Origin of the sequence: Pseudoalteromonas sp. SG43-5 (assembly GCF_014164345.1) — a bacterium.
In the GTDB taxonomy this organism is placed as follows: domain Bacteria; phylum Pseudomonadota; class Gammaproteobacteria; order Enterobacterales; family Alteromonadaceae; genus Pseudoalteromonas; species Pseudoalteromonas distincta.
On sequence record NZ_JACJFA010000017.1, the window covers coordinates 1 to 99,330 of the forward strand.

Annotated in this window: 86 protein-coding genes, 1 tRNA gene and 2 pseudogenes; 36 read left to right on the forward strand and 53 right to left on the reverse strand. The window is 39.3% G+C overall.

Going from position 1 to position 99,330, the window contains the following annotated elements; all coding sequences use genetic code 11:
* The first annotated feature begins 235 nt into the window (after nt 1-235).
* Entirely contained in the window at nt 236-1,198 is a 963-nt protein-coding gene (locus H5161_RS15615; protein WP_182769632.1) for an integron integrase, read from the forward strand.
* A 243-nt stretch (nt 1,199-1,441) separates the two neighbouring features.
* On the opposite strand, the gene H5161_RS15620 is transcribed toward H5161_RS15615, so the two are convergent.
* The 7 genes from H5161_RS15620 to H5161_RS15650 form a co-directional block, all read right to left on the reverse strand.
* Nucleotides 1,442-2,212 carry an SDR family oxidoreductase gene (locus tag H5161_RS15620; RefSeq protein ID WP_182769633.1) on the reverse strand — a complete coding sequence of 257 codons (771 nt, stop codon included), beginning with the start codon at nt 2,210-2,212 and terminating at the stop codon, nt 1,442-1,444.
* Between the two features lie 9 nt (nt 2,213-2,221).
* Complete coding sequence (gene mmsB, locus H5161_RS15625; protein ID WP_182769634.1) at nt 2,222-3,121, reverse strand: 3-hydroxyisobutyrate dehydrogenase; 900 nt, start codon at nt 3,119-3,121, stop codon at nt 2,222-2,224.
* A gap of 10 nt (nt 3,122-3,131) precedes the next feature.
* Nucleotides 3,132-4,283: an enoyl-CoA hydratase/isomerase family protein gene (locus H5161_RS15630; protein WP_182769635.1), complete on the reverse strand. Its 1,152-nt coding sequence runs from the start codon at nt 4,281-4,283 to the stop codon at nt 3,132-3,134.
* Nucleotides 4,283-5,074, reverse strand: coding sequence for an enoyl-CoA hydratase (locus H5161_RS15635; RefSeq protein WP_182769636.1), 792 nt, complete (start codon nt 5,072-5,074; stop codon nt 4,283-4,285). The genes H5161_RS15630 and H5161_RS15635 overlap by 1 nt, the downstream gene beginning before the upstream one ends.
* A gap of 10 nt (nt 5,075-5,084) precedes the next feature.
* On the reverse strand, nt 5,085-6,242 hold the full coding sequence (locus tag H5161_RS15640) for an acyl-CoA dehydrogenase family protein (protein ID WP_002961869.1): 1,158 nt from the start codon (nt 6,240-6,242) through the stop codon (nt 5,085-5,087).
* A 162-nt stretch (nt 6,243-6,404) separates the two neighbouring features.
* Entirely contained in the window at nt 6,405-7,895 is a 1,491-nt protein-coding gene (locus tag H5161_RS15645; RefSeq protein ID WP_182769637.1) for a CoA-acylating methylmalonate-semialdehyde dehydrogenase, read from the reverse strand.
* A 125-nt stretch (nt 7,896-8,020) separates the two neighbouring features.
* Nucleotides 8,021-9,202: an acetyl-CoA C-acyltransferase gene (locus H5161_RS15650; RefSeq protein WP_182769638.1), complete on the reverse strand. Its 1,182-nt coding sequence runs from the start codon at nt 9,200-9,202 to the stop codon at nt 8,021-8,023.
* Nucleotides 9,203-9,532: 330 nt separating this feature from the next.
* Here H5161_RS15650 and H5161_RS15655 point away from each other — a divergent pair, with 330 nt between their 5' ends.
* The 9 genes from H5161_RS15655 to H5161_RS15695 all read left to right on the forward strand — a co-directional run bounded on the left by H5161_RS15655 (nt 9,533) and on the right by H5161_RS15695 (nt 19,340).
* A complete protein-coding gene (locus tag H5161_RS15655) occupies nt 9,533-9,967 on the forward strand; it encodes a MerR family DNA-binding transcriptional regulator (protein ID WP_008135264.1) in 435 nt (144 codons plus the stop codon).
* 56 nt (nt 9,968-10,023) lie between these two features.
* Entirely contained in the window at nt 10,024-11,199 is a 1,176-nt protein-coding gene (locus tag H5161_RS15660) for an isovaleryl-CoA dehydrogenase (protein WP_182769639.1), read from the forward strand.
* Between the two features lie 10 nt (nt 11,200-11,209).
* Nucleotides 11,210-12,817 (forward strand): carboxyl transferase domain-containing protein, encoded by a 1,608-nt coding sequence (locus tag H5161_RS15665; RefSeq protein WP_182769640.1) that lies wholly within the window; start codon nt 11,210-11,212, stop codon nt 12,815-12,817.
* A 12-nt stretch (nt 12,818-12,829) separates the two neighbouring features.
* Nucleotides 12,830-13,600: an enoyl-CoA hydratase/isomerase family protein gene (locus tag H5161_RS15670; RefSeq protein WP_182769641.1), complete on the forward strand. Its 771-nt coding sequence runs from the start codon at nt 12,830-12,832 to the stop codon at nt 13,598-13,600.
* Between the two features lie 8 nt (nt 13,601-13,608).
* Nucleotides 13,609-15,597 (forward strand): acetyl/propionyl/methylcrotonyl-CoA carboxylase subunit alpha, encoded by a 1,989-nt coding sequence (locus tag H5161_RS15675; protein WP_182769642.1) that lies wholly within the window; start codon nt 13,609-13,611, stop codon nt 15,595-15,597.
* Entirely contained in the window at nt 15,597-16,493 is an 897-nt protein-coding gene (locus H5161_RS15680) for a hydroxymethylglutaryl-CoA lyase (RefSeq protein ID WP_182711287.1), read from the forward strand. Before H5161_RS15675 ends, H5161_RS15680 begins: the two co-directional genes overlap by 1 nt.
* A gap of 261 nt (nt 16,494-16,754) precedes the next feature.
* On the forward strand, nt 16,755-17,453 hold the full coding sequence (locus H5161_RS15685; RefSeq protein WP_182695014.1) for a CoA transferase subunit A: 699 nt from the start codon (nt 16,755-16,757) through the stop codon (nt 17,451-17,453).
* A 14-nt stretch (nt 17,454-17,467) separates the two neighbouring features.
* A complete protein-coding gene (locus H5161_RS15690) occupies nt 17,468-18,124 on the forward strand; it encodes a CoA transferase subunit B (protein WP_002961879.1) in 657 nt (218 codons plus the stop codon).
* Between the two features lie 334 nt (nt 18,125-18,458).
* A complete protein-coding gene (locus H5161_RS15695) occupies nt 18,459-19,340 on the forward strand; it encodes a LysR family transcriptional regulator (RefSeq protein WP_182694627.1) in 882 nt (293 codons plus the stop codon).
* An 874-nt stretch (nt 19,341-20,214) separates the two neighbouring features.
* Here the strand turns inward: H5161_RS15695 and H5161_RS15700 are convergent.
* Complete coding sequence (locus H5161_RS15700) at nt 20,215-20,991, reverse strand: amino acid ABC transporter substrate-binding protein (protein WP_182695013.1); 777 nt, start codon at nt 20,989-20,991, stop codon at nt 20,215-20,217.
* A gap of 132 nt (nt 20,992-21,123) precedes the next feature.
* Complete coding sequence (msrA, locus tag H5161_RS15705) at nt 21,124-22,413, reverse strand: peptide-methionine (S)-S-oxide reductase MsrA (protein WP_182769643.1); 1,290 nt, start codon at nt 22,411-22,413, stop codon at nt 21,124-21,126.
* Nucleotides 22,414-22,661: 248 nt separating this feature from the next.
* Between msrA and pxpB the strand changes: the two genes are divergently transcribed.
* The 6 genes and pseudogenes from pxpB to H5161_RS15735 all read left to right on the forward strand — a co-directional run bounded on the left by pxpB (nt 22,662) and on the right by H5161_RS15735 (nt 27,922).
* Nucleotides 22,662-23,327 (forward strand): 5-oxoprolinase subunit PxpB, encoded by a 666-nt coding sequence (pxpB, locus tag H5161_RS15710; RefSeq protein WP_182769644.1) that lies wholly within the window; start codon nt 22,662-22,664, stop codon nt 23,325-23,327.
* Entirely contained in the window at nt 23,320-24,246 is a 927-nt protein-coding gene (locus tag H5161_RS15715; RefSeq protein ID WP_182769645.1) for a biotin-dependent carboxyltransferase family protein, read from the forward strand. The genes pxpB and H5161_RS15715 overlap by 8 nt, the downstream gene beginning before the upstream one ends.
* 50 nt (nt 24,247-24,296) lie before the next feature.
* A pseudogene (locus H5161_RS20255) lies at nt 24,297-24,575 on the forward strand (5-oxoproline transporter, DUF979 family subunit); the annotation flags it as partial.
* A complete protein-coding gene (pcp, locus tag H5161_RS15725) occupies nt 24,568-25,236 on the forward strand; it encodes a pyroglutamyl-peptidase I (RefSeq protein WP_182769646.1) in 669 nt (222 codons plus the stop codon). The pseudogene H5161_RS20255 and the gene pcp, both read left to right, overlap by 8 nt.
* A 153-nt stretch (nt 25,237-25,389) precedes the next feature.
* Nucleotides 25,390-27,063: an asparagine synthase B gene (gene asnB / locus H5161_RS15730; RefSeq protein WP_039489762.1), complete on the forward strand. Its 1,674-nt coding sequence runs from the start codon at nt 25,390-25,392 to the stop codon at nt 27,061-27,063.
* Nucleotides 27,047-27,922 carry a PhzF family phenazine biosynthesis protein gene (locus H5161_RS15735; RefSeq protein ID WP_182769647.1) on the forward strand — a complete coding sequence of 292 codons (876 nt, stop codon included), beginning with the start codon at nt 27,047-27,049 and terminating at the stop codon, nt 27,920-27,922. Before asnB ends, H5161_RS15735 begins: the two co-directional genes overlap by 17 nt.
* Nucleotides 27,923-27,940: 18 nt before the next feature.
* Here the strand turns inward: H5161_RS15735 and egtD are convergent, their stop codons facing one another.
* Together egtD and egtB are read right to left on the reverse strand one after the other, a co-directional pair.
* Nucleotides 27,941-28,915 carry an L-histidine N(alpha)-methyltransferase gene (egtD, locus tag H5161_RS15740; protein ID WP_182715361.1) on the reverse strand — a complete coding sequence of 325 codons (975 nt, stop codon included), beginning with the start codon at nt 28,913-28,915 and terminating at the stop codon, nt 27,941-27,943.
* Nucleotides 28,912-30,183 (reverse strand): ergothioneine biosynthesis protein EgtB, encoded by a 1,272-nt coding sequence (gene egtB / locus H5161_RS15745; RefSeq protein WP_182769648.1) that lies wholly within the window; start codon nt 30,181-30,183, stop codon nt 28,912-28,914. Before egtB ends, egtD begins: the two co-directional genes overlap by 4 nt.
* 894 nt (nt 30,184-31,077) lie before the next feature.
* On the opposite strand from egtB, the gene H5161_RS15750 reads away from it, so the two are divergent.
* A complete protein-coding gene (locus H5161_RS15750) occupies nt 31,078-32,658 on the forward strand; it encodes a BCCT family transporter (protein ID WP_002961195.1) in 1,581 nt (526 codons plus the stop codon).
* 81 nt (nt 32,659-32,739) lie between these two features.
* On the opposite strand, the gene H5161_RS15755 is transcribed toward H5161_RS15750, so the two are convergent.
* The 3 genes from H5161_RS15755 to H5161_RS15765 form a co-directional block, all read right to left on the reverse strand.
* A complete protein-coding gene (locus H5161_RS15755) occupies nt 32,740-33,450 on the reverse strand; it encodes a 3'-5' exonuclease (protein ID WP_182769649.1) in 711 nt (236 codons plus the stop codon).
* Nucleotides 33,451-33,453: 3 nt separating this feature from the next.
* The gene (locus H5161_RS15760) at nt 33,454-35,349 is read right to left on the reverse strand and encodes a DUF294 nucleotidyltransferase-like domain-containing protein (RefSeq protein ID WP_182695003.1); all 1,896 of its coding nucleotides are present in this window, start codon (nt 35,347-35,349) and stop codon (nt 33,454-33,456) included.
* Between the two features lie 148 nt (nt 35,350-35,497).
* Nucleotides 35,498-36,505: a rhodanese-related sulfurtransferase gene (locus tag H5161_RS15765; RefSeq protein WP_182769650.1), complete on the reverse strand. Its 1,008-nt coding sequence runs from the start codon at nt 36,503-36,505 to the stop codon at nt 35,498-35,500.
* Between the two features lie 209 nt (nt 36,506-36,714).
* Between H5161_RS15765 and H5161_RS15770 the strand changes: the two genes are divergently transcribed.
* Together H5161_RS15770 and H5161_RS15775 are read left to right on the forward strand one after the other, a co-directional pair.
* Nucleotides 36,715-38,043, forward strand: a complete 1,329-nt coding sequence (locus tag H5161_RS15770; protein WP_182769651.1) for a DEAD/DEAH box helicase — start codon at nt 36,715-36,717, stop codon at nt 38,041-38,043.
* Between the two features lie 2 nt (nt 38,044-38,045).
* Complete coding sequence (locus H5161_RS15775) at nt 38,046-38,879, forward strand: S1 RNA-binding domain-containing protein (RefSeq protein ID WP_002961188.1); 834 nt, start codon at nt 38,046-38,048, stop codon at nt 38,877-38,879.
* Between the two features lie 39 nt (nt 38,880-38,918).
* On the opposite strand, the gene H5161_RS15780 is transcribed toward H5161_RS15775, so the two are convergent.
* The 10 genes from H5161_RS15780 to gyrA all read right to left on the reverse strand — a co-directional run bounded on the left by H5161_RS15780 (nt 38,919) and on the right by gyrA (nt 49,730).
* Nucleotides 38,919-39,293, reverse strand: coding sequence for a hypothetical protein (locus tag H5161_RS15780; protein WP_024595713.1), 375 nt, complete (start codon nt 39,291-39,293; stop codon nt 38,919-38,921).
* A 93-nt stretch (nt 39,294-39,386) separates the two neighbouring features.
* Nucleotides 39,387-40,091: an orotidine-5'-phosphate decarboxylase gene (gene pyrF / locus H5161_RS15785; protein WP_149602755.1), complete on the reverse strand. Its 705-nt coding sequence runs from the start codon at nt 40,089-40,091 to the stop codon at nt 39,387-39,389.
* A gap of 44 nt (nt 40,092-40,135) precedes the next feature.
* The gene (gene lapB / locus H5161_RS15790; RefSeq protein ID WP_002961182.1) at nt 40,136-41,272 is read right to left on the reverse strand and encodes a lipopolysaccharide assembly protein LapB; all 1,137 of its coding nucleotides are present in this window, start codon (nt 41,270-41,272) and stop codon (nt 40,136-40,138) included.
* A 2-nt stretch (nt 41,273-41,274) separates the two neighbouring features.
* Nucleotides 41,275-41,556: a lipopolysaccharide assembly protein LapA domain-containing protein gene (locus tag H5161_RS15795; protein ID WP_039489780.1), complete on the reverse strand. Its 282-nt coding sequence runs from the start codon at nt 41,554-41,556 to the stop codon at nt 41,275-41,277.
* A 21-nt stretch (nt 41,557-41,577) separates the two neighbouring features.
* Nucleotides 41,578-41,865, reverse strand: coding sequence for an integration host factor subunit beta (gene ihfB, locus H5161_RS15800; protein ID WP_002961178.1), 288 nt, complete (start codon nt 41,863-41,865; stop codon nt 41,578-41,580).
* A 67-nt stretch (nt 41,866-41,932) separates the two neighbouring features.
* Complete coding sequence (gene rpsA / locus H5161_RS15805) at nt 41,933-43,600, reverse strand: 30S ribosomal protein S1 (protein WP_002961176.1); 1,668 nt, start codon at nt 43,598-43,600, stop codon at nt 41,933-41,935.
* Between the two features lie 95 nt (nt 43,601-43,695).
* Nucleotides 43,696-44,406: a (d)CMP kinase gene (gene cmk / locus H5161_RS15810; RefSeq protein ID WP_002961166.1), complete on the reverse strand. Its 711-nt coding sequence runs from the start codon at nt 44,404-44,406 to the stop codon at nt 43,696-43,698.
* A 106-nt stretch (nt 44,407-44,512) separates the two neighbouring features.
* Entirely contained in the window at nt 44,513-45,790 is a 1,278-nt protein-coding gene (gene aroA / locus H5161_RS15815; protein ID WP_182769652.1) for a 3-phosphoshikimate 1-carboxyvinyltransferase, read from the reverse strand.
* Nucleotides 45,790-46,872 carry a 3-phosphoserine/phosphohydroxythreonine transaminase gene (serC, locus tag H5161_RS15820; RefSeq protein ID WP_182769653.1) on the reverse strand — a complete coding sequence of 361 codons (1,083 nt, stop codon included), beginning with the start codon at nt 46,870-46,872 and terminating at the stop codon, nt 45,790-45,792. Before serC ends, aroA begins: the two co-directional genes overlap by 1 nt.
* 158 nt (nt 46,873-47,030) lie before the next feature.
* Nucleotides 47,031-49,730: a DNA topoisomerase (ATP-hydrolyzing) subunit A gene (gene gyrA, locus H5161_RS15825; RefSeq protein ID WP_002961163.1), complete on the reverse strand. Its 2,700-nt coding sequence runs from the start codon at nt 49,728-49,730 to the stop codon at nt 47,031-47,033.
* A gap of 176 nt (nt 49,731-49,906) precedes the next feature.
* Between gyrA and ubiG the strand changes: the two genes are divergently transcribed.
* From ubiG to yfaE, 5 genes are all read left to right on the forward strand, one after another.
* Entirely contained in the window at nt 49,907-50,617 is a 711-nt protein-coding gene (gene ubiG, locus H5161_RS15830; RefSeq protein ID WP_024597262.1) for a bifunctional 2-polyprenyl-6-hydroxyphenol methylase/3-demethylubiquinol 3-O-methyltransferase UbiG, read from the forward strand.
* Nucleotides 50,617-51,297, forward strand: coding sequence for an HAD family hydrolase (locus H5161_RS15835; RefSeq protein WP_182715356.1), 681 nt, complete (start codon nt 50,617-50,619; stop codon nt 51,295-51,297). The genes ubiG and H5161_RS15835 overlap by 1 nt, the downstream gene beginning before the upstream one ends.
* A 408-nt stretch (nt 51,298-51,705) precedes the next feature.
* Nucleotides 51,706-53,988, forward strand: coding sequence for a class 1a ribonucleoside-diphosphate reductase subunit alpha (gene nrdA / locus H5161_RS15840; RefSeq protein ID WP_002961160.1), 2,283 nt, complete (start codon nt 51,706-51,708; stop codon nt 53,986-53,988).
* Nucleotides 53,989-54,053: 65 nt separating this feature from the next.
* Nucleotides 54,054-55,184 carry a class Ia ribonucleoside-diphosphate reductase subunit beta gene (nrdB, locus tag H5161_RS15845; protein WP_002961159.1) on the forward strand — a complete coding sequence of 377 codons (1,131 nt, stop codon included), beginning with the start codon at nt 54,054-54,056 and terminating at the stop codon, nt 55,182-55,184.
* Nucleotides 55,184-55,456: a class I ribonucleotide reductase maintenance protein YfaE gene (yfaE, locus tag H5161_RS15850; RefSeq protein WP_182769654.1), complete on the forward strand. Its 273-nt coding sequence runs from the start codon at nt 55,184-55,186 to the stop codon at nt 55,454-55,456. Before nrdB ends, yfaE begins: the two co-directional genes overlap by 1 nt.
* A gap of 35 nt (nt 55,457-55,491) precedes the next feature.
* On the opposite strand, the gene H5161_RS15855 is transcribed toward yfaE, so the two are convergent.
* Together H5161_RS15855 and H5161_RS20185 are read right to left on the reverse strand one after the other, a co-directional pair.
* Nucleotides 55,492-56,079, reverse strand: a complete 588-nt coding sequence (locus H5161_RS15855; protein ID WP_182769655.1) for a DUF1287 domain-containing protein — start codon at nt 56,077-56,079, stop codon at nt 55,492-55,494.
* Nucleotides 56,080-56,106: 27 nt separating this feature from the next.
* Entirely contained in the window at nt 56,107-56,580 is a 474-nt protein-coding gene (locus H5161_RS20185; RefSeq protein ID WP_182720845.1) for a hypothetical protein, read from the reverse strand.
* Between the two features lie 285 nt (nt 56,581-56,865).
* Between H5161_RS20185 and H5161_RS20300 the strand changes: the two are divergent.
* Nucleotides 56,866-57,855, forward strand: a pseudogene (locus tag H5161_RS20300) (alpha/beta fold hydrolase).
* 137 nt (nt 57,856-57,992) lie between these two features.
* Here the strand turns inward: H5161_RS20300 and H5161_RS15870 are convergent.
* Entirely contained in the window at nt 57,993-58,421 is a 429-nt protein-coding gene (locus H5161_RS15870; protein WP_002961147.1) for a hypothetical protein, read from the reverse strand.
* Nucleotides 58,422-58,625: 204 nt separating this feature from the next.
* Entirely contained in the window at nt 58,626-58,805 is a 180-nt protein-coding gene (locus H5161_RS15875; RefSeq protein ID WP_002961145.1) for a hypothetical protein, read from the reverse strand.
* 280 nt (nt 58,806-59,085) lie between these two features.
* Between H5161_RS15875 and H5161_RS15880 the strand changes: the two genes are divergently transcribed.
* Together H5161_RS15880 and H5161_RS15885 are read left to right on the forward strand one after the other, a co-directional pair.
* A complete protein-coding gene (locus H5161_RS15880) occupies nt 59,086-59,475 on the forward strand; it encodes a YkgJ family cysteine cluster protein (RefSeq protein ID WP_182672598.1) in 390 nt (129 codons plus the stop codon).
* Nucleotides 59,476-59,690: 215 nt separating this feature from the next.
* Nucleotides 59,691-62,060, forward strand: coding sequence for a TonB-dependent receptor (locus H5161_RS15885; protein WP_182715352.1), 2,370 nt, complete (start codon nt 59,691-59,693; stop codon nt 62,058-62,060).
* 361 nt (nt 62,061-62,421) lie between these two features.
* Here the strand turns inward: H5161_RS15885 and H5161_RS15890 are convergent, their stop codons facing one another.
* From H5161_RS15890 to H5161_RS15920, 7 genes are all read right to left on the reverse strand, one after another.
* Nucleotides 62,422-63,042: an FKBP-type peptidyl-prolyl cis-trans isomerase gene (locus H5161_RS15890; RefSeq protein WP_002962890.1), complete on the reverse strand. Its 621-nt coding sequence runs from the start codon at nt 63,040-63,042 to the stop codon at nt 62,422-62,424.
* A 69-nt stretch (nt 63,043-63,111) separates the two neighbouring features.
* Nucleotides 63,112-63,498, reverse strand: coding sequence for a hypothetical protein (locus tag H5161_RS15895; protein WP_182769656.1), 387 nt, complete (start codon nt 63,496-63,498; stop codon nt 63,112-63,114).
* Between the two features lie 53 nt (nt 63,499-63,551).
* Nucleotides 63,552-63,642: transfer RNA gene (locus H5161_RS15900), tRNA-Ser, on the reverse strand.
* A 144-nt stretch (nt 63,643-63,786) separates the two neighbouring features.
* The gene (locus H5161_RS15905; protein WP_182769657.1) at nt 63,787-64,164 is read right to left on the reverse strand and encodes a hypothetical protein; all 378 of its coding nucleotides are present in this window, start codon (nt 64,162-64,164) and stop codon (nt 63,787-63,789) included.
* A gap of 203 nt (nt 64,165-64,367) precedes the next feature.
* Nucleotides 64,368-64,916 carry an NAD(P)H nitroreductase gene (locus tag H5161_RS15910; protein WP_138489000.1) on the reverse strand — a complete coding sequence of 183 codons (549 nt, stop codon included), beginning with the start codon at nt 64,914-64,916 and terminating at the stop codon, nt 64,368-64,370.
* Between the two features lie 129 nt (nt 64,917-65,045).
* Nucleotides 65,046-65,729 carry a DoxX family protein gene (locus H5161_RS15915; RefSeq protein ID WP_182693918.1) on the reverse strand — a complete coding sequence of 228 codons (684 nt, stop codon included), beginning with the start codon at nt 65,727-65,729 and terminating at the stop codon, nt 65,046-65,048.
* A gap of 93 nt (nt 65,730-65,822) precedes the next feature.
* On the reverse strand, nt 65,823-67,784 hold the full coding sequence (locus H5161_RS15920) for an FAD-dependent oxidoreductase (RefSeq protein ID WP_182769658.1): 1,962 nt from the start codon (nt 67,782-67,784) through the stop codon (nt 65,823-65,825).
* A gap of 219 nt (nt 67,785-68,003) precedes the next feature.
* Here H5161_RS15920 and sppA point away from each other — a divergent pair, with 219 nt between their 5' ends.
* Nucleotides 68,004-69,869: a signal peptide peptidase SppA gene (gene sppA / locus H5161_RS15925; protein ID WP_182694995.1), complete on the forward strand. Its 1,866-nt coding sequence runs from the start codon at nt 68,004-68,006 to the stop codon at nt 69,867-69,869.
* A gap of 82 nt (nt 69,870-69,951) precedes the next feature.
* The gene (ansA, locus tag H5161_RS15930; RefSeq protein ID WP_002962901.1) at nt 69,952-70,962 is read left to right on the forward strand and encodes an asparaginase; all 1,011 of its coding nucleotides are present in this window, start codon (nt 69,952-69,954) and stop codon (nt 70,960-70,962) included.
* A gap of 68 nt (nt 70,963-71,030) precedes the next feature.
* Here ansA and gndA read toward each other — a convergent pair whose 3' ends face one another.
* The gene (gene gndA, locus H5161_RS15935; protein WP_024596644.1) at nt 71,031-72,404 is read right to left on the reverse strand and encodes an NADP-dependent phosphogluconate dehydrogenase; all 1,374 of its coding nucleotides are present in this window, start codon (nt 72,402-72,404) and stop codon (nt 71,031-71,033) included.
* A 377-nt stretch (nt 72,405-72,781) separates the two neighbouring features.
* Here gndA and pyk point away from each other — a divergent pair, with 377 nt between their 5' ends.
* The gene (gene pyk / locus H5161_RS15940) at nt 72,782-74,218 is read left to right on the forward strand and encodes a pyruvate kinase (protein ID WP_182769659.1); all 1,437 of its coding nucleotides are present in this window, start codon (nt 72,782-72,784) and stop codon (nt 74,216-74,218) included.
* A 276-nt stretch (nt 74,219-74,494) separates the two neighbouring features.
* Here pyk and H5161_RS15945 read toward each other — a convergent pair whose 3' ends face one another.
* From H5161_RS15945 to thrS, 10 genes are all read right to left on the reverse strand, one after another.
* Nucleotides 74,495-75,319 carry a LytTR family DNA-binding domain-containing protein gene (locus H5161_RS15945; RefSeq protein WP_024596642.1) on the reverse strand — a complete coding sequence of 275 codons (825 nt, stop codon included), beginning with the start codon at nt 75,317-75,319 and terminating at the stop codon, nt 74,495-74,497.
* Complete coding sequence (locus H5161_RS15950; protein WP_024596641.1) at nt 75,312-76,388, reverse strand: sensor histidine kinase; 1,077 nt, start codon at nt 76,386-76,388, stop codon at nt 75,312-75,314. Before H5161_RS15950 ends, H5161_RS15945 begins: the two co-directional genes overlap by 8 nt.
* A gap of 249 nt (nt 76,389-76,637) precedes the next feature.
* A complete protein-coding gene (locus H5161_RS15955; protein ID WP_182769660.1) occupies nt 76,638-78,194 on the reverse strand; it encodes a SulP family inorganic anion transporter in 1,557 nt (518 codons plus the stop codon).
* Nucleotides 78,195-78,323: 129 nt separating this feature from the next.
* Nucleotides 78,324-78,782, reverse strand: a complete 459-nt coding sequence (locus tag H5161_RS15960; protein ID WP_002960703.1) for an Lrp/AsnC family transcriptional regulator — start codon at nt 78,780-78,782, stop codon at nt 78,324-78,326.
* A 106-nt stretch (nt 78,783-78,888) separates the two neighbouring features.
* Nucleotides 78,889-79,530, reverse strand: coding sequence for an MBL fold metallo-hydrolase (locus H5161_RS15965; RefSeq protein ID WP_182694046.1), 642 nt, complete (start codon nt 79,528-79,530; stop codon nt 78,889-78,891).
* Between the two features lies 1 nt (nt 79,531).
* Nucleotides 79,532-81,349, reverse strand: a complete 1,818-nt coding sequence (locus H5161_RS15970) for a M14 family metallopeptidase (protein ID WP_182769661.1) — start codon at nt 81,347-81,349, stop codon at nt 79,532-79,534.
* A 441-nt stretch (nt 81,350-81,790) separates the two neighbouring features.
* Nucleotides 81,791-82,150: a 50S ribosomal protein L20 gene (gene rplT, locus H5161_RS15975; RefSeq protein WP_002960711.1), complete on the reverse strand. Its 360-nt coding sequence runs from the start codon at nt 82,148-82,150 to the stop codon at nt 81,791-81,793.
* Nucleotides 82,151-82,165: 15 nt separating this feature from the next.
* On the reverse strand, nt 82,166-82,366 hold the full coding sequence (gene rpmI, locus H5161_RS15980; protein ID WP_002960713.1) for a 50S ribosomal protein L35: 201 nt from the start codon (nt 82,364-82,366) through the stop codon (nt 82,166-82,168).
* A gap of 211 nt (nt 82,367-82,577) precedes the next feature.
* Nucleotides 82,578-83,138, reverse strand: a complete 561-nt coding sequence (gene infC, locus H5161_RS15985; protein ID WP_002960714.1) for a translation initiation factor IF-3 — start codon at nt 83,136-83,138, stop codon at nt 82,578-82,580.
* A gap of 59 nt (nt 83,139-83,197) precedes the next feature.
* A complete protein-coding gene (gene thrS / locus H5161_RS15990) occupies nt 83,198-85,108 on the reverse strand; it encodes a threonine--tRNA ligase (protein WP_024595638.1) in 1,911 nt (636 codons plus the stop codon).
* 354 nt (nt 85,109-85,462) lie between these two features.
* On the opposite strand from thrS, the gene H5161_RS15995 reads away from it, so the two are divergent.
* The gene (locus H5161_RS15995; protein WP_024595637.1) at nt 85,463-85,909 is read left to right on the forward strand and encodes a DUF3010 family protein; all 447 of its coding nucleotides are present in this window, start codon (nt 85,463-85,465) and stop codon (nt 85,907-85,909) included.
* Nucleotides 85,910-86,094: 185 nt separating this feature from the next.
* Nucleotides 86,095-87,828, forward strand: coding sequence for an AMP-binding protein (locus H5161_RS16000; protein WP_182769662.1), 1,734 nt, complete (start codon nt 86,095-86,097; stop codon nt 87,826-87,828).
* A gap of 142 nt (nt 87,829-87,970) precedes the next feature.
* Here the strand turns inward: H5161_RS16000 and hflX are convergent, their stop codons facing one another.
* The 6 genes from hflX to H5161_RS16030 form a co-directional block, all read right to left on the reverse strand.
* Nucleotides 87,971-89,320, reverse strand: coding sequence for a GTPase HflX (gene hflX, locus H5161_RS16005; RefSeq protein WP_024595635.1), 1,350 nt, complete (start codon nt 89,318-89,320; stop codon nt 87,971-87,973).
* 327 nt (nt 89,321-89,647) lie between these two features.
* Entirely contained in the window at nt 89,648-90,118 is a 471-nt protein-coding gene (locus H5161_RS16010; protein ID WP_182694991.1) for a DUF1456 family protein, read from the reverse strand.
* Between the two features lie 117 nt (nt 90,119-90,235).
* Nucleotides 90,236-91,480, reverse strand: a complete 1,245-nt coding sequence (locus H5161_RS16015; protein ID WP_182769663.1) for a lipoprotein-releasing ABC transporter permease subunit — start codon at nt 91,478-91,480, stop codon at nt 90,236-90,238.
* Nucleotides 91,470-92,168: a lipoprotein-releasing ABC transporter ATP-binding protein LolD gene (gene lolD, locus H5161_RS16020; protein WP_182769664.1), complete on the reverse strand. Its 699-nt coding sequence runs from the start codon at nt 92,166-92,168 to the stop codon at nt 91,470-91,472. Before lolD ends, H5161_RS16015 begins: the two co-directional genes overlap by 11 nt.
* Nucleotides 92,161-93,378 carry a lipoprotein-releasing ABC transporter permease subunit gene (locus H5161_RS16025; RefSeq protein ID WP_182769665.1) on the reverse strand — a complete coding sequence of 406 codons (1,218 nt, stop codon included), beginning with the start codon at nt 93,376-93,378 and terminating at the stop codon, nt 92,161-92,163. Before H5161_RS16025 ends, lolD begins: the two co-directional genes overlap by 8 nt.
* Nucleotides 93,379-93,525: 147 nt before the next feature.
* The gene (locus H5161_RS16030) at nt 93,526-94,398 is read right to left on the reverse strand and encodes a LysR family transcriptional regulator (RefSeq protein ID WP_182694990.1); all 873 of its coding nucleotides are present in this window, start codon (nt 94,396-94,398) and stop codon (nt 93,526-93,528) included.
* Nucleotides 94,399-94,532: 134 nt separating this feature from the next.
* Here H5161_RS16030 and H5161_RS16035 point away from each other — a divergent pair, with 134 nt between their 5' ends.
* Both H5161_RS16035 and fghA read left to right on the forward strand, forming a co-directional pair.
* Nucleotides 94,533-95,654 carry an S-(hydroxymethyl)glutathione dehydrogenase/class III alcohol dehydrogenase gene (locus H5161_RS16035; RefSeq protein WP_002960732.1) on the forward strand — a complete coding sequence of 374 codons (1,122 nt, stop codon included), beginning with the start codon at nt 94,533-94,535 and terminating at the stop codon, nt 95,652-95,654.
* 72 nt (nt 95,655-95,726) lie between these two features.
* Entirely contained in the window at nt 95,727-96,569 is an 843-nt protein-coding gene (fghA, locus tag H5161_RS16040) for an S-formylglutathione hydrolase (protein ID WP_182751935.1), read from the forward strand.
* Here the strand turns inward: fghA and H5161_RS16045 are convergent.
* On the reverse strand, nt 96,523-96,897 hold the full coding sequence (locus H5161_RS16045) for a hypothetical protein (protein WP_182769666.1): 375 nt from the start codon (nt 96,895-96,897) through the stop codon (nt 96,523-96,525). The genes fghA and H5161_RS16045 overlap by 47 nt on opposite strands.
* Before the next feature lie 513 nt (nt 96,898-97,410).
* Between H5161_RS16045 and H5161_RS16050 the strand changes: the two genes are divergently transcribed.
* Together H5161_RS16050 and H5161_RS16055 are read left to right on the forward strand one after the other, a co-directional pair.
* Nucleotides 97,411-97,827, forward strand: coding sequence for an MgtC/SapB family protein (locus H5161_RS16050; RefSeq protein ID WP_182769667.1), 417 nt, complete (start codon nt 97,411-97,413; stop codon nt 97,825-97,827).
* A gap of 149 nt (nt 97,828-97,976) precedes the next feature.
* Nucleotides 97,977-99,161 carry a DUF1624 domain-containing protein gene (locus H5161_RS16055; protein WP_182736089.1) on the forward strand — a complete coding sequence of 395 codons (1,185 nt, stop codon included), beginning with the start codon at nt 97,977-97,979 and terminating at the stop codon, nt 99,159-99,161.
* The last annotated feature ends 169 nt before the right edge of the window (nt 99,162-99,330 follow it).

A 99,330-nucleotide genomic window follows, 5' to 3' on the forward strand; every position in this document is an offset into this window, starting at 1 on the left:
GGTTTTTAGGCAAGGCGGAGCCTATGTAGTGTGGTTATTCCCCATGAATAGGCGATAACGCAGCATAAATACCAAACATGCGCTGCCCTTTGGGTTCTTTCTAGGGACGATTAACTCTTTGTTGCACGGTTTTTACTTAGCCCACTAGGTTACAAACCTCGCGCCGCGATTTAATCGCCCCTAGATTGAACAAATTTCAATCCACAAAGATCAACACGCCCTAGAGATTCATATCATGAAATCACCTTTTTTAACTATGATAGCCGAACAAATGTATCTAAAGCGTTATGCTAAAAGTACTATTAAAGCATATTTATACTGGATAGCTTCGTTTATTCGATTTAACTCTATGAGGCACCCAACAACGATGGGAGATAATGAGGTCGAACTTTTTTTAAATTACTTAGTCAATCAACAAAATGTTGCTCCTAACACTCAAACACAAGCCTTAAATGCGTTGAGCTTTTTATTTAAAGAAGTGATTAAAAAGCCACTTTCATTATCATTAAGTTTTATTAAGAGCAAACGAGCAACTAAACTACCGGTAGTTTTAACGCAGCAAGAAATAAATAATTTTTTTAAAGTGTGCTCTGCAAAGCATTATTTACCCTGTGGATTACTTTATGGCAGTGGTATGCGATTAATGGAGGTACTGCGTTTACGGGTACACGATATTGACTTTGACTATAACTGCATTCGAATTTGGGATGGCAAAGGAGGCAAAAATCGTGTTGTAACCCTTGCCGTAGAGCTCACACCGCAATTACGTTCTCAAATACAATTAGTTGATAGTTACCTGCAATTAGATCTGAAAAACCCCTTGTATAGCGGCGCTTACATGCCTCATTTATTACGTAAAAAATATCCAAACCACAATAGACAGCTGGGCTGGCAATATTTATTTTCATCACATAAATTAAGCATTGATCCTGAGAGTAAGCAATTAAGACGTCATCATATCGATGAAAAACAATTACAACGCGCTGTTAAAAAAGCTGCTTTTGATGCACATATTAACAAACATGTTACGCCACATACTTTACGCCACTCTTTCGCTACGCATTTACTGCAAAGCGGCGCTGATATACGTACAGTACAAACACAATTAGGTCACAGTGACGTGCGTACCACACAAATATATACCCATGTACTACAACAAGGTGCCAACGGGGTTATTAGCCCGTTTTCAAGATTATAAATATCTCAGTAACAAGGCAAAATTTGGGTTATATAGTTTATCTATATGAGAAGTTTTTAACGCAGTTAATTGGAACGCTAGAATGTTCTACGTTTTAATTCAGCGGGTATACTACCCATGTTTTACAACAAATTGCCAACGCCGTTATTAGCCTTTTTCAAGATTATAAACTCCCCGATTTAAAACAAAAAAGCACAGCCCAAAACAGCCATGCTTTTTTAATCAACCTTAATCAACCTCGGTTTACAAACGAATGCCGCCGTCTATTTCAACCACGCGACCGGTAAAAAAGTCGTTTTCGATTATGTATTGTGCAGTATGCGCAATTTCGTCGCTTTCGCCTAAGCGCCCTACTGGCGTTACCGCAAGCATGCGTTGTTTGGCTTCTGGCTTCATGGCGTCGGTCATGGCGGTACTTATTACACCTGGTGCAATAGCGCCTACACGTATACCAAATCGACCAAGTTCTTTAGCCCATGTGATGGTAAGTGCCACTACGCCTGCTTTTGATGCCGCGTAGTTTGTTTGGCCTATGTTACCTGCGCGCGCTACGCTCGACATATTAACTATAACGCCGCCTTTACCAGATTCAATCATGTGGCTTGCAGCTTCCCGCCCGGCTAAAAACACACCTGTTAGGTTTACATCAATCACTGATTGAAATTGCTCAAGAGACATTTTTTTAACGACTTTGCCGTCTTTAGCCTTTATAAACATGCCGTCGCGTAAAATACCGGCGTTGTTTATAAGCACACCAATGTGGCCAAAATCGCTGTTGATGGTATTAAATACGTTTTCTACTTCGCTCTCATTTGTTACGTTTGCGGCATAACCTTTAATATTGCTAGTTACACCTTCAAGCTGCGTTAATTGCTCGCATGCGTTGTTTAATAAGTCTTGCGCCATATCTATTAAAGCAATGTTGGCACCCATAAGTGCAAACTTTTGCGCCATTGCAAAGCCTAAACCTTGTGCGCCACCGGTTATTACTACCGTGTTATTTTTAATTTCCACGCGTTGCTCCTACTTAGAAAACAGTTTAAAAATGGCACTAAAGTCATCACTACCCGCACCTTGGTGCTGTAGCATAGTGTATAAATTTTTAGCCATTGAACCCATTGGGGTTGATGAATTACTTTGCTGCGCGGCTTCCATGGCAAGTCCTAGGTCTTTAGCCATTAAATCAACCATAAAGCCTGGTTTGTAATCGTTACTAGCCGGTGCGGTATCCATTACACCTGGGCAAGGATTGTAAAGCTCAAGCGTCCAGTTACGGCCAGAGCTTGCAGTCATAATGTCGCTAAGTACTTTAGGATCGAGGCCGTTATTTATACCCATTTGCAGTGCTTCGCTGGTGCCTGCCATTAAAATGCTAAGTAGCATGTTATTACATATTTTTGCTACTTGCCCTGCGCCAATATCGCCTGCATGAAATATGTTTTTGCCCATATCACTAAGCACTGTATTTGCTTTATTAAACGCTGCTTTTTCGCCACCTACAATAAAGGTAAGAGTGCCAGCAGTTGCGCCTGCAACGCCGCCCGATACCGGTGCATCTACAAAGCTTATGCCTTGTTTACCAAGTGCGCTGCCTACAGTGCGTGCTGATTCTGCATCTATTGTTGAGCAATCAATTACTAATGTATTTTTGCTCAGCACGTTAATTAAACCGCTGTCGCCGTTATTACCCAAGTATAGGGATTTAACATGTTTGCCCGCAGGTAACATGCTAATAAGTACGTCAGCATTTGTTGCGCACTGCTTTGCATCAACTGCGGCTTTTGCGCCTTTGCTTGCAAGTTCATTTACGACCGACTGGTTTAAATCGAACACACTAACAGTATGTCCAGCTTTAATTAAGTTAGCCGCCATTGGGCCGCCCATATTGCCTAAGCCGATAAAACCGATATTGAGTTTAGTCATCGTCTTTCCTTTATTTGTGTATTGGCGTGTCTAAGCCATTAAGTGGGTGGTTTTCGCCAAAACGATTAACAAAAAAGCTGTCTATTATTGTTTGTGGTACATCACTTAATGTTTTGTATTGCCAATTAGGTGCGCCGTCTTTATCTATTAATAGCGCCCTTACACCTTCTTGAAACTCGCCTACTTCGCCAGCACGAACCGACATACCCAGCTCCATTTTAAAACACGCTAATAAGCTTTTGCCTTTACTTGTTTTTAATTGCTCACTAACGAGTGCGCAACTTAGTGGGCATCCGTGTTTAAGTGACTTTTGGGCGCGTTGTAGCCATTTATCGTCAGTAGCTAGCCCTAAAATATAATCAACTTGCTCCTGCAAGGTTGTAAATTCACCCAGCTTTTGAATCGTTTTTAAATTAGCTTTTATATTGCCTTTTGGCATACGCGCAGATTGGTTGTCTAAATCGGTTAATAACTTAGTTAAACGCTCATGATTTAAACTTGCGGTTTTGCCCCACTTTGCAGTTAAAATTTGCGTAAGCATGGAATCATATTTAGTGCTGTCGATAAAGTGATCGGCAAGTGATACAAAACGCGCGTCGTCGCAGTTAATTGATGCCGACGTTAACCCTAAAAATAGCCCCACGTTTTGTGGCATTTTATGTAAAAAGTAACTGCCGCCTACATCAGGGTATAAACCTATGGTTTGCTCTGGCATGGCAATGCGTGATGTTTCGGTTACGACGCGATGGCTAGCACCGGCCATTAGCCCTAAACCGCCACCCATTACTATGCCGTTACCCCAAACGAGGATAGGTTTATCAAAGGTATGAATAAGATAATCAAGCTTGTACTCAAGCGTAAAAAACTCTTCAACTAAGCTTGTTGGTTTACCTTGCGCCATTGCATGATGAAGGCTTACAACATCGCCGCCTGCACAAAATGCTTTATCGCCTGCGCCTTTTAACAACACCATTGCAATAGCATCATCGTCTTGCCAAGCTCGCAATTGCGGCTCAAGTAATTTTATCATCTCAAAATTAAGTGCATTTAAGGCTTTTGGCGCATTGAGTGTAATAAGCCCAATTAAACTGCCGTTTTCTGCGGTTGTGGTTTCAAATACCACGGGCTCATCGGCGCTATTTAATAATGTTAAAGCACTCATTAGCCATTTACCCAGTTAGCGCGGCGTTTTTCTAAAAAGGCATTTACGCCTTCTTGTTGATCTTCGGTATCAAATAAACCAACAAATAACTCGCGCTCAAGAGGCAATACACTTGCCATTGGTTGATGGCGCCCTTTTTGAATCAATGTTTTACACGCTGCAACTGAGGTAGGGCTTTGATCGGCTACTTGGTTGGCCAGTTTTAATGCGGCCGCAAAGCTTTCACCCTGTGGTACTACTTCTTCTACTAAGCCAATTTGCAGAGCTTTATCAGCTTTTAGGCGCTCGCCGCATAAAATCATGCGTTTTGCCCAGCCTTCGCCAACTAGCCATGCTAAATTTTGTGTGCCACCCGCACACGGTAACAACCCAACTTTAGCCTCAGGGAGCGCCATTTGTGCTTGCTCTTCCGCTATACGTACGTCGCACGCAAGGGCAACTTCTAGCCCGCCACCCATTGCATAGCCGTTAATGGCTGCAACCGACACGCCTCTAAAATTAGTAAGCGCTTCAAACGCTTCACCAAATACACGCGACATATCGGCGGCTACGCCTTTATCGCCACCAGCAAATACGTTTAGGTCGGCACCTGCGCTAAAAAACTTCTCGCCTTCACCAGTCAGTACTAATGCATAAATATTTTTATTATTATTAAGCTCATTAACGGTATTTTTTAAATCAACTAGGGTGTCTTTTGTCCAGGTATTTGCTGGCGGGTTAGACATAGTTAAAATAGCAACATGACCTTCGGTTGTAAGTTCAATACTCGGATTAGATTTAGATTCTGACATACATTGCTCCTTATAAAACGTCGCTTGCAGACTCAGCCAAAATACGGCGCGCTATAATCACACGCATAATTTCGTTAGTGCCCTCTAAAATTTGATGAACGCGTACGTCACGTACATGGCGCTCAAGCGGGTATTCTTTTATATAACCGTAACCACCATGAATTTGCAGTGCGTCGTTACACACAGTAAAGCCAACATCGGTAGCAAAACGTTTAGCCATGGCGCAGTAAGTGGTTTTTTCAACGTCGTTATTATCAAGTTTAAATGCAGCAAGCCTTACCATTTGGCGCGCAGCTACAAGTTCGGTGTTCATATCGGCAATTTTAAATTGCAATGCTTGAAACGCAGCCAATGGTTTACCAAATTGTGTACGTTCTTTTAAATATTCACGGGCTGTATTAAGCGCCGCTTGCGCTGTACCAATTGAACATGTGGCAATGTTAATTCGGCCGCCATCAAGGCCTTGCATCGCAAATTTAAAGCCTTCGCCTTCTGCGCCTAACAAGTTATGCGCAGGAATGCGTACATCTTCAAAGCTAATTAGGCGTGTTGGTTGTGCGTTCCAACCCATTTTTTCTTCAGCTTTGCCGTATTCCACGCCTTTTGCGTCGGCAGGCACTACAAATGCCGAAATACCCGCAGCGCCTTCGCCGCCTGTACGTGCCATTACAACTAGCACTTCAGTTTCGCCAGCGCCCGATATAAACATTTTTGAGCCATTAATAACGTACTCATCGCCCTCAAGCACGGCTTTGGTTTTAAGTGATGCGGCGTCTGAGCCCGATCCTGGCTCAGTTAAACAATAAGAGGCAAGTAACTCGCCCATGACTAATTGCTCTACGTATTTGTCTTTTACGGCATCGGTACCAAAACTTGCTACCATCCAGGTGGCCATATTATGAATGGTCAACATGGCCGTTGTTGCGGTACAACCCATAGCAAGTTGTTCAAAAATAATGCTCGAATCTAAACGAGATAAACCAAGGCCGCCTGCTTCCTCTGGCGTGTATAAACCACAAAAACCAAGCTCGCCCGCTGCTTTAATCGTGTCTTTAGGAAAGATATGTTCGCGATCCCATTTTGCGGCATGGGGCGCAAGTTCTGACTCGGCAAATTGACGTGCAGTTTGTGCAAAGGCTTGTTGATCTTCAGATAAGTTAAAGTCCATGGTAGACCTCTTTAATTGTGTTAGTTGTGTTGTTAGTGTTTCCCGTCACAGGGAAAGTTTGTGACGAGCGGCGAAGGCTTATGTGTGTGTTGTGTGTGAAGTAGCCTTCGCGCCCATCTTTTTTATTAATTATTCTTTTATTTACTCATTTTTTAATTACGATTATTTTAAGTTAATACTCATGTTTGGGCCCGACGCAATGTCGTCTTCAAACCAACGTGATGTAATTGTTTTAGTTTCTGTGTAAAAGCGAATACCTTGCTTACCGTACGTGTGAGTATCGCCGTAAAACGAGCCTTTCCAACCAGTGAATGAAAAGAACGGAAGTGGCACCGGAATTGGCACATTAATACCTACTTGGCCTACTTCAATTTCGTGTTGGAATTTACGAGCCACTGCGCCGCTTGAGGTAAATAACGAGGTGCCGTTACCGTAAGGGCTGTCGTTAATAAGTGCGATTGCCTCATCAAGCGTGTCTACAAACATACACGCGAGTACTGGACCAAATATTTCTTCTTTGTATAAATCCATCTCTTTGGTTACATCGATAAATAACGTCGGACCAACCCAGTTACCTTGCTCATACCCTTCAACCGTAAAGTCAGAGCCATCAATTAAACAGGTAGCGCCTTGCTCTTTACCACCAGCAATGAGTGATAAAATACGTGCCTTTGCTGCTTTTGATGTTTGTGGACCGTATGCCGCGTTTGCATCATCCCACACGCCTGGGCGTACATTTTCAAAGCCTGCTTTTATTTCATCTACCCACTGACTTGCTTGACCTACAAACACAGCAACCGAAATACCCATACAACGCTGGCCAGCAGCACCGACAGATGCGCCTACTAGGTTGTTTACAACGTGCGATTTACTTGCATCAGGCATAATAACCATGTGGTTTTTAGCGCCAACACACGCTTGCACGCGTTTAAGATTTTTTGTGCCTTTAGAATAAATATAGGCACCTACACCACACGAGCCTACAAACGAAATAGCACGCACTGCTTTATCTTCTAGTAAGCGGTCTACTTGTGGTTTTGTACCATGAACAACCTGTAATACGCCTTTTGGTGCGCCGGCTTCAATAAATAGCTCTGCTAAACGCATTGGTGTAAGTGGATCTTGCTCTGACGGTTTTAAAATAAAGGTGTTACCACACACAATAGCGAGCGGGAACATCCAAAGAGGGATCATTGCTGGGAAGTTAAACGGGGTTACGCCCGCGCATACGCCAAGTGGCTGCATGTAAGAATACGTATCGATTTTACGCGCTACGTTTTCCATTGTTTCACCCATCATTAATGATGGTGCGTTTGCTGCTTGTTCTACTACTTCAATACCGCGCCAAACATCGCCTTTTGCATCTTCAAATGTTTTACCCAATTCATGGCAAATAATGGTAGCAAGCTCATCATGATGTTCTTTTAATAGCGCCGCGTACTTCATCATAATGCGAGCACGTTCTGTAATGGGTACGTCTTTCCATGTTTTAAACGTCTCAGAAGCTGAGGCAATTGCCGCGTCCATTTCTGATTCTGTGGTACATGGCACTTGTGCAAGTACTTCTTGAGTTGCTGGGTTTATAACATCGATAAGCTCTTTTGATGCTGATTGAATAAATTCGCCATTAATAAGTAGTGGTACTTGGTGCATGATTAAATCCTAGTGTGTGAGTTGTGTGTTCTCTTTTAAAATTGGTAGCGCCGCTTTGTTAGTATTATTAGTGCAGCGCTTTTATAGTTATTCGTACAGCTTTCTTATAACTATTTAATACCTAGTTAATACGCTTCTACGGCCATAGCAACCGCTTCACCGCCACCAATACATAAAGACGCAATGCCTTTTTTAAGGCCTCGGTTTTTAAGGGCATGAATAAGCGTTACTAAAATACGCGCGCCGCTTGCACCAATTGGATGACCCAATGCACATGCACCGCCGTTAACGTTTACTTTGCTTTCATCAAGTTTTAACTCGTTAATAGCCAGCATGGTTACCATGGCAAATGCTTCGTTAATTTCCCAAAGATCAACATCGTTTACAGCCCAACCTGCTTTTTCAAGCACGCTGTTCATAGCCCCTACTGGCGCTACTGTAAATTCACTTGGTTTTTGAGAATGCGTGCTGTGCGCTACAATTTTACAAAGCGGTGTTAAGCCCTGCTCTTTTGCTTTTGATTCGCTCATTAATATAAGCGCTGCGCCACCATCTGAAATTGACGATGAATTAGCCGCTGTAATAGTGCCGTCTTTTTTAAAAGCTGCACGTAAGGTAGGGATTTTTTCTGGACGGGCGTTACCTGGTTGCTCATCAATCGATACTGTTATATCGCCTTTGCGTGTTTGCATTGTATGGGGTGCAACTTCGTTATCAAAGCTACCATTTTGTATTGCTGCTTTTGCTTTACTTAATGAGCCTAATGCAAACGCATCCATTTGCTCGCGGCCAATGCCGTATTCATCGGCGGTGTCTTGTGCAAAACAACCCATTGCTTTGTTGTCGTAAGCATCTTCAAGGCCATCGCTCATCATGTGATCTTTTATTTCGCCATGTCCCATGCGCATACCGCCACGCGCTTTTGGTATAAAGTACGGTGCATTTGTCATGCTCTCCATGCCACCAGCAATAGCAGATTGAATTGAGCCCGCTTTAATTAAATCGTTTGCAAGCATGGCTGCTTTTAAACCAGAGCCACATACTTTGTTAATTGTTGTAGCGCCAGTGCTAAGTGCAAGGCCTGCTTTTAACATTGCTTGGCGTGCAGGTGCTTGTCCAAGCCCTGCTGGTAATACACAGCCCATAATTACTTCGTCTATTGCATCATTAGCTAAACCAGTTTGTGTGAGTACACTTGCAATGGCGGTAGCGCCAAGCTCGGTAGACTGCGCATCACTTAACGCTCCCATAAAACCACCCATTGGGGTGCGTTTTGCTGCTACAATTACCACTGATTCTAAAGTCATAACTAACTCCATTGTATTTATATGCAAATAGTTGTTAGTATATTTGCTCTATTAATTTAGTATTCATTTATTATTTAATACCCTTACACAATACTAACGTTTACGCCAACGTCAACTAAAAACAGCTTAATTTTTAGTTTTATAAGTGTAAGGATTATTTTCCATCGGTTAGACTACACTGATAAAATAAAAATAACCCATTGAATATTAATAATATAAATCAATACCTCGCTTAAACACCCCTTTATAAATAGTTTCAAACCACACCAAGCTTTACCTTTACGTAAACTTCACTTATATTGGAGTTATTCGAATGAGGTAAATACAATTATGAAACCAGATAATCAAACAAACTTTGCAAGCTCAGCCAAAATGCCGGCCAGTAATGAACAAACATTTAGCATTAGCGAACTCGCTAAAGAATTTGACATTACAACCCGCTCTATTCGCTTTTACGAAGACCAAGGGTTAATAACGCCAGAACGTAATGGTCAAACCCGTATTTATTCAAAACGCGATAAAGTGCGTTTAAAACTAATATTACGTGGTAAGCGCCTTGGCTTTACATTGGCCGAAACCGGTCGTTTGTTTGAACTGTACGACGCAGATAAATCAAGCGCTAAGCAGTTGGTTACTATGCTTGACCTTATTTCAGAAAAAAAAGCAGACCTATCTCAACAAATGGACGACATTAAAGTTGTTCTTATGGAGTTGGTGACGGCCGAGCGCCGCTGCAGAGACACGCTTAATAAAATAGACGAGTAAGTTTATTTTTAAAATAACAACACACTGACAACACACACGTCACACAGGAATGAATCATGAGCACTATTTCACTATATAAAGAAATGAACTTTGGCCTTGGCGAAACCGCCGATATGATCCGCGACCACGTAAACAGTTTTGCGAGTCAGGAGATTGCCCCGCTTGCTGAAAAAACGGACTTAGATAACGCTTTTCCAAATCAACTTTGGACTCAAATGGGCGAAATGGGCGTACTAGGTATGACCGTATCTGAAGAACTTGGCGGCGCCGGTTTAGGCTATTTAGAACATGTTATTGCTATGGAAGGAATAAGCCGTGCTAGTGCCTCTATAGGGTTAAGCTATGGAGCACATTCAAACCTGTGCGTTAATCAAATTAACCGTAACGGGTCACAAGCTCAAAAAGAAAAATACTTACCTAAGCTTATTAGTGGTGAGCACATTGGTGCTCTTGCAATGAGCGAGCCTAATGCGGGCTCTGACGTTGTATCGATGAAACTCAAAGCCGAAAAAAAAGGAGATAAGTACATTTTAAACGGTAATAAAATGTGGATCACCAATGGCCCAGACGCACACACACTCGTTATTTACGCTAAAACAGATTTAAACGCTGGCGCTAAAGGCATTACCGCATTTATTGTTGAAAGTGACTTTCCTGGTTTTTCAACAGCACAAAAGCTCGACAAACTGGGTATGCGCGGCTCAAATACCTGTGAGCTAGTATTTGAAAACTGCGAAGTACCCGAGGAAAACATTTTAGGTAACTTAAACGAAGGCGTTAAAGTACTTATGAGTGGCCTTGATTACGAACGCGTAGTACTTGCAGCGGGCCCGCTTGGCATAATGCAAGCGTGTATGGACATAGTGGTACCGTATATTCATGAGCGTAAACAGTTTGATTCCCCTATTGGTCAATTTCAGTTAATTCAAGGCAAAATAGCCGACATGTATACACAAATGAATGCTGCGCGCTCATACGTATACACGGTAGCTAAAGCGTGTGACCGAGGCGAAACCACCCGTAAAGATGCCGCCGGTGCCATTTTATACGCCGCAGAGCTTGCAACTAAAATGGCGCTAGATGCAATTCAAATTTTAGGTGGCAATGGCTACATAAACGAATACGCAACGGGTCGTCTTCTTCGTGACGCTAAATTATACGAAATTGGTGCAGGTACATCCGAAATTCGTCGCATGCTTATTGGCCGCGAACTTTTCACAGAAAGCCGTTAAGGATTAAACCATGACTATTTTAAAATCGAGCGTTAATCCTCACGACCCAACGTTTGTGCAAAACCATAAAAATATGTCAGCGCTGGTGGATGATTTACGCAGTAAAGTAGCAACAATTAGCCAAGGCGGAGGCGCTGCATTAAAAGAGCGCCACGAAGGCCGTGGTAAATTATTTGTACGCGACCGCATAAATACATTAATTGACGAAGGCTCACCGTTTTTAGAAATTTCGCAATTTGCTGCCTTTGGTGTGTACGATCAAGCAATACCTTGTGCAGGCGTTGTAGCCGGTATTGGCCGTGTTAAAGGCGTTGAATGCATGATTATTGCAAACGATGCCACGGTTAAAGGCGGTACATATTTTCCGCTTACCGTTAAAAAGCATTTACGCGCACAAGATATCGCCGAGCGCTGCCACTTACCGTGTATTTATTTGGTGGATTCGGGCGGTGCAAATCTGCCAGAGCAAGATGATGTATTTCCAGATAAGTTGCATTTTGGTCGTATTTTTTACAATCAAGCCCGTATGTCGGGTAAAGGCATTCCACAAATTGCTGTAGTAATGGGCTTATGTACCGCAGGTGGTGCGTACGTACCTGCAATGGCCGATGAAAGTATTATTGTAAAAGATCAAGGCACTATATTTTTAGCAGGTCCGCCCCTTGTAAAAGCAGCAACCGGCGAAGAAGTAACAGCCGAAGAGTTAGGCGGCGCCGATGTGCACTGTAAAATTTCGGGTGTTGCCGATCACTACGCTGAAAACGATGCTCATGCGCTGTCTATTGCGCGCCAATGTATTGAGCGTATTAATTATACACGCCCTACGGCCCCTCTTCTGGAGGATGTAAAACCACCAAGATACGATATAAACGAGCTTTACGGCATTGTAGGCACCGACCTTAAAAAGCCGTTTGATGTACGCGAAGTAATAGCGCGCACAGTGGATGATTCATCATTTGATGAATTTAAACGTTACTTTGGTGAAACGCTGGTCACCGGCTTTGCCAGTATTTACGGCAATCCTGTTGGCATAGTAGCTAATAACGGTATTTTATTTAGTGAGTCGGCGCAAAAAGGCGCGCACTTTATTCAGCTGTGTGCTCAGCGCAATATTCCTTTAGTATTTTTACAAAATATTACCGGCTTTATGGTGGGTAAAAAATACGAAGCCGAAGGTATTGCTAAGCACGGCGCTAAAATGGTGATGGCGGTTTCGTGTGCTGATGTGCCTAAATTCACAGTACTTATTGGCGGCTCATACGGCGCAGGTAACTACGGTATGTGTGGCCGTGCATTTGAACCAACCATGATGTGGATGTGGCCTAATGCCCGTATTTCGGTAATGGGCGGCGAGCAAGCAGCTGGTGTAATGGCGCAAGTTAAACAAGATGGTTTAGCACGCAAAGGCCAAACCATGAGCGAGCCAGAAATCAGTGATTTTAAAAAGCCAATTATTGAACAGTACGAAGAGCAAGGTCATCCGTATTACGCAAGCGCACGCTTGTGGGATGACGGCATTATAGACCCTGCCGATACGCGTAATGTATTAGGGCTTGCGTTAACGGCTGCGAATAACGCACCAAAACGTGATTCGAAATTTGGCGTATTTAGAATGTAACCGGAGCGCAAAATGTCAGTAACACTACAAATAACAAAATCTAATGTGGCTGTACTTGTGTTAAGTCGCCCAGAAAAAAGAAACGCATTTAACAGTGAAGTAATACACGAACTTATTCAGTGTATTGAACATGCAAATACGCTTGATATTCGTGCTTTGGTTTTAAAAACAGAAGGTAAACACTTTTCAGCCGGTGCCGATTTAGCCTGGATGAAATCAATGGCTGATAACAATTACACCGATAACCTAGCTGATTCAATGCAATTAGCTAAATTAATGCAGGTATTGGCAAGCTTCCCGCATCCTACAATTTGTGCTGTGCAAGGTGCCGCTTTTGGTGGTGCTCTGGGCTTAATAGCCTGTTGCGACATAGCCCTTAGTAAAGACGATGCACAATTTTGTTTAAGTGAAGTAAAACTGGGTCTTATTCCGGCGGTTATTAGTCCATACGTTATTAAAGCTATTGGTGAGCGCGCTGCTCGCAGGTACTTTTTAACGGCTGAAGTGTTTGATGCACATACTGCTAAGCAACTTGGCTTAATTCATCAAGTAACCGGTAATTTAGACTGTGCGCTCGATAATATGCTGCAAACACTGATTGATAACGGACCTGTTGCAGTAAAAGCCGCAAAAGCATTAATTAACGATGTAGCAAATAAACCAATAACCGATGAACTCATTGAGCTTACCGCAGAGCGTATTGCAAAAATTCGCGTATCTGAAGAAGGTCAAGAAGGGCTAAGTGCTTTTTTTGATAAACGCCCACCCGCTTGGCAACTGTAGGATTGATTATGAACACACAACGATTACAAAAAATACTGATTGCCAATCGTGGAGAAATTGCGTGCCGTGTAATGCGCAGCGCAAAACAAATGGGCTTAACCACGGTCGCGGTTTACTCTGATGCAGACAAACATGCCCAGCACGTAAAAATGGCTGACGAGGCTTACCATATTGGTGCCGCGCCAAGTAAAGATTCGTATTTAGTAGCAGACAAAATTTTACAAGTTGCCAAAGACTGCGGCGCTGACTGTATTCACCCAGGCTATGGTTTTTTATCTGAGAACAGCGAATTTGCTAAAGCCTGCGAAGCTAATAGCATTGCTTTTATAGGGCCACCAGCAAGTAGCATTGAAGCAATGGGGTCTAAAACCCGCGCTAAAGAAATAATGGCAGCTGCTAATGTACCGTTAGTGCCTGGTTATTACGGTGATAAGCAAGACCCTGCTTTTTTACAAAGTGAAGCTGAAAAAATTGGCTACCCTGTACTCATTAAAGCGGCCTTTGGTGGCGGTGGTAAAGGCATGCGTGTGGTTGAAAAAGCACAAGACTTTATGAGCGCACTACAAGGTGCGCAACGTGAAGCGATTGCCGGTTTTGGTAACGATTTAGTATTACTTGAGCGCTACGTTAACCAGCCTCGCCATGTTGAAGTGCAAGTATTTGCAGATAACTACGGTAACTGTGTTTATTTAGGCGATCGTGATTGTTCTTTGCAACGTCGTCATCAAAAAGTAATTGAAGAAGCCCCTGCTCCGGGTTTATCTGACAAACTACGCAAAGAAATGGGCGAAGCGGCTGTACGTTGTGCACTGGCTATAAATTATAGAGGCGCAGGTACGGTTGAGTTTTTACTGTGTGGCGATGAATTTTTCTTTATGGAAATGAATACGCGCCTTCAAGTAGAACACCCAGTGACCGAAATGGTAACCGGTGTAGATTTAGTCAATTGGCAAATAAATATTGCGGGTGGGCAAACATTGCCAATGACACAAAGTGATATTCAATTGCAGGGTCATAGCTTTGAAGCACGTATATACGCAGAAGATCCAGCTAACGACTTTATCCCGTGCTCGGGCACTATTGAAGCACTACACACACCCCTTAACAGTGAATTTGTACGCATTGATACAGGCATTGCACAAGGCGACGAAATCAGCCCGTTTTACGATCCGATGATTGCAAAACTTATTGTGCACGACGACAATCGCGAACAAGCACTGAGCCGCTTACAACAAGCCCTTGAGCAATTTCATTTAGCGGGTTTTAGCACTAACATTGGCTTTTTACATAACTTAGCAAGCCACCCTACGTTTAAACAAGGTGCGCCAAGCACACACTTTATTGCTGAGCAAGGTGATTCGTTAGTTGCGGTTAACGAATCGTTATTACAAGCAAGTCAGCTTATTGGTGCTTTTGCATATCTAGAATCGCTAACTAACACCCAAAATGCGCAATACAGTGCAAGCCCGTGGCAACAACTGAGTGGTTTTACACTCAATGCACCACAAGCAATTAAAGTCCCTTTTGCCGATTTACAGCTAAGCGCTATAAAAACGACAGCAGGCTATAGTATTACGCATAACGAGCACGTTTTTAATCTACAAGGCACATTGAATAATAATCTTTGCAGTGTATTTATTAACGGTGAAAAATATAGCGCGCACGTAACTACGGTAGGCAATAGTGTGACAGTGATGAATAAAGCACTGCAAACTAAGCTTGAACTAGTTGATAAACATTATATTAGTTCGCACGAAAGTGAAGCACTGCCACTTGCGGCGCCGCTTAATGGCACAGTAGTTAAGCACTTAATCGACATTGGTAGCACAATTACCAAAGGCGATGCGGTTGTTATTATCGAAGCCATGAAAATGGAATACACGCTAAACGCACCGCATGACGGCATTTTAAAAAGCTACTGTTTTGGTGAAGGCGAATTAGTAACGCATGGAGCCTTACTTGCTATTGTCGAAGATACAACTGAGGAAGGTGCATAATGAGTGCCTTTCCAAGTAAAGTACGTATTGTTGAAGTTGGCGCGCGAGACGGCCTACAAAACGAAAAAACAGTAAGCACAGCCGATAAAGTAGCGCTTATTAACGCCCTAAGTGCTGCAGGTTTAAAAGATATTGAAGCGGGCGCGTTTGTCTCCCCTAAGTGGGTGCCACAAATGGCAGACTCAGCGGATGTAATATCAGCCCTTGATTTACCCAATGTAAATTTAAGCGCCCTTACCCCTAACTTAAAAGGTGCACAAGCAGCGCACGCTGTTGGCATTAAAGAGTTTGCTATATTTACCGCTGCAAGTGAGTCGTTTTGTCAAAAAAATATCAACTGCTCAATTGAGCAAAGTATTGAACGTTTTAGCGAAGTAATGGCGTTTGCTAAAGCTAATAATATTCGCGTACGTGGTTATGTAAGCTGTGTACTCGGTTGCCCCTATGAGGGTGATATTGACCCGCAAGCAGTACTAAGTGTATCGCAAAAGCTATTAGATTTAGGCTGTTACGAAGTAAGCCTTGGCGATACCATAGGTGTTGGCACCGCAAAAAAAGTAACGCAATTAATCGAGTTACTTTTAACGCACATTGATAAAGCCAAGTTGGCCGTGCATTTTCATGATACATACGGCCAAGCGCTCACAAATATTTACGCAGCTTTAAGCCTAGGTATTGCAACGGTTGACGCGGCAGTCGCGGGCCTTGGTGGCTGTCCTTATGCTAAGGGGGCGTCAGGAAATGTTGCCACCGAAGATGTAGTTTACTTACTGCAAGGGCTTGGCATTGAACACTCAATTGATTTACAAAGGTTAAGTGACGCTGGCTGGGAGATAACCAAAGCACTTGGTAAGCAACCTGTGAGCAAAGTATCTGTGGCACTGCACACAAAATAACCTGAGCTCTGGATAATAAATCTATCTCGAGCAGCTATTTTCAGCACTAACTGCGTTGAATTTACTTGCAATAGGCCAGCTATTGACGCGTAAATTCGCCTTGTTTTCACTGAAAATCTCTGGCTAGAGAAAATAAATTTAAATATCACCCTGATTCATATGTTAGTAAATCTATTAACCAGAGTTCAGGTTAAATAGCTATCTTATGAAATGATGATTAAAGATAGTTAACAACAAATAGCACACAATGAGGAGAGACTCATGGCCGGTTTTGATAAGGTAGTTTCTAGTTACGAAGCTGCAATGGAAGGATTAAAAGACGGCGATACCATTATTGCCGGTGGTTTTGGTTTATGTGGTATTCCTGAGGGCTTAATTAAACAAATTAAGCACATGCAAACAAAAAACTTAACCGTAGTATCTAATAACTGTGGTGTTGATGACTTTGGTTTAGGTATTTTATTACAAGACAAACAAATTAAAAAAGTAGTTGCCTCGTACGTTGGCGAAAATGCCCTATTCGAGCAGCAGTTATTAAGTGGCGAAATTGATGTAGAGCTTACGCCTCAAGGTACACTAGCTGAAAAAATGCGTGCTGGTGGCGCGGGTATACCTGCGTTTTACACCGCAACCGGTTACGGTACTCCAGTTGCTGAAGGCAAAGACGTAAGAGAGTTTAATGGTCGCCCGTATATTTTAGAAGAATCTATAACAGGTGAATTTGCCATTGTTAAAGCGTGGAAAGCCGACCGCTTTGGTAATTTAGTGTTTAGACACACCGCCATGAACTTTAATCCAATGGCGGCAACAGCGGGCAAAATTACCGTTGCCGAAGTAGAAGAAATTGTAGAGCCGGGTGAGCTTGAACCAAGCCAAATTCATACCCCGGGTATTTTTGTAAATCGCGTTATTAAAGGCAGCTTTGAAAAACGCATTGAACGTGTAACAACACGAGATTAAGCAGGAGCAAAATTATGGCATTATCACGTGAACAAGTTGCAATGCGCGTTGCACAAGAACTTCAAGATGGTTACTACGTAAATTTGGGCATAGGAATTCCGACACTCGTCGCAAACTATGTACCAGATGATATTGAAGTTATGTTACAGTCCGAAAATGGCCTTTTAGGCATGGGCCCGTACCCAACTAAAGCAGAGCTAGACGCCGATATGATTAACGCGGGTAAAGAAACCGTGACAGCAGCCACAGGTGCAGCCATATTTAATAGTGCAGATAGTTTTGCCATGATACGGGGTGGTCATGTAGACTTAACCGTTCTGGGTGCATTTGAAGTTGACCAGAACGGCAACATCGCATCGTGGATGATCCCTAAAAAGCTGATTAAAGGCATGGGTGGCGCGATGGATTTAGTCGCTGGCGCGAAAAATATTATTGTTACTATGACCCATGCAAGTAAGCATGGTGACTCTAAACTATTAGAAGCCTGCTCTTTACCGCTTACTGGCGTTAATTGCGTAAAAAAAATAGTAACAGATTTAGCCGTATTAGAAGTTAAAGACGGCGCATTTCATCTATTAGAACGTGCTCCGGGCGTTACTGTTGATGAAATCATTAGTAAAACAGCAGGTAAATTACTTGTTGATGGTGAAGTTCCAGAAATGGTTTTTTAGGCTCTAGCTTAAAAATAACGCTTTACCCTGTACCGACCTCATTCCCAGTGCCAATGGCGCTGAGTTACCCAAAATCCCTCTTACGAGGGATTTTTTTTATCTTTTGTCATTATTTTTACCGTCATTCATACATCTGTAGTAAATTTTATCTATAATACAAATATAAACTAAATGTAAGCGCTTAGATTCTTTGCACTATTTTGTGGATAGCCTGCACCCTTTTTGTGAACTAGCGTTAATTTTATTTTTAACCTATTGATATTTAAACATTAAATAGTTGGTTCAAATTTTGCCTAAGTAAGGCGTCTCAATAAATTAAATAATTCTGGAAAACATGCAAACTCCTATTCGTGGCCTTCGCTCTTTTTGCTTTGCCGCAAGAAGCCTAAGTTTTAAGCATGCAGCTAATGAGCTGTACTTAACGCCGTCTGCGGTAAGCCATCAAATAAAACAACTTGAAGAACAACTTGGTATTGAGCTTTTTCAACGTAAAACGCGTTCAATTAGCTTAACCACAGCGGGTAAAAACTTTTTTGATGCTGTGTCTCCTATCATCACAATGTTAGAGAGCACCATTAATGAGTTTAGTCAGATGCAGCAAAATACAAATTTGACGATTACCCTGCCTGAATTTTTTGCCAGCGAACTACTCATGCCTAAATTAAGTGAGTGGACCTCAGAACACCCTAATATAAACCTGCAAATGGACACGCTTAAAACACGCAAAGAATTAACGCGTCATAGCGATTTATCTATTGTATTGTCCTCTGGTAAACCTACTGAAGGGTTAGCGACTGAGTTGTTTAACCTTGAATATATTCCTGCATGTAATAAAAAATTGCTCGATCAGTGGAGGGACGATCATCGTCAAGCCCTTAACCAAGTTCCGCTAATACTGCACAAAGCTCGCCCTTGGGCTTGGCATCAGTGGGCCGAAAAAGCAGGGATTGATGATTTTTCTCCTTCGCAGATTATTCAAATAGATAGCATGTTTGGTGTAGCGCGTGCAGCGCAGCAAGGCATGGGCATTGCGCTTATTCCACTGCCTATTAGCCAAAGCTGGCTAGATGAGCAATGGCTTTACAAGTTATTCGAACAGCCTTTAACAACTAAAGATAAATACTATTTAGTGCAGCACGAATCAAACACGCCTAATCACCCCCTTGATTTATTTGCGAAGTGGGTTGTAAATACGTTTAGAAAAATCCAAGAATAATCCCTATTAGACGAGTTCAGTAATACAACCTACTCTATGTTGTATTACTGAACTCGTCTAAACCTCTCTGCAAATTTAAATAATTTTTTAATTAAATACATAAACTTAGCACCATGCATTAGACTAAAGTCTATAGTTTAATTTTTTTCACTCATTGGTTTTGTTTTTATCGTTTGTCGAAAATAAAGTTAAATATTATAGTTGCTTTATCAGCTCAAAACAACTTAGTTAAATTGTTTCTTAAGAGCAATAAATGCAACCTTTAGAGTTCTAGTAACTCAAACGTAGCAGTGAAAAGAATCTTATATTGTGTGTGTAAGATGTTGTCAGTGTGAAAAAGCGGTTCAAGTTAGGTGGTGACTTAGCTTGAACTGTTTTTATTCTTGGCTCAAACCACATGATATGTAATACAAAGCTACCAAAGTGTAGCAAACAGAATCTTTATATTGTGTGTGAAGATGTTGTCAGTGTGAAAAATGGTTCAAGTTAGGTGGTGACTTAGCTTGAACTGTTTTTATTCTTGGCTCAAACCATACGATATGTAATACAAAGCTACTTAAGTGTAGCAAACAGAATCTTTATATTGTGTGTGAAGATGTTGTCAGTGTGAAAAATGGTTCAAGTTAGGTGGTGACTTAGCTTGAACTGTTTTTATTCTTGGCTCAAACCACATGATATGTAATACAAAGCTACCAAAGCGTAGTAAACAGAATCTTTATATTGTGTGTGAAGATGTTGTCAGTGTGAAAAAGCGGTTCAAGTTAGGTGGTGACTTGGCTTGAACTGTTTTTATTTTTGGCGCACCACATGATATGCAATATAAGTTTAATACTTTTAAAAGCCCCGTAAGTTATAACTTACGGGGCTTTTTTAGTTAATTTTTAATTTGATATTCTTTTTTTAATTTACTTATTTGCACTTTATGTGAAATCAAGAAGGTATTAAATTTCTTGATTATGTCAGGGTAGTCAATCGACGATAATAAAAAGGCTTGTAAATCTGTCGGCAATTCGTTTTGAAAATAAACAGGTCGGGTTAATTTAAAGTATTTTTGGAGGTTATAATTTAATACATCGTTAGATATGTAAATACACTCCACTCGCTCTTTTAAAAGCAACTCTATTAATTCAATTACGTTAGCTGTTTCTATTAACTCAACGTTTTCATTATTCATTAACGGTTTAAAGCTTTGAGGCGTAAACCCCCTTACCGTTGCAAAACTAATGCATTCATCAATAGTGATATTTTTATTTAAACTCGCAATGCCCGTTTTAGTCACAACGGTTGGCTGCGAATAAATAATTTTATTTACATCAATAAATGAAGCTTTGTAGCTTGGTTTCCAGCTAGGGTTATCTGGATACTTAAAGTCGACATGGCGATGTTCCACAAATTCTTTGTAAAGTCGATTAATAGGTAGTGTGTAAAACTCAAACTTAAAGTCATGCTGCTGGGCAAACAAGGTAAGTAACTTTTGACTAAAACCATAATAGTCGCGGTTATCAGCCCCACTACCATCGTAGTATGGAAGGTATTCTATATTCTCTACGCCTACTACGTAATGAGTCGCTGATTTAGCGTTGTTTATTAAAAGCAGTAAAGCGAATGGCAAATATATTAACTGCGTTGCTATTTTTATAAATTGATTCATTAATAACCTAAGTAATATTATTGACAATTAGCTGCACGCTTTAATTTTAACAAATTTACAAAGATTGTGATAAGCATATTTTGTTTTATGCAAAAAAAGCCTGATTAGAATCAGGCTACGTAAAGAAAAGGTTTAGCTTTTATCTCTCGGTACAAAATCAAGGACTGTTGCATTAATACAGTAACGATCGTGACCTCTTGGACCTTCACCTGGAAATAAATGCCCTAAGTGTATGCCTGTACTTTTAGAGCGAAGCTCAATGCGTGTCATGCCCCAGCTGCTATCGTCGTGCTGTGTTACGTTGTTTTTTACAGGATGAGTAAAGGACAACCAACCAGTACCTGAGTTAAACCTATCGCTTGTATCAAATAGTGGCTCGCCACTTAATTTATCAACAAAAGTACCGTCAGGTGTGTTTTTAAACTCTTTGTACTCTTTACAGTAAGGTCTATCTGTTCGTGCATCAAATGCAACTTTATAAGCATCACTGTTGCCTAATTTAAAAGCGCCTAATGCTTTATAAAACTCTTCAGGCGTTGCGTAACCTTGACGGCCATATACCTCAATACCATTTTCTAAAAACAAAATGGTCGGTGTTGCCCACGTGGCTGACTTAATAGTTAAATCATCAAGTTGGTCAGCATGGCGAAACGACATTGGTATTGTCCCTTTGTAATCATTTGCGACTGTTTTTTTAAACTTTTCACAGTATGGGCAGTACTCACGTGAATCTAAGACTACGATTTGTTTTCCTGTTAATAAAGCCGTGTTATCTACTTTTTCTACAGGTGTTTTATTAAAAACAACACCGGTAGAGTGATCGGGACAATAGCCATTAGGGTTCTTTTCTAAATAATTTTGATGATACTCTTCTGCCGATACAAAACCTTGAAGCGGTTTAATAACTGTTTCAATTTTGCCATAGCTCGCATCAGTTAAAAGCTGCTGATATTGCGATTTAACTTGCTCAGCTACTTTAGCTTGCGCATCAGTGGTCGTTAATACAATTGAGCGGTATTGCGTACCAATGTCGTTACCTTGGCGATTTTTTTGCGTAGGGTCGTGACTTTCAAAATAGTTTTTTAAGAGATCTTCTGCTGAAATTATATTGCTGTTATACATAACTTGTACAACTTCAGCATAATTGTTCTCGTCAAAACGACGAGACTGATCAGTAATGTTTCTGTAGGTAGCTTTAAAGCCATTGCCGTCAGCGTACCCCGATTCAGCATCAATAACGCCATTAAGCGCTTCGTAGCGTTTTTCGGCTCCCCAAAAACAACCCGATCCAAGTACAATGGTTTCTACATGCATGGTGGCTTCTACATTACTGTGCTCAACCTTTTCCATAGATAAAGCAAAGCTGCCTGCGCTAAATATAATAGCAGCGCCTGATAAATATAATAAATGCTGGTGTTTCATAAAGTACCTCTTAAACAAGTGCGTGCTAACTAAGACCTCCTTATCCTAATTTTCATTTCAACCTAATTACTTATTTAGTACGAAGCGTATTAAGTTTTGGTCTTCAATAAGTTAAATACGATTAATTGAATATAAAATTACTCTTAAAGTAAGTTGGGCAATAAACATAACCACTTAGTCGCAATGGTGTAAATAAATTAATAAAACTGTGTTACGTTTAAATTATGTTGTACAAATAGGTTTATTTAATGAAGCCAGCTCCTCATATTTATGCATTAACAAACAGTAGTTTACTGTTTGATGCATCGCATTTAGACGCTACAGATATACTCTCTATTCAAAAGAAAATTTGGGCTCTAGCTAGCCACTGTAAAAGCACTGATGAATTTAGCGATTTGGTGCCCGCCATGAACTCGCTCACTCTTTATTTAAAATCAGATAAACACTTAAATAAGTGGTTACGAGTGCTACCTTCGCTGTGGAATGATATTAAAACGAGTACTTTTAAGGGGCAGCATCACTTAATCAAAACCACATACAAGGGTGAGGACATTAATTACGTGGCTCGCTATCATAATTTAAGTGCCGATGAAGTTATTAATATTCATAGTAAAACCAAGTACCACGTTTTATTTTTAGGCTTTCAGCCCGGTTTTGCTTACCTACATGGCTTAAATGAGCAATTACATACACCAAGACGTGATGAGCCACGCATTAAAGTTCCTAAAGGCTCTGTTGCTATAGGTGCTGCACAAACCGGCATTTACCCCGCAGATACCCCAGGTGGTTGGCATATAATAGGTCATACAGATACTGCTTTGTTTGATTCGACCTCTGAGCAACCTTGTTTAATTCAACCAGGCGATACGCTTGAATTTGTTCCGCTCGTTAATAAAGGAGCAAATCATGATTAAAGTACTTAAAAGTGGTGTATTACTTACAATTCAAGATTTTGGCCGTGAAGGCTACCGCCATTTAGGTGTAAGCAAAGCGGGCAGCCTAGACCCTATTGCACAAATCATTGCAAATAGATTACTTAACAATAACGACAATGATGCCGTTTTAGAAATAACTGTAGGTTTGTGCGAACTGGAATTTACCTGCGACACAGTAATTGCGCTTCATAGTGCAGATTTGCAAGCAACCCTTGATGGACATGCAATTTATCCTGGTTGGACATACGCAGTAAAAAACAAACAAGTCCTAAGTTTTGCTACTGGTAGAGCAGGCTTAAGAGCTTATTTAGCAGTGAAAGGCGGTATACAAAATGCTGAGGTTATGGGTTCTAAATCTACAGATTTAAACGCATGTTTTGGTGGTTTTGAAGGTAGATCTCTCACCTCTGGTGATAAAATACCTATTACTCCTTATTATGGAGAGTTTAAAAAGGTAGGCGCAATTGCTCCCGCCCAGCGCAAACTTATACGCCTGCATCCAAGTCCTCATGCCGACTTATTAGGCGAGACTTTACTTAGCAACTTTGTGTCTACCGCTTTTAAAGTCAGCAATAATAGTAACCGAATGGGTGTAAGGCTTGAGCATAAGAATAATTTGGGGCATTCGCACTCTTTGCCATCATTAGGGGTAAGTCCTGGGAGTATTCAACTCCCACCAAGTGGAGAGCCAATTGTGTTACTAAATGATGGCCAAACTACAGGGGGCTACCCTCTGCTAGGGACTGTTATTGAAGCCGACTTACGTCAATTTGCACAGTTTAGACCTTTAGATACTGTTGAGTTTAAATATGTAACGTTTGAAGAAGCAGCAAAGGCGAAGCAGAAACTTGACGGACACCTACATCAATTGAGCCTTGCACTTAAAAATACATTATAAAAATATTCTAAAAATAAATAGGAAAACTATGTTCGACTTAAATTTTTGGCCCTGATAATCGTTTTATGCTGGTTGTTTTGTATTGTGTAGGTATGGCATTTTTAATTGGAGGTTATGGGCGCAAGCCCTGCTCCATTAGTTGCGCTCGGCATGTATAGCGGCTATTGCAGTATGTTAATGACGCCTATGGCAGCAAATTTAATATTCTTCCTGCAGCTCTTTTTGACTTAAAAGATAAGTACTATGTAATTAAGGTTCAAATTCAGACGGCAGTTACCTTACTCGCCGTTAATATTATTTTAATGTATAGCTTGGTGTGTAATGACTAAATCAACTTCTTCTATGGCGTGTGTATTAATTACCGGCTTTGCGCCTTTTGGTAGCGAAACTATCAATCCTTCTTGGCAAGCAGTGCAAAAACTTGATGAAACTATCATCATGAAACACAAAATATGTACACTAGAACTTGCCTGTGAGTTTAATACGTCTATTAGTCAGCTTATAAACGCCATTGAGTCACATAATCCGGCGGTTGTTTTATGTATAGGCCAAGCCGGTGGGCGCAGCGAAATATCAATTGAGCGTATTGCAATAAACGTTGACGATGCACGTATTAAAGACAATGCAGGTAAGCAGCCTGTCGATACACCAATAGAAAAAAATGGCCCTGATGCCTATTTCACAAATTTACCAATAAAGCGTATGTTACAAGCACTGCACAACAGCAATATACCTGCTGCCATTTCCAATACGGCAGGTACGTATGTATGCAATCATGTTATGTATGGCCTTATGCATTACATAAATGATCATTGCGCTGTAATGAAAGGTGGCTTTGTGCATATTCCTTATTTACCAAGCCAAGCTGTGCACCACAATGGCGCACCAAGCATGTGTGAAGACACTGTTATTAACGCGCTAAAAGTGATGATTGCACAAGCATTGAACAATAATAACGACGTAAAAATAGCAGCAGGCACTACGCATTAACCACTTTGGTGCGGTTACATATAACTTGGTGCATAAATTATTCTTAATTAATTGTAAAAGCTATGTGACTTGAGTAATTTTTTCTGATAAAACAAGGTTTCGCAGCACAGCAAATTGGCTTTGCTGCACACATAATAGGAATGAGGAGTTACTATGTGTTCAATTTTTGGGGTATTAGATATTAAATCTGATCCCGCTCAATTGCGTACCCAAGCAATTGAAATGTCAAAGCTGCTTAGACACCGTGGCCCAGATTGGTCTGGTGTATATGCATCTGAAAAAGCTATTTTAGTACATGAGCGTTTAGCTATTGTTGGTGTATCAAGCGGTGCACAGCCTTTATACAATCCTGAAAAAACAAATATTTTAGCGGTTAATGGCGAGATTTATAATCATAAAGAACTTGCAGCAGAGCTAGATGTTGATTTTACTTTTCAAACTCAATCAGACTGTGAAGTTATTTTAGCGCTTTATAAACAAAAAGGGCCTGACTTTTTAGATGATCTAAATGGCATTTTTGCATTTTGTTTATACGATGAAGAAAATGACGCTTACTTAATTGGCCGTGACCATATTGGTATTATCCCGCTTTACACTGGTCACGACGAGCACGGTAACTTTTACGTTGCTTCAGAGCTAAAAGCACTCTCTCCAATTTGTAAGCATATTGAAGAATTTCCACCAGGGCATTACCTGTACAGCAAAGATGGCAAAATCACGCCTTATTACAAGCGTGATTGGGAAACATTTGATGCAGTTAAAGATAACAGCGCACAAGCGCAAGACGTTAAAGATGCATTAGAAGCGGCCGTTAAACGCCAGCTAATGTGTGATGTACCATACGGTGTATTACTTTCTGGTGGTTTAGACTCATCGGTTATCTCTGCTATTACCCAGCGTTTTGCTGCCAAACGTATTGAAGATAACGACGAAAGCGATGCATGGTGGCCTAAACTTCATTCTTTTTCAGTTGGCCTTGAAGGCTCACCTGATTTAGCGGCTGCACAAAAAGTAGCTGACATGATTGGGACTATTCACCACCCTATTATTTTTACGATTCAAGAAGGTATTGATGCACTGCGTGAAGTGATTTACCACATTGAAACGTACGATGTAACAACGATTCGTGCCTCTACACCTATGTACTTAATGGCTCGCCAAATTAAAGCGATGGGCATTAAAATGGTGTTATCTGGCGAAGGTGCTGATGAGCTATTTGGTGGCTACTTATACTTCCATAAAGCCCCTAACGCACAAGAGTTTCATGAAGAGCTAAACCGTAAAGTATCAAAACTGCATATGTTTGATTGTTTACGTGCTAATAAATCAATGGCAGCATGGGGCGTTGAAGCACGTGTACCGTTCCTTGATAAAGAATTTGTTGATGTTGCTATGCGTATCAACCCTGAAGCTAAAATGTGTAAAGATGGCAAAATTGAAAAACACATTTTACGTGAAGGTTTTGATGGCTACTTGCCTGATGAAGTTTTATGGCGCCAAAAAGAGCAATTTTCAGACGGTGTTGGTTACAGTTGGATTGATACGTTAAAAGAGTTTGTAAATGAGCAAGTGAGCGATCAAGAGCTTGCAAATGCTAAATTTAAATACCCTATTAATACGCCAGATTCAAAAGAAGCTTACTACTACCGTACTATTTTTGAATCGCACTTTCCTGGTGATGCATCAGCTAAATGTGTACCACATGGTAAATCGGTAGCGTGTTCGACTCCTGAAGCACTTGCATGGGACGCATCGTTCCAAAACAATGCAGATCCATCAGGTCGTGCTGCGGGCGTTCATAACGACGCGTATGCAAGCAAAGGATAACACTCTTTGTTTAACGAAGCGTAAGCCCAAATGGCTTACGCTTCGCTTTATAAAACTCACTTCCACCGAATCTGTTTTTTATAGCCCTGCAAATAACTTAAAAGGCTCAAGTGCTTTAATTGTTATTTATAAAATTGGGTTAACATCAAAAACAATGCAATATATTGCATCACAATCAAATCACCCTGCTACCGTATTTTTAAATCAAAATGAGATAACTAAACGCCATTGTAATATTCGCTGGTTTAACCAAACAAGTGAAATTAAACGCTGTGGGCATGGTACTTTAGCGGCCGCTAATTTTTTAATAAAGTATTTTGGTTATTGTCCTGAAGTATTTATATCAATGAGTAATGAGCGTTTTACTATAAGAGTAAAAAAACAACGCGCCCAGTTGTTACTAAAAAGTATAGAGCCTAAAAAAAGCGAATTAGCTAAAGGTGAGTTAAAAAGTGTGTTTTCATTAGCAATAAAAGTAGCCTACAGTACCGGCGAAAATAACGGTTATACGGTTGTGTTATTTAATGAAGAATTTAGTAAAGAGTTTAGTAAAGACGCTGAAAAAGACGATTTAAAAAGCTTACACGTTGATTTTAAAGCGTTGAGTAAACTCCATAAAAATGCTGTTATAGCGCTTAGTATAAAAAATATAGACAAAAAAAATTCTATAGCGCATTTTAGATACTTTGCACCCCAGTTTGGAGTAAATGAGGACAGTGCAACGGGCTCTGCGGTGTCTATTATTGCCCCCCTTCTATTTAGACTGGATGGTTTAAATAAAGCTAAACTTATACAGCAATCAAATAATGGCGCATTGCTAAACTATGAGTTTAACAATGCTAAAGTTGTCATTTACTAAACGTAACTTAAGTAACGCTTAAAGCGGTCTTAATAAACACAGAGCAAAATAGTTACTATCGTCTTGCCATGTTTGCTCTAACTTTAAATTAGCTTGCGCGGCAAGCTGCTTAAACGATTCGAGCGTGTACTTATGGGAGTTTTCTGTATGGATACTTTCGCCTTCAATAAAGTCTATTTGCTGATCATTTATAATCACGCTTTGATTACAGTTACTTACTAAATGCATTTCAATACGGCTATGTTGCTCGTTAAAGCGAGACTCGTGGCTAAAGTTATCTATATTAAATGTGCCGTTTAGCTCGTTATTAATACGTTGTAGTAAATTTTTATTAAATGCGGCGGTGACTCCCGCTTTATCGTTATATGCATTGAGTAACACTTGGCGCTCTTTTACTAAATCAACCCCAATTAATACATAACCGTTTACACCACATAAACGATGGAAATTATTCATAATTTCTATAGCTTTAACTGGGGCAAAATTACCAAGAGTAGAGCCTGGAAAATACACCAAATTGGTTTGACTATCTAAAGCGGTGTCTTTGGTTAGCTGTTTAACCATTTGGCTATGTGTAAAGTCTCCTAGTAATGGCGAAATGGCCAAATCTGGGAATAATGGTGATAAATGTGCAAGTGAATAACTGAGCATCTCCTCAGAAATTTCAAACGGTACGAAGGTTTTTACCTTTGCCATGTGCGCTAATAAATACGCGACCTTTTTACCCGAACCACACCCAGGCTCAATAATAGAGAGATTTTCAGGTAGCATTTGAGCAATCGACTGCGAGTATTGCTCTAAAATAGACAACTCCGTACGTGTAACATAATACTCTTGTAAGGATGTTATTTGCTCGAATAATGCAGCACCTTTATCATCGTAAAAATACTTACACGGAAGCGTTTTTTGTTGTTGAGTTAATCCGCTTATCACGTCGTTTAAAAATTCAGTGTCGGTTATGTTACTTTGTTTAATCGCTGTTACTTGGCTCATACTATATCCTTAGCTAGTCTTATCCCGCTGCACATCCACGCTTGATGTGGGTAATAAAAATTTCGGTATGTTTGTCGTAAATGGTCTTGAGGGGTAAACACACACCCGCCCCGTAACACCATTTGGTTATTCATAAATTTACCATTGTATTCCCCTGCTACTCCTTCAATAGGCTTAAAACCGGGGTATGGCAAATATGCACTGTTTGTCCATTGCCAACAAGAATCCGTTAACTGGTTTATTTCAGTATCATCTTTTGTTTGTTGTGGTGTTAGATAGTTATTATTAGTGTCTGTTGAAGGTGTATTTTTAGCTGCATATTCCCACTCGAACTCTGTAGGCAAGCGAGCCTTTACAAAATTAGCGTAGGCGCTGGCCTCAAAATAACTAACATGGCTGATGGGAGCACTTAAATTTAAAGGCTGCAATCCATAGTGTGTAAACTCAAACCATTCGTTATTTATGTAATGCCAATATAATGGATGCGTTAAACGAGTGTTTTGAATATGCGCCCAACCGTCGCTTAACCAATATTGTGGATTGCTATATCCACCGGCATTTATAAAGTCTAAATATTCACCATTAGTGACCAATCTATTAGCAAAACTGAATGGATGAATTAGTACTTGGTGTTTGGGGCACTCGTTATCATATGCAAATTCATCGTCGGCATTTGTGCCAATATTAATAATGGCTTGTTCAAAATTGATAAAATTAAGGGGTTTAATATCAGCTGATTTTTTTTGGCTATTTAAAAGCGATGTTTTATATTGAGGAAATAATGGATTTACTGAAAAGTTATATTTGATGTCCATAAGCATTAGTTCTTGATGCTGTTGCTCGTGGTGTAACCCAAGTTCAATAATATCTTTAATGTGCGGGTTAACGTCAGTCTTAAGTAATTCAATCAAGCGGCTATCTACATGTTCTCTGTAAGCTAGCACTTCGTCTAAACCTGGCCTAGATAAGCTTCCTCTGTTTGCCCGTTTAAATTGCTCTCCAATCCCATTGTAGTAAGAATTAAAAAGCATTTTATAGTGAGGATTAAACACTGCGTACTGTTTACAATGAACACTAAGTAAAAACGTTTCAAAAAACCACGTGGTATGCGCTAAATGCCATTTAGTAGGACTGGCATCAGCCATAGCTTGTAATTGGCAATCTTCTACAGTGAGAGGCTCTATAATAGCTAGGCTTTCGTCTCTAACGCTACAAAAGCGTTTAACAAGTTCGTTTTGATTGGTATCGTTTGTAACGCTTTCACGCATAATAGTATTAATCCTTTGCCTATCTATTTATAAAATATAGCTTAGGGCATGCTGAGCTTTTTGGATTGAAATTTGTTCAATCTAGGGCCGATTAAATCGCGGCACGAGGTTTGTAACCTAGTGGGCTAAGTAAAAACCGAGTAACAAAGAGTTAATTGTCCCTAGAAAGAACCCAAAGGGCAGTGTATGTTTGGTATTTATGCTGCGTTATCGCCTATTTATGGGGAATGACCACACTACATAGGCTCTGCCTTGCCTAAAAACCAAACATACTACTGTAAATTCAATCGCCAAAATTCAACATGCCCTAATGTTGTGTTAAATCATATTCATATTACAACTTGATTAAAGATGCTTATCGGCTTATAAATTTATAATAGCCTTGAAGAGAAATTTGCTCTTTGCTAGCCGGTCTTTGATTATTCTTACGTGCATGCAAGCATGAAAAATAACGCATAAGCTGTTACCGAACCCCTAAGCTATAAATCTAGGAGCGATTAAATCGCGACTAGACTTAACAAATTTCAATCCTTAAAGACTAACAAGTCCTAATATTTAAGCATTAATTAAGCTACTTAAAAATGATCTTTTTTTACTTAATCAAGTAAATTAATACTTTTAATAGCAAACTAAATTTTAACGTTCACTGAATTTTTAAATTTAGGGCTTTTAAATGAAAGAATCATGAATTTGGCCATATAAACAGCGTTTTAAATACAAATTCATTTACATTTAATATTTAACTCATACACTACTAGCTGTATGATCACGCTTCAAATTAGTTAGTCTTCAAATAATTACGGTATTACTTTTTACTTAATATTTAAAGACTAATGTAATTCGATATGACGCCGAATTTATTTTGGCTTGTTAGGACAACTAAAGAGGTATTGCATGAAGGAAAATCATGACAAATATAGTATTGACAACACGGATTACACCGTAGGTCAGGACAACGTACAAAAGTGGGGGTTTGATATTCACAACCCTGTTTTTGGAACTAGTGCGGGCCTGATTGTCATCTTTTTAATCGCCATACTTGTTACCGACCCACAAACTGCAAAAACAGCGCTTGATAGTATCAAGACCGATATTATTAATAATTTTGATGCCCTATTTATGTGGGCTGCTAACTTCTTTGTACTCTTTTGTTTAGCACTTATTGTTTCTCCTTACGGTAATATTCGCCTTGGTGGTGATGACGCTAAACCTTCTCACTCTCGCGTTTCATGGCTTGCTATGTTATTTGCTGCGGGTATGGGTATAGGCCTTATGTTTTGGGGCGTTGCTGAACCAGTTGCTTACTTTACTGGTTGGTACGAAACACCGCTTAATGTAGCCGCTAATACACCAGAAGCTGCAAAATTAGCAATGGGCGCAACTATGTTTCATTGGGGTCTTCACCCTTGGGCTATTTACGCTGTTGTTGGTTTATCTCTTGCATTTTTTACCTATAACAAAGGTTTACCGCTTTCAATTCGTTCTATTTTTTACCCTATATTAGGTGATAGAGCTTGGGGTTGGCCTGGCCATATCATTGATATCTTAGCTGTACTTGCTACGTTATTTGGCCTTGCAACATCTTTAGGTTTAGGTGCGCAACAAGCTTCTGCAGGTATTAACCATGTATTTGGTACAGAAGGTGGCATTGGCTCTCAAATTCTAGTTATTGCGGGTGTAACACTTTTAGCCATTGTCTCTGTGGTTCGTGGTATTGACGGTGGTGTGAAACTACTAAGTAATGTAAATATGCTAATTGCGTTTTCATTATTATTGTTTGTATGTTTAGTAGGCTTTGCTGTAGCAATGGGTAATGTACCCACTACCGTGATGGGCTATGTAGAAAATATTATTCCATTGAGTAATCCTCACGGTCGTGAAGACGAAACATGGATGCATGGTTGGACTGTGTTTTACTGGGCTTGGTGGATTTCCTGGTCACCGTTTGTAGGTATGTTTATCGCGCGTGTATCACGTGGTCGTACAATTCGTGAATTCTTAATTGCGGTTTTACTTATTCCTACTCTAGTTACTGTTTTATGGATGTCTATTTACGGTGGTATTGCGATTGATCAAGTAGTTAATGGTGTTGGTGCGTTAGGCACTAATGGTTTAACTGATGTACCTTTAGCTATGTTCCAAATGCTTGATGAATTACCCTTATCTAATATTTTATCGTTTATTGCAATTTTATTAGTGTTGGTATTTTTCATTACGTCATCTGACTCTGGTTCATTAGTAATTGATTCAATTACAGCTGGCGGTAAAATTGATGCACCGGTACCACAACGTATATTTTGGGCATCGGTTGAGGGCGCAATTGCAGCTGCTTTACTTTGGATTGGTGGGACACAAGCAATTGAAGCACTACAGGCAGGTGCCGTTTCTACAGGCTTGCCATTCACTATTGTATTATTGTTTATGTGTTTAAGCTTAGTTTTAGGTTTACGAACTGAGCCTCGCCCAGTTAAATAATACTTTTAGTAAGTAACACTTTTAATTAGTAACGAAAACGCCGCAATTTTTGCGGCGTTTTTTTTGTTTGGTCATTAAAAGCTAGAACCACAGCTCTGAGATTGGAGTATCTACACGATAATGATAACTCAGTTGCGCTTGTAAAAGTTCTGCTGTAGCAAGTGCATCTGTTAACGCATTATGGTTTTGATACGCAGGTAGAGAATAGCGCGCACGACAATCTGTTAATCTGAGCGAGCCAAGTTTTGTATTAAATACTCGACCTAATAAACCTTGCCTTGCTTTGAGTGCTCTTTTTTCTATTTCCATTGTATCAACAAGTGCAAACTCAATACCTTCTTTAAGCCGTAGTAGTAACGCATTATTTAAAAAATGGCGTTCTATAGCAGCGTAATGCACCACGACAACTTTACCACTTAGCGCTTCAAGTAAAGGTTCAATGATTTGATTAAAGTCAGGGGCGTCATCTACCTCAGAATGGGTTATCCCATGGATTAAAATAGACTCTTCATGCAGGTTACGTCTAGGTTGTACAACCCAATGCCTGCTGTGTTTACAATAGATACGCTTTAAACTAAACGGCACTAATCCGACACTCACTATGTCGTCGTTTTGGCTATTTAAACCAGTGGTTTCAAAGTCCATTGCTACAAAGGGCACATCTTTTACTGCGGCTTTGTTTTGATTATATGCACCCGCATAAAAGTGTTTTAGGAGTTTATTTTTGGTGCTATTGGCAAGCTCGTTATACCTAGCTTGCCAATCAATTGCTTTATGATTACGCGGATTCATAGGCTACTTCACACCAGAGTTTGCTGTGTAGCTAAATTTTAAATAGCTTTGTGCTTTTTCTAAAATGGCGAATGCCTCTTTTAAGTTTCGTTGCTCGAACGGAGAAAGTAAATGTGGATCTAAGTCGTTATCGGGCTCTTCGCCCTTCTCTATTTGCCACGCTTGATGGCGAATTCGCATCATGGCAATATACTCAAGTGCATCACGTAAATCTTGCGCTTTACCCTGTGGTAAAAGTTTCGCTTCAATAATGTCTTCTAGTCGCTCAAACGAATTTTGTTTACGCGAACCAATAGCCAATGCGTGCACGCGAATAACATCAGAAAGAGGTGCAGTCCCTCTTCGCTTTAAGTTCATTGAACGCTTATGTTGGCCATTATGCTCCATAACAAAGCCTTTAAAGAAACCTAGTGGAGGTGTTCTATTTCTAGCATTTGCTGCCATATTAGCTAAAAATACGCGATTTACTTTACTTTGTTTTGCTATAAATATTTTAAGCTCGTCGGCCCACTTGGTTTTACCCCACACACCGTCTAAGTCAAAAAATATAGAACTATTAAGCAATGCTTGTGGTTTTGGCTGCGCGATCCAATCTGCAAATTGATCGAACCACTGTGAGCGAGTTTTACGCCATTTTTTAAACGACGCCATAATTTCTCCATCACAGTAGGTGTAACCACACTGCGCTAAACCATCACACACAAAATCGGCAATATTTTGAAAATACGCGTTATGTTTTTCATCGTCATAACTGTCATCTAAAATAAGCGCGTTGTCTTGATCGGTTACAATAAGTTGCTCGTCTCGAGCCATTGAGCCCAGAGCAATAAAACAGTAAGGCACAGGAGGTGGCCCAAACTTTTCTTCTGCTAATACAAGTAGTCTTTGTTTAAATGTACGCCCTATAACAGCCATGGCGGTGCCAACCATGTGAGAGTTTGCATCTTCGTTAACCATACGAACAAATACGTTGGGCAACTGGCGCGCATAATGTGCCAAATCCTCAATTGTTTGTTGAGCAAGTATACCGCGCACAAGCAATAAGCTACTTTGCGATTCATAACGTAAAATGTCAGAGAGAGAGATAACCCCTATAGGGCGCTTTTTTTGTACTACAGGCAAGTGATGTAAATTATCTCTAAGCATGGCAAGTACTGCTTCAAAAATATAGTCATTAGCGTCTAAGAGCACTAAGTTAGTCGACATAATATCTTTTGCTTGTGTGTTAAAGGCAAGGCCTTTAGCCACTACTTTTGAGCGTAAATCCCTATCGGTTATTATGCCAACGACTTGTCCATCATCTTCCTCAGGATCATCGTTTATAGGCTTATTTACGTCTGTTACCAAAACTGACGAAACCGCCTCTTCGGTCATTAATTTAGCGATATCTTGTATTGTAGAGGTTGCATCTACGGTTACTACATCTCGGTGGATTAATGATTTCACTTTCGCAGTTGTAAGGTCATTGCCATCAGCTTGTTCAACAATAGCTTGATGTAAACGCACGTTACCATCTGTTTCAAAGTAATCAGCAAACGCATCAAACTCATCACAGTAACGATTAAATAGCTCAACGTTTATGCAGTATACTAATGTATCTTCAAGAGCTGTTGCAGGAAAACGTACCTTACGGTTCATCAATAAACCCATTTGACCAAATATACCTGCTGTAGCCAAACGGTTATAAAGCTCGCCATTACGGCGATACATTTCTACAGAACCACTTCTAATTACATACAAGTCAGATATATCTTGTCCAAAACTCAAAATATCTGTTTTTGCTCTAAAGTAAGCAACTTCAACTTGTTGAGCTAGCTCATTAAGCGCTTTTTGAGGTAAGTCATCAAAAGGAGGATGTTGTGCTAAAAATTGTGCGATTTCAACTTGTTCGGCTTGCATAAATCCCTTCCTGTATGCGCATTAAAATGACTAAATCTATTTTGCAGATTAACACTATCATCGGGGTGTGAAAACAATTACTGCACAATTTTGGGCACAAAAAAAGAGCCTAAATAGACTCTTTAAATGTAATACTTATTGTAAAAATTTATTTACCGCGCTGAGCGTCTTTTTGGGCTTTTTTAGCTTCTTTACGTTGCTGTAAAACAGCTTGTGCTTCATTACCAATATGGCCCTCACCACGCGCTTGCGCTAATTCTATTTGCTTTTGGCGCTCTGCAAAACGTGCGCGTTGTTCGTCCGTAACTTCTTCAATACAATGATGACAAGAGACGCCTTCCATGTATTCAGGCTTTAACTTTTCGTCTTCTGTAATTGGCATACGACACGCGTGGCATTGATCATAAGAGCCTTTTTGTAGGTCATGATCAACCGCTACACGATTATCAAATACAAAACACTCGCCTTCCCACATTGTTTCTTCTTTTGGCACTTCTTCAAGGTATTTTAAAATACCACCTTCAAGATGATATACCTCATCAAAGCCTTGCTCTTTCATATACGCAGTTGATTTTTCACAGCGAATACCGCCAGTACAAAACATAGCCACTTTTTTATGTTTTTCAGGGTCTAAGTTTTCTTTTGCCCACTGAGGAAACTCACGAAATGTTTTAGTGTTTGGATCGACTGCGTTTTGAAAAGTACCAATTTCTATTTCGTAATCATTACGAGTATCAATAAGTATAACGTCAGGATCTGATATTAACGCATTCCATTCATTAGGCTTAACATAACTACCGACGACTTTTAGAGGGTCTACACCTTCAACCCCCATAGTTACAATTTCTTTTTTTAATTTTACTTTAGTACGGTAAAACGGACATTCATCATCGTAAGATTCTTTTGTTACGATATTTTTTAAATTAGGTTGTTCATCAAGCCAGGCTAATAAATTATCTATGCCTTCACGTTTTGCAGAAACCGTACCGTTAATACCTTCAGCTGCAATAAGTAAAGTACCACGAACCTCGTTTGCTTCCATTACCTCAAGTAATGGCTTTCTAAGGGCTTCATACTCAGGTAAAGCCACAAACTTATACATTGCACACACTACAAAGTGGTCCTTTGTCACATCATTTTTATGAACTGCCGTCATCTTATTTCCTATTTTGCTTTTAGTTGCCACAATTGGCATTTACCGAACCGTAAATCCGGCGCATATGGGGCGCGTATTTTACGCTTTTTTAGTTTAATTGCAAAAAATAGCGCTATAGATTGGTTTTTACTGTTAGCGACCTATCTGTGTAAGCTATAATGCGCTGATAAATTTATAGACTTAATTTGCTTATTTTGGAGAAACACACATTGCAGTTTACTGATCTTGGGATTGATACACGCCTTGAAACACAGTTAGCACATCAAGGGATCACCCAGCCCACCGATATTCAAGCGCATGCAGTGCCTACCGCACTTGCAGGGCATGACATTTTCGCTCAGTCTAAAACTGGGTCGGGCAAAACCTTGGCGTTTTTATTACCTGCTGTACAAAGGGTTATGAAACAAAAAGCACTCAGCAAACGCGATCCTCGTGTACTTATTGTTGCTCCTACGCGTGAGCTTGCTACGCAAGTATTTACTCAGCTACGTTTATTAATTGCAGGCACAACCATTAAGGCCGTTAAAATACTTGGTGGCGAAAACTTTAATGACCAAATAAAAGCTCTTAGAAACGACCCACAATTCGTAGTTGCTACACCAGGGCGTTTAGCTGATCACATTACAAAACGTTCATTACAATTGAGTGGACTAGAACTGCTTATTTTTGATGAAGCCGATCGTATTTTAGATTTAGGCTTTACCGAGCAGTTAAAAATGATTAACGAGCAAGCTAATCACCGATTACGCCAAACGTTATTGTTTTCTGCAACACTTGACCATGCACAAGTAGATGCACTATCACGTAACCTATTAAAAAAACCAAAGCAAATTACGCTAAGTGCAGCAAATGAGCAACATAGTGATATTAAACAAACGTTATACCTTGCCGATCACCTTGATCATAAAGAAGCGTTATTAGAGCATTTTTTAAACCAAGATGATGTTGGTCAATGTATTATCTTCACAGCAACGCGTTCTGACACGAGCCGTTTGAGTGAAGCCCTTAATGCTAAAGGCTTCAAATCTGTAGCGCTTGCTGGTGATTTAACGCAAAACAAACGTTTAGATATCATGGATTCGTTTAGTCGCGAAAATTTTAAAATATTGATCACCACCGACGTTGCATCTCGTGGTTTAGATTTATTAAGCGTAACGCACGTTATTAACTTTGATTTACCAAAACACGCTGAAGAGTATGTACACCGCATAGGTCGTACAGGACGTGCTGGCTTTAAAGGAAATGCAATTTCATTAGTTGGCCCAAAAGATTGGGCAAGTTATTTAGCTATTAAAGCATTTTTAAATGACGAATTAAAATTTGCGAGCGTAGAGAGCCTAAAAGCTAAGTTTAAAGGTTTAAAAGAGAAAAAACCTGAGGTAGCGTGGGACAAATCTAAAGAAAAAGCCGCCGCTGTTAAAAAGCCTGCATTTAAGCGCAAAGCTAAACCTAAAAAGCCTACAGCACCAATTAAAGCACCGATGAACATTGATGGCGATACACCAATGCGCCGTAAAAAAAAGCCTGAGCAGGAATAATTATGAGTTACCTAGGAACCACACAAACATTATTTGTAAAAGAAGTGAGTAACGAAGGTGCTTACTTAGACGGCCATGATTTAGGTGAAGTATTTTTACCAAAACAAGAAATAAAACATGAGCTTGAAGCAGGCGATAGTATTAGTGTATTTATCTTTTTAGACAATGCTAATTTAGCCACAGCAACAATAAAGAAACCACATGCTCAAGTAGGCGAGTATGCCCTACTACGCGTTAAAGAAATAAATAGTATTGGGGCATTTTTAGATTGGGGGCTTGAGAAAGATGTGCTTGCACCTTTTAATGAACAAAAGCCACGCATGCAAGAAGGCCATTCTTATTTAGTACGCCTGTATCTTGATAATGCAAGCCAACGTATTTGTGCCTCAAACAACTTTAATCGTTTCCTATCAAAAGATGAGCCGCAATATACTCACTTACAAGAAGTGGATTTAATTGTTGCTGGCAAAACAGATATTGGCTACAAAGTATTAATTGAAGAGTCGCACTTCGGTGTTGTTTTTTACAATATGGTATTTAAAAGCTTATTTGTGGGTCAAAAGCTTAAAGGCTATATTCAAAAAGTACGTGACGACGGAAAAATTGACGTTGTACTAGAAAAGCCAGGTATGGGAAAAGTAAGTGACCTTGGTGAAACTATTATGCAAAAGCTTAAAAACGAAGGCGGTGTTATTCCACTTGGTGATAAGTCTGATCCTGAAGCAATAAAGAAGATGTTTTCTACAAGTAAGGCTAATTATAAAAAAGCAATTGGTGGCTTATTTAAACAAGAGTTAATAGATATTGAAGCGAAATCCATTCGCTTAAGATCTTAATTATAATTGGCTGTAATTACTAATAATACCTGTTTGTAATTAACCTAAAATATATTTATAAGGCAATGTACATTGCGTATATTGCCTTGAATAATCAAGCACTTCAACTTCCGACTCAAGATTGAGCGGCGCCAAACGAAAAACCTTTTTTTCACATTCTGTTTTTTTATCATCGAGCTTTGATATACATTCACTAACGCTTACATGCTGAGATATGAGTGTATCTTCATTTTTGTAACACAGATGGTGAGCATAATCTTGCATTGTTTTTTTAAAATCAAACATATCGACTGGGTACGTTGGAATTATATCTGTAACGGTTGTTACACCATCGTATGCTTTATTAGAAAAAACGTACTTATTTACTGAAAAACCCGCAATAACAATTACTATAGAACCAAAAAATAACTTCAAAACAAACCCCTACTACATTTTGATTTTATTAATGTAACATAAAACTCACATAAGGTAAGGGGTTTTAGCACTATATGACTGCTTATTGTTAAATTAAGCTATAGAGTTATTAACATCACTAAGCACTTTTACAGGATTATCTGCTTGAGTAATCGGTCTGCCTATAACTAAATAGTCACTTCCTGAATCTATAGCTTGCTTAGGTGTCATTATACGCTTTTGATCACCCGCATCACTCCCTTCAGGGCGTATACCAGGCGTAACAAGCTTAAAGCTATCACCTAACTCTGTTTTTAAAGCTTTTGCTTCTTGTGCAGAACACACAACACCATCAAGCCCAGCTTCCTTTGCAAGCTTAGCTAAATAAATAACTTGCTCTTGAGCTGATTTATCAACACCTAAACGCTTAAGCTCTGTTTCATCCATACTTGTTAACACAGTAACAGCGATAAGTAATGGCGCTTTGTCACCAAATTTCTCTAGAGCCGATTTAGCTTTGCTCATCATTTCAAAGCCACCAGAAGCATGAACGTTTACCATCCACACCCCCATTTTAGCAGCTGCAGTAACCGCTTTAGCTACTGTATTAGGAATATCATGAAACTTTAAATCTAAGAAAACATCAAAACCTAAATCAATTAACTCTTTAACAAATGCAGGTCCAAAATAGGTAAACATTTCTTTGCCGACCTTGAGACGGCAAGTATCAGGAGAAAGTTGTTTAACAAAGTTTAAAGCAACTTCTTGATCATCGTAATCTAATGCAATAAGAATTTTTTTTGAGTGTTCGAAAGACATAACTATCCTAGTGAATGGCAGTAAAGTTATAAATTATGGGGTTATTAAAATCCGTCTAAGCCTCGACTTGGAACAATGGTTTCCCAATGCTTACAAGAAGGGCAATTCCAATATATGGTGTAGCTTGTAAAACCACAATGCTGGCATTGAAAATCTGGTTTTGTAGCAATATAAGAGGTTACAAGCTTATCAATTTCGTTAAGTACTTCTTTAGTATTTTTATTTTGGTCACCCATTAATTGCAGTAAAAAACTAAAACCACGAATAGTAGGTTGACGTTTTAAGCTATCAGTTAAAAATTCAAAGGCTTGCTTGGTGTGACCTTGCTCAAGTAATGCTTGGCAATGCTTTATTTTAATTAATACTCCGCCCTTCTCTAACAAGTCACTGACTAACTCGTGAAATTGATGCGTCAGATTCAATTGTTTATAACTGTGTGCCAGCTCATCAATAAACAACGGAGCAAACAAGGTAAATTGAGAGACAAGTTCACGCCAGTAATAAATAGCTTTAACGTAATCTTCTTTTGCGTAAGCAACTAACCCTAACTCGTAAAGCGGACGCACGGCTTTATAATTTAAGCTAATCGCTTTTCTCATTAGTTGGGGTGTATTGTCACTTAAAGCTGACTCACAATAAAAATTAGCAATTGCTTTAAATTGCTGTTCTTTTGAAAATAGTTCGCTATGGGCTTCAAACATGTTGATGCCTTTTTCCCACTCACGGGTTTGCGAATATAAAGTGATAATAGGGTCCAGCGCTTCTACATGCCCTGCTTTAACTAGCCAAACTAAGTGCTCTTCCGCACTATCTAGTAGTCCGGCCATTATATAATCTTCGGCTAATTCTAAACGGCTAGTTGCAGCTTGTTGTTCATTTAAGCTTGGGTGTTTTAATAGAAGTTCGTGAATTTTTATTGCGCGGTCTAATTCACCTCTACGGCGAAACATGGTGGCAAGTGTAGAATAGTGTTCAACCGAATCGGCTGAAACTTCAAGTAAGTTGATTAAATGCTCTAAGCCTTGATCTTCTTCTCTATCGAGTAGAAATTTTAAGCCTTTGCTATATTCAGAAGTGATCTGACGATTAAGTTGATGAGCTTGGTTTTTAGCACTGTTTTTACCCATAATCCAACCGTAACCAGCGGCAACAGGTAATAGTAAAAACAAAAGCTCAATCATAGTTAGGTGTCTTTATTCGCGGCAAGCTTTTTTTTATCTTTTTCAGGCGCTAATTGCTTTTTTAAGCGGTAGTTTTGCCACTTTAATTGCGAAAACAATTTAAAGCTAATAAAACAACCAATCAAAACACCTAATAAAAAGCAGATACTTATTATTACAGCTAAAGGTAGCGTATTACTGGCTATAATGTAATTTACTTGTACTAACTGTGGGTTTTGTGACCCTAATACAAATGCACTGATAAGGCATAGTGCAACCAGAATAATTTTTAATACCTTGAACAAGTAACTACTCCACTAAGTTAACTAGGCAATGCTTTCATTCACGCGGTCGCGTAATTCTTTGCCTGGTTTGAAATGAGGTACATGCTTTCCTTCAAGCTCAACTGTATCGCCAGTCTTAGGATTACGACCTGTGCGAGGAGCGCGGAAATGCAAAGAGAAACTACCAAAACCTCTGATCTCAATACGATCTGAAGTAGATAATGAGCCGGCCATTTGTTCAAGAATTTCTTTTACAGCATTCTCAACATCTTTCACTGGAACGTGTGCGTGTTGTTCCGCAAGTATTTCTATCAATTCTGACTTAGTCATAGCGTTTCCTTAAAAAGAGATATAGGAAGGGCAAAAAATGCCCTTCCAACTAAAAACTAATTATATATTAGTCTTTTTGTGCATTTGCGAAAGCAGCTGCCATTGCGTTTTCAAACACTGGCTCTTCTTTCTTAAGCTTCTCTAGTACTTCTTTCTCTTCTGCTTCGAAAAGAGCTTTTACAGATAAGCTTAAAGTGCGGTTCTTACGATCAACACCAACGTATTTAACTTCAATCTCGTCGCCTACAGAAACAACAGTAGTTGCATCTTCAACGCGCTCTTGAGCGATATCAGCTACACGGATGTAACCTTCTACGCCTTCGATAAGTTCAACAGTTGCGCCTTTCGCATCAACTTCAGTCACTTTACCTTTAACAATAGCACCTTTTTTGTTTGCATCAAGGTAGTTATTGAATGGGTCAGCTTCGATTTGCTTAACACCTAGAGAGATACGTTCACGCTCTGGGTCAACTTGCAATACGATAGCAGTGATTTCGTCGCCTTTCTTGAATTCACGTACAGCTTCTTCGCCAGGTGTATTCCAAGAAATGTCTGAAAGGTGTACAAGACCGTCAATACCACCGTCAAGACCGATAAAGATACCGAAGTCAGTGATTGATTTGATCTTACCAGTAACTTGATCGCCTTTGTTTTGTAGACGAGCAAATTCCTGCCAAGGATTAGCAATACATTGCTTAAGACCAAGAGAAATACGACGACGTTCTTCGTCAATTTCTAAAACCATAACTTCAACAGTGTCGCCAAGGCTTACAACTTTTGAAGGATGGATGTTCTTGTTAGTCCAATCCATTTCAGAAACGTGTACTAAACCTTCAACGCCTTCTTCGATTTCCACGAAACAGCCGTAATCTGTAAGGTTAGTAACACGACCAGAAAGTTTAGAACCTTCTGGGTAACGACCAGCGATAGCTGCCCATGGATCTTCACCAAGCTGTTTAAGGCCTAGAGAAACACGAGTTTTATCTTTGTCGAATTTTAGAACTTTAACTGCGATTTCGTCGCCAACATTAACGATTTCTGAAGGGTGCTTAACACGCTTCCAAGCCATATCAGTAATGTGTAGTAGACCATCAACACCACCAAGGTCAACGAATGCACCGTAGTCAGTAAGGTTCTTAACGATACCTTTAACTTCTTGGCCTTCAACAAGGTTAGCAAGAAGCTCTTCACGTTCTTGTGAGTTTTCAGATTCGATAACTGCACGACGTGAAACAACAACGTTGTTACGTTTTTGGTCAAGCTTGATTACTTTAAATTCAAGCTCTTTGCCTTCAAGGTGAGTTGTGTCACGTACTGGACGAACATCAACAAGTGAACCAGGTAGGAAAGCACGGATTGAATCAACTTCAACTGTGAAACCGCCTTTAACTTTACCGTTGATAACACCAGTAACAGTCTCTTGCTCTTCACATGCTTTCTCAAGACGGATCCATGCTTCGTGACGCTTAGCTTTCTCACGAGAAAGGATAGTTTCACCGAAACCGTCTTCAATTGCATCTAGTGCAACATCTACTTCGTCGCCTACAGCAACTTCTAGTTCACCAGCAGCATTTTTGAACTGCTCTGCAGGGATAGCACTTTCTGATTTAAGACCAGCATCTACAAGTACAATGTTATTCTCGATAGAGATTACTGTACCTTTAACGATAGAGCCTTGCTCTGCTTCAAAACCCTTTAAGCTTTCTTCAAATAACTGCGCAAAATTTTCTGACATACGAATATACGTCTCATATATTAATACCAATAAGCAACCATGCTGCATGGGGTTGTTAAAATAGCACTGGCATCCTGCTGGCGCATAAAATGTGTTTAGCTTCGTTTAGGAAGCTTACCTTCAGAGATAGCAATATCCAATAAAGTTATTACCTTATCAAACACTTGCTGTGCATTAAGATCGCTAGTATCGATCTCAATAGCATCCTCTGCAGGTACAAGCGGAGCAACGGTGCGATTCATATCGCGCTCGTCACGAGCTTGAATGTCCTGTAATAGACCACTTAGTGTAACATCAAGGCCGCGCGTATTCAACTCAACAAAGCGTCTACGAGCACGCTCTTGTGCACTGGCTGTTAAATATATTTTTAACGGCGCATCTTGAAAAACCACAGTGCCCATATCACGGCCATCGGCAATTAAGCCATTTTCAGTGCGAAATGCACGCTGGCGACGTAATAACGCTTCACGAACGCGAGGTAATGCTGCAACTTTTGAAGCCGCAGCGCCTACTTCTTCATTACGAATAGTAGTGGTTACATCTTCGCCTTCTAAAATAACTTTTCCTGCATTAGTTTGACTATCTACCAAAAACTGCACATCTAAATTTGCAGCAAGCGGGACAAGCCCTTCTTCATTGTCTAATGCAATTTGGTGATGAAGTGCAGCTAAAGATAAAACACGATAAATCGCACCGCTATCTAATACATCCCACCCTAACTTGTCGGCTAACAAGCGACAAACAGTTCCTTTACCTGAACCACTTGGGCCATCAACGGTGATCACGGGCATTAATAACGCCTGCATTTAAAACCTCCTGCAATGCACACCTAAATAAACCGCGACATTATACGTCAGTTATTAAAATATATCTGCTATTAGTGTGTAACTTTTGTAATTACTTCTAATTAGCTTATTCACTGACTGACGCTAAAACATTGAAAAATGTAGGAAATGTTTTATAGGTACACTTTGGATCATTAATTGTTATTGGCTTTCCACCAATGGCAACCATTGCAAAACACATGGCTATACGGTGATCGTCGTAAGTATCAACAGCAACATCATTAAATGTTTCAGGTGGGGTGATCTCTATAAAATCTTCACCTTCTACAACCTGTGCGCCTACTTTACGAAGCTCAGTTGCCATTGCATATAAACGGTCTGTCTCTTTTACTCGCCAGTTATAAATGTTACGAATGGCTGTTGGGCCTTTGGCAAAAAGAGCAACAGTTGCAAGAGTCATGGCTGCATCAGGAATTGCATTGGCGTCAATATCCACGCCTTTTAGTTCGCCTTTGCGAACAACTAAACGCTCATCATACCAATCAATTTTTGCGCCTACTTGCTCCATTACTTTGGCAAAGCCTATATCACCTTGCACCGACTTGGCACCCACGCCCTTAATTTCAATCTCACCGCCTGCAATTGCAGCCGCAGCAACAAAGTAAGAGGCAGAAGATGCATCGCCTTCAACCATTATGCGATCTAATGATTGATACTGTTGACCACCTTTAACTTTAAAAGTTGCATAATCACTGTGCTCAACATTAACTCCAAAACGTGCCATTACATCAAGTGTAATATCAATATAAGGTTTAGAGACTAAAGTACCTTTAATAGTTATTGTTGTATCACCGTTAAATAATGGCGCTGCCATTAATAGAGCGGTTAAAAATTGACTTGAAATACTGCCGTCAATTTCAACCTCACCGCCTTTTATTTGGCCACCGACAATTTTAAGTGGTGGGTAGTCTTTGTGCTTTATATAAGTAACATCACCACCCAATGCTTGCAGCGCGTCAACCAAGTGCCCTATCGGGCGCTCTTCCATACGTGGCTCGCCTATTAGCTCGTATTCACCAGCAACGCCAGCAAGTACTGCCGTTAAAGGTCTATAAGCAGTACCCGCATTACCTAAAAACAATGGCTCAGTCGGTGTATTAAACACACCACTAACCCCCTCTACGGTGGCTACAGTGCGGTCATCATTTAAAGTTACATTTACACCTAATAACTTTAAGGCGCCCAGCATATGGCGTATATCGTCACTATCAAGTAAGTTTTCTACAACGGTAGTACCGCTTGCAAGTGCTGCTAATAATAAAATTCTGTTCGATAGACTCTTTGAACCTGGTAGGGTTACTGTGCCATTTACTCTAGAAATAGGTTCTAAACGAAGCTGCTCCATTAGCTGTGCTCCTTTGCAAAAGCAGCCATAAAGTCTACAAGTGCTTGAACACCTTCAATAGGCATTGCGTTATAAATACTTGCGCGCATACCACCCACAATTCTGTGGCCTTCAAGAGCGAGTAACCCTGCATCTTTAGACTGAGCAACAAACTTATCATTTAAGCTTTCATCATTAAGCCAAAACGGAACATTCATACGTGAACGGCAATGTTTAGCTACTTTATTGGTATAAAAGCTCGATTCATCAATAAAGTCATAAAGTAGCTGCGCTTTAGCAATATTTTGAACTTCCATCGCTTTTACGCCACCATTACTTTCAAGCCATTGAAATACTTCAGCAGCTAAATACCAAGCAAATGTGGGAGGCGTGTTAAACATGCTGCCTTGTTTTGCTTCTAATGCGTAATCTAAAATGCCTGGCTTAGGTAAGCCTTCACGCTCAAATAATGTTTTACGAACAATAACGATTGATATGCCCGACGGGCCGATATTTTTTTGCGCACCAGCGTAAATTAAATCAAATTTATTAACGTCTATTTCGCGTGATAAAATAGTTGACGACATATCAGCAACGATCGGTGCAGTTGGGTGGCTTGGTACATCAAAAATTTCTAAGCCGTCAACCGTTTCGTTAGGGCAATAGTGAATGTAAGATGCATCTTCTGGTAACACCCAATCAGCAACCTGTTTAATAGAAAACTCGCCATTGGCATCATTACGCACATCAATAGAGGTTGCTTGAGTAAACTTGTTGGCCTCGTCTGTTGCACTTTTTGACCACACGCCGTTTTCGCAATAAACCGCAGCTTTGCCTTCTTGGTGTAAATTTAATGGCACAGCACTAAACTGACCACGACCACCACCATGCATAAACAGCACTTCAAATTCATCACTGATATTCATTAGGCGACGAAGGCTGGCTTCACATTTAGCTGTAAGGGCTAAAAACTCTTTGCTACGATGGCTTATTTCCATCACAGACACACCTAAATCTTGCCAATCTAGAAACTCTTTTTGTGCTTTTTTCATAACCGCTTGCGGAAGCATAGCTGGCCCCGCACAAAAATTATATTTACTCATTACCTTTGCCTCATTCCAGTAATTTAACTACTAAGCATGAATGCTCAATACCCACCCACTAAACCTTTGAGTTTTAGTGAATGAATATAACTTCACACCCTATTAATTTTTTTCAACAACATTAAAAAAAGCGGCCAAGGCCGCTTTTTCAATATCAATTATTCTGAAGGAGGATTATCATCCGCTACTTCATCAATAACCGTATCTACAGTTTCAACGTCTTCAATATCAATCAAGTCACTTTCTGTAACTTCAATCTCTTCTATACGTTGTAAACCAACTACTTGCTCTTCGTCAATAGTTCTGATCAAAATAACACCTTGGGTGTTACGTCCAACCGTAGAAACTTCATTAACGCGAGTACGTACTAAGGTACCACGATTTGAAATAATCATGATTTCGTCGTTATCATCAACTTGTACAGCGCCAACAACAGCACCGTTACGCTCACTCACCTTGATAGATACAACACCCTGTGTTGCACGGCTCTTAGATGGGTAATCTTCTAGTTGTGTACGCTTACCGTAACCATTTTCAGTTACCGTTAAAATAGCACCGTCAGTTTTTGGTACAATTAACGATACTACGCGTTGATCATCGGCCATTTTAATACCACGAACACCTGTAGCAGTACGACCCATTGGGCGAACGCCTTTGAAACGAATCTCAGGGTTACCTTCTTCGTCTAATACTGGGTTACCGTTTTCATCAACAACTGTTGTTTCTTCAGCTTCTTTAAAGCGTACAACTTTACCTGCATCAGTGAACAACATAATTTCGTTGCTACCATCGGTAATATCAACCCCAATCAGGCTATCGCCATCATTTAAGTTAACAGCAATAATACCGCTTGCACGTTGACGACTGTAAGCCGTTAATGGTGTTTTCTTAACTGTACCAAATGCTGTTGCCATAAAGATGTATTTATCTTCTGCGTACTCGCGTACTGGCAATATAGCAGTAATACGTTCATCAGCTTCAAGTGGTAACAAGTTAACAATTGGCTTACCGCGCGCTGCACGACTCGCTAGTGGTAACTGATATACTTTAAGCCAATATAAACGACCGGCCGTAGAGAAACACAATATAGTATCGTGTGTATTTGCAACTAATAGACGCTCGATGAAATCTTCATCTTTCATCTTCGTTGCTGACTTACCTTTACCACCACGACGCTGTGCTTCGTAATCAGACAATGCCTGATACTTCACATAACCTTCGTGAGAAAGCGTTACGACTACGTTTTCTTCGGTAATTAAGTCTTCAAGGCTGATATCGTGAGCAGCTGCATTAATTTCAGTGCGACGCTCATCACCATATTGCTCTTTAATTTCAACTAGCTCGTCACGAATAACTTCCATCAAACGCTCAGGAGTTGCCAAAATATAAAGTAGTTCAGCAATTAATTCTAATAACGCTTGGTATTCGGTCAAGATTTTTTCGTGTTCAAGACCTGTTAGCTTATGTAAACGCAAATCAAGAATTGCTTGAGCTTGTTGCTCAGAGATATAATATTGACCATCGCGAATACCAAGTTCGCTCGCTAACCAATCTGGACGAGCAACATTGTCTTCACCTGCTTTTTCAAGCATACCTTGTACATTACCTAATTCCCACGGACGCGCTGTTAAAGCAATTTTAGCTTCAGCGGGTGTAGGGGATTTACGAATAAGTTCGATAATTGGGTCAATGTTCGCAAGCGCAATCGCTAAGCCTTCAAGCGTGTGTGCACGGTCACGGGCTTTGCGTAAATCAAATACTGTACGACGAGTTACTACTTCACGACGGTGAATAATAAACTCTTCTAACATTTCTTTTAAATTGAAACATTTAGGTTGGTTATTAATTAGCGCAACCATATTCATACCAAACACAGTTTGTAACTGAGTTTGTGAATACAAGTTGTTTAAAATAACTTCGCCTACGTCACCACGTTTGATTTCAATAACGATACGCATACCGTCTTTATCTGATTCATCACGTAGCGCACTAATACCTTCAATTTTCTTATCTTTAACCAGCTCAGCAATTTTTTCAATTAAACGAGCTTTATTAACTTGATAAGGAATTTCGTGAACGATGATTGTTTCACGGCCTGTTTTTTCATCGGTTTCGATGTCGGCGCGTGCACGCATGTACACTTTACCACGGCCAGTTAAGTAGGCTTGTTCAATACCCTTCTTACCGTTGATAATTGCAGCCGTTGGGAAATCAGGACCAGGAATATAATCCATTAACTCTAAAATAGTTAAATCTGGATTTTGAATAAGTGCCAAACAACCATTTACAACTTCAGTTAAGTTATGTGGTGGTATATTTGTAGCCATACCTACTGCAATACCTGACGAACCATTCACTAATAAATTAGGAACTTTCGTTGGTAAAACATCAGGGATGAACTCAGTGCCATCGTAGTTAGGAACGAAATCAACCGTTTCTTTTTCAAGATCGGCTAATAACTCATGCGACATTTTAGCCATACGTACTTCTGTATAACGCATTGCCGCTGCTGAATCACCATCAACCGAACCGAAGTTACCTTGGCCATCTACTAGCATATAACGCAGTGAGAATGGCTGAGCCATACGAACTATCGTGTCATAAACTGCACTGTCGCCGTGTGGGTGGTATTTACCGATTACGTCACCGACCACACGGGCCGATTTTTTGTAAGGCTTGTTCCAGTCATTACTAAGCTCGTTCATTGCAAACAAAACGCGGCGATGAACAGGTTTTAAGCCGTCACGTACGTCTGGTAATGCACGTCCTACAATTACGCTCATTGCGTAATCTAAGTAGGAGTTTTTTAACTCGTCTTCAATATTGACTGGCAGAATTTCATTGGCGAGATCAGTCATTTGATATCACATTCCTTCAGTATCAGCTCTCAACAACCCGGTATTGGGTATTAAGAGTATTGTTATTATTTCTAACAGCCATGCTATCACAATTAATTTTAATTTACAGGCGCAAAACTTTGCGATTTATCAATTTAGCCCTATATAATGGCCTCAGATTGACGAGGAAGTATTTTATGACCGAACATCAAAATGTAGATCACGCAGAAATAGCAAAATTTGAAGCCATCGCCGAGCGTTGGTGGGACCTAGACGGAGAATTCAAACCTCTTCACGAAATTAACCCGTTACGTTTAGACTTTATAGCAAACAAAACGCAAGGCTTATTCGATAAAGAAACACTCGATGTTGGCTGTGGTGGCGGTATTTTAAGCCAAAGCATGGCGCGCATGGGCGCAAAAGTAACTGGCATCGATATGGGGCAAGAGCCTTTAACTGTTGCTAAGTTGCACAGTTTAGAAACTGGCGTAAATGTAGATTACATAAAAGTGCCAGCAGAAGAGTTTGCATCGCAACACCCAGAGCGCTTTGATGTAATAACCTGTATGGAAATGCTTGAGCACGTTCCCGACCCAGCATCTATCATTCATGCCGTAGCTGCACTTGCCAAACCAGGCGCAGACGTGTTTTTTTCAACCCTGAACAAAACACCTAAAGCATATTTATACGCTATTGTTGGTGCTGAAAAGCTTTTAAAAATGGTGCCTGAAGGTACACACGACCATAAAAAGTTTATAAAACCTGCACAGCTTATTACATGGGCAGAGCAAGCGGGTTTAAAAGTTCGTGCAAGTACAGGCCTTTCTTATAACCCACTATCAAAGCAATATACGCTCAATAGTGACGTTAGCGTAAATTACATACTGTACTTCGAGAAGTTAGCTTAATGGCTAACTCTCAAGCCCCCCTCCCCCTTATTGAGTACGATGCATTTTTATTTGATTTAGACGGCACTCTACTCGACACCGCTGATGATTTAGGTGCGGCTTTAAATGCAGTTCTCATTAATAATAAAATAGAGCCTGTTAGTAGTGATGTATACCGTCCTGCGGCATCTAACGGCGCAGGCGCATTATTAGAGGCTGGTTTTAAAGAGTTATGGGACACACAACCTCAAAGCGAGCTTATTAAGCAATTAGTTGACGAATACGCTGCAAACATAGCAAATCACACACATTGCTTCAGCGGTGTTGAATCGTTGCTTATTGCCCTTGATCAGAAAAAGATCAAATGGGGGATCATGACTAACAAACCAGGGTTTTTAACTGATCCTTTAGTGGCAGCAATTCCCGCATTGAAAAATGCTAGTGTAGTAATAAGTGGCGACACCTTAGCTGAAGCTAAGCCATCCCCTTTACCGCTGCTACACTGTGCAAAGCTTATGGGAGTGCAACCAAAACGCTGTTTGTACATTGGTGATGCACAGCGAGACATACAAGCAGGCAAAGCCGCAGGTATGCGCACAGCAACGGCACTTTGGGGTTACATACCAAGTATTGATGAAGCCAACAGCTGGAATGCTGATTTTAACTGGCAAAGCCCAATTGATGGTTTTAACCATATATAGTGCCATGTTAATTAATAAACACTATATATTGTGATTGTGTTAGTTTTTACGCAAAGCTTGCTGATAAAAAAAGCAGTCAAAATTTATTTTTAAAATGCGTAAATTTAGCAGATCATTAGTTGATTTTTGCATATTTCAACTTAAATGATTGTTCGAAGGTGAGTATCTACTAACACAAATACGTTATCCCGAAGTTATCCACAAATAGGGGCAATTATGTCCCTTGCAAAACAACTCAGACCACACTATCTTGTGATCTCTAAATTGAACAACACCAGATATTGTGGCCAAATGTTATTCAATTAAATTCGCAAATATGGCGAAACTTATAATAAATGAGTATATACCTTGCCCCGGCGAGGTATAAAGCATTGGTCAAAATACATAATTCCCAAGGAATACAGGCAAATGAACCAACAGTTATCTGTAAGCAAACGTGACGGGCGTAAAGAGCCTCTTGATCTGGATAAGATCCATCGCGTTATTGAGTGGGCCGCCGAAGGTTTAAATAACGTTTCGGTTTCGCAAGTTGAATTAAAGTCGCACATTCAGTTTTACGACGGTATTCGTACTAAAGACATTCACGAAACCATCATTAAAGCAGCAGCGGATCAGATTTCAAAAGAATCGCCTGATTACCAATACTTAGCTGCACGTTTAGCTGTATTCCATTTACGTAAAAAAGCGTACGGTCAATTTGAGCCACCACGTTTATTTGACCACGTAACAAAAATGGTTGGCGATAAACGCTATGATGCTCATTTACTAGTAGATTACACAGAGCAAGAGTTAGATGAGCTTGATGCATACCTTGATCATTCTCGCGATCTTAACTTTAGCTACGCTGCTGTAAAGCAACTTGAAGGTAAGTATCTCGTTCAAAACCGTGTATCGGGTGAAATATACGAAAGTGCACAGTTTTTATATATTTTAGTTGCAGCAAGCTTATTTTCAGATTACCCACGTGAAACACGTACTGATTACATTAAACGTTTTTACGATGCAGTATCTTTATTTAAAATATCTCTACCAACGCCAATTATGTCGGGTGTACGTACGCCTACTCGCCAGTTTAGCTCATGTGTATTGATTGAATGTGGCGACAGCCTTGATTCAATCAATGCAACGTCGTCAGCTATTGTTAAATACGTTTCACAACGTGCGGGAATTGGTATTAATGCAGGTAGAATACGTGCGCTAGGTAGCCATATTCGTAACGGCGAAGCGTATCACACAGGTTGTATCCCTTTTTATAAGCACTTTCAAACAGCGGTTAAAAGTTGTTCACAAGGTGGTGTACGTGGCGGCGCAGCAACATTATTCTACCCGCTTTGGCATTTAGAAGTAGAGAACCTACTTGTACTTAAAAATAACCGTGGTGTAGACGACAACCGCGTTCGCCACCTAGATTACGGCGTACAGTTTAATAAATTAATGTACTCTCGTTTAATTAAAGACGACTACATTACGTTATTTAGCCCATCAGATGTGCCTGGCCTTTATGATGCATTTTTTGAAGACCAAGCTGAGTTTGACGCACTTTACGTTAAATACGAACAAGACGAGTCTATTCGTAAAAAACGCATTAAAGCCATTGAGCTTTTCTCAATGTTTGCGCAAGAGCGTGCAAGTACTGGTCGTATTTATTTACAAAATGTGGATCACTGTAATACACACAGCCCATTTATTTCTAAAGTTGCGCCAATTCGCCAATCTAACTTATGTTTAGAAATTGCATTGCCAACTAAGCCACTTAATAACGTAAATGACGAAGAAGGCGAAATCGCCCTTTGTACACTTTCTGCGTTTAACCTAGGTGCAATAGAGTCACTTGATGAGCTTGAAGAGCTAGCTGAACTTGCAGTACGCGCACTTGATAACTTACTTGATTTCCAAGACTACCCTGTACCGGCTGCTAAAAATGCAACTATGGGTCGTCGTACACTAGGAATAGGCGTAATTAACTACGCATACTACCTAGCTAAAAACGGTAAGCGTTATTCTGATGGCAGCGCTAATGCATTAACGCATAAAACCTTTGAAGCTATTCAATATTACTTAATGAAAGCATCAAACGAGCTTGCTAAAGAACGTGGCGCATGTCCTAAGTTTAACGAGACAACGTATTCACAAGGTATTATGCCAACAGATACGTACAAACGTGATTTAGATAAAATTTGTGATGAGCCACTTCATCTTGATTGGGATACACTACGTGCAAGTATTAAAGAGCACGGTATGCGTAACTCAACACTAAGTGCATTAATGCCATCAGAAACATCGTCGCAAATCTCTAACGCAACTAACGGTATTGAGCCACCACGTGGACATATTAGCGTTAAAGCAAGTAAAGACGGTATTTTAAAACAAGTTGTTCCTGAGTATGAGCGTTTAAAAGATCAGTACGAGCTACTATGGGACATTCCATCAAACGATGGTTATCTACAACTTGTTGGCATAATGCAAAAATTTGTTGACCAAACAATTTCTGCAAATACAAATTATGATCCAAACAAGTTCGAAGGCGGTAAAGTACCTATGCAAGTCTTATTAAAAGACTTACTAAGCGCGTACAAACTAGGTGTTAAAACCTTGTATTACCACAATACTCGCGACGGCGCCTCAGATTCACAAGAAGATGCTCCAGAAGTGGAAGATGACGATTGTGAAGGCGGCGCGTGTAAAATATAACTGCTGATTTTTATTTTAAGCGGGCATTTAGCCCGCTTTTTCTGATAGTTTTTTGAGTGATAAACATGTCTTATACTACTTTTAGCCGAAACCATAATAACCAAATGCAAGAGCCAATGTTTTTTGGCCAAACTGTAAACGTATCTCGTTACGACCAACAAAAATACCCAATTTTTGAAAAGTTAATTGAAAAGCAACTGTCTTTCTTTTGGCGTCCTGAGGAAGTAGATGTAAGTAAAGACCGTTTAGACTTTCAAGCATTACCAGATCACGAAAAGCATATATTTTTAAGCAACTTAAAATACCAAACACTGCTTGATAGTGTACAAGGACGTTCGCCAAACGTGGCTCTACTTCCAATTGTATCGCTACCAGAGCTTGAAACATGGATAGAAACGTGGGCGTTCAGTGAAACAATTCACAGCCGCTCATACACGCATATTATCCGTAACGTAACACAAGCACCTGAGCTTATTTTTGATGACATTGTTAGCAACGATAAAATTAGCGAACGTGCTGATGCCGTAACTAAATACTACGATGACTTAATTAACTCTGTATCGCTTTACAACTTATACGGTGAAGGCAAACACGAGATTAACGGTAAAACAGTTATCATTAATTTATTTGAGCTTAAAAAGAAACTTTACCTGGCTATGATGTCGGTAAATATTCTTGAAGCGATTCGCTTTTACGTAAGTTTTGCATGTTCGTTTGCATTTGCTGAGCGCGAGCTAATGGAAGGTAACGCTAAAATCATCAAGCTAATTGCACGCGATGAAGCACTTCACCTTTCTGGTACTCAGCATATTTTAAACATTATGCAAGACGGTAAGGACGATCCAGAAATGGCGATTGTTGCTGCCCAGTGCCGCGACGAAGCGATTAAAATGTTTGTTGATGCTGCAGAGCAAGAAAAAGAGTGGGCTGAGTATTTATTTAAAGATGGTTCAATGATTGGCTTAAATAAGCATATTTTATGTCAGTACGTTGAATACATTACCAATGCACGTATGACTGCGATTGGCTTGCCAGCACAGTTTGAAAATAACAGTAACCCTATCCCGTGGATAAACTCGTGGTTAGTGTCTGATAACGTGCAAGTAGCACCACAAGAAGCAGAAATAAGCTCATACCTTGTTGGTCAAATAGACTCTCAAGTTGATGCATCAGAATTTGGTGATTTTGATTTATAATGAGTGACAAGTCTACTGCAAGCATAACGCTTGCAGAAAACAGCCAGTGTATAGAATTTATCGCTGGCTGCCCTTCTCTTCTACACTGCTTAGAATCCATGAAAATAGAAGTCGCATTCCAATGCCGTGAAGGCTATTGCGGCGCTTGTAGAGCAACGTTAGTGTCAGGCAGTGTTGAGTATAACGAAGAGCCACTTGCGTTTGTACGCGAAGGCGAAATATTGTTGTGCTGCTGTAAACCCAATGGCAATGTAAGTATTGCTCTGAAATAAAAATCAATACTTACATCCATCGTTTATTAAACTTATCAATAGTGTGGAACGAACCGGTAATGTCCGGTAATTTTATAATCAAAAAGCATATCGCTTTTTTGCGGACCACGCCCTATATTATGCACAATAAGTGGGTTACCCGTATCTTGAGATAACTCATTAATCACCATACCTATATGAGGTAAATTACCTGGTAACATCCACGTTACTATATCGCCGGTTTTATAATCACTCACTTTGTTGGATTTACTCAATACGTTTGCATGGCGCTCAAAGTAAGCTTGTAAATTTGGAACACGTCGGTGATCTATATTTTTATCAGGCTTAGTTAAGCCCCAAATACGTTTAGATGGATACAGCGAAAAGTTTTTTTGCATGTCTTCATGCACGAGCTTCTGTAAATCAACACCTAACTTTCTGTAGCTTCTAATTATTACATCGGTGCACACACCTATATTTTTAGGTACATCCCCACCAGGGTAGTCAATAGAGCGATAAGCGCCGTCGTAAGTCACATCATGAGTTGTACGCTCAAGTAAAGCTGAAACAATATCTTCTTCAAACGATGCTGCATTACTATTTATACACGCTAAAGTAAGTAAACACCCAATAATTCTGTACATATAAACTCCTTTAAATCTAAAATTGAGTTACAGCGTTTGGGCTACGTGCCTAAGCACGTCTATTTTATTGCCTTTACTTGCAAATTGCGTATCCAGCGCATATGCCATTTTTTCAAGCGGAGCGTCGTTATATCCTACATGTTGGATTTCGCTAATGTAACGCATCATAAACGCGTCAGGACCAAGTTTAAGCCACTGCGCTACATGCACAAGCTCATGAAAATGAACCCTCAAATCTTTTGCAACCTCAGGAAGTAGGTAATAGGTATTTTTATACGTTATACCCGCCGCGTCCATATCGACAAAATCACCTAGACCCATTTCTCGCAGACCCGCAAAGTCAGGTTTTGGTATTTTATCAACAACAACGTAAAAGGCATTTTTTAAAAATTCGACAGGATAAAACCCTGCAAACTCACTAGCAAATTTCTCACAGCTAATTCTTTGGGTTTTATATTTAATATTTGTTGCATCAATCCATTGTTCTATTTGTTCGAGCACGTCCTTTCTCCAAAATACTAGCTTAACGCTGTACACATTCTGTAAGCTAACAAATTAATAATAACAAAAGTAAATTAACGAATCTCTTTTTTAAATTACAAAAAGCTGCTAAAAAACCACTTACCCTCTAATCAACTATATATTTGGTAATGTGCTTTAAAAACACAGGTATTGTTACTGTGTCCTTATTAGTAATAACTTGTAATTATTAACTGAATGCAATTGTGTAAATAACGGGTCTGGTAAATTAATAAAACGTCATTACCAAAAATAACGAGTTTACTTATGCACCCAGATATACAAAAAATTCTTAAAGTAAAACCTGCTCACATCGTCTCATTTATTGTGTTTTTATTAGTTTCAATATCTACGTTTACCGCTCAAGTATATGCCGCTGATGCTGTATGGCCTTCAAAAACCACTTACAAATATGCAAATGTAAATGGTAAAAAGATATTTTACCGAGAAGCTGGCGCGCAGCATAAGCAAACCATTGTACTTTTACATGGGTATCCGTCGTCTTCACACAGCTACCGAGAATTCATCCCACTCTTATCAGGTCGTTATCATGTGATTGCACCTGATTATTTAGGCTCTGGTTATAGCGCACGCCCAAACCCAAAAACTCAAAAATATACTTTTTAATTTCTAGCTCAATACGTTGAAGGATTACTAACAACACTTAAAGTAAAGCACTACAGCCTTTATATACAGGACTTTGGAGCTCCTGTGGGCTTTAGAATGTTGTTAAATAACCCAAATAAACTTGATGCACTTATTGTACAAAATGGTAATGCGTATTTAGAGGGGCTAACCCTACCGAGGCAAGCTTTTTTTAAAGCCGCGAATGAGGACAAATCACAAGCGCAGAGTGATAAAATTTATTCGTTCACGTCTAATAAAGCCATTATTAATAAGCAATATTTACGAGACGTACAAAGTAACCCAGAAGTAATGAGCCCTAATAGCTGGACGCACGATCTTCACTTTTTACAAACTAAATCCGATAGAGTAATTCAAGTACAATTGCTACAAGATTACTACAATAACCTTCTCGACTACCCTAAATGGCAAGCTTATTTACGCAAGTACCAACCAGTAACATTAATTGTATGGGGTAAAAACGACCCTGCGTTTATAGCCGCAGGCGCTAAAGCATATTTAAAAGATGTACCGAACACTGAAATACATTTACTCGATTCAGGACACTTTAGTGTTGAAGAAAAACCAGTTGAGATTGCAAAGTACATTGTGAACTTTATGGATAAGCTATAAATAGCGGAAATAAAAAACGCTGAGGGTATAAACCATCAGCGTTTCATTAAATTGTACTAACTTAAGCTAAATCCAAAGAAATAGTATTTAATATGGGTAACTGTCAGATCAAGTCTGAGCTAGTAAATTTTAAGTATTTAACCTTCTTCTTCAATAAGTGACTCTAGTAGATCGTGTATTTCAGCTTTAAGCTCTTTATCTTCAATTTTATTAGCACTAACCTTAGCATTTTGAAGATTTTTAATAGCCTCGTCTTTTTGACCAAGTTCTAGCTGCAGTGTAGCCATTGAAAAAGAAACTGATGACATGTGATCTTTGTTATTAATCGCAACAGACTTTTCTAATGCTTTTTCATAAGTCGTGATTGCCTCTTCTAGCTCTTCGGTAAAATCAGCCAAAGTTTCCCATTGTACTGGGTGATCTTTTGAGGTATTTTCGTTTTCAATACAAATCGCTTTTAATTGAGCAAATAAAGATTCAAATTTTTCTCGGTTATTTTTGTTAGCCGCCGCCATTAAATCTTCTGCTAGGTCATGTACCGCTTTATATATTTTTGTATTCATCATCACTGGTTATCCTTTAGTGCAACTAAACTAAACTAATTTACTGACTCAATTTAGCTAAAATGTATCATTACAGTCATTATAAAATGTATTTAAACAACTGATTTATTTAATTTGGTGTATAGCGTAATAATACATTAATAATGAACATCGCGTAGGCGTTAAACACACTGTAATTAAACTTTATCGCAATTACTCTTAGTAACCTCACACACTGAATAAACTTGCAACCCAATCCAACGTAAAGATGGTCGTAAACACTTTAAGTGCAATGACAACTATAAATAATAAGATGATTGCCGCTTTGGCTTTGCTACTTTTGAGGTTGTTCCAATATAATAACTTTGCATTAAATTCTGTTTTTAACTTAGTAACAGCTTCTTTCATAATTACATCCTACTTAGGGATCCCGCTCAGCAACATTTAATAACTACACAGCTGCCCAAGCAGGTTTCATAATATTTTTCGCCACCTTAGAGTAAAGCATTAAATAAAGCCTGTACTATATAAAATGTAACAAGGGGTTTTAACTTAAGTTATTGTATCTAAATTTTTTACACACCCAAAAAGCAAACACTGGGGCAATTCAGTAGAGCGTTAATAATAAATTTGGTGCTACACTAATAGCTAACTTAAATGTGTTAACAGCCAACTAAATTAGCAAATTATGAAAGAGTGCAACCAGTGTGGTAAATGCTGTATTAAATATGGTGGCGGCGACTTAAGCGCAACGAAAGAAGAAATAGATTTATGGGAGCTCTTTAACCCCGAAATTTATGAGTACGTTAAAAACAACGAAATTTGGTTTGACCCAAAAACAGGCTTAAGACTTCAAGTGTGCCCATTTTTAGAAATTGCGCCTAAAAAGGAGCCTCTCGCTAAAAATATGTATACCTGCAGTATTTACCTTGACCGTCCAGAAGACTGCCGCCACTACCCTAGCCTTATTTCAGAGATGATCCGCGACGAATGCGAAATGATTGAATCTATAGATATAACAAACCAGACAAGAGCGCAGCATAAACTAGATTTTATAATGATAGATAGCCGCTCTTAAATACCCAGATAAACCTACAGCGCTATGAGTCTCGCACTTAAATAAATAGGTATTTCTATTAACATACCTATTATTATAATTTTTATAAAATTGGTTTAATCGTCATTTTTAGATCATTCATCGCAAAATACAAAGTTATACTATAACATTGTTGATTCACTGATTTTGCGGTGTTATATTATATCACAACATAATAACCGCGAACCAATATATCCATGACAAAGTTAACATTAATCTCCTCTGCTATTTTTTCTGTTTTATGTTCTCAATCAGCTTTGGCTGCCACTGTTACTGGCAAAGTAATGGATGATAAAAATCAACCAATTAAAAATGCCTCAATTCATGTGCATGGTAAAAACCAAAGCGTTAAAAGTAATGATTTAGGCGAATTTGCTATAGAAATCGATGCAAATAGCCAATTACATATTAGTAAAGACAACTACGTAGACTCTCGTATTGCTGTTAGCGAATCTTCAAACAACCTGTCTGTATCGCTTAAACCAACATCAGTTGAGACAGTGGTTGTTTATGCCTCTGCACTTCATAAAAATAGCCTCGAGATGATATCGCCAGTAAGCGTGCTCTCAGGTGATGAATTAAGAAATAAATCTAAACCAACTCTTGGTGAAACGCTAAAAGGTTTACCAGGCGTAAATGCAAGTTACTTTGGCCCTGTATCATCAAGCCCAATTATTCGTGGTTTAGATGGCCCTCGCGTTAAAATCACACAAAACGGATTAGATGCCAGCGATGCATCACGTATTGGCCCAGACCATGCGACATCAAGCGATAGCCTAGCAGCAGAACAAATTGAAGTATTACGTGGCCCAAGTACCCTACTTTATGGCTCTGGTGCAATTGGCGGTGTTGTAAACGTGGTTGATAACCGCATTCCTACAGACAATATCGACGAGCTTACGGGTGCTGCTGAATACAGCCACGATACAGTGTCAAACTCAAACACAGTAGCTGCAAAACTAGAAACAGGTAATGAAGGCTTTAACTTTCATTTTGATGGCACTAAGCGCAGTGGCGATGATTACCAAACACCTACCTTCACTATTGCCGACGATGATGGCGATGTAGAAACAGAGAATTCTGTAGAAAATACTTTTATTGATAGCGAAACACTTAACTTTGGTACTAGCTATGTTGGCGATCATTTAACGATTGGTTTTTCGTACGGTAGCATTGATACCGATTACGGTATTCCTGGGCATGAGCATCATCACGATCACGAAGGTGAAACTGAAGAAGAGCATGCAGAACATGAAGACGAAGCAGCTGAAGAGCCGGTTTATGCACATTTAGAGCAAGATCGCTGGCAAGGGCTTGTAAGTTACGCCCTTCATAATAACTGGATTGAAACCATCAACCTACGTGTTGGCTACACAGATTACTCGCACAGCGAAATTGAAGATGGCGAAATTGGTACTACTTTTAAAAATAAAACGACTGAAGCACGTTTAAATGTAGAGCATAAGTTTGCTGATTGGCACGGAATGATGGGCTATCACTACAGCGATTCTGACTACGATGCAATTGGTGAAGAAGCCTTTACACCCGCAAGTGTAACTACAACTAACGCATTATATTTACTAGAAGAGCGTGAATTTGGCGACATTACAATTGAACTTGGCGCACGTGTTGAAGATTACAAAATTGAAAGCCAAATCACGGCACACGAGCATAGCCACGATGAAGTAGAAATAGATCACAGCGACGAAGAAACCATTGGGTATAATGAAAGTTTTACCAATTTAAGTGCCTCTGCTGGTGCCATTTGGCAATACAAGCCGGGTCATAGTATCGCTACGAGTATTTCTCATTCAGAACGAGCACCACTTTCGGCAGAGCTTTTATCTAACGGTTTACACATTGCAACTGGCACTTACGAGCTAGGCCTTGGTTACAATATTGAAGATAATGAAGCGCATTTTGAGCCAGAAAATATCAAGCAGGAAACTTCAACAAACTTAGATTTAAGCTTTAGACGCTTTAGCGGTGATTTTGGTTACACCGTTAACTTTTTCTATAACGATATCAAAAACTTTTATTTTCAAGAAAATACGGGGTTAGTTTACGATGAAGAAGATGGTTTAGAATCAGCTATTGGTGCACATGACGATGCTGTTGCGGTTTATCAATTTACAAGTAAAGACGCAGAGCTTTATGGAATTGAGTTTGACGCGCATTACCAAGTAACACCAAGCGCTATGGTTAAAGTATTTGGTGACTCAACTCGTGCAAAACTAAAAGACGACGAAGGTAATTTACCACGTATCCCTGCCAATAAATTAGGCTCTGAGTTACAGTACGATTTAGGTGACTTACAACTAACATTAACGGGTACTCATTACTTTGATCAAAACGATGTAACTGCCTTTGAAACTCAAACTGATGGCTATACGTTATTTGATGCACAAGCTAATTACCAATTAGGTTTAGGCAGTGTCGATGCACAGCTGTATATAAACGTTGATAACATTACTGATGAGTTAGGTTTTGTACATAGCTCATTTATTAAAGATAAAGCCCCACTACCAGGCAGAAACTTCCGCTTTGGTGTTCGTGGCTATTTTTAATAATTAAAAGTAGTTTTAGTTTATAAACCGCATTTTATTAATGCGGTTTTTTTATTTTTAGAATATATAATATCGATCGGCAATAATACTTGATCAATTCAAGGGATTAAACTTTGCGCTAACTGCGTAAAAAATTATGATATACGACTGCATGGATGCAAAAGGTAGAGCAATGCAGGAGCAATTAGTGATAACAATTAGTTAAAAAAGTTTTTGCCTTGTTATCAACCCTATTTTCTTAGCGCAAAATAGATCACTTAATTAATCGAATTGGTATAAAACACTTAGATTACAGACACAAAAAAGCCGTATTCAGATTGAATACGGCTTTTTAAACTCTTAATTTTAAAATTTATTTAAATTAAGAAATGATTTCGTGTAGTTCAACGTCAAATACAAGCGTTGAGAAAGGTGCGATTGCAGCACCTGCGCCACGTTCACCATAAGCAAGCTCATGAGGAACGTAGATACGCCATTTAGTACCTACAGGCATCATTTGTAATGCTTCAGTCCAGCCTTTGATCACGCCACCAACTGGAAATTCAGCTGGTTGACCGCGCTCGTATGAGCTATCAAACACAGTACCGTTAATTAGTGTACCGTGGTAATCAACACGTACTGTAGACTCGGCTGTTGGCTTTTCGCCTTCGCCAGTCGCTAGTACTTCGTATTGAAGACCAGACTCAGTTACTGTGATTTCAGGACGTTTTGCGTTTTCTTCTAAGAATGCAATACCTTCGGCAGAAAGTACTTTAGATTCTTCTTCACGACGAGCTTGGATCTCTTCGTTAATCTTTTCGAATGCAGCTTGAATCTCAGGGATCTCAACTTGAAATGCGCTACCAGCGTACGCATCTTTCATGCCTTCAAATACTGAATTTAGGTTTAAGCCTTCAAAAGGATTAGACTTAAGTTGCTCACCCATTTGTAAGCCAATACCGTAACTTGCTTTTTCAGCATCTGTAGTAAAATTATCTGACATAATGTGTTTTTCACGTTTTGTTAGTTAAAAGACACGTATATGCTATCACAAAATAAACCCCGTTTGGGGCTAGTTTTTGCTGAGTTTTAGCTTAATTAGGCCAACAATATAACTACAAAGCGGTAAAGTGAATAAAATTCCAACAAGTAAAGGAATAGCTAATAATCCAGATTCACCAGACAATAAAAATGGCACTGCAACTAAGCCTACTAAACCAATAAAAGCAGAGCCAATTACTGGCCAATGTCTATCATATTTAGTAATAAGATGGGCAGCCAAAATATTAAAACCAAGACCATAAGCAAAAGCGGTAATTAATGGATATTCTGGTTGTGCGTCGACCGCCATTTTTGCCAACAAGCTAATAGCACTTTGATAGCAGTAACCAAATACCACCCATAATAAAAGATGTTTTATTAATAGCTGTGAGGTTGATAGGTTTGTTGCTTTAGTCATTAATTAAACTCCACAAAGCAAAAAACCGCCTATAAGGCGGTTTTTTTAAATAATGGTGGAGAGATAGGGATTTGAACCCTAGATGGGCTATAAACCCATGCCGGTTTTCAAGACCGGTGCATTCGACCACTCTGCCATCTCTCCGTACGGCGCGAATAATATGGTTAAACGTGTTACTTGTAAAGAGCTAAATATAAATTAATCGTAAATAATAATTAAGCGATTAAAAACAAGTCACATTGCTCTTTTGTTAAGCTAATTACTTCAACACGCTTATTAATTCAATACTCAGTAATATTGTTTAGGCCTGCGAGCAATCCAAGAACAAATTAAACAAGCCAATAAACTCAATGCCGCGAATGTTACAGTTTGAAAAATTAAGTCAAATCGATTTAAATCATCACTTGGCACTATTACAAACATAAAAGCGGGGAGTACACTTAGCGCTAAAACATAACAACACACTTTAAATGCCCGTCCAAAGTCAAAACGTTTAGACTGTTGCATCCACAAAGTTAACAGTATTAGCATACCTATTGCAGAGCCTGCTATAAAATGCGCTGCATTTGTACTCATTGCAACATACAAGGTTACAAAAGCACCAACAATTCCCCAAATTGACCACGCAAGCCAGTTTTCTTTTTCCTGTAAAAATAAATTTCCCATTGTTTTCGTCTTCTTTATCGTTATTTTTATTAAGACTTTCCATAATGTATCAAAAAACAACCGATTAAAAAACAAACTGAAGAAGAATTATTAACTTTTGTGCTTCCAAGCGCTTCTCACAGCCAAACCACTAACTCTTTTATACTACTCTTGGTAACCTTAATGAATTATGACTATGCAAATTGCATAAAGTTCATACTATTTCACAAATTACTAAAATAATGTTCTGGTTTATGGCGAGGTGACTTTTTACACTCGACTTGAGGAGTACCTATGTATAAGTACCCTACAATTTCATCTTGCTCATGTAAGTTAAGCGCTTTTTTGACTGCTCTACTTTGTGCAAAGTAACCTGTGCGCCAAACACCACCTAAACCTTGAGCAAATGCAGCTTGTTGCATTGCTAATACACTGCAGCCTGCACTTTGTACCTGCTCGATACGAGGAACTTTTGGGTGTTCTTGATATTTAGCAATTGCTATTACAATCATAGGCGCACGAAGGGGAAGCTCTTTAGCACGGTTAATTACTTTTTCTGTCTGTTGCTCTGCCACTGCACTTTGATGGTAAATTTCACCCAGTTTATTGCGTGCATCACCTTGAGCAATGATGAACTGCCACGGTGCTATACAGCCATGATCAGGAACACGTAATGCTGCTTGCTTAATTATGTCGAGCTGCTCAGGCGTAGGGCCCGGCTCTGTTAGTTTAGAGTCTGATTGGCGAGTAAGTAAAAGCTCGATAGCGTTCATAACGATTCCTCAAAATTCAAAACGATAGAGTAACATTTAAAACCTTAAATAATAAATACCGAGAAATTAAAATGCAAAACGGCCGCAAAGGGTCAACTATGCAGCCGTTAATAAAATACATTTAATGCGCTATTTTTTTATAACGTTTCGCTTTAACCAGTAATCAAAACTAACAAAACGCCCACCGCCCATAAAAAATAAACTTAAGAGCATAGCAAAATAAATTGCCGAAAATTCTATGCCATTATTTAAAATAGATGGTTTACCTTTTTCGTATAGGTAATCAGGAAAGCCGTGCTCTTCAACTAAGTCTCGAATTTTTCCTATCCTGTCTTGTACTTCTAATGAGTTTTCGAGGCTTTCTTTTGCACCTGGGATAGATAACCAATCAAGTACTTGCGCAGCACTTGTTTCTGGATTAGTCGGCGCTATTGCAAACCACCCGTTATGCCAATGTACTGAAGTAGCCGCTACAACCATTGTGAACATAAGCGGGATACTGACTAAGCGAGTTAAAAGGCCAAATAATAACAACCAACCACCTAAAAATTCACTCCATCCAGCTAAGAAGGCTAGTAAATCAGGAAACGGTAAGCCTAAACCCCATTCACTATTACCAAACCATTGAACGACATCAGGCGATGCTAAAAAGTTATTTAGAAAGCCTTCTGTTTCAGTACTTATAGCAAGTTTGTTATAACCTGCGATGATCATAACGGGAGCTAAAATTAAGCGAAATAGTAAAGCAGGTAAACCATCTAAAAACGATAGTTTACCCAATATTGTGTTATAAAAACTGATTAGTTTATTCATGCGTATCCTGTGTGTTCAATGTTTATTAAGTTATAGACTATAAACAAAAAAGACCGTATAGATTGATAAACTATTTCAATTTATTTACAAAGGTTAAATACTTCTCGCCACTTGTAGAGCTTCAAAAATAGCGCGTTTAGCATCAATTGCAGCAGCCAATTTAGCTCCGCCTATCACATGCACTTTTGCGTTATCTGTGTAACCTTCTAGCACTTCGCTATTAGAAACCTGACCAATACACGCAATAACAGTATCTACCGGCAGTACTTGAACTTCTCCAGCAACATTAATTGTTAACCCATTCTTATCAAAACTTTGATATTGGCAGTCAGCAATTTGTTTAACACCATGCTGTTTAGCAACTTGGCGATGTATCCAACCAGTGGTTTTACCAAGCTCACTACCAAAACGACCCGAACTGCGTTTTAACATATACAATTGGCGCTCGTCTTTATGAGGTTGTGCATCACACTCAATCCCCCATTGCGTTTTAAACTCGCTAATAGATTGTGATTTATGTTCACTTAAAAAAGCAACCATATCAAAACCAATACCGCCAGCACCTAAAATAGCGATTGATTTGCCCAGTTCTACTTCGCCGCGTATGACTTCGTCATAAGCAAACACACGCTTATCATCACTACATTTAATAGAGGCTTCACGCGGCCTAACGCCTGTTGCAAAAACAATATCATCATAATCTTTAAGCATTGAATCGTCGTAAGCTTTACTAAGCTCCACAGTTACTTTTAATCGCTCGAGCTCATTAGTGAAGTAAGTAAGTGTATGGTTAAAGTCTTCTTTACCCGGTACTTGCATGGCTAAATTAAATTGACCGCCCATTTGCGATTTTTGATCAATTAACGTGACGTTATGCCCTTTTTGAGCCAAGTAACAACTTGCCGATAAACCAGCAGGACCTGCACCGACAACTAATACATTTTTAGCTTTAGCTGCTTGCTCTAGCGGGTAATCTAGCTCAAATGCAGCTTGTGGATTAACTAAACACGTAGCACGTTTATTTTTAAATACGTGATCTAGACAACCCTGGTTACATCCAATACAAATATTAATTTGTTTAGATTGATTGTTTACATACTTATTAAAAAACTCAGGATCAGCCAATAACGGACGTGCCATCGAAATTAAATCAGCCTCGCCTGCATTTAAAATATCGTTAGCAATTTCTGGAGTATTAATTCGGTTAACAGCAATCACAGGGACATTAACTACGTCTTTTAAACGCTTTGATGCTTCTTTAAATGCACCCGGTGGCACCATACTCGCAATAGTCGGTACACGCGCTTCGTGCCAACCAATACCAGTGTTAAATATATCAACACCCGCTTTTTCAAGTTCGGTAGCCTGAATAACAACTTCCTCTGGTGTTGAACCGTTTGGAATCAAATCAATGACCGACAATCTAAAAATAATTAAGAATTTTTCAGATACTTTTGCTCTTACAGCTTTAACTATTTCAAGTGCAAGTCGCATTCTATTTTCTAAGCTGCCACCAAACTCATCATCGCGTTTATTGGTATGAGGCGCCATAAACTCATTAATCAAATACCCTTCAGAACCCATGACTTCTACGCCATCGTAGCCGGCTTTTTCAGCCATATAGGCAGAATGCGCAAAGTCTTTAATTGTTTTTTTAATCGAGCCAAGCGACATCGCTTTAGGTTTATAAGGATTAATAGGTGCTTTTATTGCACTTGGTGCTTGATTGAAAGGATGGTATGCATAACGTCCAGCATGTAATAATTGCAAACAAATTTTTCCACCGTGTTTATGCACAGCATCTGTGTAAGCGCGATGCTTAAACACATCGTAATAACTATTAAATGAGGAAGAAATAGGTGTTAGCTTGCCACGTAAATTAGGGCTGTATCCGCCTGTAATTAACATCGCGGTGCCACCTTTTGCACGTGCTTCATAAAATGCACGTAAGCGTTTGCGGTTATGCCAGCCCTCTTCAAGGCCTGTATGCATTGAGCCCATAACCAAGCGGTTACGTAATTGTGTGTGTTTTAGTTGTAATTGTTGTTCTAACATCTTGTGCCCCGTTAACTGGTCTAACCTGTATACATTAGCTAATTCTGCTTTAATGGCAAGTAATAAGCAATATGTGCATGCATTTAATTAAAAATAGCAGTAAAAACTTACGTTTATATAGGTTCATAAACACTTCGTTACGATTTAGCAGTTAAATTTATTTTTATTCTAGGCTAAGATGGAACTAATGTATTAACTGTACCAAATTAAGGAGCTATTTTGATAGCAAAGGTATTTAAAGGTATTTGGGCTGGAATTAATTTTTCTCGTCGCTTAATACTAAACATTTTGTTTTTATTACTGGTAATTGTTTTCTTTGTGTCACTCTCAAGTGACGATGATCAAATAATAGTTGAAAATGGCTCTGTACTCAGGCTTAACTTAAATGGCCCTATTGTTGAAGAGAAAACATATATAGACCCAGTTGAAGCCGCAATTAGTGATGCAACTTCTGGTTCTGAAGCACCAAGCGAAATATTACTCGACGATATTGTTGAAGTAATAAACGAAGCGACTAAAGACGATCGTATCTCGGTGATATTGCTTGATTTACAAGAGATGCCTAAAGCACATTTAAATAAACTTAAGCAAATTACAAAGGCTATTGATGCCTTCAAGCAAGCTGGCAAAAAAGTAATTGCATCGGGTTATTACTATACTCAAGCACAATACTATATTGCATCGCATGCTGACGAAATAGCTATGCACCCATACGGCAGCGTAGGTATTGAAGGTTATGGCATGTACCCGCTTTACTTTAAAGATGCACTTGAAAAGCTTGAAGTAACACAGCATATTTTCCGTGTTGGTACATTTAAGTCAGCAGTAGAACCTTTTATTCGTAACGACATGTCCGATGCAGCTAAAGAAGCTAACCGCGTTTGGTTAGGCGCTCTTTGGAGCGAATACAAACAAGATGTTGCCGCTGTTCGCCCGTTTGATGAGTCAAATTTTGACGAAACAATGGACGTATATCTAGAAAAAATGAAAGCTGCCGATGGCGATGCAGGTAAATATGCACTTGATCACCAGTGGGTTGACTCTTTAAAAACAAATCAGCAAGTTCGTAAACAATTAATTGATTTAGTAGGCACACAAGAAGATGGTAAGACATTTAAGCAAGTTTCATTTCGTGAATACTTAAGCTTAATTAAACCGCCTATTGAAATTGATAACCCTATTACCGAAAAAGTAGCGGTAGTTGTTGCTAAAGGTACGATTGTTGATGGTGAGCGTAAAGCAGGCGAAATTGGGGGTGACTCTACAGCTGCCCTACTTCGTAAAGCACGCCTAGATGATAAAGTTAAAGCGGTTGTACTACGTATAGACTCTGGTGGCGGTAGTATGTTTGCCTCTGAAGTTATTCGTGCTGAAGTATTAGCCCTTAAGGCTGCTGGTAAACCTGTTATTGCTTCAATGAGTTCTGTGGCTGCATCAGGTGGTTATTGGATTGCCTCTGCTGCAAACGAAATTTGGGCAGCACCAAGTACAATTACAGGCTCAATTGGTGTATTTGGTACGTTTATGACATTTGAGAAAACCTTATCGAAAATTGGTGTTTATTCAGATGGCGTTGCAACAACCGAAATGGCTGGCTTTTCTATCACTCGTCCACTAAATGAAAAGATGGGTCAAGTAATTCAAATGAACGTTGAGGAAGCATACGGTCGCTTTTTAAATGTTGTTGCTGATGCGCGTAATATGACGCCTGAGCAGGTTGACAAAATTGCCCAAGGCCGCGTATGGATTGCATCTCAAGCACTTGAACTAGGTTTGGTTGATAAGCTAGGCGACAAACAAGGTGCGATTGAAGCCGCAGCTGCACTTGCCAAGCTTAATCATTATGAAGTTAAAACTATTAAACAAGATTTAAGCTCGCAAGAAAAAATGATTCAAAACATTTTTGGTAATGCGTCTATTAAATCTATGCTTGGTTTGCAAACACAAAAAACATCTGTGTTAGCAACACAAGCTAATTTACGAAGTGTTATTAACCAATTAAGTACTGAAGTTGAAAACCTTAAAGATTACAACGATCCACAAGGTGTATACGCACGCTGTTTAGTGTGTAACGTTGCACAATAAAAGTGCATAGCTTCACCTAATCAGCTGTATTTAAAGCTGCTTAACGTTATACTAGGCCCAGTTTTTTTACTGGGCTTTTTTTATGAAACGTAAACGCATTTATATCGCTTATACTGGCGGTACTATAGGTATGAAAAAATCGAGTCGAGGCTATATTCCAGCTGAAGGTTTTTTAACAGAAACCGTAGTGAATAACGCAGAATTTAATCGTGATGAAATGCCTTTGTTTGATATTCACGAATACTGCCCTCTTATAGATTCTTCAGACATGTCTCCAGAGCATTGGCAACTCATTGCTAATGATATCAAAGATAAATACCAAGATTATGATGGTTTTGTGGTACTCCATGGCACTGATACTATGGCGTATACAGCCTCAGCGCTGTCATTTATGTTCGAAAATTTGACTAAACCTGTGATTGTAACCGGCTCACAAATTCCGCTCTCACAATTACGTTCTGATGGCCAAGTAAACTTACTTAATGCCATGTATTTAGCTGCAAATTATCCTATTGCTGAAGTAAGTCTCTTTTTTAATAACCAACTGTTTAGAGGTAATAGAGCAACTAAAGCACACGCGGATGGGTTTAATGCTTTTGCCTCGCCGAATCTAGACCCTCTCGCGTTATCGGGTATTAATATTCAACTTATTAAGGGTCAGCTTAGCCCATATGTTGAAAATGAGCTGCAAGTTACACCTATTACACCTCAACCTATCGGGGTGCTTTATTTGTATCCTGGCATTAGCCAAGAGGTAGTTAAAAGCTTGGTCAATGGCAATATTAAATCACTGGTGCTACTGAGTTTTGGTGTAGGAAATGCACCACAAGATCCGAGCTTTTTGTCAATACTCGAAGAAGCAAGTAAACGTGGCGTCGTAATTGTTAACTTAACTCAGTGTTTAAAAGGTCATGTAAACATGGGTGGCTATGCAACAGGTAATGCGCTATTAAATATTGGTGTAATAAGTGGGTACGATATGACTCTTGAAGCATGTTTAACTAAGTTACATTATTTATTTAGCCAAAAGCTTGAAGTCGAAACGATTCGTCATTTAATGCAAGATAACTTACGTGGTGAGTTGAGCCGTTAATTTTTAGCCTGTAAAAATACAAAAGGCACGCTAAATAGCGTGCCTTTATCGTTTTAAACAACTGTTTTTTATCTAACTTTAGCGTCTATATCTACTAAATCAGTTAAATGACACATTTCACCACTGTGGGTTTTTATGCCGTGCTCACCAAAGTAATCACGCTGGGCTTGAACTAAATGCCCATTACTCGGTGTAGTTAATGTTGCTAAATACGTTTGTGTAGCTCCCAATACAGGGAATGCTAAACCAGTCATTATTGCTTGACCGGTAATTTTTCGCAAAGAGTTAGACTCTTTTTCAAGAGTGTCAATAAATTCAACACCTTGTGCAACGCTATCAAGGTAGTCAGCACGAATTATACAACCAGCGCGCCACGTTTGAAGCGTTTTAGATAAATCTACTTTCCACTGATGAGTACGTGATGCACCTTTAATTAGCGCTAGACCTTGACGATACGCAAGTAAGCTTGCAAGTAAGAACGCGTCTTTTAGCTCTTCTAAATCAATTTCAACATTGTTCGTTGATTTAGATGCATATGTCATCTCTTGTGCAGCCGTTGTGTTGCATGCATTAGTTAAATGACGAGCTTGAACAGCAGCAACAAGTGAAGGGACAGCAATACCAAGTTCGAGTGCATTTTGCGCAGTCCAAAGACCAGTGCCTTTAGCGCCAACTTTATTATCAATTAAGTCCGCAAGCGGTACATTATTATGATTTTCAAGTGACAATATATGGCTAGAAATAGACAGTAAGTAACTATTTAATTGACCTTCTGACCAGTCATTAAATATCTCAGCTACTTCTTTTGGAGAACGATTAGTACCTAAACGAAGTAATTGGTACACTTCTGCAATAAGTTGCATCAGTGCGTATTCAATACCGTTGTGAACCATTTTTACAAAATGACCACTTGCTGATTGGCCAACACGTGCAAAACATGAATCGCCATTATAGCTAGCAGCTACTTTTTCAAACCATGGCTCAATACGTTCCCAACCACCTTCAGAACCACTTGCCATCATTGCAGGACCATGGCGAGCGCCTTCTGCACCGCCAGAAATTCCCATAGTGGCAAATTCAAATTTATTTTGGTATTTGAGTTTACGCGTTATACCGTCTTTATAATTACTATTGCCGCAATCGACTATCATATCGTTACAATTAACGCCGGCCTCTACAAGTTCATTACAAACTGTATCAACTAACTCACCAGCTGGAACAAGTAATAAAATAGAACGAGGTGCCTCTAAACGCCTTACCATGTCACTTAAATCAGAGACAATGTGAAGCCTATCAGCCATGCCTTGTGATTTGGCACAACTTAGTAACTCTTCACCCGCATGTGGGTTTTTATCATAAGCGACTAGCGTTATCCCTTTTTCAATCAAGTTTAGGGCAAGATTTTTTCCCATAACGCCTAACCCTACTAATGCAACTTGCATCTAGTGTCCTCCTCGGTAACAACTATTTGGTTAGAAAATTCAGTGTATAAATTAAATAATACCGCGTGCATTATACTCATACAGTCATAAAATACTAACTATGAGCCCATACAACATGCTTTTTTATTACAGATAAATAAGCTACGTAATTATATCAAACATCAATGCTCTCGGGGTGACTAAAAGCAACGCTAATTGAAATTAAGATCATTGACGCATTCTGACACCGGTGTCATAATGATGACACAATAGTTTTGTATAAAATAGTGGCAAACCTTTGAAGTTTGCACATAATTAAAATATTTTAATCTAATATAGATATTTTAATTCAACAAAATAACGTCAACATGCTTTCACCAAGCAAACAGGAGAAATTGATGCTAAGACGCACGAAAATAGTCGCTACCCTTGGACCTGCTACCGATAGAGATAACAACTTAGAAAAAATTATTATCGCTGGGGCTAATGTAGTACGTTTAAACTTCTCACATGGTGTTGCCCAAGATCATAAAGACCGTGCGCAAGCTGTACGCGATATTGCAAAAAAATTAGGCAAGCATATTGCTATTCTTGCTGACCTTCAAGGCCCTAAAATCCGCGTTTCTACTTTTAAAGAAGGTAAAGTAACGCTTTCTGTGGGTGCAAAGTTCACTCTTGATGCAAAAATGGAAAAAGGCGAAGGCGATGTTAACTCTGTAGGTATTGATTATAAAGAATTACCTAACGACGTTAGCCCTAACGACTTACTACTCCTAAATGACGGCCTTATTCAACTAACTGTTGATGAAGTAGCTGGGCACTTAGTACATTGTACTGTAACTGTTGGCGGTGTTTTATCTAACAATAAAGGTATTAACCGTTTAGGTGGTGGCTTAACTGCTCCAGCATTTACTGAAAAAGATAAAGAAGATTTAATAACTGCCGCTGAAATTGACGTAGATTACATTGCCGTATCATTCCCACGTAGTGGCGACGATATGCGCTACGTACGCTCACTTGCTGAAGCTGCTGGTTCAAAAGCACAACTACTTGCAAAAATTGAACGTGCTGAAGCCGTTGAAACACAAGAAGCTGTTGATGACATCATTCTAGCGTCTGACGCTGTAATGGTTGCCCGTGGTGATTTAGGTGTTGAAATTGGTGATGCAGCTCTTATGGGCAAGCAAAAACTAATTATTCGTCGTGCTCGTTCATTAAACCGTACTGTAGTTACAGCAACGCAAATGATGGAATCGATGATCGATAACCCTATGCCTACACGTGCAGAAGTTATGGATGTTGCAAATGCTGTTCTTGATGGAACAGATGCTGTAATGCTTTCAGCTGAAACAGCTGCTGGTGATTACCCTGAAGAAACTGTTGCAACTATGGCACGTGTTTGTTTAGGTGCTGAATCTCAAAAAGAAACGCATGTTTCTAAGCATCGTTTAGATAGTCGTTTTTCTAACAATGCAGAATCTATCGCACTTTCTGCTATGTATGCAGCTAATCACTTAGATTCTGTTAAAGCTATCATCACGCTTACTGAATCTGGTAGTACGGCTAAATTAATGTCACGTATCAGCTCTGGCTTACCAATCTACTCGCTTTCACGCCATGCGAGTACATTAGGTCAAACAGCACTTTATCGTGGTGTTTACCCAGTATTTTTTGATTCTACAAGAACTGAAAAAGACGGTATGGTAAAAGCGGCACTTGATACTTTAGTTTCTCAAGGTTCTTTACAGTCTGGCGATACAGTAATTATTACTCACGGTGACTCAATGGAAACTGTGGGCGCAACTAACACAATGAAAATTGTAACTGTCGCATAATTAATACCAATTCGCTTAATTAAGTGATCTATTTTGAGGATAGAAAAACGTGTTGATAGCTATTCAAAAAATCGCTATTTAGTTGTTCTCGGCAATTGCTCCTGCATTGCTCTACCTTCTGCATCCATGCAGTCGTAAATGAGAATTTTTTAACACAGGTAGCGACACGTTAGCCCCGCAAAATAACTAAGTATTGTTGCGGATTGGTATAATTACTAAATATAAAAAATGCGAGCTTAGCTCGCATTTTTTGTACCTGTAATAAAAGCGTTGGCTTTAACTTGCTAATGCCGCTTTAACCTTATCTCGATAGCTACGGCTCACTTTTAATTCTTGTCCGTTTTCAAGTACTAATAAATACTCGCCACTTACTTGTGTAACCAGCTTACTAATTTGTTTTGTGTTTACTATCGCACTGCGGTGTACACGCACAAATAACTGAGGGTCTAGCTCTTGCTCAAGCTCTTTCATTGTTTTACGAAGTATATGCGTTTGTCCATCTTCACAATGTAAACACATATAGTCACCTGCAGCATCAACCCATTGGATAGTCGCTACAGGTACCCGTATAATTTCACCCTGCTCTTTTACTGCAAGCGATTCTGGGTAACGTCTATCTGTTAAGGTATCGCCAGTGGCTAATTTTTTTAATATTTCTTCGCAATTATTACCAGTAATACCGGCTACAAAACTCGCTAGTTTTTTCTTATGGGCGTTGTCTTGCTGCGTTTTTAAATAAGTATGCACTTTTTCTACCGCCTGTTTTAATCTGTTATCATCAACGGGTTTTAAAATGTAATCGAGAGCATGAATTTCAAATGCTTTTACAGCAAACTGATCAAAAGCAGTTACAAATACAATAGCAGGTAGTACTTTTGTACTTTCGCTAAGCGCTCTTGCCACCTCAAAGCCATTCATACCTGGCATCTGAATATCTAAAAAAACCAAATCGATTTTCTCGCTTTGGCACATTTCAATTGCATCAGCGCCTGAACTACACAATTTAATTACTTCAATATCAGAATATTCTTCAAGTCTTACCGCTAAACCTTTTCGCGCTAACGGTTCATCATCAACAATGAGTGTTTTTATTTTAGTCATTTTTCACAGCCTTCTCAAAAGGTACTCGCAGATTAACTTTTAATCCACTTGGCGTATTATGTGATAATACAAACGAATAATTATTTTCATACAACGTTTTTAATCTATCTTTGGTGTTAGCAACACCTACACCTTGAGCGTTAACTAATTGGCCATCAAGTATTTCAGTGCCTGGGCCGTTGTCACCCACTTCTAGTAATAATTCATTCGCAAATACTTGTGCTTTAATATCAATTACACCACCTTCTGTCAGATGGGCAATGGCATATTTAATCGCGTTTTCTATAATTGGTTGCAAAATTAAGCTCGGTACTAAAGCCTCTTTTGCTTGCTCGCTAATATCTACATTTACTTTCAATCGCTCATCAAAACGGACGCGCTCTATTTCTAAATAAAGCATGAGAGCATGTAGCTCTTGCTCAAGCGGTACTTTTTTAATTGGATCGGTATTAAGTGTGTAACGTAAAAAGTCACTTAACCTTGCTACCATTAAGTTAGCATCTTTGTTTTCTTTAACCAAAATTAAAGTAGAAATAGCGTTAAGTGTATTGAATAGAAAATGGGGGTTGAGCTGATACCTGAGCATTTTTAGTTGAGCTTCGTGTGCCATCGTTGTGGCCTTTAACGCTTTTTGTCGCTCACTTTGTAATAACTGATAATATTTAACGCCAAAGTACAAACCACTCCAACATAAAATAATATAAACCGAATCTAAACCTTGCTGCAGGTAATAAAACCACTCCTCTGGTCTATAACCATGGCGGTATATTTCCCATAGATTGAATTTTTGAACGACAGCCCATAGAGTGCCCGTTATATAAGAGGCACCAAATACTACAATCATTAACACCCAGGGCGAGGCATTCCAAATTTTACGGTAAATATACCTAAGCGGCACTGTCATCAAACAACCAGCGTAAGCATTCAATAAAATAACAAATACATATATATCACGCATTTCAAATACTTTAGAGCCGATATAATTTACTAACGCGTAACCAATCCAGCCCGCGATTTGCAAAAGCCAAAAAAAACGTTGCCTGTTATCGACTAAAGATTGCCAGTTCAAAATAGATGTTTACTCCGTATGGTTAAAGCTAATTCCATAAAATAGGCGTTTGTTATTTTTATTATTTTTACCTATGTAGGGCTAATTTTCACAAAATTAGGTAGTCTTATTATATAGATTTATGAGTTTGCATAGCACTACAGCTTGCCTTGCTTTTTAAGAGTCTTACCGCAAACAAATAGTCGAGACACTAAAAAAGCGAAAGGTTATCCGCCTTCCGCTTTTTAAATATCAATAGCCTTGTGTAAATTAAGCTAGTTTATCTGATGCTACTTTGTAGGTTGGATCTTCAATCACATTCACTTCAACTAAATCTCGTGCTTTATGAAGCAACTGCGTACAGTCTTTACTTAAGTGACGTAAATGAAGTTGTTTACCTGCTTTTGTGTATTTGTCAGCAAGTGTATCAATTGCTTCTATTGCACTGTGGTCAGATACGCGGCTGTGTTTAAATTCAACAATCACATTTTTAGGATCATTTTTAACATCAAATAACTCTGAAAAGTTTTTAACTGAGCCGAAAAATAACGGCCCGTGCAGCTCATATACTTTTGCACCTTTTTCATCAATATAGTTTGTTGTGTAAATGTGTTTTGCGTGCTGCCAAGCAAATACTAATGCCGATACAATAACACCTACGCATACTGCAATAGCTAAATCGGTAATAACTGTTACTCCCGACACAAGCACAATAACAAAAGCGTCAGATAGCGGTACACGCTTCATCATCTTAAAGCTTGCCCATTCAAATGTGCCAAGCACAACCATAAACATAACACCTACTAAGGCTGCAAGTGGGATCATTTCTATTAAGCTCGATGCGAAAATAATAAAGGCTAGTAACATTAATGCCGCGCTTATACCTGATAAACGTGAGCGACCACCTGAATTAATGTTGATCATTGATTGGCCAATCATTGCACAACCGCCCATCGCACCAAAAAAGCCACACGTTACGTTTGCTGCGCCTTGGCCTATACATTCTTTGTTAGAATGGCCACGAGTTTCAGTAATTTCGTCTATTAAGCTAAGTGTTAATAATGATTCAATTAAACCAATAGCGGCTAAAATAAGTGCATACGGGAAAATAATATACAGTGTATCTAGAGTAAACGGCACCATAGGAATGTGAAATTCTGGTAAGCCACCGGCAATAGTTGCCGCTTCATTACCTGTCATACCTTTTAAGAAATCTAATACTGTATGCGCTTCTAAATCAAATCCAATCACTAATCCAGTTACAGTTACAATAGCAACTAGAGATGAAGGCACTGCTGTAGTCAATTTTGGCAAAAAGTGGATTATTGCCATGGTTAATGCAACTAAGCCAAGCATGATAAATAATGGATTACCTGTCATCCATTCTTGTCCGCCCATACCATCTGGCACTTTAAACTGCCCTAGCTGAGCTAAAAATATAACAATTGCTAACCCGTTTACAAAACCAAGCATTACCGGATGAGGAACCATACGGATAAACTTACCGAGCTTAAATACACCCGCGAGAATTTGCAGTATTCCCATCAGCAACACAGTTGCAAATAGATACTCAACACCGTGATCAAGCACTAAACTTACCATGACAACAGCTAGTGCACCGGTTGCACCTGAAATCATACCAGGGCGACCACCAAAAATAGCCGTAATTAAACCAACGATAAACGCGGCATATAGACCAACCAAAGGTTCTACATTTGCAACAAAGGCAAACGCAACTGCTTCTGGGACTAAGGCTAACGCCACAGTTAATCCAGATAGAATATCGTTTTTAGCAGAGCTAGGCGCCCTACTGAGTAAGTTAAACATTGAGGTCCTCAAATGGTGTAATGGGTATCAAAAAAAGCGCTAAATTCTACCAAATTAGCGCTCAGTTAACAATTATCATTATGTGGTTAAGCTAAACTAAAAATGGTTTAGCTTTTAAAAGAAGTGCTTTTACAAAGGAAGGGAAGTACTGCGTTTTACACATGTCATTGTTACATTAGAATGTACTTCTTGGACGTATTCTAAGCTTAGTAAATTATCGCGCACAAAATGCTCATACCCTTCTATGCCTTGTGAAATTATGCGTAGCATAAAGTCCATGGTACCAGCCATAGTGTAACACTCTGTTACCTCGTCGTAGCTCATGATCAGCTTTTCAAACTCAGCAAGATTCTTTTTACCGTGATTTGATAAACGCACATGTGCATATACAAGCATATCAAAGCCAAGTTTTTTCTCATCTAAAAGAGCCACTTTGCTTTTTATATAACCATCTTGCTCTAGCTTAGCGATTCGACGCCAGCATGGAGATTGAGACAAGCCTACTTTATCTGCAATTTCTGCGGTTGATAAACTAGCATCTTGTTGTAAAAGTGCCAATATTTGGCGATCTACGTGATTTAGAGACATTTTATTTCTTATTTATCAAATAAACTGGTTAAATTATACAACCATTTTAAAACTCAGTCTGCTTATTTTTAATGTTTATGCAGTTTGTAAACTTAAAATAAGTAACTTAACCAAACTTACCACTTACAAAAGGATTTGTTTTCTTTTCAAACCCCACCGTAGTGTCGCTACCATGTCCTGCCAATATTTTAGTATTATCAGGTAAGGTTAAAATATGCGTCTTAATCGACTCTATAAGTTGTTCACTGTTCCCCTTAGGAAAGTCAGTGCGCCCTACTGAGCCTTTAAAAATAACGTCACCGACAATAACGCACTCATAGTCTGGTTGGTAAAACACTATATGACCGGGTGTATGCCCCGGGCAATGTTTCACTAAAAAGCTAAGTTTACCTACGCTCACGGTGTCATTATGGTTTAGCCAAATATCCGGATAAAACGGTTCAATGGGTTTAAATCCAAACATCTGTGCTTGCATAGGTAAGTTTTCAAACCAAAAGTACTCATCTTTTTGTGGACCAATAATTTGTACGTTAAATTGATTTCGTAAAATATCAGCCCCACCCACATGATCTAAATGCCCGTGCGTTAACCAAATAGCACTTAATGCTAGTTTATGCTCATTAAGGACCGTTATTATTTTATCAGTGTCGCCACCTGGGTCGATAACCACAGCGTGTTTAGTTTCGCTACACCAAATAATACGGCTGTTTTGTGCAAAGGCAGTGACAGGTATAGTTATGATTTCCATATTAAATTTCTTTACTTTTTTGATCTGGAATAACAACTTCTTCTTCGAATGACATAAGTATTGGATACTTTAAGTACGCTTGATCATAAAATGGACTTTGTTCATATAACCAGTTTAATCGAGCTTCTGCGTCACTCGCGAATGATTTATCTTTAATTTTTTCATCAAACTTAAGCGCAAGCTTTGGGTTATCTTTTAGCATTTGGCGTGCATACGGAATTAGCGCATAGTTTTCCATGTACTCGGTACGCTGAAAAATAGTATTAAACTCACCCCACGCAAAAAATGAATCAGGAGCTTCTGGGTGCAATAAATGCACAGCAAGCTCACCTGCTTTTTGTTGAGTATTAACTTGATACCAACCATCTAAATCTACATTTATAGCAGGGACGTAATCAAAAGTTGCTGATACTCTAAAACGCCCTTCAAATGGTGCTTTATCAAACGTGTATTCAGCCACCTTTGCAACTTTCAAAGGCTGTGTGTTTGCCCCTTCAAGTTTATTAATAGAGACACCATGTAACTTTAGTTTCTCAATAATGTTGCTATATACAGGCGGAATAAAAAAAGCTTTAGGTACTTCAACTGTATGCTGTACATCTTTTTGCCAATAAATAGGTAAGTCAGTATATGTATGTGCTTTACCCAAATATTTCACTTCATTTTGACCCGAAAGTGAATTCATGCTTGATGAATATTCAATGCCTTTAAACTGCGCAATCGTATCAGCTTGCTTGGCATAGCCACGCTTTACTATTAGCTGTTTAGGAACAAATTCTTGTTCTTTTTTTACTGCATTAGCTAATTCATGACTGTGCTTTGATAGCGCAGTAATAGCACCATCTAAAAATACATAAGTTCCCAATACACGTTGCTTGTAAGGCTTCAATGAATGATTTTCGACTAAAATAGTCGGCAATGACTTTAAATCCCCCCAACCATTTGAAAAACGTGGCGTAGCAACCCAGCCCGCTAACCCTTTTTTAAAGTCGCGCTTGTCCATAACAAAAACAAGTGGTCCTGGGATGTGTCCTTGCTTCGCTAGCGTATCGTCAATGAGAGGTTTAAAAAACTGGTTTAATGTATCTGATACCGCAGGCGATTCGCTCGAAAATACCGGATTGTAACCATAAGTCACATCGTATTGGTAATCTGCGCCGTCGGTAACGTGTACATCAATGTATAAATTTGGGTTGTAGTCGTTAATAACCTTTAAAACACTTCTAACTTCTGGGGTATCTAATTTAGTAAAATCACGATTTAAATTAAGGTTATTAGCATTTGTTCTAAAGCCCATTTTTGCAGGGCCCCGTTGATTAATGCGATTGAACGCACTGCTACGTTCGTGGCCATCTACATTTAAAATAGGAATAAATAATATGTTTACCTTTTTTAAAATGTCACGGCGCTTACCCGTCGCTATATCTCTGAGTAACATGAACATGGCATCTTTACCGTCTATTTCCCCAGAATGTATTCCTGCCTGGATAAAAATAGTTGGCTTAGTGCTATTAGCCATTTGCCTTGCTTCAAAAAAACCTTGCTCACTGGCAATTAGCATTTTTATTGCACGCTTACTATTACTATAGCCAATGGTTTGAGATTGAAACTGAGTAGGGTTTGCAGCAACTAACCTATCTACAAATGCCATTGTATTTGCATAATCGGGCGACGCTTCACCTGCAGATAACTCAAAGTCAGTAGTTAACGGCCCTTGTTTTTGTAAAAGCTCTACGCTTTTCCCCTGCCACTCAATGAGTGGAGGTAAGTGTGCGTCATACGCCACACTTGCAGATAAAATGAGTAAACTTGCAAACATAAAATTCTCTAACAAACGCCTTAATTATATAAATTATATCAACTAAATTTTTTATAATGAGGAAACTGCGGTGATTCAACAAAAAAATGCAGCCAAATACATTTCACTCATTCACACCTGTGTTTTTAGGCTTTATAACCTTATTAAGTATTATACCAATGTGCAATAATACTTAATCATTTTGCGGGGCTAAACATGTCGCTACCTGCGTTAAAAAACTCTCATTTATGACTGCATGGATGCAGAAGGTAGAGCAATGCAGGAGCAATTGCCGAGAACAACTAAATAGCGAATTTTTTACCTAGCTATCAACACGTTTTTCCGCCCTCAAAATAGATCATTTAATTAAGCGAATTAGTATTACTCATTAGGTTAAGTTACTAAATTACAGGCACAAAAAAAGGAGCCATAGGCTCCTTTTTAATACTTATATAAAAAAGCTTAAGCGGCTAGGCCTTCTTTTGCTTTTTCTACAAGCGCTGCGAATGCAACTTGGTCGTAAACAGCGATATCTGCAAGGATCTTGCGATCGATTTCTACAGAAGTCTTTTTAAGACCATTGATAAAACGGCTGTAAGACAGACCATTTTGACGTGAAGCAGCATTGATACGTGCAATCCATAATTGACGGAAAGTACGTTTCTTCGCACGACGGTCACGGTAAGCGTATTGACCCGCTTTAGTAACAGCCTGGAAAGCTACGCGGTAAACACGTGAACGTGCTCCGTAGTAACCTTTTGCTTGTTTTAAAACTTTTTTGTGACGTGCACGTGCGACAACGCCGCGTTTAACTCTTGCCATTTCTAAAAACCCCTATTAAGCGAACGGTAACATACGTGAAACTAGACCATGGTCATTTTTATGAACCATCATCTTAGGACGTAGGTGTAACTTACGCTTAGAAGTTTTCTTAGTCAGAATATGACGAAGATGCGCTTGTTTACGCTTGAAACCGCCAGAAGCAGTCTTTTTGAAACGCTTAGCAGCGCCACTGTGACTTTTTAGCTTATAAGCCATTGCAATAACTCCAATTGTATTGCTTTTAAATTAGTAAGCAGGCGTGAGATATATTTCTATAGCTCCACTTTTAGGCCTAACTTACTGCCATGTTCCGGTGAAGACCCAACATAAATGCCGCAATCTTGCTTTAAGACCGGTTAACTCAGGTGAATATTCGCATATTGCTTGCAGACCTGAGCTAATTTCGGTGCGTATTATCGCTTAAAAATTATTTTTTAGCAACAGGCGCCATCATCATAACCATTTGGCGGCCTTCAACACGATTTGGGAAAGACTCAACTACTGCAAGCTCTTCTAAATCGGCTTTGATACGGTTTAATAATTCTATACCAATTTCTTGGTGAGCCATTTCACGACCACGGAAGCGGATAGTAATCTTAGCTTTATCACCAGCTTCTAAGAACTTACGTAAGTTGCGAAGCTTAACCTGATAATCACCTTCATCCGTACCAGGACGGAATTTGATTTCTTTTATCTGGATTTGCTTTTGCTTCTTCTTCTGCTCTTTTAGTTCTTTGCTTTTTTCAAAGATGAACTTACCGTAGTCCATGATTCTACAAACAGGCGGCTCAGCGTTTGGACTGATCTCAACAAGATCAACACCCGCTGCATCGGCCATAGTTTGCGCGTCTTGTAATGACTGAATTCCAGCTTGTTCGCCTTCAATGTCAATTAAACGAACTTCTTGCGCTGTAATTTCTTCGTTAATACGATTTTTTTGAGCTGTTTGTTGCCCTTTCTTGCCGCCTCTAATAGTACGTTCCTCCAAGAATATCAATAATATAAGCGTGTAAATGGCTATTTGTTAATGCCTTACACGCTCGATTTTTACTGTCGATTTTTAATTTCTTCACTAATTTTAGCTACAAAATCATCAACATTAAATTTGCCAAGGTCTTCACCTGTGCGAGTACGCACTGCTACTTCTTGCTGTTCAACTTCTTTATCGCCAACAACAAGTAAATATGGAATACGCTTCAGTGTATGCTCACGGATTTTAAAGCCAATCTTCTCATTTCTCAAGTCAGCAGCGGCTCTAATTCCAAGTTTATTTAATTTTTGTACAACTTCTTTAACATAAGGAGCCTGTTTATCGGTAATATTCATAATTACCACTTGCTTTGGTGCAAGCCACGTCGGGAATAAACCAGCGTACTCTTCAGTTAAAATGCCAATAAAGCGTTCAATAGAACCTAAAATAGCACGATGTATCATTACAGGTGTACGACGCTCGTTATTTTCTGCTACATAAGTAGCACCTAAACGACCCGGTAATGCAAAGTCTAATTGCACTGTACCACACTGCCACGCTCTGTCTAAACAATCGTACAAAGTAAATTCAATCTTAGGACCGTAAAACGCGCCTTCGCCCGGAAGATAATCAAATTCAATATCGTTTAGCTTAAGTGCATCAGCTAAAGCAAGCTCTGCTTTATCCCACATATGGTCTTCACCAATGCGTTGTTCTGGGCGAGTAGATAGCTTAACTACAATCTTCTCAAATCCGAATGTTTCATATGTATCATAAACCATCTTAATACACGCTGACACTTCGTCCATTATCTGCTCTTCAGTACAGAAAATGTGAGCGTCATCTTGTGTAAAGCCACGTACACGCATTAAACCGTGTAGTGCACCTGATGGTTCATTACGGTGACAACAACCAAATTCAGCCATACGAAGTGGTAAATCACGGTACGATTTTAAACCTTGGTTAAAGATTTGCACGTGACCAGGGCAGTTCATTGGTTTAATTGCGTATTCACGTTTTTCAGACTCAGTGGTAAACATTGCTTCTGAATATTTTTCCCAGTGACCTGATTTTTCCCAAAGTGAACGGTCCATCATCATTGGACCTTTTACTTCTTCGTACTCATATTCGCGTAATTTTTCACGTACAAATTCTTCAAGCTCGCGGTAAATGCTCCAACCATCGTTGTGCCAAAATACCATGCCTGGCGCTTCTTCTTGCCAATGCCATAAATCAAGCGCTTTACCAATACGACGGTGATCGCGTTTTTCAGCTTCTTCAAGGCGCTTTAAATACGCTTTAAGTTGCTTTTTATCGCCCCACGCGGTGCCGTAAATGCGTTGTAGCATTTTGTTTTCTGAATCACCACGCCAATATGCACCCGCCACTTTCATTATTTTAAAGTTTTGGCAAAATTTCATGTTAGGAACGTGAGGTCCACGACACATGTCTACATATTCTTCGTGATGATATAACCCAGGACGGTCATCTTTAGCGATGTTTTCGTCCAAAATTTCTATTTTGTATGTTTCGCCACGCGCTTCAAATGTATCGCGTGCTTCTTGCCAGCTTACTGTTTTTTTCACTACGTCGTAGTTGGTTTTTGCAAGTTGCAGCATACGCTTTTCAATTGCTTCAAGATCATCTTGTGATAGTGAGTGTTCCATATCGATATCGTAGTAAAAACCGTTATCAATGGTAGGACCAATTGCCATTTTTGCGTCTGGGAAAAGTTGCTTAACTGCATGACCGATTAAGTGAGCACAAGAGTGACGAATGATTTCAAGGCCGTCATCGTCTTTAGCGGTAATGATCTCAAGACGAGAGTCATCACTAATTAAATCACATGCATCAACACGGTCGCCATTTACACGGCCCGCAATGGTCGCTTTAGCTAAACCAGGACCAATGTCGTTTGCAACATCAAGCGTGCTTACAGGGTTTTCAAAACTACGTTGACTTCCGTCTGGAAGAGTAATAACTGGCATTATAAATCCTTGCTACAGTGGTGACACCTACAATGTATCACGTGTATTTTTAATAAATTAAATGAGAATGACTCGACAACGCTTTTACGAATAAGCATTGACTAATATATGTAGATGAGGAGTCTATTCAACTACAAAGATATATTGTCGCGTGCCGCGCATTTAATTACAAGTTTAAAGGGGTGAAATCGACCCGTTTTATCCACAAAATGTAGCTTTTAAAGCAAAAAAATCATTTTATTAAAATATAAAAGCATCAATGCATTAATTACGCGCCTACAGCTATACCCACACTCGCATTTTAATGTGCGTTGCGTATAATACTGCGTAATTAAGTTATTTTAGAGAATAGACATGAGAACATGTGGTGTAGAAATTACCGGTAGTGATGTACTACTTTGTATTTTAAGTAAAGATAATGACGTATTTGATATTCGCGATGTGCGCCAAACACGCTTTACCTTAGGTAACGGTAACGACACTGAAGTAATGCGTAAATTTCAATTCGATTTTGCAAAACTAATGCAAGATTACCAAATTGATTCTGTTGCAATTCGTGAGCGTCAGCCTAAAGGTAAATTTGCTGGCAGTGCAAAAGGCTTTAAAATGGAAACTGCAATTCAATTAATCAACAACTTAGATGTACGTTTATTTACTACAACTGAAGTTAAAGAGCAGTTAAAACGCAACCCCATCCCTATTGATTTTGAAGAAACAGGCCTTAAAAAGTACCAAGAAAATGCTTTTGTAAACGCTTACGTTTATATCATGAAAAAAACATACCGCAGCGACGAAATGTAAAATCATTACTCGTTTAAAAACGCGTACTTACATTGTAAGACGCGTTTTTTTGTGTCTAAAAAGTAGTATTAGCTTTTATTAATCTAATAATACATTAGTCTAACCACACTTCTCTTTGTCGACAATATGTGTTTATTTTAACTTTGTAGTTTACATAACTCACACACATTTTCATGGAGAGAGCAATGCACACACACACTACCCCGGTAAAAGAAGTAGAGCAAATAAATCACTTGCCGTTATCTCAAAGCTACTTTAAAGGTATACAAAGCACACCTTTAACAAATTCAACTATAGGCGATTACTTTGACTTCATTGTCGACAAAAACCCAGAGGCGTTAGCTGTTGTAGTTCATCACCAAGGTATTAGATTAACGTATAAAGAATTTCAAAAAGAAGTTAATCAGCTTGCTAAGGGGTTACTTGCCCTTGGCGTAAAACCAGGTGAGCGCGTTGGTATTTGGTCTCCTAATAATATTGAGTGGTGCTTAACCCAATTTGCAACGGCAAAAATTGGCGCAATAATGGTGTGCCTCAACCCGGCATATCGTCCTAACGAATTACAATATGCTTTAAATAGTGTTGAATGCTCAACTCTAATCACAGCATCAAATTTTAAAGGCAGTGATTACTTAGAAATGCTTAATGGTTTAGCGCCAGAACTTGCAACTTGCGATAAGTACACACTTAATTTAAAAGCACTACCCACTCTTAAAAATATAATCCGCATTGGCGATGAAGCATCTCCTGGTATGCACTCTTTTAATGATGTTATTAACTTGCCAACAGCAGCTCATGAGCTTGAATTAAAAGCAATAGGTGAAAACTTAAATGCTGATCAAGACATCAATATACAATTTACATCAGGTACAACAGGCAACCCAAAAGGCGCAACGCTCACTCATAAAAATATTTTAAATAATGCGCTATTCGTCGCCGAATCTATGCACTTTACGAGCGATGACAAGTTATGTATCCCTATCCCGTTATATCATTGCTTTGCAATGGTATTGGGTAGCTTATTGTGTGTTAGTAAAGGTGCAGCAGCCATTTACCCTAGTGATTCGTTCGATGCAAAAACCACGCTTGATGTAGTTCAACAAGAAGGATGTACAGCGCTGCACGGTGTACCTACTATGTTTATTAGTGAGCTTGAGCTGAGTAACTTTAACGATTATGACCTAAGTACTTTACGCACGGGTGTAATGGCAGGCTCTACATGCCCAGAGCAAGTAATGCGCAAAGTACAAACACAAATGAACATGCATCAAATACTGATTGCTTACGGGCAAACGGAGTGCAGCCCCATAAACAACATTACCGAAACAGACTCTTCAATAGAGCGGCAAGTAACAACGGTTGGCCGCGCACTTGCCCATACCGAGGTTAAAATAATTGACGAGCTGGGTAACATTCAAAAAATTGGTCAACCTGGCGAAGTGTGTAGTAAAGGTGCAGGCATAATGCGCTGCTATTGGAATGACGAAGCTAAAACAAAAGCCACAATAGATGACGAAGGTTGGCTGCACTCTGGCGATTTAGGTGTCATGGATACAGAAGGGTTTGTTACGATTGTTGGGCGTATAAAAGATATGATTATTCGCGGCGGCGAAAACATTTACCCTCGAGAAATAGAAGAAGTACTTTACACCTACCCTGGCATTCAAGATGCTGCCATATTTGGTATAACCGATGAAAAGTATGGCGAAGAAGTGTGCGCTTGGATCCAACCAAAAGAAGATGCTGTACTTGATGAGCAAGCAATTCGTGAGTTTTTAAAAGACAAACTAGCCTACTTTAAAATGCCACGACATATCCGTTTCGTAGAAAACTACCCAATGACAGTAACAGGTAAACTGCAAAAATTTAAAATGCGCGAGCAAATGCAAGAAGAGCTAAGCGACAACGCTTTTTCCTAGTTTCGTCTTTAAGTAACTGAGGCTCTGGGTAGGGAATTTATCTCAGAGCTATGTTCAGAGCTAGCAGCGTTAAATTTACGTATGTTAGGACTAATACTAAAAAGCACAGCCAATTGGCTGTGCTTTTTATGTACTGAATTTATTATAAATTTAACATTCTCTTTTTTAAACGTTCTAAATCAATCGCACTCGAACGCACTGTTAATTTAATATGGCTGTATTCATATTCTTCTTTAACAACACTCATACTCGATCGAATTTCGCCCACAATACCTTTAGCTGTGTACGGTATAACAATCTCTTCTTCAATCATGTCCTCTTGAGCAATGCCAATAATGTATTTGTGCAGTTTACTAATATCATCTGGATTACGTGTAGAGGTCATCATCGCATCAGGAAACTCATCCATTAGCGACTGCTGTTGATCAGTACTTAATTGGTCTGACTTATTCAGTACTAATAATTTTTTGCTACCTTCTACCCCAACTTCTGCCAGTACTTTATGTACTACTTCAAGTTGTGAGCGAAAAGAAGGATCTGAAGCATCTACAACATATAACAGTAACGACGCATCATGTGCCTCAGCGAGCGTTGAATGAAATGAAGCAACCAAATCATGAGGTAATTTTTTAATAAAACCAACCGTATCTGAAACCAATATACGAGGCTGGGTAATCGGATACAGCGCGCGAACAGTGGTATCTAGCGTTGCAAAAAGTTTGTTTTCGCCTTCTACATCACTACCTGTAATTGCGCGCATCATTGATGACTTGCCCGCATTGGTATAACCAATTAAAGCCACTGAGAATAGCTCAGAGCGCTGCGTACGTCTGTCCATCATTACATCTTGAACACTAACAAGTTCGCGCTTTAATTCTGCTAACTGATCGCGCACCTTACGGCGATTTAGCTCAAGTGTGGTTTCACCCGCACCTTTACCCATTTGGCGTTCTTTATCACCTGTTGATGTTTCACGAAGCCGTGGCGCGACATAATTAAGGCGAGCAATTTCAACTTGTAATTTTGCTGTTTTAGTACGCGCATGACGGCTAAATATTTCAATGATAATACCAGTGCGATCAAATACTTCTACACCTAATTGGTTCTCAACATTACGTAGTTGAGAAGGCGTTAAATCGCAGTCAAATACCACTACATCGGCACATGCAAACTCTAAATCGTTTGATGGAATTTCTGAGGATATTTCGGTTAAAGGGTCTTCATCAAGTAAATCATCTTCTTGCTCGTTTTCAACCATCCCTTTATTGCCGGTAAGGTGTGCTATTTCAGCTAGTTTTCCTGAGCCCAGTACATTAACTTTTTGGGTAGAACTTTGCTTTTGCGATTGTGTACCTACTACTTTAAAGCCTAATGTAGTTACCAAACGAGCAAGCTCTGCAAGCGATTCTGTTGCTTCGTCGCCTTTAAATTGTGGTGTACTAATAGAAATAAGTAACGCATTAGGAAGTGATGGTTTTGCAGTTAGTTGCATAATTTTTTATATGTTAATGCACCTAAAGTGCAAACCTAATTTTCATTCGAAAGTAACTTGATCCTACGCTGTTATGACCGAGCTTTACAGCGTTATAGCTTACGAATGCAATTATTATCTTTATTTTGCCAAAATTAGCGTTAATCTGTGAACTATTTGTGCGGGGGCAATATAATTTTTACACGCAAGTAAACCAATAAGTAACTTGGTGTTGTTATAAATGTATTTAATTATTAAGTGTTGGGGTTTACCATTGATAATAGGCTTTATGTAGCATTGCACATACACAAGCCCATTAACTAAAAGCTAATTAGCTAAAACCAGTTACTAAGCAGACTCTTCTGGACGATGCTGCTTTTGTACGCCGGTTAAAAACAAACGTAATATTTGATCGTTACAAACACGGTAATGTTTGTTATCTACTTTACGAGAAAATGCGCTTAACTCATGCTTACTTAAATCAAAATCAACAAGTGCAAGTGTTGCTATAACATCTTCTGCTTTCATATTTAAAGCAATACGTAGCTTCATAAAGATAATATTGTTGTTTAGCTTTTTCTCTGGCTCTGGTTGCTCACCTTCGCGTTTGCCACGTTGGGTATTAATAAACCCATTTAAAAAGCTTGCAAACTCAGTATCACTTATTGGGGTAAAAGCCTCTTCACCTTCTTTAGTTAACCATGCAATTACTTGCTCTTTAGTGACCGTATGCTCTGCTGATGCAAAAACATTGACCATAGCAGTATCAGTTAAGTTAAAAGTGTAGCGAATGCGGCGTAAAATATCGTTATTAGTCAAAGTAAATCCCAAAGTGAGGTATAGCAACCAAGCAGTTATTGCTTAATTTTAAATAAGCACCTAGTTTAACAGGTTTACTAATACCACCCTATTAATTTTTATCTGAGCTTCTTATACCTAGTTACCAAGCACCTTGGCAGGATCTACGCGCGTTGCTTGCCATGCAGGATAAATAGTGGCAAGTATCGCAAGCACAAACGTAACAATCACTGTAATACCAATATCTTCAAGTACTAATTTACTTGGTAAAAACTCTATAAAATAAACACCTTCAAGCGGATTGGCTCCAAATAACTGGCTTATCCACGTAAAAAGCTCACTTATATTAAGCGCTAATACCACACCAATTAGTGTTCCTAGTGCCACGCCTACAAATGCTTGCATTAAGCCCTGCATTACAAAGGTGGCTAAAATAGTGCTGTCTTTCGCGCCCATGGTTTTTAAAATAGCAATATTGCCTTGTTTTTCGCGCACTTCCATCACCAAGGAAGACACAATATTAAAACTAGCTACTGCAATAATTAAAAACACCACAATATAAACAATGGTACGTACCATTTGAATATCTTGATACAGGCTGCCTTGGGTTCTGAACCAACTAGAAATATACACATAGTCGTCAATAGTTTGGCCCACTTTTAACGCTATTTGATGCGCTGAAAATACATCATCAACACTTAATCGCAGCCCTGTTACTTGAGTCTCGTCGTAACCCAGTGCTTGCTGCGCTTTGTTAATATGTATAAACGCAGCGGTACTATCAATCGGCCCGCCCATTTCTATAACACCTGCAAGATTAAGTGTTACGCGTTTAGGTGCTAATAACGACTGACCTTTTTGGCTTATTTGCGGAATAAGTAACGTAATGTTGTCGCCTACTTTGGCATCTAACTGTTTTACTATTTGCTTGCCTAAGATAACGTCATCAAAGCCTAACTGGCTGACTAATTTACCACTGGTAAACTGGTTTACCGCCGATACATTACTCTCGAGCGATGGCTCTACACCACGAATTTCAACTGCTTTTAACTGGCTTTTATATTGCGCCATCCCATTTACAGCAATAAATGGCGCAGCCCCTGTTACATGCGGTTGTGTTTGTAAATCCTCAACCTTTTGCGACCAATTCGCGATGGGTCTACTTGGTGCTACATATTCAACCTGCGGTACAACACTTAGTAAGCGGTGTACTAGTTGCTGCTCAAAGCCATTAATTACAGACAGCGCCACAATTAAAACCGCGACACCTAATAAAATACCAATAGTCGATGCTTTAGCGATAAAACTAACAAAGCCGTTTTTTTCGTCTTTATGGCCTGAGTAAGCTCTAAAGCGTTTACTTAAAAATGCACTAAGCAACATACTGCGACTCTTTAATAGCTAGTTTTCCATCATCTAAATACGCTATTTTACCCAGCTTATCGGCAAGTTCTAAATCGTGTGTAACTACCACAAAACTGGTGTTTAAGCTTTGGTTAAGCTCATTAATTAAATCGTAAATTTTAATCGCATTTTGTTTATCTAAATTACCGGTTGGTTCATCAGCAAGCACAAGCGCAGGTTTTGTAACCAGTGCACGGGCAATAGCCACGCGTTGGCGCTCTCCACCAGAAAGCGCAGACGGTTTATGCGAGCTGCGATGTGCAAGGCCTACTTTTTCGAGCATATCGAGCGCTTGAGCTTTGGCTTCTTTTGCACTCAAGCCTTTAATTAATAATGGCATAGCCACGTTTTCGACTGCGCTAAACTCCATTAATAAGTGATGAAATTGATAGATAAAACCCAAGTTTTGGTTTCTAAATGCGGCTTGCTCTGTTCGCGAAAGTTTTGCAACTTCTTGGTTTTTAATTTTAGCGCTACCTGAGCTTGCGGTATCTAATGTGCCAAGTATGTGTAAAAGCGTACTTTTACCAGAGCCAGAACTCCCTACAATAGCGAGCATTTCACCTTGCTGCAGCGCTAAATCAACACCTTTTAATACTTCAACTTGGTTGCTGCCATCTTGATAAACTTTACTTAAATTTTCACAACTAATTACTAAATCATTCATAACGTAATACCTCTGCTGGTTTTACTTTTGCGGCTTTACGCGCAGGATATAAGGTAGCTAAAAAGCTCATAGCAATACTGGCAAACGCTATTATTACTAAACTCAAAATATCAAATTTTACCGGAAGCTCTATACCTGCCAATAAGTTTAAGCCCACTAATGCAAGTAGCTCATTTATATATAAACTAAATATTACACCTAAAAATGCGCCTATTGCTGTACCAATTACGCCGTTATATAAGCCTTGCACCATAAACACTTTTTGCACTTGCGAAGGCGTTAAACCTAACGTTTGTAGTATGGCCACTTCACCTTGTTTTTCGCTTACCATCATGGTTAATGCCGATACAATATTAAATACAGCCACCAATACAATGAGGGCAAGCAACATAGACATAATGCGCTTTTCCATAGCAACGGCTGCAAATAGAGTACCTTGGGTACTGCGCCAATCACTATAATTATGATCTTGTAAAATACGCTGGCTTGCTTCAATAAACTCATCTAGTTCGAAAGGTTCGTGCAATGAAACACTTAAATTTGGGGCAGTGTTTTTATCCAGCTTTAATACCCGTTGTAGTGAAGCGCCACTTGTAAACGCAAGTGCCATATCTATCTCAGATCCGGTTTCGTATATTGCGGCCACTTTAAATAAACGCTGGCTGGGTACTCGCCCAAGAGGTGTATATGTTGAAGCATTAGGCATAATAACGCGAAGCTTATCACCCACGCTAACGCCTAATTTACGACTCAAATAACGGCTTATAGCAATGTTGTAATTTTTGTTTAATACAGTTTTCCAATCGCCTTGCACTATTTTATCGGTAATTTTATACAAAGACCCGCTGTCGTTATAAAGGCCTTGTAGTAAAACGCCGTGCAAGTCTTTATTCGTTTGCAAAATAGCTTCGCCGTGGCGATATAAGCTTACATGATCAACATAAGGAGATTGTTCGAGGTCGGTTTTAAGGGTGCCCATTTGGGTGGCAGTGTGTTTACCTGCGCTAACTTCAACATGCGGAATAAGTCCAAGCATATTGGTTTTTAGGCTATTTTCAAACCCGTTCATTACACTGCTTACCGTAAATAATGCCATTAAACCAATAGCGATACCGGCAATAGAAAAAAACGAAATAAACGATATAAACGCATTTCCTTTAGAGGAGCGACTATATCTAAGCCCTATAAATAAGCTAAGCGGTTGAAACATATTATTTTTAACACTTATCGTAAAAGTATTGAGCAATAGTAGCACGAAAAAAGTGCCTTTGGGTATGGCGTAAAATGTAAGAAATAATTTAAAAATCTGATACTTGGCTATATTTACAGCAATACATGCTTAACCATTAATTCGCGATTAAGCTTTCAGCCCTTTAACTAAATAATCGAGCAATACCCGTACATTAGTCGCCACAAACTGCCTTGGTGGATATACGCCCCATACCCCTTCTTGCTGTGGTTGATAGGGTGTTAAAATAGGCACCAATTGCCCTGAGTTAATTTCGTTTTCAATGTAGTAGTCTGGGAGTTGTACAATACCGAGCCCCTTTTTTGCGCCATCCACCAGCGCCCAACCACTATTACACTGTAGCCGCCCTGCTATTTTTATGTGTTTATCGCGCCCATTTTCGTTTACGCGCCAGTAGCTACTATTCCCAATTAAACATTCATGGCTGTTTAGCTCGCCTAAAGTATGCGGCTCACCAAATCGCGTTAAATACTGCGGTGCAGCGCACATAATAAAACGCCGCGCACTTAACCTACGCGCTTTTAAGCTCGAATCTTTTAAATGCCCTAACCTTATGGCTAAATCAAATCCGCCCTCTAATAAGTTTTCTTGCTCGTTACTTAGTGTGGCAACAACTTCTACCTCGGGATGCTCCTTCATAAAATTATGCACTATGGGCATAATAAAGCTCTCTCCGTACATAACTGGTGCTGTGAGCTTTATTTTACCTTTAGGCGTACTTTGTTGCTGAGCAAGGCCTTGAGTTGCCTCATCCATAGCGTGTTGTAAGTGCTTTATTTGATGTAAGTACACTTCACCTTCTTTAGTTAAAACCACTTTACGAGTAGTACGAGTTAAAAGCTGGGTATTTAAACGTTGCTCAAGCGCCGTAACATGGCGGCTAATATGCGCAACCGAAAGCCCAAGCATTTTTGCAGCCGCAGTAAAGCTGCCCTCTTCACCAACCGCTATAAACTCATCAATTCCATCCCAACGTGCCATTATTACCATACTGTAAAAGTGTTTTAATAAAATTGAGATTATCATTATTTGAGAAACAAATACAATAAGCCCATCACCCAAGCAAATTGGGTCTACAATTATTTTTTAATAGCCAGTTAAAGGAAATAAAACACATGTCTGAATTTATTAAATCAAAAGCTGCCATTGCTTGGGGTCCTAATCAACCACTTAGTGTTGAAGAAGTTGATGTGATGATGCCTAAAAAAGGCGAAGTTATGGTAAAAATTACCGCTACAGGTGTGTGTCATACTGATGCATTTACATTATCAGGACAAGATCCTGAAGGCATATTTCCTGCTATTTTAGGTCACGAAGGCGCTGGTGTTGTCTATGCAGTTGGCGAAGGCGTAACGAGTGTTGAAGTGGGGGATCATGTTATTCCTTTATACACTGCAGAATGTGGCGTATGTAAAATGTGTACTTCAGGTAAAACTAACCTGTGTTCAGCCGTGCGCGAAACACAAGGTAAAGGCCTAATGCCAGACGGCACTACACGCTTTTTTAAAGATGGCCAACCAATTTATCACTACATGGGTACATCAACGTTCTCTGAGTACACTGTATTGCCAGAAATCTCACTTGCTAAAGTAAATAAAGAAGCATCACTAGAAGAGATTTGCTTACTAGGCTGTGGTGTAACAACGGGCATGGGCGCAGTTACCAACACAGCTAAAGTAAAGCCTGGCGACACTGTTGCTATATTTGGCTTAGGCGGTATTGGTTTGTCTGCGATTATTGGCGCAAAAATGGCTGGTGCAGGTCGTATTATCGGTGTTGATATAAACACCACTAAATTCGATTTAGCTACAAAACTAGGTGCTACTGATTTAATTAACCCAAAAGATTTCGACAAGCCAATTCAAGAAGTTATTGTTGAAATGACAGATGGCGGCGTTGACTACTCGTTTGAATGTATCGGTAATGTTGACGTAATGCGCTCAGCGCTTGAGTGTTGCCACAAAGGTTGGGGTGAGTCGGTCATTATTGGTGTGGCAGGTGCAGGCCAAGAAATATCAACCCGTCCGTTTCAGCTGGTAACTGGGCGTGTATGGCGTGGTAGTGCATTTGGTGGCGTTAAAGGCCGTTCACAACTCCCTGAAATTGTTGAGCGTTACATGGCAGGTGAATTTGCTCTTAGCGACTTTATTACTCACACAATGAGCCTTGAAGATATTAACGAAGCGTTTGATTTAATGCACGAAGGAAAAAGTATTCGTACAGTCATTCATTACTAATAAACTGCATTCGTAAAATAGCTTATTAATAAGCCGTAATACTTTTAAGTTTACGGCTTTTAAGGATTAAGTATGTTAGAAAATATCTCAAGTGTAAAAGTGTCTGGCGGTTGGCATAAGCAATATACTCACAGCTCGCAAAGTACACATTGCACTATGCGCTTTGCCGTATTTTTACCACCTGGCGCAAGTGAAGCAAATAAAGTACCGGTACTTTATTGGTTATCGGGATTAACCTGTACCGACGAAAATTTTATGCAAAAAGCCGGTGCATTTAAAAAAGCAGCAGAGCTGGGTATTGCTATTGTAGCGCCTGACACTAGCCCGCGTGGCGAAAACGTACCCAATGAAGACAGCTACGACTTTGCACAAGGCGCAGGCTTTTACGTAAATGCCACGCAAGCTCCTTACAACACCCATTTTAATATGTACGATTATGTTGTTAGTGAATTACCAGCATTGATAGAGCAACATTTTCCGGTAACATGTATAAAAGCAATTAGTGGTCACTCTATGGGCGGGCACGGTGCATTAATGGTCGCACTTAAAAACCCGACTGCTTTTGTAAGTGCCTCGGCTTTTAGCCCTATTGTAAATCCGATTGAATGCCCTTGGGGTGTAAAAGCATTTACTGGTTATTTAGGAAATGATAAAGCGCTTTGGAAGCAATACGACAGCTGCGAGCTGATGAAAAACGCAGAGCAAGCTCATTACTTACCCATGTTAGTGAGTCAAGGTGATGCCGATGGTTTTTTACAAGAGCAACTTAAGCCAGAAAACTTAGTCGCTATTGCTGATAAAAAAAGCTACCCGCTTACACTTGAAATGCAAGCAGGCTACGATCATAGCTACTTTTTTATAAGCAGCTTTATTGACCAACACTTATTATTTCATCATCAGTTTTTAACTGCTTAGCCTCATTAGTGTGTAGAGATGACTTTTCTACCTCTACACACTCTTTTAGACTTTTAGTGACCTGCCTACATACTTGCGTAGTAGTGCTTCCCCCTTTAACTAGGCTAACAAGAGCCGAATCTATCTTTAATCCCATATCAGTAAAGTTAAATCCGTTTTTATCTGTAGGTACTGGCTCTAGTGGGTTTTTATAAGGTGTTGACTGCGCCGGGCTAATACTATTTTTATCATTACGCGCCTGAGATTGTGCTTGCCCATCAATAATAGCGCCCGCAACTGTACAGCCAGAAAGGCAATAAAAAAACAAAAGTACAATAATTGTTTTCATCATTCATCCTTACCTAAATATTACCTAAATTGTATACGTTTTTTATTGTAACTCTGTAAAAAAATGTAAGTATTACTACCTAAAATCATTTATAAACTTTCTTGTAACACCCACCAGCTGCAATATAAAAAATGGCGACCCTAAATGACCTAAAATTTTATTAATGGTAGGTTGTAAGTGTTCTGTGAGAAGTTCAGGAAATAAAAAAGCAAAAACAGATAACCCAGCGCAAAATAGTAACGCTGTTTTTTCAAGTTTAGTGGGTGTGATTAATGTTTTATTTAAAGGCAAAAGGTTCACATAGGTGTCTTTTAGGTATGATAAAAGAATACGGGGCTTTAAAACTCAGATCAAATTAACTATCGCGTAAAATAGTAATAAAAACATGTAAAAGTTTCCTCAATAATTTTTATTAAACTCAGCTTCCTACAATAAACCATTGATTATTAGTTATTTATGCAATGGCCCACTGTTTGCTTATTATTAACAAAATTAACCCGCATAGGCTCAATAATGGAAATTGATTTACAGTGGAATGAAATCATCGATAACTTAATACATTTAGGTATTGCATACCTACTTGCGCTACCTATGGCTTACGACAGAGAGCGTAGCCATGATGGTGCAGGCCTTCGTACCTTTCCTCTTGTTGCTGTTGCATCGTGTGGGTATGCATTAATAGCGATGTCGGTTTTAGATGGCGCAGAAGCTCAATCTAAAATGTTGCAAGGCATCATTACTGGCATTGGTTTTATTGGCGGTGGCGCAATTTTGAAAAAGAACAAATCAACCTCCGGTACAGCAACCGCAGCCAGTATTTGGAATATGGGCTTAATTGGTATAGCTGTAGCCTATAGCCGTTACGAAATAGCCATTTTGCTCGCCATTATTAATTTTATAACGCTAAGGTATGTAAAAAAGTTTAAGTGATAATTAGCTGTATCATTACAAGTAATGCGAGCAAATATTGGTCGTATTACGTGTGTATAATCACGGGCAAAATATAAATACACGATTTCAATTTGATACAATATAACATATAATAAATGCAGTTTTAAATCACTCTATATAGCTCTCTTATGTCGCTACCTTCAACCGATAACCGCTTACATCATATTGATATATTACGGGGCATTATAATTATATTTATGGTTATTGACCATGGTATGTATTATTGCCTTAATTACTCAGTTACCGATCCGATGACCATTCCAGGGACTGATCCCGTTACCTTTTTTACGCGTTTTGTTTCTCACTTTTGCGCACCACTCTTCGTATTCTTAGCAGGTCTATCTGCGGCTATAACAGAGCATAAATATGTATCCACTAAAGCATTTTCACAAAGCTTGATCATTCGTGGTTTAGTGCTAATTTTGTTTGAATTTACTATTGTTTCGTGGTCTTGGAGCTTTAACCCACTATACCCAATGCTATACGCACAAGTTATTTGGGCTATAGGCTGGGGCTTTGTTATTTTAGGACTGCTGCGTTTCCTGGGCATTTATGCCATTTTTGTAGCAGGCTTATTACTCGTGTTTGGGCATAATTTATTTGATGGAACAAGCTTTGAGCCTAATACATTTGCACATACTGCTTGGTCTATTGCACATCAAAAAAATGTACTTGATCTCCCTTTTGATTTTCAAATTAGAACAACCTACCCAGTTGCCCCTATTGTTGGCTTAATGGCATTGGCATATTGCGCTGGTGTTTATTACAAAGCGCAACAATACAGTAAAAAAGTGATGAATCACGCATTGTTATTAGGGGTTACTTGCCTTGCGCTTTATGGCATTTTACGTGGGTTTAACTTATACGGTGACATGTCACAGTTTGCTATACATACAAGCTCATTACTCACTGTTATGTCGTTTCTAAACCCAACAAAGTATCCGCTTTCGCTGCAGTTTATGTTACTTACTGTTGGCCTTGGGCTTATTTCTTTAAAGGCATTAAGTGGTTTAAAAACCGATTTTTCGCATAACTTTTTACAAGTACTGGGTAAAACAAGTATGTTTTCATACCTTGTGCATTTGTATTTATTACATGCTATTGCTTGGTTACTTATACCTATTCTTGGCTTTAATTTTAGCGATATGACCTACGCAGATACGCTCGTTGGTTTGCCTGAAGGTTATGGCATGAGTTACACAGCAACACTTTTATTTATAGCCGTTGTAATAGGGCTAACAACCCTACTCGCTAAGCGATACATTGTTTGGAAGCGAAGCCACAAACATAGCTTAATTGCTAAATATATATAGCGTTTATACAAGTTAGCACAAAATAATAGACATTAAAAAAGGCGCTTAAAAAGCTGTCTCTTATACACAAATCCCTGCTAAGAAATTAGCGGGGATTTTTTTGAACTAAATCTCAATGTCATGATCAGATCTTCAAATCTTGTTTGAGGGCACATTATGATTAACGAAC

Bases quoted from the DNA above. Each gene is read 5' to 3' on its own strand.
- H5161_RS15615 (WP_182769632.1), top strand. From the start codon at position 236: ATGAAATCACCTTTTTTAACTATGATAGCCGAACAAATGTATCTAAAG.
- mmsB (WP_182769634.1), bottom strand. From the start codon at position 3,121: ATGACTAAACTCAATATCGGTTTTATCGGCTTAGGCAATATGGGCGGC.
- H5161_RS15630 (WP_182769635.1), bottom strand. From the start codon at position 4,283: ATGAGTGCTTTAACATTATTAAATAGCGCCGATGAGCCCGTGGTATTT.
- H5161_RS15635 (WP_182769636.1), bottom strand. From the start codon at position 5,074: ATGTCAGAATCTAAATCTAATCCGAGTATTGAACTTACAACCGAAGGT.
- H5161_RS15640 (WP_002961869.1), bottom strand. From the start codon at position 6,242: ATGGACTTTAACTTATCTGAAGATCAACAAGCCTTTGCACAAACTGCA.
- H5161_RS15645 (WP_182769637.1), bottom strand. From the start codon at position 7,895: ATGCACCAAGTACCACTACTTATTAATGGCGAATTTATTCAATCAGCA.
- H5161_RS15650 (WP_182769638.1), bottom strand. From the start codon at position 9,202: ATGACTTTAGAATCAGTGGTAATTGTAGCAGCAAAACGCACCCCAATG.
- H5161_RS15655 (WP_008135264.1), top strand. From the start codon at position 9,533: ATGAAACCAGATAATCAAACAAACTTTGCAAGCTCAGCCAAAATGCCG.
- H5161_RS15660 (WP_182769639.1), top strand. From the start codon at position 10,024: ATGAGCACTATTTCACTATATAAAGAAATGAACTTTGGCCTTGGCGAA.
- H5161_RS15665 (WP_182769640.1), top strand. From the start codon at position 11,210: ATGACTATTTTAAAATCGAGCGTTAATCCTCACGACCCAACGTTTGTG.
- H5161_RS15670 (WP_182769641.1), top strand. From the start codon at position 12,830: ATGTCAGTAACACTACAAATAACAAAATCTAATGTGGCTGTACTTGTG.
- H5161_RS15675 (WP_182769642.1), top strand. From the start codon at position 13,609: ATGAACACACAACGATTACAAAAAATACTGATTGCCAATCGTGGAGAA.
- H5161_RS15680 (WP_182711287.1), top strand. From the start codon at position 15,597: ATGAGTGCCTTTCCAAGTAAAGTACGTATTGTTGAAGTTGGCGCGCGA.
- H5161_RS15685 (WP_182695014.1), top strand. From the start codon at position 16,755: ATGGCCGGTTTTGATAAGGTAGTTTCTAGTTACGAAGCTGCAATGGAA.
- H5161_RS15690 (WP_002961879.1), top strand. From the start codon at position 17,468: ATGGCATTATCACGTGAACAAGTTGCAATGCGCGTTGCACAAGAACTT.
- H5161_RS15695 (WP_182694627.1), top strand. From the start codon at position 18,459: ATGCAAACTCCTATTCGTGGCCTTCGCTCTTTTTGCTTTGCCGCAAGA.
- H5161_RS15700 (WP_182695013.1), bottom strand. From the start codon at position 20,991: ATGAATCAATTTATAAAAATAGCAACGCAGTTAATATATTTGCCATTC.
- msrA (WP_182769643.1), bottom strand. From the start codon at position 22,413: ATGAAACACCAGCATTTATTATATTTATCAGGCGCTGCTATTATATTT.
- pxpB (WP_182769644.1), top strand. From the start codon at position 22,662: ATGAAGCCAGCTCCTCATATTTATGCATTAACAAACAGTAGTTTACTG.
- H5161_RS15715 (WP_182769645.1), top strand. From the start codon at position 23,320: ATGATTAAAGTACTTAAAAGTGGTGTATTACTTACAATTCAAGATTTT.
- pcp (WP_182769646.1), top strand. From the start codon at position 24,568: ATGACTAAATCAACTTCTTCTATGGCGTGTGTATTAATTACCGGCTTT.
- asnB (WP_039489762.1), top strand. From the start codon at position 25,390: ATGTGTTCAATTTTTGGGGTATTAGATATTAAATCTGATCCCGCTCAA.
- H5161_RS15735 (WP_182769647.1), top strand. From the start codon at position 27,047: ATGCAAGCAAAGGATAACACTCTTTGTTTAACGAAGCGTAAGCCCAAA.
- egtD (WP_182715361.1), bottom strand. From the start codon at position 28,915: ATGAGCCAAGTAACAGCGATTAAACAAAGTAACATAACCGACACTGAA.
- egtB (WP_182769648.1), bottom strand. From the start codon at position 30,183: ATGCGTGAAAGCGTTACAAACGATACCAATCAAAACGAACTTGTTAAA.
- H5161_RS15750 (WP_002961195.1), top strand. From the start codon at position 31,078: ATGAAGGAAAATCATGACAAATATAGTATTGACAACACGGATTACACC.
- H5161_RS15755 (WP_182769649.1), bottom strand. From the start codon at position 33,450: ATGAATCCGCGTAATCATAAAGCAATTGATTGGCAAGCTAGGTATAAC.
- H5161_RS15760 (WP_182695003.1), bottom strand. From the start codon at position 35,349: ATGCAAGCCGAACAAGTTGAAATCGCACAATTTTTAGCACAACATCCT.
- H5161_RS15765 (WP_182769650.1), bottom strand. From the start codon at position 36,505: ATGACGGCAGTTCATAAAAATGATGTGACAAAGGACCACTTTGTAGTG.
- H5161_RS15775 (WP_002961188.1), top strand. From the start codon at position 38,046: ATGAGTTACCTAGGAACCACACAAACATTATTTGTAAAAGAAGTGAGT.
- pyrF (WP_149602755.1), bottom strand. From the start codon at position 40,091: ATGTCTTTCGAACACTCAAAAAAAATTCTTATTGCATTAGATTACGAT.
- lapB (WP_002961182.1), bottom strand. From the start codon at position 41,272: ATGATTGAGCTTTTGTTTTTACTATTACCTGTTGCCGCTGGTTACGGT.
- ihfB (WP_002961178.1), bottom strand. From the start codon at position 41,865: ATGACTAAGTCAGAATTGATAGAAATACTTGCGGAACAACACGCACAC.
- rpsA (WP_002961176.1), bottom strand. From the start codon at position 43,600: ATGTCAGAAAATTTTGCGCAGTTATTTGAAGAAAGCTTAAAGGGTTTT.
- cmk (WP_002961166.1), bottom strand. From the start codon at position 44,406: ATGCAGGCGTTATTAATGCCCGTGATCACCGTTGATGGCCCAAGTGGT.
- aroA (WP_182769652.1), bottom strand. From the start codon at position 45,790: ATGGAGCAGCTTCGTTTAGAACCTATTTCTAGAGTAAATGGCACAGTA.
- serC (WP_182769653.1), bottom strand. From the start codon at position 46,872: ATGAGTAAATATAATTTTTGTGCGGGGCCAGCTATGCTTCCGCAAGCG.
- gyrA (WP_002961163.1), bottom strand. From the start codon at position 49,730: ATGACTGATCTCGCCAATGAAATTCTGCCAGTCAATATTGAAGACGAG.
- ubiG (WP_024597262.1), top strand. From the start codon at position 49,907: ATGACCGAACATCAAAATGTAGATCACGCAGAAATAGCAAAATTTGAA.
- H5161_RS15835 (WP_182715356.1), top strand. From the start codon at position 50,617: ATGGCTAACTCTCAAGCCCCCCTCCCCCTTATTGAGTACGATGCATTT.
- nrdA (WP_002961160.1), top strand. From the start codon at position 51,706: ATGAACCAACAGTTATCTGTAAGCAAACGTGACGGGCGTAAAGAGCCT.
- nrdB (WP_002961159.1), top strand. From the start codon at position 54,054: ATGTCTTATACTACTTTTAGCCGAAACCATAATAACCAAATGCAAGAG.
- yfaE (WP_182769654.1), top strand. From the start codon at position 55,184: ATGAGTGACAAGTCTACTGCAAGCATAACGCTTGCAGAAAACAGCCAG.
- H5161_RS15855 (WP_182769655.1), bottom strand. From the start codon at position 56,079: ATGTACAGAATTATTGGGTGTTTACTTACTTTAGCGTGTATAAATAGT.
- H5161_RS15870 (WP_002961147.1), bottom strand. From the start codon at position 58,421: ATGATGAATACAAAAATATATAAAGCGGTACATGACCTAGCAGAAGAT.
- H5161_RS15875 (WP_002961145.1), bottom strand. From the start codon at position 58,805: ATGAAAGAAGCTGTTACTAAGTTAAAAACAGAATTTAATGCAAAGTTA.
- H5161_RS15880 (WP_182672598.1), top strand. From the start codon at position 59,086: ATGAAAGAGTGCAACCAGTGTGGTAAATGCTGTATTAAATATGGTGGC.
- H5161_RS15885 (WP_182715352.1), top strand. From the start codon at position 59,691: ATGACAAAGTTAACATTAATCTCCTCTGCTATTTTTTCTGTTTTATGT.
- H5161_RS15890 (WP_002962890.1), bottom strand. From the start codon at position 63,042: ATGTCAGATAATTTTACTACAGATGCTGAAAAAGCAAGTTACGGTATT.
- H5161_RS15895 (WP_182769656.1), bottom strand. From the start codon at position 63,498: ATGACTAAAGCAACAAACCTATCAACCTCACAGCTATTAATAAAACAT.
- H5161_RS15905 (WP_182769657.1), bottom strand. From the start codon at position 64,164: ATGGGAAATTTATTTTTACAGGAAAAAGAAAACTGGCTTGCGTGGTCA.
- H5161_RS15910 (WP_138489000.1), bottom strand. From the start codon at position 64,916: ATGAACGCTATCGAGCTTTTACTTACTCGCCAATCAGACTCTAAACTA.
- H5161_RS15915 (WP_182693918.1), bottom strand. From the start codon at position 65,729: ATGAATAAACTAATCAGTTTTTATAACACAATATTGGGTAAACTATCG.
- H5161_RS15920 (WP_182769658.1), bottom strand. From the start codon at position 67,784: ATGTTAGAACAACAATTACAACTAAAACACACACAATTACGTAACCGC.
- ansA (WP_002962901.1), top strand. From the start codon at position 69,952: ATGAAACGTAAACGCATTTATATCGCTTATACTGGCGGTACTATAGGT.
- gndA (WP_024596644.1), bottom strand. From the start codon at position 72,404: ATGCAAGTTGCATTAGTAGGGTTAGGCGTTATGGGAAAAAATCTTGCC.
- pyk (WP_182769659.1), top strand. From the start codon at position 72,782: ATGCTAAGACGCACGAAAATAGTCGCTACCCTTGGACCTGCTACCGAT.
- H5161_RS15945 (WP_024596642.1), bottom strand. From the start codon at position 75,319: ATGACTAAAATAAAAACACTCATTGTTGATGATGAACCGTTAGCGCGA.
- H5161_RS15955 (WP_182769660.1), bottom strand. From the start codon at position 78,194: ATGTTTAACTTACTCAGTAGGGCGCCTAGCTCTGCTAAAAACGATATT.
- H5161_RS15960 (WP_002960703.1), bottom strand. From the start codon at position 78,782: ATGTCTCTAAATCACGTAGATCGCCAAATATTGGCACTTTTACAACAA.
- H5161_RS15965 (WP_182694046.1), bottom strand. From the start codon at position 79,530: ATGGAAATCATAACTATACCTGTCACTGCCTTTGCACAAAACAGCCGT.
- H5161_RS15970 (WP_182769661.1), bottom strand. From the start codon at position 81,349: ATGTTTGCAAGTTTACTCATTTTATCTGCAAGTGTGGCGTATGACGCA.
- rplT (WP_002960711.1), bottom strand. From the start codon at position 82,150: ATGGCAAGAGTTAAACGCGGCGTTGTCGCACGTGCACGTCACAAAAAA.
- rpmI (WP_002960713.1), bottom strand. From the start codon at position 82,366: ATGGCTTATAAGCTAAAAAGTCACAGTGGCGCTGCTAAGCGTTTCAAA.
- thrS (WP_024595638.1), bottom strand. From the start codon at position 85,108: ATGCCAGTTATTACTCTTCCAGACGGAAGTCAACGTAGTTTTGAAAAC.
- H5161_RS15995 (WP_024595637.1), top strand. From the start codon at position 85,463: ATGAGAACATGTGGTGTAGAAATTACCGGTAGTGATGTACTACTTTGT.
- H5161_RS16000 (WP_182769662.1), top strand. From the start codon at position 86,095: ATGCACACACACACTACCCCGGTAAAAGAAGTAGAGCAAATAAATCAC.
- hflX (WP_024595635.1), bottom strand. From the start codon at position 89,320: ATGCAACTAACTGCAAAACCATCACTTCCTAATGCGTTACTTATTTCT.
- H5161_RS16015 (WP_182769663.1), bottom strand. From the start codon at position 91,480: ATGTTGCTTAGTGCATTTTTAAGTAAACGCTTTAGAGCTTACTCAGGC.
- lolD (WP_182769664.1), bottom strand. From the start codon at position 92,168: ATGAATGATTTAGTAATTAGTTGTGAAAATTTAAGTAAAGTTTATCAA.
- H5161_RS16025 (WP_182769665.1), bottom strand. From the start codon at position 93,378: ATGTTTCAACCGCTTAGCTTATTTATAGGGCTTAGATATAGTCGCTCC.
- H5161_RS16030 (WP_182694990.1), bottom strand. From the start codon at position 94,398: ATGGCACGTTGGGATGGAATTGATGAGTTTATAGCGGTTGGTGAAGAG.
- H5161_RS16035 (WP_002960732.1), top strand. From the start codon at position 94,533: ATGTCTGAATTTATTAAATCAAAAGCTGCCATTGCTTGGGGTCCTAAT.
- fghA (WP_182751935.1), top strand. From the start codon at position 95,727: ATGTTAGAAAATATCTCAAGTGTAAAAGTGTCTGGCGGTTGGCATAAG.
- H5161_RS16045 (WP_182769666.1), bottom strand. From the start codon at position 96,897: ATGAAAACAATTATTGTACTTTTGTTTTTTTATTGCCTTTCTGGCTGT.
- H5161_RS16050 (WP_182769667.1), top strand. From the start codon at position 97,411: ATGGAAATTGATTTACAGTGGAATGAAATCATCGATAACTTAATACAT.
- H5161_RS16055 (WP_182736089.1), top strand. From the start codon at position 97,977: ATGTCGCTACCTTCAACCGATAACCGCTTACATCATATTGATATATTA.